Annotated in this window: 109 protein-coding genes, 2 pseudogenes and 1 other annotated feature (1 of these 112 cut by a window edge); of the genes and pseudogenes, 4 read left to right on the top strand and 107 right to left on the bottom strand. The window is 43.8% G+C overall.

What is annotated here, in order from left to right:
* On the bottom strand, positions 1–1,440 hold the 5' portion of the coding sequence (locus L1028_RS11925) for an ABC transporter ATP-binding protein (protein WP_234534001.1). The gene continues 300 nt to the left of window position 1, outside the view; only the first 1,440 of its 1,740 coding nucleotides appear in the window; the start codon lies at positions 1,438–1,440; its stop codon lies beyond the left edge, outside the window.
* Entirely contained in the window at positions 1,437–3,173 is a 1,737-nt protein-coding gene (locus L1028_RS11920; protein WP_234534125.1) for an ABC transporter ATP-binding protein, read from the bottom strand. Before L1028_RS11920 ends, L1028_RS11925 begins: the two co-directional genes overlap by 4 nt.
* A gap of 150 nt (positions 3,174–3,323) precedes the next feature.
* Here L1028_RS11920 and L1028_RS11915 point away from each other — a divergent pair, with 150 nt between their 5' ends.
* Entirely contained in the window at positions 3,324–4,193 is an 870-nt protein-coding gene (locus L1028_RS11915; protein WP_234533999.1) for a LysR family transcriptional regulator, read from the top strand.
* A gap of 9 nt (positions 4,194–4,202) precedes the next feature.
* Here L1028_RS11915 and metG read toward each other — a convergent pair whose 3' ends face one another.
* Both metG and htpG read right to left on the bottom strand, forming a co-directional pair.
* Positions 4,203–5,849, bottom strand: coding sequence for a methionine--tRNA ligase (gene metG, locus L1028_RS11910; RefSeq protein ID WP_234533998.1), 1,647 nt, complete (start codon positions 5,847–5,849; stop codon positions 4,203–4,205).
* Positions 5,850–5,892: 43 nt separating this feature from the next.
* Positions 5,893–6,154 (bottom strand) — a binding site (T-box leader).
* A gap of 136 nt (positions 6,155–6,290) precedes the next feature.
* The gene (gene htpG / locus L1028_RS11905; protein WP_234533995.1) at positions 6,291–8,171 is read right to left on the bottom strand and encodes a molecular chaperone HtpG; all 1,881 of its coding nucleotides are present in this window, start codon (positions 8,169–8,171) and stop codon (positions 6,291–6,293) included.
* A gap of 279 nt (positions 8,172–8,450) precedes the next feature.
* Here htpG and L1028_RS11900 point away from each other — a divergent pair, with 279 nt between their 5' ends.
* Positions 8,451–8,861: a VOC family protein gene (locus L1028_RS11900; protein WP_234533993.1), complete on the top strand. Its 411-nt coding sequence runs from the start codon at positions 8,451–8,453 to the stop codon at positions 8,859–8,861.
* On the opposite strand, the gene L1028_RS11895 is transcribed toward L1028_RS11900, so the two are convergent.
* Entirely contained in the window at positions 8,844–9,719 is an 876-nt protein-coding gene (locus tag L1028_RS11895; RefSeq protein ID WP_234533991.1) for a LysR family transcriptional regulator, read from the bottom strand. The two genes, L1028_RS11900 and L1028_RS11895, sit on opposite strands and share 18 nt — an antisense overlap.
* Positions 9,720–9,840: 121 nt before the next feature.
* On the opposite strand from L1028_RS11895, the gene dapA (L1028_RS11890) reads away from it, so the two are divergent.
* Entirely contained in the window at positions 9,841–10,737 is an 897-nt protein-coding gene (dapA, locus tag L1028_RS11890) for a 4-hydroxy-tetrahydrodipicolinate synthase (protein ID WP_234533989.1), read from the top strand.
* Positions 10,738–11,044: 307 nt separating this feature from the next.
* On the opposite strand, the gene L1028_RS11885 is transcribed toward dapA (L1028_RS11890), so the two are convergent.
* From L1028_RS11885 to L1028_RS11405, 96 genes and pseudogenes are all read right to left on the bottom strand, one after another.
* Positions 11,045–12,400: a DEAD/DEAH box helicase gene (locus tag L1028_RS11885; protein WP_234533987.1), complete on the bottom strand. Its 1,356-nt coding sequence runs from the start codon at positions 12,398–12,400 to the stop codon at positions 11,045–11,047.
* A gap of 338 nt (positions 12,401–12,738) precedes the next feature.
* A complete protein-coding gene (gene pduL, locus L1028_RS11880; protein ID WP_042128797.1) occupies positions 12,739–13,311 on the bottom strand; it encodes a phosphate propanoyltransferase in 573 nt (190 codons plus the stop codon).
* 138 nt (positions 13,312–13,449) lie between these two features.
* On the bottom strand, positions 13,450–14,415 hold the full coding sequence (locus L1028_RS11875; RefSeq protein WP_234533985.1) for a dipeptidase: 966 nt from the start codon (positions 14,413–14,415) through the stop codon (positions 13,450–13,452).
* A 147-nt stretch (positions 14,416–14,562) separates the two neighbouring features.
* On the bottom strand, positions 14,563–14,823 hold the full coding sequence (locus L1028_RS11870; RefSeq protein WP_019910496.1) for a stage V sporulation protein S: 261 nt from the start codon (positions 14,821–14,823) through the stop codon (positions 14,563–14,565).
* Positions 14,824–15,023: 200 nt separating this feature from the next.
* Complete coding sequence (locus L1028_RS11865) at positions 15,024–15,818, bottom strand: TIGR00282 family metallophosphoesterase (protein WP_042189389.1); 795 nt, start codon at positions 15,816–15,818, stop codon at positions 15,024–15,026.
* A 142-nt stretch (positions 15,819–15,960) separates the two neighbouring features.
* Positions 15,961–17,502 (bottom strand): ribonuclease Y, encoded by a 1,542-nt coding sequence (gene rny / locus L1028_RS11860; protein WP_042128807.1) that lies wholly within the window; start codon positions 17,500–17,502, stop codon positions 15,961–15,963.
* 316 nt (positions 17,503–17,818) lie between these two features.
* A complete protein-coding gene (locus L1028_RS11855) occupies positions 17,819–18,550 on the bottom strand; it encodes a regulatory protein RecX (RefSeq protein WP_234533983.1) in 732 nt (243 codons plus the stop codon).
* Positions 18,551–18,656: 106 nt separating this feature from the next.
* Positions 18,657–19,724: a recombinase RecA gene (gene recA / locus L1028_RS11850; RefSeq protein ID WP_094870272.1), complete on the bottom strand. Its 1,068-nt coding sequence runs from the start codon at positions 19,722–19,724 to the stop codon at positions 18,657–18,659.
* Positions 19,725–20,023: 299 nt separating this feature from the next.
* On the bottom strand, positions 20,024–21,310 hold the full coding sequence (locus L1028_RS11845) for a competence/damage-inducible protein A (RefSeq protein WP_042189391.1): 1,287 nt from the start codon (positions 21,308–21,310) through the stop codon (positions 20,024–20,026).
* Between the two features lie 109 nt (positions 21,311–21,419).
* A complete protein-coding gene (gene pgsA, locus L1028_RS11840; RefSeq protein WP_234533980.1) occupies positions 21,420–22,007 on the bottom strand; it encodes a CDP-diacylglycerol--glycerol-3-phosphate 3-phosphatidyltransferase in 588 nt (195 codons plus the stop codon).
* A gap of 153 nt (positions 22,008–22,160) precedes the next feature.
* On the bottom strand, positions 22,161–22,652 hold the full coding sequence (locus L1028_RS11835) for a YajQ family cyclic di-GMP-binding protein (RefSeq protein ID WP_042128814.1): 492 nt from the start codon (positions 22,650–22,652) through the stop codon (positions 22,161–22,163).
* A 201-nt stretch (positions 22,653–22,853) separates the two neighbouring features.
* The gene (locus L1028_RS11830; protein WP_179281593.1) at positions 22,854–23,015 is read right to left on the bottom strand and encodes a hypothetical protein; all 162 of its coding nucleotides are present in this window, start codon (positions 23,013–23,015) and stop codon (positions 22,854–22,856) included.
* Between the two features lie 79 nt (positions 23,016–23,094).
* Entirely contained in the window at positions 23,095–24,057 is a 963-nt protein-coding gene (locus tag L1028_RS11825; protein WP_234533978.1) for a helix-turn-helix domain-containing protein, read from the bottom strand.
* 41 nt (positions 24,058–24,098) lie between these two features.
* Positions 24,099–24,866 (bottom strand): DUF3388 domain-containing protein, encoded by a 768-nt coding sequence (locus L1028_RS11820; protein ID WP_060623113.1) that lies wholly within the window; start codon positions 24,864–24,866, stop codon positions 24,099–24,101.
* A gap of 176 nt (positions 24,867–25,042) precedes the next feature.
* On the bottom strand, positions 25,043–25,306 hold the full coding sequence (locus tag L1028_RS11815; protein WP_042189396.1) for a DUF3243 domain-containing protein: 264 nt from the start codon (positions 25,304–25,306) through the stop codon (positions 25,043–25,045).
* 136 nt (positions 25,307–25,442) lie between these two features.
* Positions 25,443–26,171, bottom strand: coding sequence for an elongation factor P 5-aminopentanone reductase (gene ymfI, locus L1028_RS11810; RefSeq protein WP_234534121.1), 729 nt, complete (start codon positions 26,169–26,171; stop codon positions 25,443–25,445).
* A 39-nt stretch (positions 26,172–26,210) separates the two neighbouring features.
* Entirely contained in the window at positions 26,211–27,491 is a 1,281-nt protein-coding gene (yfmH, locus tag L1028_RS11805) for an EF-P 5-aminopentanol modification-associated protein YfmH (RefSeq protein ID WP_234533976.1), read from the bottom strand.
* A 2-nt stretch (positions 27,492–27,493) separates the two neighbouring features.
* A complete protein-coding gene (gene yfmF / locus L1028_RS11800; protein WP_234533974.1) occupies positions 27,494–28,771 on the bottom strand; it encodes an EF-P 5-aminopentanol modification-associated protein YfmF in 1,278 nt (425 codons plus the stop codon).
* Positions 28,772–28,908: 137 nt separating this feature from the next.
* Positions 28,909–29,775 carry a spore cortex-lytic enzyme gene (gene sleB / locus L1028_RS11795; RefSeq protein ID WP_234533972.1) on the bottom strand — a complete coding sequence of 289 codons (867 nt, stop codon included), beginning with the start codon at positions 29,773–29,775 and terminating at the stop codon, positions 28,909–28,911.
* 528 nt (positions 29,776–30,303) lie between these two features.
* Entirely contained in the window at positions 30,304–32,964 is a 2,661-nt protein-coding gene (locus L1028_RS11790) for an FtsK/SpoIIIE family DNA translocase (RefSeq protein WP_234533971.1), read from the bottom strand.
* Between the two features lie 78 nt (positions 32,965–33,042).
* On the bottom strand, positions 33,043–33,255 hold the full coding sequence (locus L1028_RS11785; protein WP_042128829.1) for a YlzJ-like family protein: 213 nt from the start codon (positions 33,253–33,255) through the stop codon (positions 33,043–33,045).
* Positions 33,252–34,031 (bottom strand): ClpP family protease, encoded by a 780-nt coding sequence (locus L1028_RS11780; protein ID WP_279306855.1) that lies wholly within the window; start codon positions 34,029–34,031, stop codon positions 33,252–33,254. The genes L1028_RS11785 and L1028_RS11780 overlap by 4 nt, the downstream gene beginning before the upstream one ends.
* A gap of 217 nt (positions 34,032–34,248) precedes the next feature.
* Entirely contained in the window at positions 34,249–35,928 is a 1,680-nt protein-coding gene (locus L1028_RS11775; RefSeq protein ID WP_042189403.1) for a ribonuclease J, read from the bottom strand.
* A 510-nt stretch (positions 35,929–36,438) separates the two neighbouring features.
* Entirely contained in the window at positions 36,439–37,314 is an 876-nt protein-coding gene (gene dapA / locus L1028_RS11770) for a 4-hydroxy-tetrahydrodipicolinate synthase (RefSeq protein WP_234533968.1), read from the bottom strand.
* A 16-nt stretch (positions 37,315–37,330) separates the two neighbouring features.
* Positions 37,331–38,554: an aspartate kinase gene (gene dapG, locus L1028_RS11765; RefSeq protein ID WP_042189405.1), complete on the bottom strand. Its 1,224-nt coding sequence runs from the start codon at positions 38,552–38,554 to the stop codon at positions 37,331–37,333.
* A gap of 346 nt (positions 38,555–38,900) precedes the next feature.
* Positions 38,901–39,497 carry a dipicolinate synthase subunit B gene (locus tag L1028_RS11760; RefSeq protein ID WP_234533966.1) on the bottom strand — a complete coding sequence of 199 codons (597 nt, stop codon included), beginning with the start codon at positions 39,495–39,497 and terminating at the stop codon, positions 38,901–38,903.
* 1 nt (position 39,498) lies between these two features.
* Entirely contained in the window at positions 39,499–40,395 is an 897-nt protein-coding gene (gene dpsA, locus L1028_RS11755) for a dipicolinate synthase subunit DpsA (protein WP_234533963.1), read from the bottom strand.
* A gap of 195 nt (positions 40,396–40,590) precedes the next feature.
* Complete coding sequence (gene dut / locus L1028_RS11750; RefSeq protein ID WP_234533961.1) at positions 40,591–41,037, bottom strand: dUTP diphosphatase; 447 nt, start codon at positions 41,035–41,037, stop codon at positions 40,591–40,593.
* The gene (locus L1028_RS11745; protein ID WP_234533960.1) at positions 41,012–42,280 is read right to left on the bottom strand and encodes a M16 family metallopeptidase; all 1,269 of its coding nucleotides are present in this window, start codon (positions 42,278–42,280) and stop codon (positions 41,012–41,014) included. The genes dut and L1028_RS11745 overlap by 26 nt, the downstream gene beginning before the upstream one ends.
* Before the next feature lie 76 nt (positions 42,281–42,356).
* Positions 42,357–43,340 carry a polysaccharide deacetylase family protein gene (locus L1028_RS11740; protein ID WP_234533957.1) on the bottom strand — a complete coding sequence of 328 codons (984 nt, stop codon included), beginning with the start codon at positions 43,338–43,340 and terminating at the stop codon, positions 42,357–42,359.
* A 249-nt stretch (positions 43,341–43,589) separates the two neighbouring features.
* Entirely contained in the window at positions 43,590–45,692 is a 2,103-nt protein-coding gene (gene pnp, locus L1028_RS11735; protein WP_234533954.1) for a polyribonucleotide nucleotidyltransferase, read from the bottom strand.
* 292 nt (positions 45,693–45,984) lie between these two features.
* A complete protein-coding gene (gene rpsO, locus L1028_RS11730) occupies positions 45,985–46,254 on the bottom strand; it encodes a 30S ribosomal protein S15 (RefSeq protein WP_036656390.1) in 270 nt (89 codons plus the stop codon).
* 148 nt (positions 46,255–46,402) lie between these two features.
* Positions 46,403–47,350 carry a bifunctional riboflavin kinase/FAD synthetase gene (locus tag L1028_RS11725; protein WP_234533952.1) on the bottom strand — a complete coding sequence of 316 codons (948 nt, stop codon included), beginning with the start codon at positions 47,348–47,350 and terminating at the stop codon, positions 46,403–46,405.
* 37 nt (positions 47,351–47,387) lie between these two features.
* Positions 47,388–48,302 carry a tRNA pseudouridine(55) synthase TruB gene (gene truB, locus L1028_RS11720; protein ID WP_234533950.1) on the bottom strand — a complete coding sequence of 305 codons (915 nt, stop codon included), beginning with the start codon at positions 48,300–48,302 and terminating at the stop codon, positions 47,388–47,390.
* Positions 48,299–49,276, bottom strand: a complete 978-nt coding sequence (locus L1028_RS11715) for a DHH family phosphoesterase (protein WP_234533949.1) — start codon at positions 49,274–49,276, stop codon at positions 48,299–48,301. The genes truB and L1028_RS11715 overlap by 4 nt, the downstream gene beginning before the upstream one ends.
* Positions 49,277–49,346: 70 nt before the next feature.
* Positions 49,347–49,694 (bottom strand): 30S ribosome-binding factor RbfA, encoded by a 348-nt coding sequence (gene rbfA, locus L1028_RS11710; protein WP_042128856.1) that lies wholly within the window; start codon positions 49,692–49,694, stop codon positions 49,347–49,349.
* 18 nt (positions 49,695–49,712) lie between these two features.
* A complete protein-coding gene (infB, locus tag L1028_RS11705) occupies positions 49,713–52,358 on the bottom strand; it encodes a translation initiation factor IF-2 (protein ID WP_279306854.1) in 2,646 nt (881 codons plus the stop codon).
* Positions 52,353–52,674, bottom strand: a pseudogene (locus L1028_RS11695) (YlxQ family RNA-binding protein); the annotation flags it as partial. The pseudogene L1028_RS11695 and the gene infB, both read right to left, overlap by 6 nt.
* Entirely contained in the window at positions 52,667–52,975 is a 309-nt protein-coding gene (gene rnpM / locus L1028_RS11690; protein ID WP_042189416.1) for an RNase P modulator RnpM, read from the bottom strand. The pseudogene L1028_RS11695 and the gene rnpM, both read right to left, overlap by 8 nt.
* 27 nt (positions 52,976–53,002) lie before the next feature.
* Complete coding sequence (gene nusA / locus L1028_RS11685) at positions 53,003–54,100, bottom strand: transcription termination factor NusA (protein WP_042189417.1); 1,098 nt, start codon at positions 54,098–54,100, stop codon at positions 53,003–53,005.
* Positions 54,101–54,126: 26 nt separating this feature from the next.
* The gene (gene rimP, locus L1028_RS11680; protein WP_042128863.1) at positions 54,127–54,594 is read right to left on the bottom strand and encodes a ribosome maturation factor RimP; all 468 of its coding nucleotides are present in this window, start codon (positions 54,592–54,594) and stop codon (positions 54,127–54,129) included.
* Between the two features lie 199 nt (positions 54,595–54,793).
* Positions 54,794–59,122: a PolC-type DNA polymerase III gene (locus L1028_RS11675; RefSeq protein ID WP_234533947.1), complete on the bottom strand. Its 4,329-nt coding sequence runs from the start codon at positions 59,120–59,122 to the stop codon at positions 54,794–54,796.
* Between the two features lie 208 nt (positions 59,123–59,330).
* Complete coding sequence (gene proS / locus L1028_RS11670) at positions 59,331–60,779, bottom strand: proline--tRNA ligase (protein WP_042189419.1); 1,449 nt, start codon at positions 60,777–60,779, stop codon at positions 59,331–59,333.
* Positions 60,780–60,804: 25 nt separating this feature from the next.
* The gene (rseP, locus tag L1028_RS11665) at positions 60,805–62,079 is read right to left on the bottom strand and encodes an RIP metalloprotease RseP (protein ID WP_234533945.1); all 1,275 of its coding nucleotides are present in this window, start codon (positions 62,077–62,079) and stop codon (positions 60,805–60,807) included.
* A 246-nt stretch (positions 62,080–62,325) separates the two neighbouring features.
* On the bottom strand, positions 62,326–63,465 hold the full coding sequence (locus tag L1028_RS11660; RefSeq protein WP_234533942.1) for a 1-deoxy-D-xylulose-5-phosphate reductoisomerase: 1,140 nt from the start codon (positions 63,463–63,465) through the stop codon (positions 62,326–62,328).
* A gap of 20 nt (positions 63,466–63,485) precedes the next feature.
* Positions 63,486–64,289, bottom strand: coding sequence for a phosphatidate cytidylyltransferase (locus L1028_RS11655; RefSeq protein WP_234533940.1), 804 nt, complete (start codon positions 64,287–64,289; stop codon positions 63,486–63,488).
* A 21-nt stretch (positions 64,290–64,310) separates the two neighbouring features.
* Complete coding sequence (locus tag L1028_RS11650) at positions 64,311–65,078, bottom strand: isoprenyl transferase (protein WP_234533938.1); 768 nt, start codon at positions 65,076–65,078, stop codon at positions 64,311–64,313.
* 78 nt (positions 65,079–65,156) lie between these two features.
* Positions 65,157–65,711, bottom strand: a complete 555-nt coding sequence (gene frr / locus L1028_RS11645) for a ribosome recycling factor (protein WP_042189424.1) — start codon at positions 65,709–65,711, stop codon at positions 65,157–65,159.
* Entirely contained in the window at positions 65,711–66,439 is a 729-nt protein-coding gene (gene pyrH, locus L1028_RS11640) for a UMP kinase (protein ID WP_036688491.1), read from the bottom strand. Before pyrH ends, frr begins: the two co-directional genes overlap by 1 nt.
* A 105-nt stretch (positions 66,440–66,544) precedes the next feature.
* Positions 66,545–67,195, bottom strand: coding sequence for a translation elongation factor Ts (tsf, locus tag L1028_RS11635; protein ID WP_234533936.1), 651 nt, complete (start codon positions 67,193–67,195; stop codon positions 66,545–66,547).
* Positions 67,196–67,327: 132 nt separating this feature from the next.
* Complete coding sequence (gene rpsB / locus L1028_RS11630) at positions 67,328–68,029, bottom strand: 30S ribosomal protein S2 (protein ID WP_036688493.1); 702 nt, start codon at positions 68,027–68,029, stop codon at positions 67,328–67,330.
* Positions 68,030–68,190: 161 nt separating this feature from the next.
* Positions 68,191–68,835, bottom strand: a complete 645-nt coding sequence (locus L1028_RS11625; RefSeq protein WP_234533933.1) for an endolytic transglycosylase MltG — start codon at positions 68,833–68,835, stop codon at positions 68,191–68,193.
* Positions 68,832–69,410 (bottom strand): hypothetical protein, encoded by a 579-nt coding sequence (locus L1028_RS11620; RefSeq protein WP_234533932.1) that lies wholly within the window; start codon positions 69,408–69,410, stop codon positions 68,832–68,834. Before L1028_RS11620 ends, L1028_RS11625 begins: the two co-directional genes overlap by 4 nt.
* Before the next feature lie 39 nt (positions 69,411–69,449).
* The gene (locus L1028_RS11615; protein ID WP_094870301.1) at positions 69,450–69,761 is read right to left on the bottom strand and encodes a hypothetical protein; all 312 of its coding nucleotides are present in this window, start codon (positions 69,759–69,761) and stop codon (positions 69,450–69,452) included.
* Between the two features lie 148 nt (positions 69,762–69,909).
* On the bottom strand, positions 69,910–71,313 hold the full coding sequence (locus L1028_RS11610; RefSeq protein WP_234533928.1) for a DUF342 domain-containing protein: 1,404 nt from the start codon (positions 71,311–71,313) through the stop codon (positions 69,910–69,912).
* Between the two features lie 28 nt (positions 71,314–71,341).
* The gene (locus L1028_RS11605) at positions 71,342–72,130 is read right to left on the bottom strand and encodes a FliA/WhiG family RNA polymerase sigma factor (protein ID WP_234533926.1); all 789 of its coding nucleotides are present in this window, start codon (positions 72,128–72,130) and stop codon (positions 71,342–71,344) included.
* A gap of 191 nt (positions 72,131–72,321) precedes the next feature.
* On the bottom strand, positions 72,322–72,732 hold the full coding sequence (locus L1028_RS11600) for a hypothetical protein (protein WP_234533924.1): 411 nt from the start codon (positions 72,730–72,732) through the stop codon (positions 72,322–72,324).
* 2 nt (positions 72,733–72,734) lie between these two features.
* The gene (locus L1028_RS11595) at positions 72,735–73,232 is read right to left on the bottom strand and encodes a chemotaxis protein CheD (RefSeq protein WP_234533922.1); all 498 of its coding nucleotides are present in this window, start codon (positions 73,230–73,232) and stop codon (positions 72,735–72,737) included.
* The gene (locus tag L1028_RS11590; RefSeq protein WP_371915738.1) at positions 73,225–73,818 is read right to left on the bottom strand and encodes a chemotaxis protein CheC; all 594 of its coding nucleotides are present in this window, start codon (positions 73,816–73,818) and stop codon (positions 73,225–73,227) included. The genes L1028_RS11595 and L1028_RS11590 overlap by 8 nt, the downstream gene beginning before the upstream one ends.
* 36 nt (positions 73,819–73,854) lie before the next feature.
* Positions 73,855–74,316, bottom strand: coding sequence for a chemotaxis protein CheW (locus L1028_RS11585; protein ID WP_076285425.1), 462 nt, complete (start codon positions 74,314–74,316; stop codon positions 73,855–73,857).
* Between the two features lie 27 nt (positions 74,317–74,343).
* On the bottom strand, positions 74,344–76,416 hold the full coding sequence (locus L1028_RS11580) for a chemotaxis protein CheA (protein ID WP_234533920.1): 2,073 nt from the start codon (positions 76,414–76,416) through the stop codon (positions 74,344–74,346).
* A gap of 34 nt (positions 76,417–76,450) precedes the next feature.
* Positions 76,451–77,782 (bottom strand): protein-glutamate methylesterase/protein-glutamine glutaminase, encoded by a 1,332-nt coding sequence (locus tag L1028_RS11575; RefSeq protein WP_234533918.1) that lies wholly within the window; start codon positions 77,780–77,782, stop codon positions 76,451–76,453.
* Between the two features lie 33 nt (positions 77,783–77,815).
* Positions 77,816–78,697, bottom strand: a complete 882-nt coding sequence (locus L1028_RS11570; RefSeq protein WP_234533915.1) for a MinD/ParA family protein — start codon at positions 78,695–78,697, stop codon at positions 77,816–77,818.
* On the bottom strand, positions 78,694–80,061 hold the full coding sequence (gene flhF / locus L1028_RS11565) for a flagellar biosynthesis GTPase FlhF (RefSeq protein ID WP_234533914.1): 1,368 nt from the start codon (positions 80,059–80,061) through the stop codon (positions 78,694–78,696). The genes L1028_RS11570 and flhF overlap by 4 nt, the downstream gene beginning before the upstream one ends.
* Complete coding sequence (gene flhA, locus L1028_RS11560) at positions 80,058–82,091, bottom strand: flagellar biosynthesis protein FlhA (RefSeq protein ID WP_234533912.1); 2,034 nt, start codon at positions 82,089–82,091, stop codon at positions 80,058–80,060. The genes flhF and flhA overlap by 4 nt, the downstream gene beginning before the upstream one ends.
* A 17-nt stretch (positions 82,092–82,108) precedes the next feature.
* Positions 82,109–83,203, bottom strand: coding sequence for a flagellar biosynthesis protein FlhB (gene flhB / locus L1028_RS11555; RefSeq protein WP_234533910.1), 1,095 nt, complete (start codon positions 83,201–83,203; stop codon positions 82,109–82,111).
* Between the two features lie 22 nt (positions 83,204–83,225).
* Complete coding sequence (gene fliR, locus L1028_RS11550) at positions 83,226–84,011, bottom strand: flagellar biosynthetic protein FliR (protein WP_042194135.1); 786 nt, start codon at positions 84,009–84,011, stop codon at positions 83,226–83,228.
* Between the two features lie 9 nt (positions 84,012–84,020).
* The gene (gene fliQ / locus L1028_RS11545) at positions 84,021–84,290 is read right to left on the bottom strand and encodes a flagellar biosynthesis protein FliQ (protein WP_036688516.1); all 270 of its coding nucleotides are present in this window, start codon (positions 84,288–84,290) and stop codon (positions 84,021–84,023) included.
* 21 nt (positions 84,291–84,311) lie between these two features.
* The gene (fliP, locus tag L1028_RS11540) at positions 84,312–85,076 is read right to left on the bottom strand and encodes a flagellar type III secretion system pore protein FliP (RefSeq protein ID WP_042189441.1); all 765 of its coding nucleotides are present in this window, start codon (positions 85,074–85,076) and stop codon (positions 84,312–84,314) included.
* Complete coding sequence (locus L1028_RS11535) at positions 85,073–85,597, bottom strand: flagellar biosynthetic protein FliO (RefSeq protein WP_234533909.1); 525 nt, start codon at positions 85,595–85,597, stop codon at positions 85,073–85,075. The genes fliP and L1028_RS11535 overlap by 4 nt, the downstream gene beginning before the upstream one ends.
* Before the next feature lie 9 nt (positions 85,598–85,606).
* Entirely contained in the window at positions 85,607–85,972 is a 366-nt protein-coding gene (locus tag L1028_RS11530) for a response regulator (protein WP_036688523.1), read from the bottom strand.
* 26 nt (positions 85,973–85,998) lie between these two features.
* Positions 85,999–87,300, bottom strand: coding sequence for a flagellar motor switch phosphatase FliY (gene fliY / locus L1028_RS11525; protein ID WP_234533908.1), 1,302 nt, complete (start codon positions 87,298–87,300; stop codon positions 85,999–86,001).
* Positions 87,290–88,288, bottom strand: coding sequence for a flagellar motor switch protein FliM (gene fliM, locus L1028_RS11520; RefSeq protein WP_234533905.1), 999 nt, complete (start codon positions 88,286–88,288; stop codon positions 87,290–87,292). Before fliM ends, fliY begins: the two co-directional genes overlap by 11 nt.
* A 39-nt stretch (positions 88,289–88,327) precedes the next feature.
* Complete coding sequence (locus L1028_RS11515; RefSeq protein WP_234533904.1) at positions 88,328–88,795, bottom strand: flagellar basal body-associated FliL family protein; 468 nt, start codon at positions 88,793–88,795, stop codon at positions 88,328–88,330.
* The gene (locus tag L1028_RS11510) at positions 88,792–89,016 is read right to left on the bottom strand and encodes a flagellar FlbD family protein (protein ID WP_234533902.1); all 225 of its coding nucleotides are present in this window, start codon (positions 89,014–89,016) and stop codon (positions 88,792–88,794) included. Before L1028_RS11510 ends, L1028_RS11515 begins: the two co-directional genes overlap by 4 nt.
* An 89-nt stretch (positions 89,017–89,105) precedes the next feature.
* Positions 89,106–89,924, bottom strand: coding sequence for a flagellar basal body rod protein FlgG (gene flgG, locus L1028_RS11505; RefSeq protein WP_234533900.1), 819 nt, complete (start codon positions 89,922–89,924; stop codon positions 89,106–89,108).
* Between the two features lie 103 nt (positions 89,925–90,027).
* The gene (locus L1028_RS11500) at positions 90,028–90,414 is read right to left on the bottom strand and encodes a TIGR02530 family flagellar biosynthesis protein (RefSeq protein ID WP_234533898.1); all 387 of its coding nucleotides are present in this window, start codon (positions 90,412–90,414) and stop codon (positions 90,028–90,030) included.
* Positions 90,411–90,905: a flagellar hook capping FlgD N-terminal domain-containing protein gene (locus L1028_RS11495; protein ID WP_234533896.1), complete on the bottom strand. Its 495-nt coding sequence runs from the start codon at positions 90,903–90,905 to the stop codon at positions 90,411–90,413. The genes L1028_RS11500 and L1028_RS11495 overlap by 4 nt, the downstream gene beginning before the upstream one ends.
* 32 nt (positions 90,906–90,937) lie before the next feature.
* Entirely contained in the window at positions 90,938–92,413 is a 1,476-nt protein-coding gene (locus L1028_RS11490; RefSeq protein ID WP_234533895.1) for a flagellar hook-length control protein FliK, read from the bottom strand.
* A 25-nt stretch (positions 92,414–92,438) separates the two neighbouring features.
* Positions 92,439–93,380 carry a MotE family protein gene (locus L1028_RS11485; protein WP_341482531.1) on the bottom strand — a complete coding sequence of 314 codons (942 nt, stop codon included), beginning with the start codon at positions 93,378–93,380 and terminating at the stop codon, positions 92,439–92,441.
* A gap of 18 nt (positions 93,381–93,398) precedes the next feature.
* A complete protein-coding gene (gene fliJ, locus L1028_RS11480; RefSeq protein WP_076285416.1) occupies positions 93,399–93,842 on the bottom strand; it encodes a flagellar export protein FliJ in 444 nt (147 codons plus the stop codon).
* 9 nt (positions 93,843–93,851) lie between these two features.
* A complete protein-coding gene (fliI, locus tag L1028_RS11475; RefSeq protein ID WP_279306853.1) occupies positions 93,852–95,189 on the bottom strand; it encodes a flagellar protein export ATPase FliI in 1,338 nt (445 codons plus the stop codon).
* Entirely contained in the window at positions 95,158–96,006 is an 849-nt protein-coding gene (locus L1028_RS11470) for a FliH/SctL family protein (RefSeq protein WP_234533892.1), read from the bottom strand. The genes fliI and L1028_RS11470 overlap by 32 nt, the downstream gene beginning before the upstream one ends.
* The gene (gene fliG, locus L1028_RS11465) at positions 95,999–97,015 is read right to left on the bottom strand and encodes a flagellar motor switch protein FliG (RefSeq protein ID WP_042128934.1); all 1,017 of its coding nucleotides are present in this window, start codon (positions 97,013–97,015) and stop codon (positions 95,999–96,001) included. Before fliG ends, L1028_RS11470 begins: the two co-directional genes overlap by 8 nt.
* Before the next feature lie 4 nt (positions 97,016–97,019).
* Complete coding sequence (gene fliF, locus L1028_RS11460) at positions 97,020–98,606, bottom strand: flagellar basal-body MS-ring/collar protein FliF (RefSeq protein ID WP_234533891.1); 1,587 nt, start codon at positions 98,604–98,606, stop codon at positions 97,020–97,022.
* A 35-nt stretch (positions 98,607–98,641) separates the two neighbouring features.
* On the bottom strand, positions 98,642–98,953 hold the full coding sequence (gene fliE, locus L1028_RS11455; protein ID WP_042189451.1) for a flagellar hook-basal body complex protein FliE: 312 nt from the start codon (positions 98,951–98,953) through the stop codon (positions 98,642–98,644).
* 92 nt (positions 98,954–99,045) lie between these two features.
* Positions 99,046–99,495 carry a flagellar basal body rod protein FlgC gene (gene flgC, locus L1028_RS11450; protein WP_234533889.1) on the bottom strand — a complete coding sequence of 150 codons (450 nt, stop codon included), beginning with the start codon at positions 99,493–99,495 and terminating at the stop codon, positions 99,046–99,048.
* Between the two features lie 6 nt (positions 99,496–99,501).
* Positions 99,502–99,909 (bottom strand): flagellar basal body rod protein FlgB, encoded by a 408-nt coding sequence (flgB, locus tag L1028_RS11445; RefSeq protein WP_234533887.1) that lies wholly within the window; start codon positions 99,907–99,909, stop codon positions 99,502–99,504.
* Positions 99,910–100,287: 378 nt separating this feature from the next.
* Positions 100,288–101,688 carry an ATP-dependent protease ATPase subunit HslU gene (gene hslU / locus L1028_RS11440; RefSeq protein WP_234533886.1) on the bottom strand — a complete coding sequence of 467 codons (1,401 nt, stop codon included), beginning with the start codon at positions 101,686–101,688 and terminating at the stop codon, positions 100,288–100,290.
* Positions 101,689–101,721: 33 nt separating this feature from the next.
* On the bottom strand, positions 101,722–102,264 hold the full coding sequence (gene hslV / locus L1028_RS11435) for an ATP-dependent protease subunit HslV (RefSeq protein ID WP_042189455.1): 543 nt from the start codon (positions 102,262–102,264) through the stop codon (positions 101,722–101,724).
* Positions 102,265–102,394: 130 nt separating this feature from the next.
* Positions 102,395–103,750 carry an FADH(2)-oxidizing methylenetetrahydrofolate--tRNA-(uracil(54)-C(5))-methyltransferase TrmFO gene (gene trmFO, locus L1028_RS11430; RefSeq protein ID WP_234533884.1) on the bottom strand — a complete coding sequence of 452 codons (1,356 nt, stop codon included), beginning with the start codon at positions 103,748–103,750 and terminating at the stop codon, positions 102,395–102,397.
* Between the two features lie 26 nt (positions 103,751–103,776).
* On the bottom strand, positions 103,777–105,876 hold the full coding sequence (topA, locus tag L1028_RS11425) for a type I DNA topoisomerase (RefSeq protein WP_234533882.1): 2,100 nt from the start codon (positions 105,874–105,876) through the stop codon (positions 103,777–103,779).
* Between the two features lie 36 nt (positions 105,877–105,912).
* Positions 105,913–107,031, bottom strand: a complete 1,119-nt coding sequence (gene dprA, locus L1028_RS11420; RefSeq protein ID WP_234533880.1) for a DNA-processing protein DprA — start codon at positions 107,029–107,031, stop codon at positions 105,913–105,915.
* A gap of 221 nt (positions 107,032–107,252) precedes the next feature.
* Positions 107,253–108,182 (bottom strand): succinate--CoA ligase subunit alpha, encoded by a 930-nt coding sequence (gene sucD, locus L1028_RS11415; RefSeq protein ID WP_042128953.1) that lies wholly within the window; start codon positions 108,180–108,182, stop codon positions 107,253–107,255.
* A 62-nt stretch (positions 108,183–108,244) separates the two neighbouring features.
* Positions 108,245–109,405: an ADP-forming succinate--CoA ligase subunit beta gene (gene sucC, locus L1028_RS11410; protein WP_234533878.1), complete on the bottom strand. Its 1,161-nt coding sequence runs from the start codon at positions 109,403–109,405 to the stop codon at positions 108,245–108,247.
* A 352-nt stretch (positions 109,406–109,757) separates the two neighbouring features.
* On the bottom strand, positions 109,758–110,246 hold the full coding sequence (locus L1028_RS11405) for a MarR family winged helix-turn-helix transcriptional regulator (protein ID WP_269321761.1): 489 nt from the start codon (positions 110,244–110,246) through the stop codon (positions 109,758–109,760).
* A 143-nt stretch (positions 110,247–110,389) separates the two neighbouring features.
* Here L1028_RS11405 and L1028_RS11400 point away from each other — a divergent pair, with 143 nt between their 5' ends.
* On the top strand, positions 110,390–110,818 hold the full coding sequence (locus tag L1028_RS11400; protein ID WP_234533876.1) for an organic hydroperoxide resistance protein: 429 nt from the start codon (positions 110,390–110,392) through the stop codon (positions 110,816–110,818).
* A gap of 91 nt (positions 110,819–110,909) precedes the next feature.
* Here the strand turns inward: L1028_RS11400 and L1028_RS11395 are convergent, their stop codons facing one another.
* The 6 genes and pseudogenes from L1028_RS11395 to L1028_RS11370 form a co-directional block, all read right to left on the bottom strand.
* A complete protein-coding gene (locus tag L1028_RS11395; protein ID WP_234533874.1) occupies positions 110,910–112,616 on the bottom strand; it encodes a YifB family Mg chelatase-like AAA ATPase in 1,707 nt (568 codons plus the stop codon).
* A 190-nt stretch (positions 112,617–112,806) separates the two neighbouring features.
* Positions 112,807–113,316: a phosphoesterase gene (locus tag L1028_RS11390; RefSeq protein ID WP_234533871.1), complete on the bottom strand. Its 510-nt coding sequence runs from the start codon at positions 113,314–113,316 to the stop codon at positions 112,807–112,809.
* Between the two features lie 38 nt (positions 113,317–113,354).
* Entirely contained in the window at positions 113,355–113,768 is a 414-nt protein-coding gene (locus L1028_RS11385; RefSeq protein WP_139328534.1) for a hypothetical protein, read from the bottom strand.
* A gap of 153 nt (positions 113,769–113,921) precedes the next feature.
* Positions 113,922–114,308 (bottom strand): YraN family protein, encoded by a 387-nt coding sequence (locus L1028_RS11380; RefSeq protein ID WP_234533869.1) that lies wholly within the window; start codon positions 114,306–114,308, stop codon positions 113,922–113,924.
* Positions 114,305–114,613, bottom strand: a complete 309-nt coding sequence (locus L1028_RS11375) for an EscU/YscU/HrcU family type III secretion system export apparatus switch protein (protein WP_042128964.1) — start codon at positions 114,611–114,613, stop codon at positions 114,305–114,307. The genes L1028_RS11380 and L1028_RS11375 overlap by 4 nt, the downstream gene beginning before the upstream one ends.
* Positions 114,610–115,343 (bottom strand): annotated as a pseudogene (locus L1028_RS11370) (DNA ligase); the annotation flags it as partial. The pseudogene L1028_RS11370 and the gene L1028_RS11375, both read right to left, overlap by 4 nt.

Below are 115,343 nucleotides of genomic sequence, written 5' to 3'. Positions count from 1 at the left end.
TCCTTGGGAGAGATTATCCCCTGAGCCACTGATCTTCGTATCATACCCTTCAGGCAGACGTTTGATGAAGCTATAAGCATTAGCAGCTTTAGCAGCAGCGATGACTTCTTCCTCTGTAGCCCCTGGTTTTCCGTAAGCAATATTATCTCTGATCGTGCCCCCAAAGAGCCAAGTATCCTGCAGCACCATCCCAAAATTACGTCGCAGACTGTCACGCGTAATGGTCTTAATATCCACACCATCAATCTTGATGGACCCACGGTCCACATCGTAGAAACGCATGAGCAGGTTTACCAGCGTAGTCTTCCCCGCTCCAGTCTGACCTACAATTGCAACTCGGGTACCTGGCTTCACTTCTAAACTGAAATCGTTAATCAAGGGACGTTCTGGATTATAAGCAAACGATACTTTTTCGAAGGTAATGGTTCCTTGACTTGTACTCATGATTAAGGCGTCCTTAGAATCAGCGGGTTCTGGCGTTAGATCAAGAATAGCGAAAATCCGCTGCGCAGAGGCAGTTGCTGATTGAAGCTGTGTAATCACACCTGTTATTTCATTAAAAGGCTTAGCGAACAAGTTGGAGAAGATCAAGAAACTGGACAGATCCCCTACCGTGAAATGTCCCCGAATTACCATAACACTACCGATCATAGCTATAACTGAGAACGTAACGTTATTTACCAGACGTGTTGTCGGATTGGATAAGGAGCCATAAAATTGTGACTTCACACCGGTCTGATATAACGTCTCGTTTTGCTCTTCAAACTGAGACATTGCACGTTCTTCATAATGATAAGCGGTAACTACTTTTTGTCCACCGATCATTTCCTCCACATAGCCATTGAGACCACCGAGAATCTTGGCCTGTTCCTTAAACATCTTCTGGGAGCGCATCGTAATAAATCTGGCCACAAAAAAGGTGGCGGGTGCTGACAGAAGAACTACTAAGGTCATCAGAGGACTGATGTACAACATAAGCACAATTGCCCCAACAATGGTGATGATCCCTGTAAGCAGTGTGGAGAAGCCTTGCAGCAGTCCATCAGAGACGGCATCCATATCGTTAACAAACCGGCTGATACTGTCTCCTTGCGGGTGGTTGTCGTGAAATTTTAAAGGCAAAACATTTAACTTATCAAAAAGCTCCCGCCGTAAGTCATATACAGTCCGGTAGGCGATTCGATTCGTCAGATAGGTAAGGAGCCATCCGAAAAAGCTGCCGACAATATATACCGCTGCCAGTATCAAAAGCAGTCTAAGTACGGCGTCAAAATCCACCTCTCCCGGTCCGATCATAAAATCAATGGCTTTACCGATAAGCAGCGGCCCGATTAGACTGGCGATCACACTGAGTAATGCGCATATAACTGCCCAAATAGCTATTTTTCTATAATGTCCTGTATATACAATTAGTCTTTTCCAAATGTTGTTTTTGTTCATTGGCCCGACTCCTCACTCGATAGCTGGGACAGGCAGATTTCTTTGTACACTTCACAACCACGCATCAGTTCCTCATGGGTTCCGACACCGGCGATCCGCCCATCCTCAAATACCATAATTTTATCCGCTTGCCTTACAGTGCTCACTCTCTGCGAGACAACGAGTACGGTCATTTGCTGGCTGCTCTCTTTGAGCGCTTTACGTAGAGAAGCATCAGTAGCGAAATCCAGCGCACTGGAGGAGTCATCCAGAATTAGAATCGACGGCTTACCTACCACTGCACGAGCTATGGTCAAGCGCTGCTTTTGCCCCCCGGATAAATTAAGTCCACCACGTGATACCTGCGTATTCAATCCTTCAGGCAATTTACGAATAAACTCTTCCGCTTGAGCAACTGAAGCGGCTTGCATGATTTCTTCTTCGGTTGCATCTTCCTTGCCCCAACGAATATTCTCAGCGATTGTTCCTGTAAACAACACTGCTTTTTGCGGCACAATCCCTATTTTCTCACGAAGCTGATGCAGCTTATAATCGCTAACATTCACTCCATCCACTTTAACTTCACCTTGCACTGCATCATAAAAACGTGGAATCAGGTTCACAAAAGTAGATTTACCAGAACCCGTACTGCCAATCAGTCCCACAGTTTCTCCGCGGTTAATGACTACCGAAATATCCTCTAATGCCGATTCACCTGTTGTATTATAACCAAACGATACATGATCGAATGATATGGCAGGAGCGGTATGATCAGGTTCAGTCATCACAACATTCCCGTCCTCGGACACGGATGCTTTGACACTCAGCACTTCATTCACACGATTGGCAGAGGATGAGGCTTTTGTAAAAATAATGACCAAGTTGGAGACCACTATAAGCGCAAGCAAGATTTGAGTAACGTAATTGATAAAAGCAATGATCTCACCTTGAGACAATCGCCCTCCATCAATATGAATTCCACCTACCCATAAAATTGCTATGATCGCCGCGTTTACTACAAGTGTCGTCATAGGTCCAAGTAAAGCAGAAATCCGCGAGACCCGGATCGCTGTAGTCGTTAAATCCTCAGATGAGGCATCAAAACGTTCTTTTTCCGTACGTCTCTTCGCAAAAGCACGAATGACTCGAATCCCCAACAAATTCTCACTTAGAACGAGCGCAAGGGCATCCAGCTTCTGCTGATATTTTCGATACAAAGGCGCACTTCTAGTGATAATAAAATATAAAATAATGCCAAAAATCGGCGTTGCCGCTATTAGAATCAACGATAATCTAAAATCCAAAATCATGGACATTATGATCGCCCCGATGCAGATAAACGGCGCACGAATAACCAGGCGAATCAGCATGGCAACAGCAATCTGCAGCTGATTTACGTCATTAGTAATCCGGTTAATCAGCGTAGGCGTACCGAACGTATCCAGCTCAGCGTACGATAAAGATGTAATATGTTTGAACATTTTATTACGAAGCGTCGTGCCGAATCCCTGAGATGCTCGTGCTGCATAGTATTGGCACACCATGGAGCAACCGAAGCCAAGCATAGACATCAGCACCATCATGCCACCCATACGGTATACATAAGCACTGTCATGATTCCCAACCCCGTTATTGATGATTAACGCGACAATGGTAGGCAAAATCAGCTCCAGAATCGCTTCCATCAGCTTGAAGATTGGACCGATGATGGCTTCTTTTTTGTACGGTTTTAAATAGACTGCAATTTTAAACAACATCATCCACACCCAACATAAGAAGTATTTAAGCACTTGAAATATGTATAATAACAGTTATGATTATGGCATATCTACTCACATATTAATAATATTGGATTCGTATCGCTCCCATACGATTAACATATCTCAAGTTTGGAGGATTCTTTTATGGATATTAGACAACTTAAATATTTTATGGCTATCGCTGAGGAAGGGCAGATTACTTCTGCGGCCAGAAAGCTGCAAATGGCCCAGCCTCCGCTCAGTCAGCAGCTTAAGCTGATGGAGGAAGAACTAGGTGTCAAACTTGTAGAACGAGGTCCCCGTAGTGTGCAGCTTACCGAAGCAGGAGCCATTTTGCGTGACCGGGCTCAACAAATTCTGGAGCTGGCTGATTCCACTGCCCGAGAGCTCAATGATTTTGTCAAAGGCTTAAAAGGAACTCTCGCCATTGGCACTGTGTCTTCCTCAGGAGCGACTTTGCTCCAAGATCGACTATGTGAGTTCCACAAAACGTATCAAGGCGTTAAATTTGAAATCCATGAAGGGAATACCTTCAGAATCATCGACCTTTTGAACAAGGGCATTGTGGAGATTGGCATTGTCCGGACACCCTTTAATGCTACAAATTTAGAATGTCTTTACACACAAGCTGAGCCTATGATTGCCGTAATGACTCCAGAGTACGACTGGAAAACAGATAAAAACTTCGTTGAGATCGGTGAGTTAAAAGATAAGCCGCTCATTATCTACCGCCGTTTTGAGCAGCTTATCCGGGAAACCTGTCTTGAGAATGGTTTTGATCCACTGATTTTCTGCATGAATGATGATGCGCGAACAACACTACTCTGGGCTAATGCTGGTCTCGGCATCGGAATTATCCCCAAATCCGCTTTCGAATTAACGAGCAATCGTAATTTGATCTATAAAGAAATCAGTAGTGAATCGCTTCGTACGCGGGTCGCCGCCGTCTGGATCAAGGATAAATACTTATCATCATTAGCTTCCAAGTTTATTGAAAGCTTTAAGAATGGTTAAGAACCATCGCTATTTATTCACTTGTTGTTGAACGAGTCTACCCTCTTCTTCTTTAATACGACTAATATCAATTCGTTCAAACAACAATTGTAAATCAGTTACCTGTAGATTAGGGGGAACTGAGCAGGGTTGCCAATTCGGTAGTTCAAGCGATAGGAACCCTCTTATCTTCTCGCAAGAAAAGGGTAGAAACGGATGCAGCAAATTTGCCAGATTAGCGATAATCTGCACGCAAGTAAATATTGTAGAATCACAGGCTTCCCGATCCTCTTTTACCTGAATCCAAGGTTTTTGCCGATCAAAATACTGATTTGCCTTACGTACATAAGAAAAAATATACTCCAGCGCATCCTTCAAATCTCCCGCTTCAATTAGGCGCCCTGACTCCAGATACAAGAGGTCAATATTGTCGCTCCACCCCTTATCTAACTTTCCACTTGGCACGATCCCTTCATAAAACTTCTCTACAAAAGCCAATGAGCGATTCACAAAGTTACCAAATGCTCCAAGCAGCTCACCATTATGACTATAAATAAACTCTCTCCAGGAAAAATCCGTATCCCGCTTCTCAGGCCCGTTGGCAATTAAGAAATAACGAATAGAGTCAGGATGATACCGCTCTAAAATATCAGGTACCCAGACCGCCCAATTTCGGCTAGTGGAGAACTTCTGCCCTTCAAGGGTTAAATATTCGCTAGATATAATCCTGTCCGGTAAATGCAGACCTCCTGCTCCTAATAACACAACCGGCCATATTAAGGTGTGAAATGGAATATTGTCTTTACCATGCACATAATAAGCGGTAATCTCCTCTTGTCCCTCTGACCAAAAATCCTCCCAGCTTCCTCCGGACTGTGAAGCCCACTGCTTGCTGGCTGATAAATAACCACTTACCGCCTCAATCCAGACATAAATCTTCTTTTCTTCAAATCCAGCTACAGGAACATCTACGCCCCAAGATAAGTCTCTGGTTACTGCCCGATCCTGAAGCTCCTCCTTCAAATATCGTTTGGTCAGTTTTACTGCATTTTCTCTCCAGTGTACTGCTTCGTCTACATAATCCGTTAATTCAGATTGAAATTTAGATAAACTAAGATAATAATGTTCTGTCGGCCGTTCGGTTGGCGTATTCCCACATAATTTGCAGACTCTATCTAACAAATCGGCAGGATCTAGAATCGTAGAACAATAATCACATTGATCCCCTCGTGCCCGCTGGCCACATACCGGACAAGTCCCTTCCACATATCTGTCTGGCAAAAATCGCTGATCCACCTCACAGTAACATTGCGAAATGGTTTTTTTATATAAATGACCATTCTCTAGTAGCTTCGCAAATAGCTCTTGCACGACCTTATGATGCTGCTGTTGATCCGTTCGGGTATATAGATCATAACTAAATCCCATCTGTTCAAAACACTTCAGAAACTCCTCATGATACCTGCTTGCAAAAGCTCCGGGCGAGATTCCTTCATTCGCAGCCTGAACCGCCACTGGTGTGCCATGGCAATCACTGCCCGACACATATAATACGTTATCTCCTTTGGAGCGAAAATAACGTGCCAGCACATCCCCAGGCAACACACTTGATAATCTCCCAAGATGTAAAGATCCATTCGCATACGGCCAAGCACCACCAATAAACACATTACTCATTAACCTTCTCCTCCTTTTTTAGACAACAAAAAAACTCCCATCCACAAAGGACGAGAGTTCTACTCACGTGTTACCACCTAATTTTATAAATGCCTCAAGACATTTACCTCTTCAGGTACGACGTTAATAAACGTTTATACCCTAGCACTGTAACGGATGCAGGTTCCGGCGCAGCCTACAACCCCAAAGGTTTCGATGCGCAGCTCTGAGACCATATTCCCAAGGTTTTTCTTTACTCCTTTTCAGCGACCGGAGCTCTCTGTAGAAAGAATTGCCGTGGTACTCTTTCTCTTCTTTGCCTTTCAATATTCAAGTTACTGGAAATAATACTTAATTTAGCATGTAAAGTCAAGCGTAAGCTAAGCACTTCGCACAAAATAAAATAGCTTAATAAAAAAGATCACCCAACAGTAATACCATTGGATGATCTTTTCACTAGAATTATTTCATGATTTTACAAATATCATTGGTAAATTGAACAGGATCACTAACTTGCAACCCTTCGATCAGCAGAGCTTGGTTGTAAAGCAGGTTCGTGTATAAACCGAGCTTTTCTTTATCGTTCTCAGCTGCCGCCTTCAAGGACTGGAATACTTCGTGATGGATGTTGATTTCGAGTACCTTGTCCGCTTGAACCTCTTGGCCATTTGGCATCGACTTCAGGATTTTTTCCATCTCGATCGTCAGTTCGCCTTCAGCAGAGAGGCATACTGGATGAGTCTTCAAACGTTTCGAAGCTTTAACATTTTTCACTTTGCCGGACAAGATGTCCTTCATCGCTTCAAAAAGCTCCTTGTTTTCGTTCTCTTCCGCTTCCGTAGGCTTGTCCGCTTCGTCTGCTTCGATTCCAAGGTCACCACTGGATACGGATTTAAATTCTTTTTCTTTATAAGACATGATCATCTTGATCGCAAATTCATCAATGTCATCAGTGAAGTAGAGAATTTCATACCCTTTATCCGATACAAGCTCGGTTTGTGGGAGCTTTTCGATTCTGTCGATCGACTCACCGGACGCATAGTAGATGTACTTCTGTTCTTCTGGCATTCTTGACACATATTCGTCCAGTGTTACCAGCTTCTTCTCCTTGGAGGAGTAGAACATCAGCAAATCTTGAAGTGTATCTTTGTGCATTCCATAATCGTTGTACACACCGAATTTAAGCTGTCTGCCAAAAGCATTATAGAACTGCTCGTATTTCTCTCTTTCATCCTTCAGCAAGCTTTGCAGCTGGCTTTTCACTTTATTCTTAATATTCTTAGCGATCAGAGTCAACTGACGGTCATGCTGCAGCATCTCTCTGGAGATGTTCAGGGAAAGATCCTCTGAATCTACCATACCTTTTACAAAGCTAAAATAGTCAGGCAGCAGATCCGCACATTTGTTCATGATCAGTACACCATTGGAATAAAGCTCAAGACCTTTTTCATATTCCTTTGTGTAATAATCAAATGGTGTATTTTCCGGGATAAACAAGATCGCATTATACACTACAGCACCATCAGCACTGATATGAATATGTTTAAGCGGCTTGTCAAAGCCGTAACGTTTCTCTGCATAGAAGTTATCGTAATCTTCTGTAGTCAGCTCGTTTTTGTTCTTCCGCCAGATTGGCACCATGCTGTTTACAGTTTGTTCTTGAACAACTTCCTCGAACTCGTTCTCAGTGCCTTCTTTTGGCTTCTGCTCCTTCACGTCCATTTTAATTGGGAAACGGATGAAGTCAGAATATTTTTTAATGATGGATTTCAGGCGATACTCTTCCAAATATTCATCGTATTGATCTTCTTCGGTATTCTCTTTAATTTTCAAAATCACTTCAGTACCTACAGTATCCTTCTCGACAGGCTCGATGGTATAGCCGTCTGCGCCCTTAGACTCCCATTTAAAAGCCTCGTCGCTACCAAGCGCCTTACTGATCACAATTACGTCATCCGCTACCATAAACGCAGCATAGAAGCCAACACCGAACTGTCCGATGATATTATGACCATCTTTGGCTTCGTTCTCTTTCTTAAATGCAAGGGATCCGCTCTTCGCGATTGTTCCTAAGTTATTCTCTAGCTCTTCTTGTGACATCCCGATACCTGTATCGGAGATCGTCAAAGTTCTGTTCGCCTTATCGGCAGTCACTTTAATATAATAATCTTCTTTATTGAAGACCAGGCCTTCATCAGCTAATGCTTTGTAATAGATCTTATCAATTGCATCACTTGCATTGGAAATCAACTCGCGCAGAAAAATTTCCCGTTGTGTATAAATGGAGTTAATCATCATTTCCAGCAATCTTTTCGATTCGGCTTTAAACTCTTTTTTGGCCATGAATAAGTAAATCTCCTTTCAAAATAACATCTTGTTCAACACTTCGTGATTAGCACTCTTGTTAGATGAGTGCTAATTCTTCTTTTTATATAACATAAACTGATTTTGAATGTCAATATTTACAGCGACTTTCATTAAATAAAGCTGTATTTTGCATACAAATTTAGGATTCGATTGATAAATAACATTCAACTTGCGCATAGGATGATTCTATGTTTTAAATAGATTAGATACATAAATTACAAATAAAGGTTTATCATCTTCTCTGGAGGGATTCAAATGCATGAACAAGCGCAGTCCATTGTAAATTCTTCAGCAACAAGTCCTATTAAGAATTTGATTGGCAGTGTATTTATCCCCGTACACGATATTGAAAAAGCCCGTAGCTGGTATTGCCAAGTCCTAGGACTCCATGAAGCAGATCATTCGATTATGAACGGTCATTTATGCCCGTTAACTATGCAAGGAAGCACTGGGATCATTCTGGACACCATGCCCATGTGGGGAGGTTTAGAGCCTGAAGGGGCTCCTCCAATTACAACACCTGCTCTTATGCTAATAACCGATGATTTGCAAGCCTCTTTCAACTATTTAAAGGAGCTCGGTGTAGAGATAGTAACCGAAATTCAAGATCAACAATGGTTTGTGGTAAAAGACCCTGACGGGAATAAACTAATGATTTGCAAGTAACATTTGCGTTAGAAATTGCAATGGCTGAGACTTCCACTTCTTAGGATGCATCAGAAGCTGCAGATCAAAATGAATTTCTTGATGTGCGAAGGGCAGCTCGGCCAAGTTCCCCCGCTCAATTTCTTCCTCTGCAACAATTTTAGGTAGTAATGCAATCCCTAGACCATTCATAACACAACGTTTTATTGCTTCTAGATTCGAAAGCTCAAAACCTATGCGGAATATAATCCCGTGCTCTTTTAACAAATTCTCGAACAGACTCCGGTAAATACAGCTCTCTTCAGAAACAATTAATTCGCAGTTATTTAAATCCTGTAGCGTTACTGTATCCATCTGGGCAAGGGGATGGTTAATTGGTGCTATTAACACGAGCGGTTCATCTCTAATGATCGTACGTTCAAGTAAAGAATCCGTAGTGGTACGATCGAGCATCAAACCGATGTCTACTTCCCCATCTTTTATTTTGGCCAAGAGGTTAGCTTCCTGCATCGTTTGTAGGTGGATATCAAGTTTCGGAAATTTCGTCCTCAACTGCTGTAGGTAAGGCGGCAAGTAGAATGCAGCTAATGAATCAATCGTCCCAATCGTTAGCGTACCTCCTATTTGTTGTGCGATGGTTTCTTTAGAACGATCATACAGATCCAAAATCTCCACAAATAGCTTCAACAATTCTTCTCCAGGCGGGGTAAGACGCAGCTGCCGACCATGCCTTTCTATTAATGGCACTCCGTATTCCTTCTCTATTTTCTGTATTTGCATCGTAACGCTCGACTGCGCGTAACCCAGCTCTTCAGCAGCCCGTGTAAAGCTCTGACGTTTAGCTACCTCGCGAAATGTTCGTAAATAGGTTAAATCCATAACCTCACCCTAACATCAATATTTTTGATGATACACATCATTTATTATAGCTAACGACGATGCAACATTCCATGGTAAAGTGTATGTAGAGGAATTAAAATATTTTGGAGGCCGATAATTTATGCTTACAGAACAACAGATTTATGGAATTTATGTCCCCGTGGTCACCCCGTTCAATGCTGCTGGTGAAGTCGATCTGGATTCGTATCAGCGTAATGTAAAGAACATTATTAACAACAGCATACAAGGTCTGGTCGTTAATGGAACCACCGGTGAATCGCCAACTGTAACCGTAAATGAAATGCAGCTTCTAGTAAACACTTCTCGTGAACTTTTACAATCTACATCTATCCCTTTAGTAGTCGGTACAGGAACCAATGACACAGCTTCTACGGTAGCACGCACAGAGATCGCAGCTAACCTTGGTGCTGATTGCGCACTAGTAGTCGTCCCTTATTATAGTCGTCCTTCGCAAGAGGGCATCATTGCCCATTTCCGCAAAGCAGCAGAAGTAGGCATTCCGATCATGGCTTATGATATTCCAAGTCGCACTGGTACTGCTATGACCCTAGACACCGCACGCACAATTCTAGAAATGAATAATGTTGTCGGATTAAAAGACTGCTCAGGTAGCTCCAAAATGGTTACTGAGCTAGTTCGTACAGGTAGCAAACCTGTGCTTGGCGGCGACGACTCACTCTTTTATGAAATGCTTAGCTCCGGGGCAGCGGGTGGTATGCTTGCTACTGCGAACGTTTATCCAGCAGAATGTATCCGTATATACGAAGCCTTCAAATCGGGTCAATTCGACTTGGCAAAAGAAAACTTTGAACAACTACTGCCGATCATCCGTCTCTTGTTCAAGGAATCGAACCCCGCTCCAATCAAATGGATGCTTAGCCAGAATGGCTTAATCGACTCGGATACGCTTCGCCTCCCAATGACTTCCATCAGCACAGCGCTTCAGCAAGAGCTTAGTTCTTATGTTCAGGACAATGCAATTGAAGCGACTGCATAAGAGAAAAGATAGCAGCCGTTATACAGTGAGGAACTGTGTTGCGGCTTTTTTTGTACGGAAATATTAGGATCATTCAAGGATATAAAACGCACGAAGAGCTCAAAGATTCTAATCGTTAACTACTCTACTCCATAATTTTAACTGGCTTACAAACCTGCAAAAATACATTGTTTTATGACGTGAGGATGGCTAAATCATTTATTCCTACTGATCTGCAGGATCTCTCTAATCCTAACAAAAAAACCATCAGATTTACTCTGACGGTTTTGAGATTTTACTATAAAAAGCGTCCAGCGTTCAAAAAAACTTATCTGCTGCTCGTTTGTCTTCCTTTAGTGAACCACTCAGACTTTGGCTTTAGTGGAGGGTTAGACTTAGGCTTAGCTTTGGCAGGTTTAGATGCCGCTGGTTTTGACCCCGCTGGTTTAGCTGTTGAAGGCCTGGAAGTCAATGGTTTTGAAGAGGCGGATCTCGAACCTGACGGTTTCGAAGATCGTTCTGTCTTCATCTGCGTTTTACGAGACATCGGATACGGGTGATCCTTCACTTCGGGAATCGATTTTCCGATCAATTTCTCGATATCTTTAAGGAACGGAAGCTCTTCAGATTCGCAAAAAGATATTGCCGTTCCACTTAACCCAGCTCTACCCGTACGACCGATCCGGTGTACATAGGTTTCTGGAATATTTGGCAAGTTGAAGTTGATTACATGAGACAGCTCATCAATATCAATTCCTCGCGCGGCGATATCCGTAGCTACAAGAACGCGGGTTGCACCACTTTTAAAATTCCGCAATGCATTCTGACGATCATTCTGCGATTTATTGCCGTGAATGGCTTGTGCAGAAATGTTCACTTTCGCTAGATCGCGTGTAACACGGTCAGCACCACGTTTTGTACGAGTAAACACCAGAGCAGAAATGATCGATTTATCCTGTAACAGAAGATTCAATTGATTCTGCTTATTTCCATTCTCTAATAAATAGATCGATTGATCGATTCTATCCGCAGTAGATGACACGGGTGTGATTTCTACTTTTACTGGATTCACAAGCAAGGTTTTGATCAATTTGGAGATCTCAGTAGGCATCGTTGCCGAGAAGAACAGTGTTTGTTTCTTCGTTGGCATTTTGGCGATAATTCGCTTTACATCATGGATGAAGCCCATATCTAGCATGCGGTCAGCCTCATCCAAGACAAGAATTTGGACATACTGTAAATCCACACGTTTTTGATTGATCAGGTCGATAAGTCTTCCTGGTGTAGCAATTAAGATATCAGCACCTTGATTCAAGGCACGCTCTTGTACTTTCTGTGATACACCACCAACGATGGCAGCAGAGCGAATATCTGTGTATTGACTATACGCTTTTATGTTATCAGCAATTTGAATCGCTAGTTCTCTTGTCGGTGTTAAGATCAGCGAGCGAATGCGTCGCACATTGTTTGATTTGTTGGGGCTTGTTTGTTCGCTTAATAATTGAATAATGGGTACAGAAAATGCAGCTGTCTTTCCTGTTCCCGTTTGAGCACATCCAAGTAAATCTCTACCTGCTAATACAGCTGGGATCGATTGTTCCTGTATAGGTGTGGGTGATGTATAGTTTTCTTTGGTTAAAGCCTTTAAAATCGCAGGCATAATATTCAGTTCGTTAAATGTCATTCTAGTCTCCTTAATTTCTAATACATATATTCTTAACATTAAATCCATTTGTCACGTCATAAACAATAATCATAACACAATTAGTCACATAATAATAGATATTCTTTATCATCACACCAATTTTCATTAAAAATCCATTTCAGGATATGATCCACTCTACCCTTGCAACAGCAATTTACTACTGTCAGTTATCTGAGTATACATTTAATTGAGCTATCGGACTCAGTTGCAGCTATTCATGAAAATGACTGAGTTATCGTATCAGCCAAATAACGTTTCCCAATACATAACAAAAAAGCGAAGGATTTCTCCCCCGCTTCTTATCATTCGTATGAAGACTAGTCTACGATTTCAGCAGTGTCGCCATTATTGGCACCAGCAGCATTAGCTTCGTCAGTATCAATATGCATATCAAGTTTGAAGCTGTCAGATACACGAGCAATTACGTTCTCCAATACGAGACCGCGGTCGCCACCGAGACGAACTTTAAGCAATTGCTTATCCGCAATGCCCCAAGCTTCAGCTTCAGAAGTGTGGAAGTGAATGTGACGAGCTGCGATGATAACGCCTTGTTCTAATTCAACTTCACCAGCAGGTCCTTTAAGCGTAATGCCAGGTGTTCCTTCAATATTTCCAGATTCGCGAACTGGAGCTTTCACGCCAAGTGCGAAGGAGTCAGTACGTGAAATTTCTAATTGGGAAGCCGGACGAGCAGGTCCCAAAATTCTTACCTTGTCAAATTTACCTTTGCTACCGATAACTGCTACTTGTTCATTTGCTGCAAATTGTCCTGGTTGGGAAAGTGGTTTGAACTCAGTTAATTGATATCCTGGGCCAAACAGAGCCTCCACGTGCTCTTGCGTAAGGTGAATATGTCTAGCCGACACACCTACGGGTACAGTCTTACTCATTGTAAAGTCACTCCTTGTATTTTCTCTAATATCTGTACAAGCCATTAACCATTATACATCTTCTTACCCAAAAATAAAAAGGGCTGCATCATAACGAAGCCCCTTTTTTCGACAATTTATGTTTTTTGCACAAGATTGTCATGGTTTAGACACCTGAGAGGGCAAGTTTGCGCTTAAAAAAGAGGTCGCATTCTCATACATCCAACCTTTCACAGTATCCTCTGGATAATAACGAAGCAGTTGCTCTATAAGATCAGGGTATTTTCCCGGATGCTCTAACTTCTCTACCCAAGTATCAATGCCGTCAAAATCTGAGCCAAACATCAAATGCTTCTCACCGCCGAGACTACAAACATGTTCAATGTGCTTTAACAAATCATCCATACGAGCCTTCCCGTCATCACTTACAAACCACGGATAAAAGGTCAGGCCCATTCTTCCATTCATTGCAATCAACGCTTTAATCTGTTCATCATTTAAATTTCTAACATGCCCACATATAGCTGCAGCATTCGAATGGGAGGCAATAAACGGACGATTGCTTAAATCAGCCAACTCCCAGAACCCTGCTTGCGACAAATGCGACACATCCAGTAGCATTCCACTTTCGTTGCACCATTCTATCAGCTTTCTCCCTTTTTCCGTAAATCCACCATTACGCTTCTCTAGCACACCATCTGCTGCCCAGTTCGCATAATTCCAAGTTACACCAAGAAACCGTACTCCAAGTTCGAAACAGAGCTGAGCATAAAACAAGTTCCCTTCTAAGCCGTCTACGCCCTCCAGAGAGAGCATCGCTTGTGGAGGTGCGCCTACTAATCGATTTCCCACTTGCTCCTTCCACCGTACCCACTGAAGCCCATCTGTGTTCACTATCTTTTGCCTAAAGAGATCAATTTGCCCTAGAACATGTTCAAAGCTTGGTTTACCTCTGGTAGCAGAAAGATATATTGCAAAACATTGTAACTCCACTCCACCAGAAGCCAGCCGCTCTGCAGTAACATCTAATCGAGGATCATTGTCAAAATTAATATCCGGAGAGGCTTGCATTTTGCTTAGCACATCACAATGGAAATCCGCTACCTTAAGCTTATCAACCCTCATTCTACATCCCCACTTTCTCGCAGTTCCAGCCGTTCATTTCATTTCCAAATGCCTATTTCAGATACTATGCAATAAAACGCCAGACTATAAATCAAAAGCAAAAAACCTGTTTACAAAAGTAAACAGGTTCAATCATTCTATAGGTCTTTATCTGGGCTCAACAATCAGTTTAATCGCGGTTCGGTCTTCCCCATCAATCACTATATCAGTGAATGCAGGAATGCAGATCAAATCTACTCCGCTTGGTGCAACAAATCCCCGGGCAATGGCAACTGCTTTGACTGCTTGATTCAGTGCTCCAGCTCCAATAGCTTGTAATTCGGCCGATCCACGTTCACGAAGAACACCCGCTAATGCGCCGGCGACGGAATTTGGATTGGATTTAGCTGATACTTTTAATACATCCATAGTAAGTACCTCCCCTGGGAAAATAATGGTGTTCTTCCACTACTTTAGATGTTATTCGCGAGAGAAGAAATAATTCCTTCTTTTTACGGACCACGTCTTCCAAAAACGGCATAAAAGATACTCTATTACGATATAAAAAAAATCACACTTTACCCTGACTCGGCGAAATTACCCGGATTAAACTATACTTTATTCTACGTTTAGCTCATAACCCATTCATCTTCACGTAACCGTATCTTCTCTAGACGAGTCGCCGCACCAGTATTTTCATCTAATTCTGCAAATAAACCGTGAAGCTGCCACTTGCCTTCATCGACAACAAATCGTGCTGGGAGCTGAGTTGTGAACTTATAAAGTACTGCATCTCTTTCCATACCCAGAATTCCTTCGCTTGAACCAACCATGCCCGCATCGGTCAAATACGCAGTTCCTCCTGGTAAAATCACATCATCATTCGTCTGAACATGAGTATGTGTCCCCACAACAATCGATGCTCGACCATCCATGAAATACCCCATGGCGATTTTCTCAGAGGTTACCTCTGCATGGAAATCGACGAGAATACATTTATGATCTCTACGAAGTTCTTCCACAATTTCTTCCCCAACACGGAAAGGACAATCGATAGCAGGTAAAAATGTCCGGCCTTGCAAATTTACTATGGCCAGTTCTTTACCGTTCCCTTTAACAACTGTATAACCTCTTCCCGGGGTTCCTGGCGGAAAATTAGCGGGACGGATAATCCGGGCCTCATCATCGATGAACTCAAAAATATCTTTATTGTCCCATGTGTGATTTCCCATAGTTATACCGTGAACGCCCCAGTTAAAAAACTCATTAGCGATCGCCTTGGTGATCCCTCTACCGGCAGCAGAATTTTCACCATTAACAATAATGATATGTGGCTGATATTTACTTTTTAGTGAGGGCAACATCTCACGAAGAGCCTTTCTGCCAACATTTCCAACGATATCTCCAATAAAAAGTACTTTAATGATTCTCTCCTCCTAATCTTAACCGCTATATCTAATGGATAAGACCTCATATTCAAAAGAAAAAAGGCCCCGCTTAGGGGCCAATTCTCAACAAATATAAGAAAGTATAAGTTACATCTTATCCCTTAACCTTATATTCCACCTATTTAGCGTATTCAACAGCCCGTGTCTCACGAATAACGGTAACTTTGATATGTCCTGGATAATCCAGTTCACTTTCAATCATTTTCGTAATATCACGAGCAAGACGGAATGCCTCTGCATCGTCAATCTTCTCTGGCTGTACCATCACGCGTACCTCACGGCCCGCCTGAATAGCAAATGATTTCTCAACGCCTTCGAACGACTCTGAGATTTCTTCCAGTTTTTCTAGACGTTTAATATACGTTTCCAGTGTTTCACGGCGAGCGCCAGGTCTTGCTGCTGACAATGCATCAGCTGCACCAACCAACATAGCAATAACCGAAGTAGCTTCGCAATCTCCATGATGAGACGCGATACTGTTGATAACAACCGGATGTTCCTTATATTTCTTCGCTAGTTCAACGCCGATCTCAACATGCGATCCTTCTACTTCATGATCCAGCGCTTTGCCGATATCATGGAGCAATCCTGCACGTTTTGCAAGCACGATGTCTTCCCCAAGCTCACCGGCCATCAGTCCAGTTAGATAAGCAACCTCCATGGAGTGCTTCAATACATTTTGACCATAGCTTGTACGGAATTTCAGACGACCCAGAATCTTGATCAAATCTGGATGCAATCCGTGAACACCCACTTCGAAAGTAGCTTGTTCACCATATTCGCGAATTCGTTCGTCCACTTCTTTGCGGGATTTCTCCACCATCTCTTCAATTCGAGCGGGATGGATACGTCCATCTGCCACAAGCTTCTCAAGTGCCGTACGGGCCACTTCACGGCGGATTGGATCAAATCCCGACAAAATAACTGCTTCCGGCGTATCATCAATAATGAGGTCGATACCTGTAAGAGTTTCGAGTGCACGAATATTACGGCCTTCACGACCGATAATCCGCCCCTTCATCTCTTCGTTCGGCAGGGTAACAACTGAAACTGTTGTCTCCGCTACGTGATCAGCTGCACAGCGTTGGATAGCGAGTGTAATGATTTCACGGGATTTCTTATCCGCTTCCTCTTTCGCCTGCTGTTCAATCTCTTTGATCATTTGAGCCGTTTCATGGCGAACTTCTTGCTCAACATTGCTAAGAATAATACTTCTTGCATCTTCGATGCTTAAATTGGAAATCCTCTCCAATTCAGTGACTTGGTTTTTGTAAATAACATCAATTTGCTGTTGGGTTTCATCAATTCGTTTCTCTTTGTTAGCTACTTGTTCTTCTTTTCTTTCAAGCGATTCCATTTTTTTATCCAGAGATTCTTCCTTTTGCAGCAAACGTCTCTCTTGCCGTTGGATTTCATTCCGACGTTCACGAGTTTCTTTCTCAGCTTCAGTACGGATTCTATGGACTTCGTCCTTAGCTTCCAATACTGTTTCTTTCTTCAGCGCTTCAGCGTCCTTCTTCGCATTTTCTACGATGACAACAGCTTCTCTTTCTGCGCTTTGAATTTTAGCTTCTGCAAGGGATTTACGAATAAAATAACCGAACCCAAAGAATAATGCAGCTACAACGAGAACGATAATGACCCAGATCCATGCTTGCATCTGTTCACCTCCTCGTTGGTTCCTCTCCAAGGTATACCCTTGGGAATTGTGCAGTTGTTAAACTATCCGTTCATCACCATACAAAAAACCGGTAAACAACCGATTGCCATACTGCACATGCTGCACATGCACACTGCCCGCCTTATCCGGCGATTACATTTCATATGAGTTGTACGCGAACCGTTTTAAAAAGTCCCCTTTTTGGGAAGGAAAAAGGATTCTTACTTTATGCCGATTCATGTTATATTTTATTATTTATAAAAAGACATTGTCAAGAGAGTCGATATGCGCATTAATGTCAAGAGAATCAGTGAGTCTAGTAAAATTCCTCATCTTCACCCTCATAATTGTCTTCTTCAAGTAAAGTATTAATCACTTGCCGCACCATATCACCCGAAAATCCGCGCCGCATTAAGAAGGCTCCAGTCTTTCTGCGCTTATCTGTAGCTTCACCACGAATAAGATTCCATTTCTTACGACCAATCTGAAGTGCACTCTCTAGTTCTTGTTCAGGACTGACATTCTCCAGTGCTTCCGAGATCAAGGTTTTGTCGATTCCTTTCTCACGCAGCTCTTGGCGAATCCACATTTTCCCTTTTCGCTGGTTCGTAATGCGTTGCTCTGCCCATTGCTTTGCATACAAAGGGTCATCAAGGAATCTTTCCTGCTGTAGCCGTTGCACCGCTTCCGCAATAATAGTCTCCCCTATTTCCTTCTGCCGTAAACGGCGGGTCATTTCCATAGCGGTTCGTGGCTTCCGTTCTAGATAACGAAGTCCTTCTACATAAGCTCGTTGTCGCTCATCAGCAACAACAATTTCCTCCAAATCGGCTTTCATAAAAGAATTTCCAGTAATCATCCGATATTTAATCATGACGTCTTCGTGTACAGTCATGTTATAGGCTCCGAAATGTATGATATAGCGGTGGTCCGATTTCTTCTGACGTTCTACCTTAGTAATTTCTAAAAGTTCCCCATCAGGAAAATCAGATAGGACCTGTACGTCCTGCTCATCCGATTCAAAATCCATATCCAGTTGTATTACCATAGTTGCTTGTCACCTCATAGCTAAAGATCAGTTATGTTCTTACAATTCTTTAAGAAAAGACACCCTGCAACAATGAATCACAGGGCGTCCTATTCCTTAATAAATTCTATTGTTCGATTTCGAGAAGTAGCTTTTCTTCTTCCTCTTGCTCTGCAATGATTTCCGCTTCATTTGGTGCAGCAACAATGGTGGATAGGTTACTTGCTTCACGGATCTTGTTCTCAATGATGAGTGCAATATCTTGATGTTCCTTCAAGAACTGTTTGGCATTCTCACGTCCTTGACCGAGACGCTCACCCTCATAGGAATACCATGCACCACTCTTATTCACGATGTCCATTTCAGTACCGATGTCTACAAGACTTCCTTCTCTGGAAATCCCTTCACCATACATGATATCAACATCAGCTTGTTTAAATGGAGGTGCTACCTTATTCTTCACAATCTTGATCTTAGTGCGGTTACCTACAACGTCGTTACCCATCTTAATACTTTCGACACGACGAACATCCAACCGTACGGAAGAGTAGAATTTCAGCGCCCGACCACCCGGGGTTGTCTCAGGGTTACCGAACATAACACCAATTTTCTCACGAAGCTGGTTAATAAAGATAGCAATTGTATTCGATTTACTAATGGCACCAGATAGCTTCCGAAGCGCTTGAGACATCAAACGAGCCTGTAGGCCGACGTGAGAATCACCCATATCGCCTTCAATTTCCGCTTTAGGAACCAACGCAGCTACGGAGTCAACGACAATAATGTCTACTGCGCCACTTCGTACAAGTGCTTCAGCAATCTCAAGTGCCTGTTCACCCGTATCTGGCTGAGATAGCAACAATTCATCAATGTTTACGCCCAAGTTACGTGCATACTTCGGATCGAGCGCATGCTCAGCATCGATAAATGCAGCTTGTCCGCCTTGTTTTTGTACTTCTGCAATAGCATGAAGAGCAACGGTCGTTTTACCGGAGGATTCAGGTCCGTATATTTCAATAATACGTCCCTTTGGAAGTCCGCCTATACCTAACGCAATATCAAGTGCCAAAGATCCGCTAGGTACAACTTCCACTTGCATATGAGTGGATTCTCCCAGTTTCATGATCGAACCTTTACCAAATTGTTTTTCTATTTGACGAAGCGCCATATCAAGCGCTGCACGACGATCTGACAATCAGACCACTTCCTTCACTGTTTATAATAATATAATAACGTGTTTTTGAGGTCTTGCCAAGCTTTTTTTCGAACATACATTCGTTTTTTTTGTCTCAAGCGTTAATTATCCCTTTTATTGTAAGCCTCCCTCCGGACATAGAAGTTAACTGATTTCTCTACTTCACCGGACATCAACGACTTATGATCATAACCAAAACAGCGATCAAAATCTCCGCAGATATACAAAAAACCGCAGCAAAGAAATCTCAGTGCCACGGTTCTTCCGTATGTCTCAATTATAACTGGGCTAATCTCCCATTACAAGTCTGAGCCTTCAAGTGGTGTCTCCACCTTCCGTTCCTCAAGTCTGCGCCATAGACGATACAACAGAGCTTTAACAGTACGCAGTCGTATATTTTCACGTGTACCTTTAAGATTAAGCTCATACACCTCTGTCTTACGCCCGCGTTCAGCTAAACCAATAAATACAAGTCCAACTGGCTTACGTTCAGAATAACCTGGTCCTGCTACACCAGTTACAGATAAGCCGAAATCACTATCCGCGATCATTCTCACCTGATCAGCTAACACCTCGGCAACTTCACGACTAACAGCCCCTGGAGCATCTGGCCCCTCCAAATAAGCACTTGGCACATTCAGAAGTTTTTTCTTCAGGTCGTTGGAATAACAGACGATTCCTCCCGCAAACATCGAAGCACTGCCTGGAATGTTAGTTATACTCTCCATCAATAAGCCTCCAGTGCAACTCTCTGCCGCACTTAAAGTCAGACCTGCATCCGCCATCCAATCCACAATCAATTGCTCCAGCGGCACATCAATATTTGCATATAAATGTTCTGGCAAAATCTCTTTGATCTGTTTCTCTAGAATCTCCAGCTTCTTGTAAGCTTCATGCTCGGAAGGCGCCTTTGTCGAAATACGGACGGTTACCTCTCCCTCTTTAGCGTAAGGAGCTATGGTTGGGTCTGTCTGGCTGTGAATAAGATCAATGAGCTTATCCTCAAGCAGTGATTCTCCGATACCGGCAAATTTAAGCATTTTAGAATAAAGTGGCATTTCTGTCGTCAGAGCGTGCTGCTGGAGCCACGGTACAGCTTTATCTACGAACATCGGCTTCATCTCGCGAGGCGGACCAGGAAGCACAATATAATATTTCTTTTCATGCTCAAAAGCAATGCCAACAGCAAGACCAATCTCATTTGGCAAAGGTGTGGTACCTTCAATTATAAGTGCCTGTTTACGATTATTCTCCGTCATTACGATCTTTCGATCATCAAAGAAACGTTGTACATGATCCATTGCCAAGCGGTCTATATGAAGTGTGCGGCCTAAGGAAGCAGCCAGCGCGTCCTTCGTTAGATCATCTTCTGTAGGACCAATACCACCGGTAAATATGATAACATCCGCTCTGCTTTGAGCGATCTCAATGGCTTGCTGCAAGCGACTGCTGTTATCCCCAACTACGGTTTGAAAATATACATCAATCCCAATAGCAGCTAGCTCAATAGACAAAAACTGGGCATTACTATTTACGATTTGACCGAGTAAAAGCTCCGTGCCTACTGCAATAATCTCCGCTTTCATACCTGGCTTTCGCCTCCTCATTATAATGTAGATACACTGCTTTTAGGGTTTAAAAAAGGTAATAGGCGCTTTACCTATTACCTCTCCTATATGTAGCTACCTAAAATGCTTAAGCATTATGCAGCTGTAATAGATCCTTATTCTTCACAAAATAATCAATTCCAGAGTAAATAGTGATCAGGGCTGCAGCCCAGATGGCAATATCGTCTACAGGAATGCTGACGAATTGAAATGGGAAATTATTTAACAACAGCAGTGAGATCGCTACAATTTGTACAACCGTCTTTATCTTACCCCATTTGCTTGCGGCAACCACTTTTCCCTCTAACAATGCTATCTGGCGAAGCCCGGTTACTGCGAACTCACGACTAATGATAACAATTGCGATCCATGAATCACATCTGCCCAATTCCACAAGTGAAATCAGAACTGCGGAAACTAACAGCTTGTCCGCTAACGGATCAAGGAGCTTACCGAGATTGGTGACCATATTATATTTCCTTGCTATGTAGCCGTCTATTCCATCTGTGCTCGCAGCAAGCAAAAAGATTATAGCTGCTACCAAATGATTAACAGATAGCTGAAAAGAGCCCCAATGTATCGGTTCTGGATAAAAGCTGAAATCCACCAGTAAAAAAAACATCATAATCGGGATCAGACAAATACGTGATAGCGTGATGCGGTTGGGCAAATTCACTGAAGTTCCTCCCCTAAATCATTCATACAAATGGCCTGAATCAGGCTCATCTATTTCTACTTAAGCAAGTATATTATAGCTATAAATAGGTGTCAAAAAAAATACAAAGCACCCCGCATAATGGCGCTGATAAGCACTGCGGGGTACAAAATGCTATTTTAAGTTGTTGAACTGCAGGTCCAGCGGCAAATCAGCTTTACGCAATATCTGGATAATTTGTTGCAGATCATCGCGACTCTTACCAGTTACGCGGATCTGATCTCCTTGAATCTGGCTCTTCACCTTCAATTTCGAATCACGAATCAGGATGTTAATTTTTTTTGCATTCTCCTGATCAATCCCTTGCTTAAGACCTAAGCGCTGACGAACACTTCCCAGAGAAGCAGGCTCCACTTTGCCGAAATCCAAGTTTTTCAGCGTGATACCTCTCTTCACCATCTTCGATTGTAAAATATCAATAACAGCGTTTAACTTATATTCGTCCTCAGAGGCGATAATAAGTGCGTCTTTCTCCAGCTTCAGACTGCTTTTACTGTTCTTAAAGTCAAAGCGGTTGTCAATTTCTTTCTCTGTTTGGTGGATCGCATTGGTTAATTCCTGCATATCCATTTTAGATACGATATCAAATGAACTTTCTGAACTCATAACTACACGTCCTTTGTACTTTTTAGTCTGCTACTATTATAAAAGAATGATACCCTTAAGTCTAATATTGGATAATATGTACCTCGCCCGACACAGAAAACAGCCCCACATAGTGGAGCTTTTCCTTCGAAATGAGTTGTGTTCCAGGTAGAAATACGTCTCCAATGGAAGATATCCTCGGAGACGCACATTCTAAATTCTCTATCTGCTTCGGAGCGGGCTTCGAAACATATCCAGAATTCCAAGCACGATATGTGCAAGACCGAACCCGAGAATTCCATAACCCCAAGCACTTGGTGTCATATAGTATCCGATAAGACTGACAATAACCCCAAGTCCAGCTACAATCCAGCTAACAATCATGAATGCACACCCCACTTTGGCTAAGAACTGGAAACAGTCTTATGTTCCCCGCAAAGCCAAAGTCTATGCATCATTTTTCTTATTGGCCTGTTTTATTAGTCTGGTCGGTAGTATCGGTGGTACCTTCATTCTGGGTCGTTTCACTTCCAGTACCATCATCCAGATTAAGTAGCAGACGAGATGAGGTCTTTTCATCTGTAATTACTTGTCCATTGACAGTAATCTCAGTAGCTGGTGAATAACCAGATTTAATATACATTCCTTCACTTCCAAGCACAAAGCTCATACGATCTCCTGCCGCTGTGTTACCAAATGAGAGTTTCTCACCTTTAGAGTTCTCACCTTTATACACCTCAAGCCAGCTTACCCCAGTAGCAGAAATCTCAACCTTCACTTCACTTCCAGCTGGAGCTGAAACCTTGAATTTTGTTGTTTTGCCTGCTTTCCCATCCGGTGTAACTGTAATGGATTGCGGGGATGGCGTAAGCGTTGGCACTGGCGTAGGCTCTGCAGCAGGTTCAGTTGTTGCTTCTGTTCCTGCCGAAGAAGTTGGCGCCACAACGCCTCCTCCTGAAGCCGGTGGAGACGTTTGGGCTGTCGTAGGATCTTGCTGTTCGTTCGTCAGATTCGTCTGATCAATCTGAGCAGGATCCGGTTTGTTCAAACTAGAAGCATAAATGTAGATCACAACAATAATCAATATTGGAAATGTCCACATTAACACTGTTGGCAGCCATTTTGCATTCCGTTCTGTTTCTGGTCTACGGCTGCGTTTTTGAATCACCGTTTCCATGGCTGTGTCTTCGGGAGGGGCTGGTACATTCCCATGCTCCTCGAGCAGTTCGTCAGGGCTCATCCCTACTGCCTCTGCGTACGTTTTGATAAACGCCCTAACATAAAAACTTCCTGGAAGCACCTTATAGTCTCCAGACTCGATGGCTTCCAAATACTTTTTGCGAATTTTCGTTACTTCCTGGACATCGTCAAGACTCATCCCTTTTTGCAGACGCGCCTCTTTCAATTGCCGGCCCAGTTCCGACATACCATCACCTCCTGTAAATTTCAATGAATATCATTGGTGTTCTATAAATCATCACTGTAGCTAGTCGTGAACGACTCGTACAATATTTCTTCATTTGGATTATTGCGAAGCTCGATAATAATATCAAAATCATCAAAGGTGTACTCAGATTCCCGCACAAAAATATCTGGATGCTCGATCACTTTCGTGCTTGGCATACTCATAACATTTTGCAATAAATTATAATGCTTCTCATTAGAGCGAATCGTACTAACAATACCATCAATAATAAATACATTATGTGGGTTCAATTCATCTTCTGCCAGTTGACTTCGCACCGTCTGACGTAAAAGTGTCGAAGAAACAAATGTCCACCGCTTCATCGCACATACACTTCCAGCAATGATCGACTCCGTCTTCCCTACACGGGGCATACCTCGAAGTCCTATTACCTGATTTCCATCTTTTTTAAACAATTCCCCGAGAAAATCGACCAATAGTCCAAGCTCATCCCGGGTAAAACGAAACGTCTTTCGATCATCTGAATCCCGTTCAATATATCGCCCATGGCGTACAGCCAGCTTATCTACGAGTCTTGGAGACCGCAGAGCTGAAACTGTAATATTATCAACTTTCTTGAGCATTTCGCCCATCAGCATTATTTTGTCATCATCATTGGTCTCCAGCAACATTCCGCGAGTCTTTCCTTCAACGCCATTAATCGTCAGAATGTTAACCTCTAGCATCCCTAACATTGAAGCGATATCACCAAGCAGACCAGGTCTGTTCTTGTGAATCTTGTATTCCATATACCATTGTTTATATTCCACTTGTACACCTCATAGATTCCTTTTCCCGCACCTTGATATACACCAAAAAAATGCCGTTCAGACAAAGCGGTCTGAAACACGGGTCATGTTAATGATATATAAAATAAAAATGAAAGGCAAGGTCAGTCCTGTAATAATTGCAGAAAAGCTCCCACAAGGGGAGCTTTTCCGCAAGCTTAGGCGTGATTTTTCGCCAACTTGACCATGAGTTTAGCAATCGTCTGCTTTTCTTCATCGTTGCCGACGTCCCATAGCTCTTTGATTGCACGGTTTTGAGTGTTTGCTGGATCCACCTTTTCATCGAGGAATTCCCCAATTTCAAAAGCCAGCTTTGAGATTGTGTCTTCACTCATCCCAAGTTTCTCCGCCTGTACAACTCGTTTACCTAGAAATTTCTTCCAGGTGTCAAAGTTTTTGATTACGCTATCTTCTTGTGTCATCTTAAATCCTCCTTCATGTTTACGGTCAAACACCTGCATACAGGCTGTAAGCCGCCTTACGTGAGATTTAAAAACAACACTTATAATATGTCTTAGAAACTAAGTTATTATGCTGGAGCTTTTCTCCAACTGAAGATCAGGTAATCCATCCACCATTTGGACTAATAATCTGGCCAGTGATATACCCGGACTCAGGCAAAGCCAAAAAATAAATTAGTGAAGATATTTCATTAGGCGTAGCCAAACGCCCTACTGGAATCTCATCCTCCAGCATACGGACTTCATCCTCCTGTAAATTGGACAACATGTTCGTATTAACTGCTCCTGGAGCTACAGCGTTAACCGTTACACCAGATGGAGCCAGCTCTTTAGCTAAAGCCTTTGTAAAGGCATTCACTCCACCTTTGCTGGCCGAATAAGCTACTTCGCAAGAAGCTCCAGTGATTCCCCATACAGAAGAAACGTTGATGATACGACCATATCGTTGCGACACCATGTACGGCATAAAGATCTGACTGCACATAAAGGTTCCCTTCAAGTTAATAGACATAATGTCATCCCATTCCTCTTCGGTCACATCAGCTAGCATTCCGTAATGCGATTTACCGGCATTATTAACAAGAATATCCGGCTGCATCCCATTACTCTCAAGCTTTTCAGCCATACGTATAATCTGACTACGATCCTTCATATCGGCGTTTACTGTCATTACCTTTGCCCCAAGTGCCATACAACGCCGAGCAACATCATTCGCGGCTTCATGTGAGTTTTTGTAATGAATAACTATATTCATCCCCACAGAAGCAAATCGTTCCGCAATGGCGCCGCCGATTCCTCCGCTTCCCCCTGTAATGAGCACTGTCATTTCCCCTAGTGGTTTGTTGCTCTCTCCCAAAACGCTCACCTAAGGACTCACCACCAATGAAACGGTAAGCTGTTCCCAGTTTACATGGGCTTGCAGACGCTCATTTACTTCTGCCAAAGTAATCGATTCATACATAGGCAGAACTTCAAACAGGTCACCACCACGGAACTGGTAGCGTGTAAATTCATGTGCGATACTTTCAGGGGAGTTCAGCATGCGCAAATAACCGCCAATTTTCTTTTTCCGCGCCCGCTCGAAATCCTTTTCCGCAAAGCCAGACTTTAAGATTAGATCTACTTCTTCTTTAATGCGTTTTAAAAGCAACTCCGGATCCTTTGTATCCCCACCCATTGCAGAAAAAGCATACTGCGGAGAACTATTAAATTCATGTCCAAAGCTGTCTGAGATCAATTCTTCATCATATAACTTTTGATACAATGCTGTGCTACTACCTACCAACAAATCGAGCATTAGCTTCGTTATCAGGTCGCGTTTCAGAGAAGCTTCACCTGTTAGATCTTCTACTTTTTCCTTAAAACCAAACATTATTTTCGGCATTGAAACAGCAAGCTTGCTTTCTAGCCGTTTTGTAGCGACTTGTTCGGGCTCATCTTCAAAAATACGCTTGATTTGACCCTGCTCGCCGTAGGTTTTACCCTTTTGGTTAGTGCGAATCAAGGAGAATACTTTCTCCGGGTCCACACCTCCAACCACGAACAACAACATATTGCTAGGGTGATAAAAAGCGTTATAACATGTGTACAGCGTTTCTTTCGTGATCGTACTAATCGATTCTACCGTACCTGCAATGTCAATCCGAACCGGATGTTTCGAATACATCGCTTCAATAAGGCCAAAATACACGCGCCAGTCCGGATTATCAGCATACATATCGATTTCTTGACCAATAATTCCCTTTTCCTTTTCTACATTCTCATCTGTAAAATAAGGTCGCTGAACAAAATCAACGAGCGTACTAAGATTGGTCTCTATATTCTCTGTTGCTGAGAAAAGATAAACTGTCTGATCAAAGCTTGTAAAGGCATTGGCCGAGGCTCCATTTGAAGCAAAGGTAGCAAAAATATCGCCTTCTGGCTCTTCGAACATTTTGTGCTCTAAAAAGTGAGCTATACCGTCAGGAACAGTAGTCTCTTCTCCACCTCCGACACGAAAATGATTGTCAACGGAACCGTATTTAGTTGCAAATGTAGCATAGGTCTTTTTAAAGGTTGGTTTCGGCAACACATATACCTGAAGTCCGTTATCCATAACCTCATGATAAATGGTCTCTTGAAGTCTGTCATAATGAATTTGTTCCATCGTTATTCCTCCTTTCCTGTCAAGAAATAAATCGTATCCAGCTGAAAGGTTTCGGCGGCGGCTTTTACATCTTCAGCACCGATTTGTTCCACCTGCCCCAATAGCTGATCCGCTGTCCGTTCTTTTCCTGACAACTGGCGGTTGAAGTCGTAAGAGATCATTTCAAAAGCAGAATCCGGAATTTCGGAAAGCTGATTGCGAATCATGGCTTTGGTCTGACTCAGTTCCAGATCACTGATATTGCCAGCTTTCATCTCTTCCAATTGCTTCTCTATAATATCCACGGCTTTGCCGTAATTTTGCGTTTCGATGCCTGATTGAATCGTTCCAATACCCTTATGGCCGTCATAACGAGACGAAGCATAATATGCAAGGCTTGCCTTCTCACGTACGTTTACGAAGAGTTTAGAGTGGGGATACCCTCCTAATATTCCGTTGTACATAATTGCGGACGCGTATTTATCATCCTTATAAGTAATAGAGGTGCGTAGACCCAGATTCAACTTGCCCTGACTGACATCCAGCTTCTCTTCTACAGTCCGCACCTCATTAACAGACACAGGTACGAACTTAGAGCTATATAAGCCCGCCTCGGACTGAACCCGGCCGAAATGACGCTGTACAAGCTTTTCTACTTCCTCAGCTGTTGTGTCTCCCACTACATAAAGATCAAGGATGGCATCATCCAGCCAGGAATTATAGGATTCATATAAACTTTTCTGAGTGATTTGATCCAGATCCGCTCTTTGCCCCAGAGGGTGAAGACGATATGGCTCGTTACGGCACATTTCCTCAATACAGCGTTCAGCAGCGTAACGTATCTTGTCATTTACGATGGACTCCAGCTTCTTGCGAACGGTTTCACGCTCTGTTGCAACATACGAAGGTCGGAAGCTGCCGTCTTCAACTAATGGACGAGTCAGTACTTCACCTAAGAAAGCGAAGGATTGTTCAAGTAAGCTCTCCTGGCTTTGCACAAAAGAGTCATTAATAGTATCCATGCGGAACTGAACGATTTGATAATCGCCTCTTTTATAAATATCAAACCCGAACCCAGCGCCATACAGCTCCTCCAAACGCTCGCGGAATTGCGTGGTCTCCGGATAAGTCGCGGTACCTCTGCGAAGCACGAATGGAGCTAGTGCAGTAGAGGTTACTGTCTTCTCATCAAGAGGGATCCCCGCATAAAGTGAGATCGCGTAGGTCTTGAACGCCTTGGTTGGCATAACGTGAATGCGCAAGCCTCCTACGGTGCCATGCTGAAATACATTATTAGTCAAGTCCAAAACTCCTTTACGGCGTGGATAGTTGCTCTACATCATGTTTATGAATTATTAACCATTCTAAACCATTCCAAAGTAAGGAAGCAACCGGAAGCCTCTTCCCGGTTGCTCTCTGAATTCTCTATCCTTCTTTTTTACATACAGAAAATATGCTGACCAATCGTCTTCACCTGAGGACGGGTCCAAATCCATTTAGAGGTCGCTGTTTTAGGATTGAAGTAATACAAACATCCACCTGAGGGGTCCCAACCGTTGAGTGCTTGCTGCACTGCTTTACGTGCTTGCTCATTGGGCTCCAGATAGATCTGACCATCGGCCACAGCTGTAAATGCTCCTGGTTGAAAAATAACGCCAGACGGCGTATTCGGGAAACTAGGTGATTTCACTCGGTTTAAAATGACCGCAGCAACAGCAACCTGACCTTCGAAAGGCTCACCTCTGGCTTCTCCATACACGGCATTAGCCATGATCTTGAGATCATTATCCGATAAGCCCATCGAATTACCTGAAGACAATCCTGGAGAATTCGTTTTATTGGACGTATTTGTTTTATTGCCAGTGTTATTCTGCGCTGTATTATTTCCCGTGCCCGTAGAAGGCTCAGTCGGCTTCCAGTTCTTCGTGGCGTTATATAGCTTCAGCTTAGTTTTGGCACCTACAATGCCATCAGACTTCATTCCGAATTTCCATTGAAACCATGTTACTGCATTCTTTGTTTTTGGCCCAAAATGACTGTCTATTTTTCCGGCATAATAACCTAAATGCTTTAATCGTCCCTGCAATTCATAGACATCCTGACCTGTGGACCCAAGTTTAATGGGTGTTGTACTGAAAGCCGGCAAGGCTTCTTCGTCAGGATTATTTAACTCGTGGACAAATGACGCAGCAGCACTTTGCTTGGTCTGAACAATGCCATTCCCCTTGAAAAACGTTCCTGCAAACGGCGCGGCAGCAAGTGCAAGAGTTAAAGCAGCAAATATCCACATCTTTTGTTTCTTCATAGGGTTCGCTCTACCTTTCTTTTGTAAGTTCTGCATGGATGGCTAAAGTTATTATGACGACTGTCAGCGCATCCTATGCATTACTAAAAAAGAAGAAATAGCTTTTCATTGTAATTGAGAATAATTATCAACTATAATCGGAATAAGAAAAACATGGAGTTGATATGAATCATGAATTTAAAGGACCACATTTTACTGTGGAACCACGCATTAATTGAAATTATAGATATACGTCATACTTCTCAACATTACAGTGATATATATTCTCTTAATGTTCAGTTGGATTATATTGTTAATGCATTACTAGCTGCACCAAGAGTCAAATAATTAGTCATTTTATAAAAAGAAGCTGCCCCAAAGCCATAGAATGGCTAATCAGGGTAGCTTCCTTTTTATAGTATAGTCCAAGCAGCAGGGGTCGTTTACACTTCTTCAGCATGAGTAAGGGGCCGTTCCCAAGTAGTACGAACTACTTGGAGACGACCCCTTTTTTACTGTCTATTGAAGGCTAAAACTGACTTGTCCAGCTTAAGAACTGATCTTGTTATGCTGATACTGCTCAAGTGATACAAGCACCTCACGTGGCTTGCTGCCCTCGTAAGGCCCTATTACCCCACGAGCCTCCATAGAATCAATCAAACGGGCTGCACGGGTGTAACCAACCCTCATCCGGCGCTGTAGCAGCGAGACTGAAGCCTGCTTCGCTTCAAGCACGATCGTAACGGCCTGCTCATATAATTCATCCTGCGGTTCCTGATCTTCAGAAATTGTGTCATCAACCTCTGGAACAATGGAATCGTCATATTCTGCTTCCCCTTGACTGCTGACATATTGAACGATCGTCTCAACCTCCTGATCGCTCATAAAGGCACCCTGTACACGAATCGGTTTAGAAGCCCCCATCGGTAAGAACAGCATGTCTCCCCGACCCAACAGCTTCTCCGCACCTGGCATATCCAGAATGGTGCGTGAGTCTACATTGGAAGATACGCCGAAAGCGATACGAGATGGAATATTAGCCTTAATCAAACCTGTAATGACATCTACGGAAGGACGCTGAGTAGCGATAATTAGATGAATACCTGCTGCACGCGCCATCTGTGCAAGTCGACAGATAGCATCCTCTACATCGTTAGCGGCAACCATCATCAAATCCGCAAGCTCGTCCACAATAACAACGATATACGGAAGGATAGCAGCCGGATTCTCTGCCATCAGCTTATTATAGCCTTCCATGTTGCGCGTTCCCGATTTGGAGAAGAGTTCATACCTTTTCTCCATCTCCACAACGATCTTCTTCAAAGCTAAACTCGCCCGCTTCGGATCGGTAACCACTGGAGCCAAAAGATGCGGAATCCCATTATAGACATTCAGTTCCACCATCTTCGGGTCCACCATCAGGAATTTAACTTCATCGGGTTTAGCTTTGTATAAAATGCTCGTAATAATCCCGTTAATACAAACCGATTTACCAGAACCCGTTGCACCAGCCACCAATAAATGGGGCATCTTCGCTAAATTACCGATAATCGTCTGACCCGAAATGTCACGTCCAAAAGCAATCGATAATCTGGATTCAGCTTCCTGGAAGATCTGTGTCTCCATAACTTCACGCATGGTTACAATAGACACTTCAGAATTCGGTACCTCTATCCCAATGGCTGATTTACCCGGAATTGGCGCCTCCATACGTATATCTTTGGCTGCAAGAGCAAGCGCAATGTCATCCGTCAGATTAACAATACGGCTAACTTTGACACCAATATCCGGCTGAATCTCATACCGTGTAACCGCTGGACCTCTAACTACTTCGAGAACCTTTGCTCTTACACCGAAGCTCTCTAGGGTAGCTTCAAGCTTACGGGCGGTCTGCATATAATCATTCTGATCTCCCGCTTTGCCGCTGTTGTTAGGTTTGGCTAGAAGTCGGAAAGATGGTAACTTATAAGGTTTTGGTGGAGGTGGTGCCGGAGCAGCAGGAATGATCTTTCCATCAGGAGTGGCGCTTAGCAATCCATCCAAGTCTATAGTCACATTCTCCTCAGGCTCATCTGAAGGCTGTTGATTAACAGGATTAGCCCCAGCAACAGGAGCTTTGACGGCAACACCACGAGCCGCAGGAGAGAATTCACTCCATTCCTCCCGATCTTCCTCATTCAGCCCTTCTGAGCGGATATGCTCAAAGAAGTCGCGAATAATTGGAGTCACAGGTTCCATATCCATATCTGCATTATCAAAATCATGATGAATATCCTCAAGCGGAGTCACACGACTATCTACTGAAAGCCCAGAAATGATCGGACCGTGCGAAGCACTTGATACAATTGGACCTTGATCATCATCCTCAGAATCGGCTTCCGCCTCTGAACGGGTGGACCCTGAGAACCAACCGGATATTTTTTTCAATAGAACAGGTTGCTTGCGATTAGGTAAATATCGATCGTCCTCTTCCTCTTCGTCATCTTCGTCATAGACGGGCTGCTTCACTGGCCGAGTCTTTGCGGGTGCGGCTGCTTTGGAAGGTCTAGCAGCTACTGGGACTGCCTTCGGACGGTTTGCCGCATGGAGACGAATCCCCTCCACAAACTTAACCGTACGAACTCGCAAAAGAGTAATAATCTCTACATAGGAGAGATTTGTAATTAACATAAAGCTGATGGCAAGCATAACGATCATGAGCAGCTTAGCTCCCAGACTACCAAAGAGCCACAGCAGCGCAGCATACTCCAATCCGCCGATATATCCACCACTTATATCCTTACCCAGCATATAGACATTACTATTGTTAACGCCGGGCGAAAGAGATCCCGAAAGATCATTATGTATTTGTGTCATCACGTTGCCAGGATGGAGCAAGGACAACGGGCCAAGCTTCTGCTCCATTGCAGAAATAGTGCTCATAAGGCACATGGATAGCAGTAGCAGAAGCACGCCTGTATGTCGACTGTTCCAAGAAGAAGGCCATCTTCGATGGATCATAACCATAAGCCCATAAAAAATACCAATAAGCGGCAACACAAAATAAAATCTCCCTAATAAATAACCCGCCATACTTGAAAGTGACCGCCCTACCGCCGCTTCACCGGACAGAGCAATAACGGATATCGTTATTAGTAAAATTCCGTAAATTTCATATTTTAAAACGCTGCCGAGCAGCGCTTTTTTCTTTTTCTTTTTTCGTTTAGCCACGCCAGCCACCCCCGGAACAACATTATACCATATAATGGCGTGGCGTACCTATGTTCTCTTTTGTCAAAAAATGAATCTTTATGTTAACGTAATTATCGCTCCAGGAGAGAACGACGGATCCAAATATCGCTCCAAAGGACAATCCAGCAATCGTACTATGCGCGCGCGTCCTTCCTCCATCGGCTCAACCTGCATGAGCATCCCCTGAACACTTACTTCTCGCGTTGTAGCGTAATTATTAAATGCCCCCTCCCACACCTGTTCCATCGACATTATCGTGTAGAGTGTCATTGCGTAAGCCCTCCCGAAATCGCTGCTGTAGGCGCAGCAGAGAAATCTCCACCAATCATGCGGTTAAGATGCGTTAAAGCAGCTCCGATTCCGCCCACCTCATCCATGAGACCATATTTAACGGCGTCTAACCCCCCAACGGCTGTTCCAATATCACGATTGAGCTCACCCGTCTTAAACATGAGGTCACGGAACTGTTCTTCAGAAATCCGAGAATGAGAAGTAACGAATTTTACTACACGCTCCTGCATTTTTTCCATGTATTCGAACGTCTGTGGCACTCCAATTACTAAACCATTCATACGAATCGGATGTATCGTCATTGTTGCACTTTCCGCAATAATTGAATACGTAGAGGATACAGCGATCGGAACACCAATACTATGGCCCCCTCCAATGACTACCGTTACCGTTGGTTTAGAGAGTGAAGAAATCATTTCGGCAATCGCTAGACCAGCTTCTACATCTCCACCAACAGTATTTAAAATAATCAGCAGACCTTTAATATTCTTATTCTGTTCAGCTGCCACCAGCTGGGGAATGATATGTTCGTATTTTGTCGTTTTGTTCTGAGGAGGCATTACAATATGGCCTTCAATCTGACCGATGATCGTTATGCAAAAGATATCCGGTTCTCCGGTTGGAACCGCTGTTTGTCCAAGCTCTTTAAGTGCACCCATTGTAGTGGGCGGCATATTTTCATTTGTATTTGGATTTCCCTCTTGTGGTATAACTTCCTCATTCTTTGCTCCATTTGATCCATTCATGTAGTTCATCTTCGCAGCTCTCCCTTTTCTTATGCAGCTCTGGTCTGCAATAGCCTTACTAACTCTTTCATTAGTATGACATTTCAGGGCCCTGCATTATGCAACCCTCTCCTCATGATGTGAATATAAACAATACAAAAACCCCTTTTCCCGTAGAAACCGTCCAATATTTCCGGGGAAAAGGGGCCAATGCCCAAGCTATATATTTATTTAAGGAGAGTTCTCCTTACACTTCCATGATAATTGGCAAAATCATCGGTCTACGACGCGTTTGCTCATATAAGAAACGACCGAGTGAATCTTTTACGCTTGTTTTAAGCGATGCCCACTCATTTACTTTCTCACTCATCAGGCGCTGAAGTGTACTGGAAACAATTCGGTTCGCTTCGTCAAGCAGTCCTTCGGACTCACGAACATAAACGAAACCTCGAGAAATGATGTCAGGTCCGGAGACAATCGCACCATTCTGTTTGCTTAGTGTAACCACGACAACCAAAATACCATCTTGAGACAGCAACTTACGGTCACGCAATACAATATTACCTACATCACCTACACCCAGACCGTCAATCAATACGTTACCAGCCGTTACTTTACCAGCTTTACGAGCAGCACCGCCTTGAATTTCCACAATCTCACCGATTTCAGTGATGAAAATGTTCTGAGACTCTACGCCAACGGATTCTGCCAAAAGTGCATGTTTGCGTTGCATACGGTATTCACCGTGAATTGGAATGAAATATTTTGGTTTCATCAGGTTAAGCATAAGCTTAAGCTCTTCCTGGCTACCGTGACCGGATACGTGAACGCCAGAATTGGAACCGCTATAAATTACGTTAGCGCCAAGACGGAACAATTCATCAATGGTACGACCTACATATTTCTCGTTACCTGGTACCGGTGTTGCTGCAATAATAACAGTATCACCTGGCAAAATATCTACTTTACGATGACTGGAACGTGCCATACGGGTCAATGCGGACATTGGCTCGCCTTGGGATCCTGTGCAAAGAACAACGACACGGTTCGCTGCCATTCTGTTCATTTCTTCAGGCTCGATCAGCATACCGTCAGGTACGTTCAGATATCCAAGCTCAGAAGCGATGGATACAACGTTTACCATACTACGGCCAATTACTGTAATCTTACGACCTGTGGATTCTGCTGCATTAACCACTTGTTGAATACGGTGCACATTGGAAGCAAAAGTTGCTACAACGACACGTTGTTCAGCTTTGCGGAAAATGTCTTCCAGAACGATACCGACATTTTTCTCAGATGGGGTAAAGCCTGGTTTCTCAGCATTCGTACTATCCGACAAAAGAGCAAGCACGCCCTTCTGACCAATTTCAGCCATCCGATGCAGATTTGCAAATTGACCGTTGACTGGAGTGTGGTCAAATTTGAAATCTCCCGTATGAACTACGTTACCTTCCGGTGTTTCTATGCACACACCGACGGAATCAGGAATACTGTGATTGGTTCTGAAGAAAGTAACTTTGAGCGAACTTCCCAGTTGAATTTCTGAATCTTCATTGATCAGAATTCGTTTGGTGTCACCCAGTAAGTTTGCTTCCTTCAATTTGTTTTCTACAAGGCCTAATGTAAGTCTTGTTCCGTAAACCGGAACATTCAAATTCTTCAGGACATATGGGAGACCACCGATGTGATCCTCGTGTCCGTGGGTAAGTACAATTCCTCTTACCTTGTCACGGTTCTCTGTCAAATAAGAGATATCAGGAATTACAATATCAATACCGAGCATATCTTCTTCCGGGAACTTAAGTCCCGAATCCACGACTACAATGTCAGCTCCATATTGAATGACATACATGTTTTTCCCGATTTCTCCGACTCCGCCCAATGCGAAAATCATCAATTTATCGTTGTTGTTTTTTTTGGACAAATGAATCTAACCCTCCTATGATGTTGGACGTCATACTTTTATTGGTAAATATTGAACTTCGATTATTTCAGCGGCGCTGAACACATTCTTCAAACAGCTGATAGCTTCCTAAATTAACAAGGATATTCCTGATATCTGCAAAATGCGCAATGCGAAAGCTCCCGATTCCGGGCAGTAAAGTTCATATTGAAGCGGACAAATGCCGTCAAAATTCACTGTCGCGCCCCTCGCGCGAAGACATTTCAATCATTTACACAGACTCATCTTGGGACCTATCCTGTCTCACAATGTGTACCATTGACGGAAGATTACCGCATATTTAATTTTAACCGCACCCAGTCACTTAAGATCATTATACATGATTTTTTTGGCAAAAGACAAGTCACCCAATCTCGTATCCAAATTCTTTCCTTAAATGTGACCCATTATTTTAGCAAAATATAATAAATATAAAAACCGGCTCTCCACAGGAGAAGCCGGTTTAAACACTAGAATATCATTGATCAGCACTTAGTGAAAAAGTGCCTCAATAAAGGCCGCCTCAGCTTCTGTAGGTGAAATAAGCGGCAATCTGACGCCTCCAACAGGCAGACCTTTCAGACTTAAAGCATATTTGACCGCTGAAGGATTCGGTAAAGGTTGTGGACATTCGAACAATCCTTTGAAAATAGGGAACAATTGCCGATGTATCTTTCCCGCTCGCTGAACATTTCCTGAGGTGTATGCATAGATCATTTCTGACATCTGTGCACCAACCACATGACTAGCTACACTGATAATTCCGTATCCTCCTACGGCTAGACTAGCTAAGCCCGCAGAATCATCACCAGTATATACACGGAAGTCATCGGAACACGCTGAAGCGATAAGTGTTACTTGATCGACAGATGCACATTCTTTTGTCGCAACAATATTCGGAATTTCAGCAAGTCGAAGGGTTGTGTCCACGCTCATACTTACACCCGTACGACCGGGAACATTATACAGCATGACTGGCAATGAAGTCTCCGAAGCAATCGCAGAAAAATGCTGAAAGAGCCCTTCCTGATTAGGCTTATTGTAATAAGGAACGACCAAAAGCACGCCATCCACACCTATTTTCTCCGCTTCCTTTGTCAGGTGAATAGAGTGCTTCGTGTTATTACTGCCTGTTCCAGCAATAATTTTACAGCGGCCATTCGCCTTCTCTAGTACAAAAGAAAACAGCTGCAGTTTCTCCTCATCACTTAACGTTGGAGATTCCCCGGTTGTGCCACAGACAACCAATGCCTCTGATTTCTGTTCCTCAATTAAATAATCGACAAGCTGTGAAGTTACATCCCAGTTGATTTCTCCATCCCCGTCAAAGGGGGTTACCATGGCTGTTATTAATCTTCCGAAATCCACTTTGAATTCCTCCTTGTCAGCGATGCAATTCAAACATAGCATGCAGCGAACGCAGGGACTGCACCATATCCTCTTTCTTCACCAGCACCCAAATCGTTGTATTCGAATCTGCGGATTGGAGAATCTGAATATTTTGTGAGCTAAGTGCCTCAACGATACGAGCCATAATACCAGGCACACCATTAATTCCGCCACCGATAACGGAAACTTTTGCGCAACCTGATAGACTCTTAGGACGCAAGCCCAATTGCTGAAGAACAGAGATGGCCTTTTCTGATTTGTCATCGAACACAGTATAAAGAGCTTCAGTAGGTGTTACATTAATAAAATCAACGCTTATTCCATTGTCGGCCATACTTTTAAAAATTTGAAGTTGAACGCCCGTACCATTTCCATCTGGACACTCCACAGAAATCTGTGTGACGTTGCTGACATAAGCAATCCCTGTTACGAAGCGGTCTACAATGCCGCCAGACTGAATGTCGTTGAACCCTTCAGGATTCGTAACCAGCGTACCTTCATTCTCAGAAAACGTTGAACGAACACGTACTGGAATTTGTGCCTGCATCGCAATCTCAACCGCACGTGGATGGATCACTTTTGCTCCCTGATGAGCCATATTACAAATTTCTGTATAGCTAACATACGTTAGCGGTTTTGCATCTTCAACGATCCGCGGATCTGCTGTAAGAATCCCGTTAACATCTGTATAGATATCAACCATATCTGCATGAAGGGCAGCACCCAGTGCAGTCGCAGAGGTGTCACTTCCTCCACGGCCCAAAGTCGTCAAATCACCAGCTTCAGTCTGTCCTTGGAACCCTGTCACTATAACTACTTTATCTTCACGCAGTTCACGAAGAATACGTTCAGGACGTACATCTAGAATTCTTGCATTGCCATAGTTGCTATCTGTCATAAAACCAGCCTGAGCCCCCGTTAATACCGTAGAAGCAATCCCTTCATTCTCCAGCAGGCCACAAAGAGTAGTAGCAGAGATAATCTCTCCACAGCACATCAAGAGATCCTTCTCACGCTCTGGGAGCGAATCTCCATTCTGAACAGCCCAATCCAGCAGAGTATCTGTTGCATAAGGTTCTCCGCGTCTGCCCATTGCCGAAACGACAATGACCAAACTATAGCCGCTAGCGAGCTCCCGTTTGACATTACGAATGACGTGCTCTCTAGCTTGTGGTGTTGAAAGTGATGTTCCTCCGAATTTTTGTACCAGAATACCCATGTATAATTCCTCCATTATTGTCAAAGCAAACACACTAATCGTTCGTAAACAGAACTCATTTCGTTTCTAATGAGAAATTCATTTACAGTACGTAAGCTTATTTCTTAAGTAATTTTCTTTTATTTTGAAAAATGGTTGTACCGCCCTCGGAAAGAGGACGGTAGCAGTAATGCTTATATTTTTTGGTAGCAATGATCTCAGCTATGGGTTTAGCAGATCTTGGCTTTGAGCGCTAACTATTGATTAAGAAGTAGCTCCGACCAAGGCGGCATTTAACTTCTCATTGCTCATTTAGTGCATCTCCCCTTTTATTGTCCGCAACTAGCTCCACCGATCCCGCCCTATTTTAGACGGAATGAAACTTTTCAATAATCATCGGCTGTAGTTGTTTACCTTGCAAAGCGGCATAGCAAGCTTCTGGGATAAGATCCATACGCGCTACTAACGAATTAGGTTTACCCTCAGGATTATCCTGTCCGAATGGCACAAAATAAATATATTTAGCCACTAGAAGCTTTGCAATATTTGCGGCATTAAGACCTAAGCCATCATTGGTAGATATCGCGAGAACAAGTGGACGTCCATTGCGCATCTGCGATTTTGCAGCCATAAGCACTGGACTATCGGTCATGGCATTTGCCAATTTACTCGTTGTATTTCCAGTGCAAGGTGCTATCGTCAGCACATCCAGCAGCTTGGAAGGACCCAGCGGTTCCGCTTCAACAATTGTAGAAATGATATCATTACCTGTTATATCTTTCAACTGTTTTAGCCAATTTTGCGATGTTCCAAAGCGGGTGTCGGTGCCTAGTACGGATGCTGAAACTATGGGCACTACGTTTGCTCCTCCATCTACGAAGCGTTGAATTTGCGGCATTACCTCCGCAAATGTGCAGTGAGATCCGGTAATCGCATACCCTACTGTTTTTCCGTGCCAATCCATTTTATTCGTCCCCCTTGATTAAAGCCTCGTCCGATATTGACTGAACCAGCGCATTTGCCATAATAATCCCAGCGCTTTTAGGAGCTACAATGCCAGGGAGTCCAGGAGCCAGCATCGCTTTAATTCCTCTTTTCTCAGCATACCGAAAGTCACATCCACCCGGAGCAGAAGCCAGGTCGACAATTAAGCAATGCGGTGAGATACGTGAGAGTACTTGTGCGGTGATGATCATACTTGGAATCGTATTAAATATCAGATCAACATCCGGCACATGAAGCAACAGTTCATTGGTCATAAACGGCTTCCAGCCCATTTCCTCAGCACGTGCATAATGTTCCTGTTTTCTAACTCCGGCTTTAACACTAGCACCCAATCCTTGTAGACTTCTTGCCATTGTAAAACCCGTTCTGCCCAAACCCAGTACCATCGATTTGGAACTATGAATGGTAAAATCCGTGTTCTGTATGGCCATAACCAGTGCCCCTTCCGCGGTTGGGATGGAGTTGTAGATGGCTACATCATCACGATTAAGCAATTCAATTAACTTTAACGAATGCTTGGCGCACATGCCGCGTAAGTAGCTTTTAGCCATACCGCTATACACCAAACAATGGGGTGGCAGAGCAGCAAAATGTTCTTCCAAGAGCATCAAGCGTTCAGAAGAAAATAAAGCACTGATATTCCCTTCATCATCACAACCAACCGTAGGCAACACTAATACGTCTGCATTACTAAGCAGCTCTACCGTCATCTGTTCCAGGCTCACCCCTGGGCAAGGGGCTTCCCATTTATCGAACCCGGCAGCGCTTACCGTCGCATCCAATTCCACACATTTCCGAATCACTTCAAGCTGTCTCGCGTCCCCGCCCAGGAACACGATCCTGACGCCAGTAAGCATAGGGATGACGCTCCTTTCAACATACACTATCGACTATAGAGCATCTTATGCTGGGCATTCTTAATGGGTGAAAAGCGGAGAAGAATTACCATGCAGGCTTAAATACGAAACTTATAAATCGTCATATTTAAACGAAAAAAAGCTCGCAAATCACGCCGATTAGGCATAAATTCGCAAGCTTTTTAATAAGTCATATTATTTGCCCGTGTGACCGAAGCCTCCGGCTCCACGTTCTGTTTCGGATAAAGTATCTACTTCAACCAAAGTGACTACTGGAACCGCTTGAAATACCATTTGGGCAATACGCTCATTACGAGCGATAGCAAATGGCTCTTGCCCTAGATTAATCAACAACACTTTGATCTCTCCACGATAATCAGCATCAATCGTTCCAGGTGTGTTCAAACACGTAATCCCATGCTTTAAGGCTAGTCCACTTCGTGGACGAATCTGAGCTTCTAATCCGTCTGGCATAGCTAGTGATATGCCTGTGGGAATTAATGCACGTTCTCCAGGTGCAAGCACGACTTCGCTTTCAACTGCGGCATAAAGATCATACCCGGAAGCCTGTTCTGACATTTTACAAGGAAGATTAACATCCTCGTTTCCAGCTAGTTTATTGATTTGTACGTAATAAGACAAGATCATCTCTCCTAACATTTGCAATAGCTTTATCTGTTGAACCTACCATCGCTAAAGAAAGCTGCTCAGCAAACATATTATCAAGCACACTGTTGATATTGTCCATCGTTACTAACTGAATCTTGGCAATCATATCGTCTAATGTGTTATGTTTTCCGAGCATAAGTTCATTTTTTCCAATCCGATTCATCCGGCTACTAGTGCTTTCCAGACTAAGAATAAGGCTACCTTTAAGCTGCTCCTTGCCTTTTCTCAGTTCATCTTCACTAAGGCCCTTAGTAGCAAGTTCGTACATCATTTCCTTAATTAGCTCCGTTACATCCTTGGTTTGCTTCGGTGCTGTTCCAGCATAGACCGTGAACAAACCAGAATCCGCTTGAGAACTGTGGTATGAATATACAGAGTAGGCTAGTCCACGTTTTTCACGAATCTCTTGGAACATCCGTGAGCTCATACCGCCACCAATGGCATTATTAATAAGCACCATAGCATATTGCAATGGGTCGCCAGAGCGGACCCCTGGTAAGGAAAGGCAGATATGATTCTGTTCTGTTTTTTTGCGGTGAAACAACAAGTCCCCATAATAATCCGGTGGAGTCAGCGGCGCAGATGTGCCATGATTAGCAAAAGAACCAAAATGCTGCTCCAGCAGCTCAATCAGTCCATCGCTAATGTTCCCCGCTACACTAATTACCGTATTCTCAATCGTATACTGCTCCTTCATGTAGGCACGAAGATCTTCCGGCTTCATCTCCATCAGCCGTTCCTTTAAGCCAAGGATAGAATACGCAAGCGGATGATCCTTGTAAGCAGCAGCACACATCAAATCATGCACAAGATCGTCTGGTGTATCCTCGCACATAGAAATTTCTTCAAGGATGACATTTTTTTCTTTCTCCAGCTCTTCAGCATCCATACGTGAACGGAAGAACATATCTGCCAGCACATCTACTGCGATAGGCAGATGCTCATCCAGTACTTTTGCATAATAGCAAGTATATTCCTTTGAGGTAAACGCATTTACATTGCCGCCAATAGCATCGAACTGCTCAGCAATATCCTTAGCACTATATCGGTCCGTACCTTTAAAAAGCATATGCTCTACAAAATGGGATATCCCGTTGTTTCCAGGGTGTTCATTCCGCGAACCTGTCTTCACCCAGATTCCAAATGAAACGGACCGGCCGGTCGGAATTTTTTCCATCACTACTCGTAATCCATTGGATAATACTATTTTTTCCACTTCAAGTCCTCCTGGCAATAGCCATGTTCTATCTAAATTAATACACGCGCCTATAATCCTACCAGAAATAGATCACTCACTCAACATCAGAGGGGATTAGACGGTCCGCTGACAGCGTTTGGCTAACTGTTCCTAGCTGTAACCCTTTTGCCTTTATCCCGTGTATCATGGCCTTCAGCGCCTTGGAGGATGAGGCAGTAGGATGCATTAGAACAAGTGTGCCGGCTTCAGCTTTGCTTGTGATTTTGGCAACTATAGATTCAGGAGAAGGATTGCGCCAATCCACCGTATCTACAGTCCACAGTACGGTCTTTAATCCCAAGCTGCTAGCGATTTCTACTGTCTCTTGATCGAAATCACCAGATGGAGGCGCGAACCATTTATTAGTGACTCCAAGTGACTCCTTTAACAGCTTTTGCGTTTTCTCAATTTCTACGGTAGCCCGTGCTCGACTTAATGTACTCATATTGGGGTGGGTATAGGCATGATTCTCCATCTCATGACCACGCTTTAACATTTCTGTAGCAAGTTCTGGATTCTTACTCAGCCAGCTTCCATCCAGAAAAAATGTAACTTTCACGTTCTCATCATCCAAAGTATCCAGCATTGGCACGATATACTGATTCCCCCAAGCCACATTAATCATCAGTGATACCATTGGTTTCGCCGGATTTCCGCGATATATAGGTTCTGCTCCCAGTTCATTTAGCGATACTTTTGGTTCGATCTGCCGATACACTAACTTTATAGGTTCTTTTGGTGCCAAAAGAGCATTCCGATAGGTACTCTCTACATCAATCTCAAGACCGTTATAGCCCGGAATGGCTTTCCACACCCGGTCAACCACTGCATCCACTGGAGGTGCATTTAGCTTTGCTGCGGCGGTCTCAATCCTCAGACGAAGGTCGTTGTTCACCGCCTTAGGGATATCCATCCACACCGCAAGATCATCCTGCGGCTTCAAGTGCGCAAGCATGTCCTTGACTGGCCCCTGTGTGCTACCAAATCCTATCACGATTGCTACACAAGCAACCACTAATGCCACTTTTTCCGTCTTCATGACGAATTCCTCCCCGGTAGAAACGAATTTTGGTTCGTTCCACACGATTACAAAGATACTTTGTCCCAATCTATGAGACAAGGGAGGAATTTATGTCATGAACAGATATAAGACTACTAGATAGGAATGCTTGATCCAGCAGCTGTCCAATTTCGTTCATATAAAAAAAGAGCCAGAACGCAAATCGCTTCTGTCTCTTTTTATAATGAAATTAGCTCCCTTTAACAAAGGTTATAGCTAAAATCAAACTTATGCTTTAGCTCCAGTTTCCGAAGTCAACACCGCTTTACGAGACAGGTTAACCCGGCCTTGTGGATCGATCTCGGTAACTTTAACGGTAATGGTGTCACCAATAGCAACAACATCTTCTACCTTAGCTACACGCTCAGTGGACAATTGGGAAATGTGCACCAATCCGTCTTTGCCCGGAATAAGTTCTACAAATGCACCAAATTTCTCAATACGTCTAACTGTACCCACATAGATTTCTCCGACTTGTACTTCACGCACAAGACCTTCGATAATCGAACGAGCCTTTTGGATCATTTCTTCATCTGAAGAACCGATAAATACACGACCATCTTGTTCGATGTCGATTTTCACGCCGGTTTCTTCAATAATTTTATTGATAATTTTACCACCAGCACCGATAACATCACGGATTTTGTCCGGATTGATGTTGATAATAATGATTTTTGGAGCATATTTGGACAGATTAGGTCTTGGCGCAGAAATCGCTTCATTCATTTTGTCCAAGATGAACAGACGGCCTTCTTTAGCCTGCTGAAGTGCATCCTGAAGAATGTTGCGGTCGATACCGGCAATCTTAATGTCCATTTGAATAGCTGTAACACCTTCTGCAGTACCAGCTACCTTGAAGTCCATATCTCCGAGATGATCTTCCATACCTTGAATATCCGTCAGGATGGAGACATGCTCTCCGTCTTTGATCAGACCCATTGCTACACCTGCTACTGGTGCTTTGATTGGCACACCAGCGTCCATCATAGCCAGAATGCTTGCACAGATACTTGCCTGGGAAGTAGAACCGTTAGATTCAATTGCTTCTGATACTAGACGAATCGTGTACGGGAATTCAGTTTCACTAGGAATAACCTTGGATAATGCACGTTCTCCAAGTGCTCCATGACCGATTTCACGACGTCCTGGTGCTCTAAGTGGACGAGCTTCCCCTACGCTGAACGGCGGGAAGTTGTAATGATGCATGAAACGTTTCGTTTCAGTAGGATCGATTCCGTCGAGGATTTGCACATCACCCAGAGCTCCAAGGGTACAAACGCTAAGGATTTGTGTTTGTCCACGTGTGAACAGACCGGAACCGTGTGTACGCGGCAACAGGCTTGTATCGCATTCAATCGGACGGATTTCATCAAGTTTACGTCCATCTGGACGAACCTTATCATGCGTGATTAGACGTCTTACTTCATCCTTCACGATATCATGCAGGACTTCTTTAACATCTTTCAGAAGCTCGGGTGCTTCTATGTACTTCTCTACGAAATACGCAACCGCTTCATCATTAACGACATCAATCGCTTCCTGACGCGCATGTTTTTCAGCAACTTTAACGGCTTCCACCAGACGAGCCTCAGCAAATGCACGGACCTCAGTATTCACTTCAACATTCACTGCATGCAGTTTCACAGCCATTTTTTCTTTACCAGCCATTTTGACCAGTTCTTCAATGGTTGCAACGATCTTGCGGATTTCATCATGACCGAACATAATCGCTTCGAGCATCACATCTTCCGTCACTTCGTTCGCTTCTGCTTCAACCATCATGATTGCTTCCTTCGTTCCAGCAACCACTACATAAACATCACTGATTGCTTGCTGAGCCATATCCGGATTGATCACAAACTCTCCATTAATCCGACCTACAGCAACGCCGCCGATGGGTCCATCAAAAGGCACATCGGAAATACTAAGTGCAGCTGAAGTACCGATCATAGCAGCAATATCTGGTGCGCAGTCCTGATCCACACTCATAACCATGTTCAATACCTGAACATCGTTACGGAATCCTTCAGGGAACAATGGTCTGATTGGACGGTCTGTCAAACGGCTTGACAGAATCGCTTTCTCACTCGGTCTACCTTCCCGTTTAATAAATCCGCCAGGAATTTTACCTACTGCATATAATCTTTCCTCATAGTTAACTGTAAGCGGGAAAAAATCCAGATCCTTAGGCTCTTTCGAAGCCGTAACGGTACATAATACCGAAGTATCCCCATAACGCACCATAACGGCTGCGTTTGCTTGTTTAGCTAGGCGGCCCGTTTCCAGCACAAGGCGTCTTCCGCCTAGCTGCATTTCTACACGTTTTTCCATAAATACCTCCTTGAATAGTAGTAGACCCGCAGTCAAATATAGCAGGTTCACATATCGATCTAATGAATCGGAAAGGCTTGTCCCTAAGGTATGTAGCCTGTTCTGTATACATATAAGAAGAAACGGCTAAGTCTTACAGATGATGTAAAGTGGCCGTTTTTACGAATAATCTCATCAGTCTTGCTATAAGTTTTCCCTAAATTCTCAAAAAGCAACCCAGCTGTCCCGCTGTCGCTCCGAGAAGGACATACGGTATACAACCAGGCTGCTTTAAGGGTTATCTTATGGAAAATTAACGACGCAATCCCAGTCTTTCGATCAGGGCGCTGTAACGTCTGATGTCTTTGTTTTTCAAATACGCCAGAAGTTTACGACGTTGTCCAACCATTTTCAACAATCCGCGACGGGAGTGATGATCTTTCTTGTGCGTACGCAAGTGGTCAGTCAAATTAACGATGTTCTCCGTTAGGATAGCAACTTGCACCTCAGGGGATCCAGTATCGGATTCGTGAGTTTTGTGCTCGTCGATCAATTGATGTTTACGTTCTTGAGTTAATGCCATCCTGTTCACCTCCTTCAATATAATCGCCACTAGCCTCGTCACCGTCGGTGAGAACGAGCAACCAAGCTAAGGTTATGATGCTGTAAGCCAGCAACGTTAATTAGTATAGCATCTCCATTAACAAAAGTAAACGGCTTGTCCGGGATGACTATAGATTATAGCCCAATATCTTCTTAGCGGTTTCTGCATCTTCACCGATTTGAGTGATCAATGCACCAATGGATTCGAATTTTCGCTCAGGACGAATGAAAGATACTAATTCTACCTTGAGCTCTTGATCATACAAATCACCTTCGAAGTCAAACAGATGAACCTCAAAGCTTGGAGTCAATACACCCTCATGAAAGGTAGGTTTAACACCCACATTCATGACCCCGTACAAAACTTTATCCTTATAAAAGACTCGGACCGCATATACACCTTTAGTCGGAATGACAAAATGAGCACTGAGCTTCAAATTCGCCGTTGGAAAACCAATTGTGCGACCTCTCTTCTCACCATGACCCACTTCACCACGCAGATAATAGCAACGTCCGAACCAAGAGTTTGCCAACTCTAAATCCCCAGTTTGGAGACTTTTTCGAATGCCGGAACTGCTGACCTTCTCTCCATCCAGCAGAAAAGGTGGAGCAACCTCTACATTCATAACACCTTCACCCAGCTTGCGAAGCATCTCAACATCGCCTTCACCTTGATAACCAAAACGAAAGTCAAAGCCGACAACTGCAGTTACAATATGTAGCGGCAAAAGCATAACAGAGACAAAATTCTGTGGACTCACACGGGAAAGCTGCTCGTTAAATTCAATAACATATAAGATATCGACACCCAGACTAGCAAGAATCTCCTGCTTCTCTACGGGTGGCGTCAAGTACCCTTCATAATTACCCTTACCCATAACATCTTTAGGATGGGGATGAAATGTAAGGACTGCGGCCGGTACACCCTGTTTACGGGCTAGCGCCACAGCGGATGTAATGACGCTAGCATGTCCACGATGCAATCCGTCAAACTGCCCTAGAGCAGCCACTTGAGGCTGAGCCCACTCTGCAGCAGTCTCCGGAGACATCGGATAGGTTAACGTTACGGTTCTCACGCTGTTTCTCACCTACAATTCACTTGGTAAAATTGATTTAAGCTTGTGCAAACACCTTCACTGGAGCAATCGCACCTGTATCTTCCAACTCATAAATGCCAAGAAATCCACCTTGAAGATCGTATAACCGAAAGTGACTGTTCGTCTTCACCTCTGGAGCAATAAATCGTGATGACAAACGCTGTCCCTGCAAAGCTGCCTTCTTTTTCTCATCCATTACAGTGTGCTTTGGCATATGAGAAATGGCTTCATCTGCAGCGATTAAATGATCTTCCAATGTTCCGGCTTCTTTGTGAGTCGCAATATCCTCTAGCGTAAGACAATGACTAGCAGAGATCCCTGCCGACATCGTTCTCTCTAACTTCACCATCACACCCGGCAGTCCAAGTGCTCGTCCGATATCGACACAGAGAGTACGAATGTATGTCCCCTTAGAGCAAAGCACCCGGAATGTGATATCGGGATGATTGCCTTCCCAAGTCATATCCGTCATTTCAATTTCATAAATCTCTACTTCACGGCTTTTACGTTCAACGGTTTTACCTTCTCTTGCCAACTCATAAAGACGTTTGCCGTCAACTTTAACCGCAGAGTACATCGGTGGAACCTGAGAAATAACCCCTTTAAATGAAGCAAGCACGGATAGAATCTCTTCTTCAGTTACATGCACCTCATCTACAGTTTCTATAATGGTCCCAGTTAAGTCCTCAGTATCACTGGACATCCCCAGTCTCAATGTTGCCACATATTCTTTGGGCAACTCCTGAATATACTCCACGACACGAGTAGCACGGCCCAGACAAAGAGGTAGCACACCTGTTACCTGTGGATCAAGCGTTCCCGTATGTCCGATCCGTTTCATGCCGAGAATACGACGCGCCTTGGCCACAACATCATGTGAAGTGAACCCGGCTGGCTTGTAAACCGCCAGTACACCTTCTAATTCACTCATAAATGACGTCTTACCTCCTCAAGCACCTGCGCTATTGCCGTTTCTAGTGTAGCTTCTATACGCGCACCTGCAGCACGGGTATGACCGCCACCTCCAAACGTTTGCGCTAGATCAGCCACGTCGACCTTACCCGCAGAACGCAAACTAACTTTAACCGCATGTTCATGAATGACTTTGAACAGAATCCCTACTTCCACACCTCGAATATTGCGTGGGTAGTTCACGAGACCTTCTAAATCTTCATTAGCAGCAGCACATTCAACCATATCCTCCGGTGTAACATAGAGCCAGGCAATATCCCCTTCGGGTGATAATTGAAGAGTATTTAACGCTTTATTCAAAATTTTAATCTGCGGCAATGTCATTTCTTCAAGTAATGTCTCAGCCAGTTCAGGACCGTTAACGCCATATGAAAGCAGTTCAGATACGGCTGCCATTACTTTTGGTGATGTGTTGGTATATCGAAAACCACCAGTATCTGTCAAAAGACCCGTATATAAAGCTGTGGCGATATCAATGTCCCATTCAATCTGGAACGTCTTCAGCAGATCGAACAAAATTTCCGCAGTCGCAGCAGCATCCGGTTTGATTAAATTCACAAGTCCATAACCGTTGTTAGTGGGATGATGGTCAATGTTCAGGATTAGAGCATCATTCGCAAAATAGCGATGAGTCAGTCCTACTCGCTGAAAATCAGCACAATCCACACAGATCACATTGCTGTATTGACGGGGCGGCTCACTAGAGGCCATATTGATGATTTCATCCGAATGCCATAAGTATTCCATCCGCTTCGGTATCGGTCCTTCATTCAGCATAGTGTATTTTTTGCCCAGACATGAGAGAAGCCAGCCCACCGCTAGGGTGGAGCTGACTGCATCTCCGTCCGGCTGAACATGCGACACTACAAGGTAATCGTCGTGTTCCAGCAGAAACTCACGGGTCTGCTGGAGACTTTGTTCATAGCTCTGCATTCGCCGTCTCCTTTATAAAGGTTGTTCAAAATAGCCTTGGGCTATTTTGAACTCCTTTTAGTACCTATTTCTAATCGTTCTTATGAAGCTCTCCAAGAAGTTTCTCAATGTGACTGCCATAAGCGACAGATTCATCGATCTTGAAGATCAGTTCAGGTGTATGCCGAAGGCGAATCGCCTTGCCAAGCTCGGAGCGAAGAAAACCATTAGCTTTCTCAATCGCTTTAAGGGAGCCTGACTTCTGCTCTTCATCCCCGAACACGCTTAGGTATACTTTCGCTTGCGACAGATCGTTAGTCACGTCTACGCCAGTTACAGTTACGAAACCGATTCGAGGGTCTTTCAGTCCGCTTTGGATAAGTTGACTTAGCTCTTTCTTGATCTGCTCGCCCACTCGTCCTGCTCTAATTTTAGACATCTATATTCACCTCTTCGCTTAGCGCTCTACAGTTTCCATAAGAAACGCTTCGATAATGTCGCCCTCTTGGACGTCATTATAGCGTTCCAAAGTTATGCCGCATTCATAACCTTGCGCCACTTCTTTGGCATCATCTTTAAAGCGTTTCAAGGTATCAACTTTGCCTGTAAATACAACGATTCCGCTACGGATCAAGCGCATTTCAGCATTACGGGTAATTTTACCATCAATAACCATACAACCTGCAATGGTACCCACTTTACTGATTTTGAAGACGCTACGTACTTCAGCGTGACCGATAACGTTCTCTTTATAGATAGGATCAAGCATACCCTTCATTGCACTTTCGATTTCCTCGATTACATTGTAGATGATGTTATGGAGACGAACATCTACTTTTTCTTGTTCAGCAGCTGCTTTGGTCTGAGCGTCCGGACGAACGTTAAAGCCAATAACAATAGCATTAGATGCTGCTGCAAGTGTAATATCGGATTCCGTAATGGCACCAGCACCGCTGTGAATGATCTTCACGCGGACGCCTTCCACTTCGATCTTAGCCAGGGAACCTTTAAGTGCCTCGACTGAACCTTGTACGTCAGCTTTAATGATAACGTTAAGGTCTTTGATCTCGCCGTCTTTAATGTGCTGGAACAAATCATCCAATGTTACACGGGTGTTCGTATTCAGCTCAGATTGACGTTGGGATGTGGAACGTCTATCAGCAATCGCACGGGCTTTACGCTCGTCTTCGAAAGCCATAAACGGATCGCCAGCTTGTGGTACCTCAGTCAAACCAGTAATTTCTACTGGAGTGGATGGTCCAGCTTCCTTGATCTTACGTCCTTTGTCATTAACCATCGCACGTACACGTCCGAAGCAGTTACCTGCTACAAAAGCATCGCCGACTTTCAATGTACCGTTCTGTACCAGAACACGTGCAACTGGTCCACGATTCTTATCAAGCTCAGCTTCTATAACCGTACCGCGTGCCCGTTTGTCAGGGTTCGCTTTGTACTCATTTACTTCAGCAACGAGCAGAATCATTTCCAGCAGTTCTTCCAAGTTAATACGTTGTTTTGCAGAAAGGTTAACGAAGATGGTATCTCCGCCCCACTCTTCAGGAACGAGTTCATAGCTTGTAAGCTCTTGCTTCACTTTGTCAGGATCTGCACCCGGTTTGTCGATTTTATTAACAGCGACAATGATCGGAAGTCCAGCAGCCTTAGCATGTGCAATAGCTTCAACGGTCTGAGGCATAACACCGTCATCAGCAGCAACTACGATAATAGTCATATCTGTTACCTGTGCACCACGAGCACGCATAGCAGTAAACGCTTCGTGACCAGGTGTATCTAGGAACGTGATTTTCTTCTGGTTGATTTCAACTTGATAAGCACCGATATGTTGTGTGATTCCGCCTGCTTCGCCTAAAGATACACTCGTCGAACGAATGGCATCCAGCAAAGTAGTTTTACCGTGGTCAACGTGACCCATGATCGTAACTACTGGAGGACGGGACTGAAGTTCTTCTTCAGTATCATTCTCTTCCACAGTTTCGAAGCTATCCTCATCAACAGGAATCTTCACTTCTACTTCTACGCCGAATTCAGCAGCGAGTAGCAGGATGGTGTCGATATCCAGCTCTTGGTTGATGGTTGCCATAACACCCATAGAGATCAGCTTCTTAATTACTTCAGAAGCGTCTTTGTGAAGCAATTTTGCTGTTTCACCAACAGTCATGCTACCACGAACGATAATCTTCTTAGGTGTGTTATCGATCTTCTCACGGTGAACCATTGGCTGATTCTTGCCACGGCCATTCTTACCACCACGACCGCGGTAGTTACCGCCTTTGCCATCATCAAACCGTCTATTGTTCGTATTTGGTCTACCACCCGTTGTGTTCTTCTTAGGACCTCTGTCGTCACCGCGTGTGAAACCACCGCCTGTGCCAGATTGACCTTGTGGGCGGCTGTCAGTGCGAGGTGCACTGCTTTGTCCTTGCGGACGGCTGCCAGTATTACTTCCTTGTGGACGGCTACCGCCGGTATTACTACCTTGCGGACGGCTGCCGCTAGTAGCGCTACCTTGCGGACGGCTACCACCGGTACTGCTACCTTGTGGACGGCTGCCAGTATTACTACCTTGCGGACGGCTGCCACCGGTGTTGCTACCTTGTGGACGATTACCGCCTGTGCTACTTCCTTGCGGACGGCTTCCGCTAGTACTGTTAGTACGTGGAGCTCCGCTTTGTTGCGGACGTGCATTCTGCGTTGAACCTGTTGTTGTTCTGCGGGAATCTTGTCCGCTTTGGGGCCTTGGGGACGTCGTCGATTGGTTGTTGTTTTGGTTACTGTTCATACCTACCTGCTTTTCCTGTTGATTTTTGTTGGCATTCTGAGCACTTTGGGGTTCGGCAGTTACCGCACCGGTTGTCACCGGACGGCTGCTGGAGCTGGTATCCCGCTTGGCTGCAGCGTTCGACTTGATATCCTTGAAGAATTGTTCTACTTTGTTCACGGAACCGTTCTCCATGACACTCATATGATTATTCACAGGGACATTCAAACGCTTCAGAATTGTAATAATTTCTTTACTGCTCATGTTTAGTGACTTGGCGTATTCGTACACGCGCAATTTATCTTTGTTCTCTTCTTTAGTCAATAAATCCACCTCCGACAGTATCTCCGAGTTGCTTGGAGATCATTTCCGCGAATCCTTTATCCGTAATGGCCAGTACTACACGCTGGTCTTTACCAATACTTGCACCGAGGCTGTCTCGGTGAAATGCGATTACTAGTGGAATATCGTAGGTTCCGCATTTATCACGGAACTTTTTTTGGGTATTATCTGAAGCGTCACCTGCCAGAACGACCAGCTTCGCCTCTGAAGACCGTACAGCTTTGAGTACAGCCTCATCGCCGGTGACTATCTTGCCAGCTCTCATGGCAAGCCCTAAATAAGAAAGCGCCTTACTCATTATCCTCACTATCCTTTGCTGCTAGAAACTGCTCTTCCACGGAAGTAAACTCCCGGGCAAGCTGGTCATAGATTTCAGGACTCACTTGACATTTCAAAGCGCGGTCAAGTGCTTTATTCTTCTGTGCCAGCTTAAAGCATTCAAGCTTGCCGCATATGTAAGCACCACGGCCTGACTTCTTACCTGTCAGATCAATCAGTACTTCGCCCTCGGGCGTTCTAACCACTCGAATCAGCTCTTTCTTCGGCATCATCTCTTGGGTAGCAACGCATTTGCGCAGCGGCACCTTTCTTTGTTTCATACATATGCCTCCCGTCAAGCAGGTTAATTAATCAATGGAGACGGAATCCTGATGCATTTCATCAATAGAAGTTCTCGGTCTACCGTATTCCTGCTCCGCTTGACTTTCACTCTTGATATCAATTTTCCAGCCGGTAAGCTTAGCGGCAAGACGTGCATTTTGCCCTTTAATACCGATAGCCAGTGATAATTGATAATCTGGAACGATCACCCGTGCCATTTTCTCTGCTTCAAAGACTTGAACTTCAAGCACCTTAGAAGGGCTGAGTGCATTAGCGACATACTCCTGCACCAGATCAGAGTAACGGACGATATCGATCTTCTCGCCACGAAGCTCAGTAACGATGGTTTGAACGCGTGTTCCTCTTGGGCCTACGCAAGAACCAACTGGATCCACTTCCGGATTGCGGGAATACACAGCAATCTTCGAACGGAAGCCAGCTTCACGAGCTACGGAACGAATTTCAACTACACCATCAAAAATTTCCGGAACTTCTAGTTCGAACAGACGCTTCAGCAATCCGGGATGACTGCGGGACAGCATAATTTGCGGTCCTTTAGTGGTATTCTCAACTTTAGTGATATAAGCCTTGATACGCTCACTTTGCTTAAACTTCTCACCTGGCATCAATTCACTAAGCGGCAAGACCGCTTCGATTTTACCAAGATCAATGTAGATGTTCCGCATATCTTGACGTTGTACAAGTCCTGTTACTATATCATCTTCTTTGTCAATAAAGGCATTATAGATGAGTCCACGCTCTGCTTCGCGAATCCGTTGTGTTACAACCTGCTTTGCAGTCTGTGCAGCAATGCGCCCGAAATCACGTGGTGTTACTTCAAGCTCAGCAATGTCTTCAAGCTGGAAATGCGGGTTAATTTCTCTGGCTGCCGGCAATGAGATTTCAGTCCTTGTATCCAGGACCTCTTCAACAATTAGCTTGCGGGCAAACACTTTAATGACACCTGTGTTGCGGTTCATGTCAACACGCACGTTCTGTGCTGCATTGAAATTACGTTTATAACTAGAGATCAGCGCCGCTTCGATAGCTTCGAACAGCACATCTTTACTGATGCCTCTCTCCCTTTCCAGCTCATTCATTGCTTCAATAAACTCCATACTCATGAATTTCCGGCCCCCCTTTCAAGACGTTAAAAAATAATGGCCAATCTCGCGCTTGCGACTTTGGCATACGGTACTACATGTTCTTTTTTGCCCGCGGAGATGAGCAGTTCCTCGTTCTCGAACGAGAGCAAACGACCTTCAAATTCTTTGAGTCCTTGAATCGGCTCATAAACAGTCACATACACGTCCTTACCTACCGCTTTAGCTACATCCGCAGCTTTTTTGAGAGGACGCTCTGCTCCCGGTGAGGAAACCTCAAGGAAATATGCCTCAGGAATAGGATCATTCTCATCCAACTGCTGGCTGAAATATTCGCTAATGCTTCCGCAGTCATCAATATCAATGCCGCCTTCTTTATCTACGAATATACGCAGAAACCAATTGGAGCCTTCCTTCACGTATTCAACGTCCACCAGTTCGAAACCATTGTCGTCGAGATAGGGCCCGAGCATCTGCTCTACCGTTTGTTTAATTTTAGATTTGGGTGTGCTCAAAAGAAAATTACCTCCACGAACTTGTCTTTTGCTATATACCAAAGATAAAGAGTGGGTTTCCCCACTCTTTACACAACGGACTTATCTCATTATTACCAAAGAAATTATACCATAGTGAGTCTGGACTGACAAGTGCTAGCCCTTGACTCCCCCTTTGGAGCTCACTTTTCTAGCCATGAAATAAGTGTTGTTAAAGCCTTTAAAATAGGGAAAGTTGATTGCTCTCCGGTAAGCCGCGGAAGCAGCCCATATTGGTTAGCAGCTCAATAACTGTCTTACTCGCCTTGGATTTCTGCTGGAAATCCTCAATAGAAAGGAACTCCCCGGCATCTTTCGCAGCGGCTATGTTGATAGCAGCATTCTCACCAATTCCCGCTAATGCAGAAAACGGAGGAATCAAACTCTTGTCATCAACAATAAACTTATTCGCTTCCGAACGGTAAAGATCAATGTTTTTGAATGTAAACCCACGTGCCGTCATCTCCAAAGCCATCTCAAGGACAGGCAACATAGCCTTTTCCTTAGGCAAAGCTTGAAATCCTTTTTGCTCAATTTCTACGATCTGACGGTTTATCGCTTCATATCCCTTACAGCACAATTCAATATCAAAATCTGCTGCACGTACAGAGAAATAGGTCGCATAATATTCAATAGGATGATACAGCTTGAAGTAGGCGGTACGTACTGCAGAAATTACGTATGCAGCAGCATGCGCCTTCGGGAACATGTATTGAATCTTCAGACAAGAATCAATATACCATTGCGGAACCTTGCACTTTTTCATTTCCTCGATCCATTCGTCAGACAAACCTTTACCTTTACGAACACTCTCGGTAATTTTAAAGGCCAAGCTCGCATCCATTCCCGCTTTATAAATTAAGAAGAGCATGATGTCATCACGACAACCGATAACGGTCTTAATGTTACAAGTGTTATTCTTTATAAGCTCCTGCGCATTACCAAGCCAAACTCCAGTACCATGAGACAAACCTGATATTTGCAGTAAGTCAGCAAAGCTGGATGGTTTCGACTCAATAAGCATTTGACGTACGAACTTGGTACCCATTTCGGGCACACCATATGTCGCAACCGGTGATCTGATTTCGTCAGGTCTCACTCCAAGTGCATCTGTAGAGTTAAACATGCTCATTACTTTCGGATCATTCATCGGGATAGAGGTTGGATCAACACCTGTCAAATCCTGTAGCATCCGCATCATCGTCGGATCATCATGACCCAGAATATCAAGCTTCAGCAAGTTCGCGTCAAAAGCGTGATAATCAAAGTGTGTGGTCTTCCATTCGGCATTGACATCATCCGCCGGAAATTGCACTGGCGTAATATCTTCTACCTCCATATAGTCTGGAACAACGACTATACCACCAGGATGCTGTCCAGTACTACGTTTAACGCCTGTACAGCCAGCCGCCAGACGGCCAACTTCAGCTCCACGCCAACGTTTCTGGTGAAGTTCTTCGTATTTTTTTGCAAATCCGAAGGCTGTCTTCTCAGCTACGGTACCAATCGTTCCCGCACGGAATACATTTTTCTCACCAAACATTTCTTTGGTAAAGTTATGTGCATTCGGCTGATATTCCCCTGAGAAGTTCAAGTCGATATCGGGAACTTTATCCCCTTTAAATCCAAGGAAGGTCTCAAACGGAATATCCTGGCCTTCACCCTTGAGCTTCTGACCGCAATCCGGACAGACTTTATCAGGTAGATCGAATCCGCTCCTCACACTACCGTCCAGGAACCATTCACTATGGCGACACTCGGGGTTTAGGCAAATATAATGCGCAGGCAAAGGATTAACTTCTGAAATTCCAAGAAATGTAGCTACTACAGAAGAGCCTACGGAACCCCGCGAACCTACGAGATACCCATCCCTATTTGATTTTTTAACGAGACGTTCAGATATCAAATAGTTGGCAGAGAACCCGAATTTGATAATTGGTGCAAGCTCTTTCTCCAAACGGGCTATCACTACCTCAGGCAGTTCTTCGCCATAAATGGATTTGGCAGTGTTATAACAGGTCTCGCGAATTTCTTCGTCCGCCCCTTCAAGAATTGGTGTAAATAGCTTATCTGGAAATAGCTCCAGCTCTTCAAATCGTTCAGCAAGCTCAACTGTATTCGTAACCACGACTTCCATCGCTTTTTCAGCACCGAGGAATTCGAATTCAGACAGCATTTCATCCGTTGTTCGGAAATGTGCATCCGGTTTGCGTTGGTCTTTAAGCGGACTAAAGCCTGTGATCCCATTAATCGTAATATCACGATACAGCTTGTCCCGGGGTTCAAGATAATGCACATTTCCCGTTGCGATAACAGGTTTATTCAACTGTTCCCCTATTTCGCAAACCTTGCGGACTACATCGCGAAGCTCATCAGGGCCTGCTACAAAGCCCTTGTCCACCAAATGCATGTACATGGTCAATGGCTGAATCTCCAGCACATCATAAAAATGAGCAACCTCCATAGCTTCCTCAGTCGTTTTGTTGAGTACTGCTTCAAAAAACTCTCCACGTTCACAACCGGAAATCACGAGCAGTCCATCTCTATGCTCTTCCAGCTTGGATTTCGGAATACACGGTACACGTTTGAAATATTCCGTATGTGACATAGAAATGAGCTTATAGAGATTTTTTTTGCCTACTTGATTAAGTGCATAAATATTACAGTGGAACGGTCTTGTGTTCGAAAGATCATTACCCACATAATCGTTTAGTCGATCAAGACGGGTCATGCCCTTCATCTTTTCAGCATCTGCGAGTAATCCTGTTAATATTCCACCGAGTGCTATGGTATCGTCAATCGCACGGTGATGGCTTTCCAGAAGAACTTTATATTTATCGGCTAATGTGTTCAGCCTGTGATTCTTCATGCTTGGATATAATAGCCGAGCGAGCTCAAGCGTATCAAGAGATGGATTCGTAAGCACAGGTTCACCTATTTTACGTAACGAGGCTTGAATAAAACCCATATCAAATCTGGCGTTATGAGCAACAAGGATACTATCACCCACAAATTCAACAAACTTTCGCAGCACCGGCTCAAGATCAGGAGCATCCTTAACCATTTCATCCGTAATATTGGTCAATTGCTGAATATGATAAGGGATCTTCTCATGCGGATTAACAAAAGTAGAATAACGGTCTACTTCTTTGCCTTCACACATTTTTATGGCCGCCAGCTCCGTAATATTATTGCGGGTAATCGATAACCCCGTGGTCTCTATATCAAACACTACATAGGTAGCTGTCTTCAAGTCCAAAGGCTGAGCATTCTCGACAATATTCACAGAGTCATTCACAACATTGGCTTCCACGCCATAAATCATTTTTATCTTATGCTTATGAGCTGCATGGTTCGCATCAGGAAAAGCCTGAACTCCGCCATGATCAGAAATAGCAATCGCAGGGTGACCCCACTGGGCAGCTGTTTTGACATAGGTAGTGATCGGAGTGACCGCATCCATCGTACTCATCGTTGTGTGAAGGTGGAATTCCACCCGTTTCTTAGGAGCCGTATCTTTACGCGCAGGCGGTGCCTTAACTTCCGTTAAATCCGAAGGGATCATCACTAGCTCAGGAATCTGCATAAAGCGGTCATATTCAACTTTTCCGCGTGCTCTTACCCATTTACCGTTAGCTAGCTGACTCATAACTTTCAGATCATCTTTAGTCTTCGCGAACATCTTCATTTGTAGAGAATCCGTGAAATCGGTCAAACTGAAGGTAAACAAAGTACTGCCATTACGAAGTTCCTTACGATCCAGACCAAAAATGGTACCCTGAATTGTAATTTTTTTCTCTTCATCTTGAATTTCAAGAATCGGCACGGCCTGTTCCTTAATTTCATACCCCACTTGAAGCTTAATTACTTCATTAGGATCGCTATCATCAGCAGGAGCTTCTGTTTCTACAGCAGTCATCATCTGCTCAACGATCTCGCGTTGTTCTTGCTGAAGCTTTTGCTGAAATTCTTCGTATGCTTCAACATTATTATTTTCGTTCTCCGCCATTAGCACTTTAACTTTTAAGGTGAGACCGAAATACTTATCATAAAATTTAATAATTGCCCCATCGATGCCTTTTTTACGAGCCAGCTCCATAGAAGTGGAGTCACTCATCGTCAGCATTAAAGTGTCTTCTTTAAGCTCTTGGGTAGAGCGTGTCAGCCAGCCATTAACCGAAGGAATCTCGCGAGTCACCCACTCCAGAAACAATCCCCAATATTCTTGGACTAGCTCTGCTCTACTAACTTTTTGATCATATATGAATAAAAAGCTTACTTTGGCTATATGCTGTAACTTCTCGCGCATTCTGAGGCAAAATGTCCGGTATACCTGCGCTGGAACCAGACTTTCTTTCGCAATCACAATTTGCCAGTCTCGGTTACCACGGCTGATCTCTACACGCTCTATATATCCATCTAAAAAGTAGGGATCCATAATTGCAGGCGGAATTTCACCTTGCTTCATCAAGAGCTCGAATCTTTTTCTTCTCTCTTGTTTTTGTTCCATGCTTTCCTCCCACCTTTGATAACTCCGTAAAACACAATCAATGATATTCAGTGAAAGTACAAAAGGATAATTTATAGCGAAAGCCTATAAATTCTTATATTTTAAAAAGCTTCTGGATTCAAAAAGCATTGGGTTCTTTCGGCCCGCTGACTCCTCTCTCCAGAAGCTAGATTAAAATACTAAAAGACTGTTGATCGGTGTCAAAAGATTAATATGCCTTTGCAAAAACCACAGTATGCTCAGCTGGTTTGCCACAGCAAATGCAGACTTGCTTCTTCTCCGCCGGATCGAAAGGAATGTTGCGGCTACCCGCACCTGTCTCTTCCTTAACTTTGGACTCGCATTCTTCGGAACCACACCAGCCAGCTAGTGCAAAGCCGCGTTTTTCTTCCATTGAAGCTTTCATTTCTTCCAAGGAATCTACAGAATAGAAATGGTCCTCGCGGAATTTCAGGGCACGTTCGAACATTTCATTATGAACCTGCTCGAGCATTGCTTGTACCTCTTCAACTAGGTTCTCCTGCTGAATTACCTTCTTCTCACCTGTGACACGTGATACGATAACGCAAACGCCATTCTCCATATCGCGTGGTCCAAGCTCCAAGCGCACAGGTATACCGCGCATTTCATATTCATTGAACTTCCAGCCTGGCGTTACATCCGAACGATCATCCACACGTACACGAACGCCTGCATTCTTCAGCTCCTTGAACAGCTCGTCCGTCCGTCCAATCACGGCTTCGCGAGTTTTTGGAGGTCCGATCGGAATCATAATCACTTGAGTTGGCGCTACCTTAGGCGGAAGAACAAGACCACGGTCATCGCCATGCACCATAATAAGCGAACCAATCAAGCGTGTAGTAGATCCCCATGAGGTTGTATGCACATATTCTAAATTATTATCGCGGCTCAAATACTGGATCTCAAATGCTGTTGCAAACTTGGTACCTAAGTAATGTGAGGTAGCAGCCTGAACAGCACGTCCATCTTTCATCATCGCTTCAATAGAATACGTATCTACAGCACCAGCAAAACGCTCGGAAGGTGTCTTTTGACCAGTGATTACCGGAATGGCAAGGAAAGTCTCGGCAAAATCACGGTAGTTATCCAGCATCTTCATGGTTTCTTCACGAGCTTCGGCTTCATTCTCATGCGCAGTATGCCCTTCTTGCCAAAGAAACTCAGTAGTGCGGATAAATGGTAAAGTACGCTTCTCCCAACGAACCACGTTCGCCCATTGATTGATAAGTACAGGAAGGTCTCGATAGGACTGAATCCACTTGGAATACATATGCCCGAACATGGTCTCAGAAGTAGGACGGACAGCCAGACGTTCTTCAAGCACGTCTCCACCAGCCTCAGTTACCCATGGCAGTTCGGGATTAAAGCCTTCAATATGATCCTTTTCCTTTTGAAAGAAACTCTCTGGAATGAACACTGGAAAATAAGCATTACGATGCCCAGTTTCCTTGAGGCGACGGTTCATTTCTTCCTGAATATGCTCCCATATTTCATAGCCCTCTGGCTTAAATACGATACAGCCACGAACAGGAGAGTAATCCATCAAATCTCCTTTTTTTATAACATCAATATACCAGCGTGAGAAATCCTCGCTTTGCGGCGTGATTTCCGTAACGAATTGCTTATCTTTTGCCATGTAATGGAATGCCTCCCGAAGAAAATTAGCCGCTGATCAAACGTAAAATATCATTATACGTAACAGCAATCATTAATAAAAATAACAGTGCAAATCCGACAAAGTGAACCATACCTTCACGACTCGGATCTACAGGTTTACCACGCAACGCTTCAACACCAAGGAACGCCAGACGGCTTCCATCCAGTGCTGGAATAGGTAGCAAGTTGAAAATTCCCAGATACAGACTTAGGATAGCGGCCCAATAGGTTAGATACTGAATACCTTGTTGGGCAATTTGACCGGTTACTTCAAAGGTACGAACCGGGCCTCCAATATCATCCATATTGAATTTATTGATCAATTGCTTAAAGCCCAAAAAGATAGCTTCCGTCGTATCGACCATAGCTTTACCTGAACCTGTCAACGTCTCTCCAACCCCTGCTTTGCGGGTAGGAAGCTCAGGTGTAATCCCGATTTTACCGCCTTCTTGTCCCTCCATGCTACGAGGAACGAGAGTCACATTAAGGGTCTCATCACCACGTTGCAGCGTCCATTTCATTTCTTTCCCTTTGGACTCCGAGGTTAAATCAATCATTTTTTGGTAATCGGCACCAATCTTCTCACCGTTGATGGAGAAAATAATGTCACCCTTCTGCAATCCCGCCTCTTGTGCCGGCATTCCTTCAGAGACATCACCGATCTTAACATAAGTAGGATTCTCCACCGGAATCCCAACCATTTGCAAATGGATGGCAAACAGAACAAAGGCTAACAGGAAGTTCATCACAGGACCCGCAACAATAGCCAATGCACGCTGACCCACGGTTTTGCTACCAAATTGACGATCTTTAGGTGCAATTTGAGTCTGCTGCGTTCCTTTAATCATCATCGCTTGCGGATGAACGTCATAAGTAGTAACTTCGCCATCCACATCTAAGCGGATTTGCAGATCATTTTCAAGATCAGTATGCAAAGCCTCACCACGAATAACATTTTTACGTGTATCCAGTGCGTCCAGATAAATATTTTTTACTTTGTTATCCTGACCGAGTCTTACTGCAATAGTCTGTCCTGAGCCAATTTCAATAATCTCTGGATCTTCACCAGCCATCCGAGCATAACCGCCAAAAGGCAGTAAACGCAAAGTGAACTGTGTCTCATTCCGTTTATAAGAAAACAGTTTCGGACCGAAACCGATAGCAAATTCCCTCACGAGAATACCGGCGCGTTTGGCAAAATAATAGTGACCCCATTCATGTACAGTCACCAGGACAAAAAACATGAGCACCGTTAATAAAACGACTTGAACCATTTCCAAACGTATCATCCCCCTTTAGGTGTAAGACCGAAGTATGTCCTCTTAATTTATCATTATTCTCCGATCAGGCACAAGAGAATCAACTGTCCCAACCTATTTTTAGGGCAAAGTAAGTATTTCCAGTCAAGCAATAACGTCATCGGTGTCCCTTAAGGAGACGGTACTCGTTTACGCGAGAAATATAAGGATAATGTATAAAGTGAAACTTATACTTTCTTATATTTTAAAAAGAGATCTTCCTACGTTCTACAGCGTTGCAGCCAGTTCACGAACACGCTTATCACAGGATTCAATTTGTTCCAAATTCGGATTGTCCTCGTTAATATGACGATGTAGTACTTCCCCGATGATCTCCTCAATGCGCAGGAACGGGATCTCATGACTCAAGAAACGAGCAACAGCAATTTCATTTGCAGCATTAAAAGCAGTAGTAGCTGTCCCTCCAGCTTTCCCACAATCCATGGCTAGCTTAAGCGCAGGGAATCGTTCATAGTCCATTTCCCGGAAAGTCAAACGTCCAACTTCAGCTAACGACAAACGCTGTGCTGGTGACTCCCAGCGTTCGGGATACGTGAGCGCATATTGAATCGGGACACGCATATCGGGATTACCAAGCTGAGCAATAATGCTACTATCGCGGAACTCCACATAAGAGTGAATGATACTCTCTGGATGCAAAAGTACATTTACTTGTTCATAAGGTAGACCAAATAGCCAATGCGCTTCTATCACCTCAAGCCCTTTATTCACCATTGTAGCAGAATCAATCGTGATTTTCGCGCCCATGCTCCAATTTGGATGACGAAGTGCATCCTCTACCGTTACATTTTTGAGTTGAACACGAGTGAGATCCCGGAATGATCCACCAGAAGCTGTTAAAGTGATACAAGCGATATCAGCAAGGTTCTCACCATTTAAGCACTGAAAAATAGCTGAATGCTCGCTATCAATAGGTAACAACTTAACACCCTTACGATTAGCTAGATCAGTGACGAGGTGTCCTGCGGTTACCAAAGTCTCTTTATTAGCCAGTCCAATATGTTTACCTGCTTCGATTGCAGCTAAAGTGGATTGGAGGCCTACACTACCCATAACAGCCGTTACGACCATTTCAGCATCTCCACCAGCTGCCACTTCAACAAGACCTTCATTCCCGCTGTATAGCTGTATGCCTGGAGGCAGACTGGATCTAATCTCATCTGCAAGTTCCTTTGTCGCAACTGAAACACGACGCGGATTAAACCGACGGACTTGTTCCAGCAATAACGCTATATTCGTTCCAGCTGCCAAGCCATCTACTTGAAAAGAGTCTGGGTGCATAGCGATGACATCTAGAGTCTGAGTGCCGATCGATCCTGTGGAACCAAGAACACTTATTTTTTTCATAGTTATACCCTCTCCTTCCGTTAATAGTAAGGCATAAGCATTACGATATGTACGAATGGAAATACGATAATCCAGCTGTCACATCGATCAAGAATACCGCCGTGACCTGGCAGAAGTGTGCCTGAATCTTTGATACCATACGCACGTTTATAGGCAGATTGCACAAGATCACCAAGCTGACCCAATACCGCACAAGAAAGTCCTATAAGTAGTGCCCGCCCTATCGCTAAATGTTCAGGAGCAAATATCGCAAACACGAGCGCAATTAGCATCGAGATCAGCACTCCACCTACCGCACCTTCCACCGTTTTGTTAGGACTGATGGCAGGCCAGAGTTTGTTCTTCCCCATGCTTCTTCCAACAAAGTAAGCCCCGGCATCACTACCCCAAATGCAGAAAAGGAGTAAAAAAGTCCAGAACAAACCATGTCCGTCATCCGATGCACGAGCCATGGCCATATAAGAAAAACCCATTCCAATGTATACTATACCAGTAAACAGCAATGCTGTTACTCGAATATCTAATTTGTTTTTAGTAAAAACTGTAACTAAAAGGAACAACAGCAGCAGAATCCAAATTCCTTGTTCCCACGATAAGGGTGCAGAGATCCCAAGCAAATTCCAAGGGATCATGAAACTTAGAATGGCTGTATAACCAAGAACGGTAGAACCGGAAAGCGCAGGTATCCCTATCATTTTCACAAATTCATAAAACCCGATAAAAGCCATGGCAGTAAGTAACAACTGGTATGGCCAGTTTCCCAATACGCATAAGCCTAAAAATAGTGCTCCGGAAAAAATTCCGGTAATCAATCGCTGCTTCAAAGGTTTCCATCTCCTATCAAGCTACTTCAGTCCACCATAACGGCGTGTACGGCGTTGATATTCCGCAATTGCTTGATGCAAATGCTCCTTATCAAATTCAGGCCAATACACATCAGTAAACCACAGCTCACTATAAGCAAGCTGCCATAGCATGAAATTGCTAAGTCGCATTTCTCCGCTTGTACGTATAAGCAAATCCGGATCTGGTAACCCACCAGATAACATTCGGCTATCGATTAGATCAGTCGTAATATCCTCCGGTGACAAAGCCCCTGATTGGATGTCCTTACCAATGCTGCGCATGCAGTCCTCAATTTCTTTGCGCCCCCCATAATTAAGAGCAAAATTCAATATAAGTCCAGTATTGCCCTGTGTCCGGGAAACCGCTTCTTCCATAGCCTTGCGTGTATATGAAGGCAAGGCATCAGTATCACCCATCATACGTACTTGGACATTCTTCTCAATCAGCTCATCAAGCTCAATGGCTAGAAACTCCACTGGCAAGCGCATCAGATAATCGACTTCTTCCTTTGGTCGTTTCCAATTTTCTGTCGAGAACGCATACATCGTCAAAAACTCAACACCCAGTTCGTCTGCAGCGATTGTAGCACGTTTAACAGCCTTCATGCCATTTTGATGACCCACAACGCGCGGCAACCCGCGACGCTTAGCCCAACGCCCATTGCCGTCCATAATAACAGCCACATGCCGGGGAATGTTATCCGGTGAAATCTCGACTGGCTGTTGCCTGTCTTTACGGCTCAGCCACGCTTGAACCCGTTTGATCATTTCCGTTTCCTCCAAGCTCTTATCAGAAAGAGACAAACCCCACCATTAACGGAGGGGCCTTAAGTCTCTAGAATATCTTTATACTTCCATAATCTCTTTTTCTTTGGATACAAGCACTTTGTCGACCTCGGCTATGAACTTATCCGTTGTCTTTTGAATGTCTTCCTGATGGCCACGGGACTCATCTTCTGAGATACCGTTTTTCTCCATCTTCTTAATATCATCGTTAGCATCACGGCGAATGTTGCGGATCGCTACTTTCGCTTCTTCACCAAATTTCTTCGTCAATTTCACCAAATCCGTCCGACGTTCTTCAGTCAGCGGAGGGATGGAAAGACGAATGATTGTGCCGTCATTAGCAGGCGTTAAACCGATATCCGATTTCATGATCGCCCGTTCAATGTCAGACATCGATGTTTTGTCCCACGGCTGGATTAACAGTGTCCGGGAATCCGGAGTACTGATGTTCGCCAGCTGATTGATTGGAGTAGGAGAACCGTAATATTCAACTTGAATGCGATCAAGCAGTGATGTTGTTGCACGTCCTGCACGCAATGTTGCCAAGTCACGTTTCAGCGATGAAATCGCTTTTTCCATACGCTCTTCGGCATTTTTTTTGACCGATTGTGGCATTAATCTACACTCCCTTTAACAATCGTCCCGATCTTCTCACCGAGAACGACACGTTTGATATTGCCTTGTTCAGTAATGGCAAATACAATGAGCGGTATATTATTATCCATGCATAGAGATGAAGCTGTTGAATCCATAACACCAAGGTTTTTGTTCAGAACATCCATGTAAGTGAGCTGTTCAAACTTCTCGGCTGTGCTGTCTTTAAACGGATCTGCTGAATATACACCATCAACCTTGTTCTTCGCCATCAGAATAACTTCTGCTTCGATTTCTGCTGCTCTAAGTGCTGCAGTAGTATCTGTAGAGAAGAATGGGTTACCTGTGCCTGCTGCAAAAATAACAACGCGGCCCTTCTCCAAGTGGCGAATCGCACGACGACGAATGTACGGCTCAGCAATTTGCTGCATCGAGATCGAAGTCTGCACTCTTGTTGGCACATCGATTTGTTCTAATGCATCCTGCAGAGCAAGTGAATTCATTACTGTTGCCAGCATGCCCATATAATCTGCAGTAGCGCGATCTATGCCACTTGCACTACCAGCGATCCCGCGCCAAATGTTACCTCCACCACAAACAATCGCAACCTGAACGCCAAGCTCTACAACTTCCTTGATCTGTTCAGCGATGGAAATAATCATGTCGGCATCAATACCATATCCGTTTTGTCCTGCCAAAGACTCTCCACTTACCTTAAGGACTACTCTCTTAAATACCGGCTGTTCCAAATGTATACCCTCACTTTCTGCAAAAGACGGAACACTACGTGTACGTGTTCCGCTCTTCTGATGCTTGCCCTTATTCAATTCTTCACATTTATAATGAAGCTGATATTAATTATTTACTTGTGCCATAACTTCTTCAACAAAGTTATCCACTTTCTTTTCCAAACCTTCGCCTAGTTCAAAACGAGCAAAACGACGGATCGAAATGTTTTCTCCGATTGTGCTGATTTTTTCATTCAGCAATTGGGAGATCGTTTTGTCAGGGTCTTTAACGAAGTTTTGCTCAAGCAAGCAATATTCTTCGTAGTATTTACCAATACGTCCTTCAACCATTTTTTCAATGATTTTCTCAGGCTTACCTTCATTCAAAGCTTGAGCTTTCAGGATTTCTTTTTCTTTTTCTACATCTTCTTGCGGAACTTCTTCACGACGAACATAACGCGGGTTTGCTGCAGCGATTTGCATAGCGATATCGCGAGCAAATTCCTTGAAGGAATCTGTTTTACCAACAAAGTCAGTTTCGCAGTTGATTTCTACAAGTACACCAATACGGCCGCCAGCGTGGATGTAAGATTCTACAACGCCTTCAGTAGCAATACGTCCTGCTTTGTTTGCTGCTGCGGACAGACCTTTTTCACGAAGCAATTCTGCTGCTTTAGTGATATCGTTATTAGCTTCTTCAAGCGCTTTTTTACAATCAAGCATACCAGCGCCTGTTCTTTCACGAAGTTCTTTTACTGCTTTTGCATCAACTGCCATTGTTTATTCCCTCCAGGTAATTGTCGTTTTCTTACATTGTTCAAGGCCTTTATCCTAAAAAAAGGGCAGTGAGAGGTTATCCACCTGCCAACCACCCTTTTCATTTAAGTTCTTGTATGTGTTAGTCGCTACTTAAGCAGTAGTTGTGTCTTCGCCTTGGTGAGCTTCAACAACAGCGTCTGCCATTTTACCAGTCAACAATTTCACGGCGCGGATAGCGTCGTCGTTACCTGGAATTACGTAGTCGATTTCGTCTGGATCACAGTTAGTATCAACGATAGCTACGATTGGAATACCCAATTTGCGAGCTTCTGCAACTGCAATACGCTCTTTACGCGGGTCAATGATGAACAACGCGCTTGGTAGACCTTTCATGTTCTTGATACCGCCCAAGAATTTCTCAAGACGATCTTTCTCTTTGCGAAGAAGGATAACTTCTTTCTTAGGTAGAACTTCGAAAGTGCCGTCCTCTTCCCAAGATTCCAATTTCTTCAAACGATCAATACGTTTTTGGATAGTTTGGAAGTTAGTAAGAGTTCCGCCCAACCAACGTTGGTTAATGAAGAACATACCTGAACGTTCTGCTTCTTCTTTTACGGAATCTTGTGCTTGTTTCTTTGTTCCTACGAATAGGATTGTGCCGTTGTCACCAGCGACGCTTTTTACAAAGTTGTAAGCTTCTTCTACCTTCTTGACTGTTTTTTGCAAGTCAATAATGTAAATTCCGTTTCTTTCAGTGAAGATATAACGATCCATCTTTGGGTTCCAACGACGAGTCTGGTGACCGAAGTGTACCCCAGCTTCTAGAAGCTGTTTCATGGAGATTACTGCCATCTTCACACACCTCCTAAGTTTGGTTTATTGTGTGTCTCCTCCGCCGTGCGTCATCTTTCAGCAAGACTTTCTTCAGAAGAAAGCACCCCTTGTCGAAATCAACCGGCGTGTGTTTTAACACCGTCAATTACTATACCACATTTCATTAGTGTATGCAACGATCATTGAAAACTTATTAATTTTTCTAGTATAGAACCTAGACTCTCGTCTTTATTAAAGGTGTAAGAACCCGACTGAATCTTCGTATTGATCTGACGTTGATTGGCGGCTTTAAGAAAACTAGCCTTGTCCTTAATGACTTCAGCCTTCTCCAAAATATCTGCTGTTTTTGTCAATGTGCTACCTGAAGGTATACGAACAACAACCCCCGTATTCGCAGTGGCTTTAGGCTTACCAGGTGCAACAGCAGATGGTGCAGTAGTGACCTCTGGCTTCTCAACAGCACCTTCTTTAGGCGTTGAGGGCTCTTTAGGAGGGACAACCTTATTGGGGTTATCAGATACTGTAGGAGATACTACAGGAGCGGGAGAAGCCGCTGCTGCAGGCTCAGAAGGTGCCACGTTGTCAGTACTGCCCTCATTAACGCCGTCTGTCTTCTGACCTTGAACAGCGTCCTCCAAAGCAGACTCATCAGAAGGAGGTTCAGTAGATTCGTCGATAATCTTCAAGTTCAATTTCTCAGCACCTTGTATTACCTGTTCCTTGGTGAGTGGAGCCGCTCCACCGGATATCATTAATTGGAGTAAAAGTGCGCCTGCAATTAGCCCAGTGCCAAGTCCGAACAAAAAAGAACGGTTCTTCATCATACCGATTCCTCCTGTTTGGCGAGTTGCAGAATCAGTTGCACTTCTCCCCGCTGAAGTCCAGCCGTCTTGGCAATGGAGTCTATCGATTTCCCCTGCTTATGTAGTTCGAATAATCGTGGATATCGCAATTTAATAGAACTAATAGGTTTCGCTTTCACTTCTGGTTGTATTGAACTCATTTCAGCTCCGGCTGATGGGTCTCCGATCGCCGCAGCCTTAGCATACGAACCCTTCTCAACCGAAACTTCCAACTCTCTTAAACGCTTTTCTTCGTTAGTTACTCGGCCCTCTAGTAATAAAGAGCTTTGCTGTAATTCTGTCAATTGATGCTGCAAATCACTAATTTGCCCTTGCATTGCTACATGATTAGTTTGTGATTGCTGTTTAATACTGCTGACCAACTGTACTAGCTCTACATTTTCGCGCTCTATGTCAGCCATATATAACTCAAGTGCAGCCTCTGTTTCTTTGAGGCTTTGCTGCTCTGCTTTTCTTTCCTTCATACGTGCTGGAAGTAGAAGGGCATAAAGAATAGCGGCGACACCTACTAGCACAATATACACCCATGGTTGCAAGTGCCTTATCTCCTTTAACATATCAAATATAATTACTTATTAAAGACTCAGATCAATACGCTGTCCTTTGTAAGGATGTTCCGCATCACGAGTGCCTGACTTCGAACGTTTCTCCGAGGAAGGATTTCCCCCGGAATGATGATTGCCTTTATCTCCGCCATCGCGTAAAGCAGATTCAGAAGATTCATCCACTTCAGCGCTTCGCATGGTCATTTCCTGGCTTTGTTTCACATTTTGTCCGGCCAGTTGATGCTGATCAATAGCGGGGCGCTGCTGAGATTCATTCTGAATCTTACCCGCTTCCGTAGTCCGGGGTAGTGCAATTTGCAGTTCCACTGGTTTTAGGCTCATCATAACCCTCTTCTCATAAGAAGAAACGATGTCGCCGTCTTTTAATGACGATAACCGTTTCTCGTAAAAATATAAGGATAATGTATAACGTGAAACTTATACTTTCTTATATTTCAAGAATGGCCGGCCGCTATTGCTGCCCGCCCGATTAATTGTATGGCGTTAAGGATATATCACCTTCACTATAAACAAATACAACTCGTTCTGTAGGGTCCTTTACAAATCGAGTATATCTACCGATCATAATTTTGGATCCGCCATAGATCGTTTTGATCACTTCAACTCTAGCTCTGCCTGTATCTTCTAGCATTCTTTCAATCTCTAGCACACGTTCTTTAATTCTTTTTTCCTCACGTTGATGAGACTGTTTAGTAGCATTCAATTTAACGCGAAGCGCCACTTTATCTGCAGGCAGTTGACCATTAGTTGCCAATTGATTTAAAAGGTACAGTGCTTTAGAGGTTTTGTCCTCATTTTCAAGTAACTGACGTAGAGATTGACGCAGCTCGTTAATCTCATTTCTGAGTTCAGGCACTACACCTACCTCAATAGAAGTCGCTGTGGACATGGTATTGCCTATTGTACGTGCAACGACTCTTTCCCCGGACTGAACAGTTCCGCCAACAATCAATCCCTTAGCTCCGTTACAAAGGACATCTCTGCCCGCGCGTATATTGGAATGCATAATGCTCTGGGATACAATGACATCTTCACCGGCTGTAACATTACCATCTTGAATGAAAGAGACCTTAACATTTTTGCCAGCGGTTACATGTCCTTTGTTATAGCCGATAATTCCACCCGTAATTTCGATGGATCCACCAGAGATTAATTCTGCTCCTTCTACCCCACCAACTACACGAATATCACCGGCGGACTTTACAGAAAATCCTGAAAGTACGTTTCCTCGAATAACAACCGTACCTACAAAATCAATGTTCCCAGTACTGTAATCCACATCACCATTCACTTCATACACAGGAAACACATTGATTTTACCGCTATCGGTTAAAGTAACAAGACCGTCAATTGCGGCATACATCGAAGTTTCATTATTATCAACGAGTACGTTCTTACCGACTTTAAAATGGGCTTCCCTTCCAGCTCTGAAAGCAAGCTCATCACCTGTTACAGTCTTTCCATGTTTACCAGGCTGAGCAGGGATAATTCTAGCTATCAACTTTCCTTTGAGCACGTTACGAAGCCGAACTAAATCCTTATAATCCACCTTACCATCCGCTTTTTCAAGCGGCTTGCGATCCTCTTCCAGATCAACAGTCAGCATAATGCTTCCGTCGCTTCCATTTACAGCAGGTTCACCCATAGCAATAGCGACTTTACTCCAAAAAAACTCCTCCGGATGACTACAAATACGTTCAACAACATCACGCTGGACCCCGTAGCGAATATTGTGACTGTGCAGGAAGCTTTCCAATTCTGTAGGTGAGCAGGAAAAATTCTCATCCTTTTTGGAGAACTGCAAATACGCGATCCCTTTGTCATCCGAAAAAGTAATACTTAAGTACTGATCCAAGGCATTTTGACCGATCAATTTTGCTCCCCCTTGTCACCGCTAACGGTTAATCGTTCTGCATAAGTAGATCGCGATTCTTCTCAAGTGTTCCCCTCAGCCGTAAAATAGCCTTGGAATGAAGCTGCGAAATCCGTGAAGGAGATAACGACATGACCTCTGCGATTTCGCTCAATGACAAATCTTCATAATATAAAAGGGACACAACGGTCCGTTCTTTCACCGTTAATTTCTCAATACCTTTGGTGAGGGCTTCGCGTAAGTAGAACTCATTTACCTTGCTATCCGGATTTTTAGCTTTATCGTCCACCAGTATGGACATTCGGGTCTCTGATTCCTCTTCACGAATCGGGTCTTCCAGTGAACATAGTGACATTACAGCCACATCCTGCAACATATTTTGAAATTCTGTTACACTAATATTCAGGTATAGACTCATTTCCTCATCACTAACGGATCTCAAATACTTCTGTTCCAGCTGCTGATAAGCGTCCTCGATTTTTTTAGCTTTTTCTCGCACAGATCTAGGGACCCAATCACTTTGGCGTAAGGAATCTAAAATCGCACCACGTACACGCCAGGAAGCATAGGTCTGAAACTGCAATCCCCGTTTGTAGTCGAATTTTTCAATCGCATCAATTAATCCCATTACTCCATTGCTGGCCAGATCATCTTTAGATACATTTTTGGGTAACCCCACAGCCAAACGGCTGGATACATAATCAACAATATGGAGATAACTCTCTATCAGCTTCTTTTTGGCTTCAGGGTTACTGTGTTCTTTCCACTGTTCCCATAGCTCGTCAGTTTCCAATTGAGAAGCTTTACGCTCGTTCAATAGCTTTCACCCTTCCCAAAGTTTAGTCAGAGAGCTTGTCGCGGCGAAACCTGCCTAGTCATAAGAAGAAACGCCTTCGGCGTCCTCTCTGGGACGCCCATCGTTCCTTCGAAAAATATAAGAAATAAAGTATTTAGTGAACCTTTTACATTCTTATATTTTAAGATAACCGATTCCGCCACAGCGCTCGCTTATTCTTCTTTCAGGTGACGAACGGCCTTGGCCAATTCTTCAGGATCTTTCATAGAGACTAGTTTTGGGGGTGTAAGAGGCTTGAACCCCTCACTGTTCCCACTCCCTTGTCCTGGCTTCGGTTTGAGTAGGTTAATTAACTCTTCATCCTCATTAGGGGTACTGATGTCTAACTTGGCACCAAGTTCTTCTTCCTCAACATCCTGTTCATCCGGAGGCGATGATTGATACACGATAAAACCCAATACCCATCTTAGGAGGAAAGCAAGCAGAAACCAGATGATAAATCCTAATAGGCTTCGTAATAAACTAGTACCGAGAACATTGTTACTGTAGGTTACAAAAAATGTGAATACAAAACCTATCAAACCCAACAGCAAGTTTATAAAAATGTTTCCTATCATCTTCATATTTATATTTCCTTAGCGCCTTTTTGCACACTGCGGATGAACAATACACCAGTGTTGCAGGCAATTTCTATCGTACGGCCATAATTACCGCCCGTGTCTTCCGCAATTAAGGGAATTTTTAAATGCTCAAGAGCAAGTTTACAAGCTTCAACATTACGAGGCCCGATCCTCATGGTGTCGCTCCCCCCGGCAAAGGCAAACATTTGTGATCCTCCTGCCATCTTGGCTACGATCCGACTCCGAACCGCACCAAGCTCCAGCAAACGGGATAAGAGCTCCGGCACTGCAGTGTCTGCAAACTTAGCGATGTTTAATTGCCCTTCCCTAGCAATCTCAGAAGTAGGGAGCATCACATGCGCCATTCCCGCGAGTTTTTTTCCAGGGTCAAACAATGTCAATCCCACGCAGGAGCCAAGACCCGTTGTACGAATCAAACTATCCTGGCTTCCAATGTTAAGATCTGCCATCCCTACTTTAATGATGCTTTGTTCTTCAATCATTTTCAAACGGAACTCCTAGCGATTTGAAGATTTTCGGGAATGATTCCGGATCGGGAATAAGGAAAAATTGCCCTTCAATTTCGTTTTTCCCCTCAAAAAAGGTAGTATCGATCAACAATGCATCGTCACCCATTTGCCCAAATTGCAGCAAACCGTAGCTTAGGATGGCTCCAGCCATATCCATGGCAAGTGCGGGAACTGTTGGATACATAGAAAGTGAGGTAAAGTCTGCAAGAGAGGATAGGTACGATCCTGCTAAAATATTTCCAATTTCACTTAGCGCGGAAAGTTCCATTTCTCCAAGTTCTTGGTCACTTAAAATCTCGATGCCTGCAATGCGACTGAGTAAGTTCAAAGCGGCTTCCGGTGAAAGAATGAAAAACAGGTTGCCCGGAGCTTCTCCCTCCACACGTAAGAAAACTGCATATACTAGTTCTTCAGCTCCACCAACTTTGTCCGTAATCTCTTCAAAGTTGAGAAGCTGTACCTTGGGAACAGCCATATCAATCGGCTTATTCAAGAGCTGTGATAATGCGGTGGCTGCATTCCCAGCTCCAATATTTCCGACTTCCTTAAGCACATCCATTTTAAAATCCTTATAGTGCTTAAATAATTCCACAGGTTAACCCTCTAGGCTTTCTAATTGAACGATTTCGCCTTTGTTAAGCACTTCTGACAGATTAAGCATGATCAGCAAGCGCTCTTCACCTATCTTGGCCACCCCATCTAAATACTTCGCTTTGATGCCGCCAACAACATCTGGAGGTGTATCGATAGAATCCCTGTTCAAATCTATTACATCATTTGCTGAATCTACAATGAAACCTACTTCCATTTCATTAACAGATACGATAATTACACGAGACTGATCTGTTTGCTCCGCCTCTTCGATCCCAAAGCGGCCTCGAAGGTCAATCACAGGAATAACAACACCACGTAAATTAATTACACCCTTGATAAACGAATATGTTTTAGGTACACGAGTTATTGGCATCATGCGCTCAATGGTTTGTACCTTCTCAACTTCGATACCGTATTCCTCTGAGCCTAATTTAAACACTATCACTTTAATATCTTCAGCCATGGAACGAACCTCCCTATTCTATCCTAGTTATTTAATAAAAGCGTTCGGATCAATAATAAGTGCGACTTGACCATCTCCAAGTATCGTAGCGCCAGATATCCCTTGAATTTCAGGTAAATATTTACCCAGATTCTTGATAACGACCTCGTTCTGACCAATAAAATCCTGTACAGCTAAGGCTACAAGACGTTCTCCCTTACGCACAACTACGATCTCTGTCTCTTCTTCAGTACTCTCATCATAATCAGGCACTGAAAATAGACGACTTAGAGAAACTAGTGGAATATGAGAATTCCGGAACTCTATCATTTTGTTGCCATGAATCATACGGATTTGAGTGTTCTTCACGATTCCAGTCTCTACAATAGAGGATAATGGAATGGCATATTTCTCAGAACCCAATCGAACAAGCATGGCTGCAATAATAGATAGAGTAAGTGGCAACTGAACTGAGAAATTCGTACCTTTGCCTGGTGAAGAATAGATCGTTACATTACCACCCAGGGAAGAAATCTTAGCTTTTACTACATCCAGTCCTACGCCACGACCTGAGACATCAGAAATAACTTCTGCCGTGCTGAAACCTGGTGCAAATAGCAATTGATAAGCTTCATCATCCGTCATATTCGCTGCTTGCTCTTGCGTGATCACGCCTTTTTTCACAGCAGACTTCAGAACCTTATCTGGATAAATACCTGTTCCATCTTCCTCAATTTCAATGAAGACATGATTCCCGCTGTGGAAAGCACGTAGATGAACTGTCCCAGTCTCAGGTTTACCAGCAGCAATACGGTCAGCAATGGATTCAATTCCGTGATCAACCGCATTACGCAATAAATGCACAAGCGGATCACCAATTTCATCAATTACCGTCCGGTCAAGCTCTGTTTCGGCACCCGTTACAATTAGATCTACTTTCTTATCAAGCGATTTAGCTAAATCACGAACCATACGTGGGAACCGATTAAATACGGTATCTACCGGAACCATGCGAAGCTTCATCACAATATTCTGGAGATCTCCGCTTACTCTGCCCATATGCTCGACGGTTTCCGTAAGATCACCATTCTGAACCTCTGAAGCCAGCTGTTCTAAACGAACTCTGTCAATCAGAAGTTCACTAAATAGATTCATGAGCACGTCTAAGCGTTCGATATCTACGCGAATCGTACGTGAAGGCGCCCCTCCTGTTTTGGCTGCTCCAGGCTTATTACCTTCATCTTTGGTAGGCAATGGTTTAGATGCTACTGGAGCAGCAGGAGTTGTTTCCTCTACAGTGACTGTTGCGGCAACCTCTGACACGGCAGCTGCCGATTCTTGACCAAGCATTTTCAAGGATTCCTGATCTAGTGCTACTACTGTTACTTTATCAATTTCAGACAAATTCATAATCATGGCCTGAATCTGATCAGCGGTTTTTTGGGTTATGTAATAGAGTGAGAAGCTTTGGTCAAATTTCTCTTGTTCTATATCTTGAACGGACGGGAAGGATTTAACTACTTCCCCTGAACGTTCAAGTAAATCAAACACCATATATGCACGTACAGCCTTGAGTTGACAATCCTTACGGATCGTTACGTCTACATACAATGCATGATGCCCTTCCTGAATCGATTGTTCTATAACAGAAAATTGAAACTCATCTAAATGAATCGGAGTTTCAGCTGCTTGTGCAGCAGGTGTATTAACAGCAGAGGCTGCTCCGCCTTCAACTGGAATCTCACCCCGGACGATAGCCTGTAGGGATGAGACAATGGCTGATACATCTGCTTTACCTTCGCCACCTCTAGTAATATCCTCAACCATAGACTCTAAGGCATCCAAACTTTTGAATAACGTATCAAAAATGAAATCCTGCATGCGCAGCTTGTTATTACGTACAAGGTCTAACACATTCTCCATTTGGTGTGTAAGTGAAGCCAGATCTTCAAAGCCCATAGTCGCTGCCATACCTTTTAAGGTATGCGCAGAGCGGAATATTACCTGCACGATACTAAGATCCTCAGGATTCGCTTCCAGCCCCATCATGCTCTCGTTCAATGACTGCAGATGATCATTCGACTCATCAATAAACATGGATAAATATTGGTTCATGTCCATAGTAGAGCACCTCCCCTTCGAGTTCGCTTTTCCGTTATTTAACGGCTTGCACTAGCCTTGGAGCAATTTCTTGCAAAGGCAGTACATGTTTGACGCACTGCAATTCCACCGCAGATCGCGGCATCCCGTAAACGACACAGGTCTCTTCACTTTCAGCAAAAGTTGAGGTAACCCCTGAGTCATAGAGAGATTTCATCATCCTAGCACCATCACTACCCATCCCTGTCATCAGCAATACGTGCCGATCCAGAGATGTGAGCGGAAGCAATGATTCGAATAAAACATCCACTGAAGGTCGGTGGCCATTTCGCGCCTCCTCCTTCGTGAGTACAACTGCATATTGCCCTTTAGATGTTGGGGTTACTTGTAAATGATAACCTCCAGGTGCAATATAAGCGGCTCCTTTTCTTAATATCATCCCCTGCTCTGCTTCTAACACTTCTAGCGGACTGAATGTATTCAGTCGCTGGGCTAGTGATTTCGTAAAGTTAGGCGGCATATGCTGCACAATGACAATAGGAGCTGGAAAATCCGCTGGGATTTTCTCCAGGAGTACCTTCAGTGCACGAGGTCCGCCTGTAGAACAACCGACTGCAACTAATTTGTGTAAATTCTTGCTACCAACCATTCGATCCGGAGAAAGTCCTGGAGGATCAGACGATACCTCCACTAAAGAATCTATCACCGGTTTGGGCGGAATTGGTTTATTCTCTGCTTTAGACTTTGGTTTAGCCTTTTCGATTATCGGTGTTTTAGCAGAGATGATTGGTTTGGTAGCTTTTTTAGGGATAATACTATCTACTGGCTGTTTCCCCCGAGGTTTTCTCATTCCTTCATCTTTGAGAGAAGATTTAAGTGCTGCCTTGGATTTATCCGGTAATAATCTCGATGGAGTCGGCAGTAATGGCTCTAAAGGCGTGATGTCAGGCATCCTAAAAGCAGATGCTCGCGCTTCACGTTGCTCTCGAGCCAACATAGCTTCTTTCATTTGCTCTCTTAGGGATTCCCCTACGCCCGTAATATCCTGGGAATTTGATATTGAAGGTTTACGAATAAAATCAAAAGCGCCCCATTCCAGTGCGAGAATGGTTTCCTTCATGCCCTCTTCATTGATGCCTGACAGCATAATCACTGGCAGCGGATCTGACGCCATTATTATTTTCAGCGCTTCCAGGCCGTTCATCTCCGGCATTTCTACATCCATAGTAACTAGATCCGGTCGAAGTTTGTTTATCTTCTCGATAGCCTCGCGGCCATTTGTGGCTGTTGCCGTCACCTGAAAGTCAGCGTCATTTTCAATTAAATCGGAAATGATCTTGCGCATAAATGCAGAATCATCAACAACCAAAACTTTATATGGCTTCATATCATTTCCACCTCTGTCCCAGATTCAGAACAATTATTTACTTCGCTTTAACCATTTATGGATAAAGCCTTTAATACCTTGAACCTTTGTATCTTTTTTATCATCTATGGTCAAATAACTTAGGGCTAGCCGATGTATATCTTTTGCAGCAACACTGTTTGGAAAAGCCAATGAAAATGGCGTCTGCCTTTTGACAGCCTGCACTACATGGGCATCTGAGCTTATATGACCAAGATAGGAAACATCCATTTGCAAAAAACGACTGGCGGCCATGCGGATCTTATCACTTGTCACTGATGCTTCTCTCTCATCACCCGCTTGATTCACGATCAGTTTAAAAGAAATCTCCGGATACGTCCGATTCACAACCTTCATTAATGCGTAAGCGTCTGTAATAGCCGTTGGCTCTGGTGTTGTAACTACTAGGCAATCGTCCGCAGAGGTTATAAACTTCATCGTTTCCTTAGATAATCCAGCACCTGTATCGAACAAAATATAATCCATGCTGTCCGCTATAAGGGCTATCTGGGCTGTGAAATAATTAAGGTCTGATTCCGAAAGAGAAAACAACTCATCCATGCCCGACCCACCAGCTATAAAAGGAAGCCCGTTCGGTCCTAACTGAATAATCTGCTCAATATCCGCTTCTCTTTTTAACAGATGATATAGGTTATACTTCGTCGACACGCCCATTAACACATCTATGTTAGCCATGCCAATATCTGCATCGAACAGCAATACTCTCTTTCCCATTGCTTTTAAAGTTAAAGCGAAATTAAGTGTGAAATTCGATTTCCCTACGCCACCTTTACCACTACAGACAGTAATGATTCGGGCGGATGTTTCCCTTTTTTCAGCTAGTTTAGGCTCCTGACTGGATACAAGCTGTCTCAAGGATTGTGCCTGATCCATCATGTTTCACCTGTTCCAAGAAGCATCTCACTAAGTTGTTCTTTGGAAGCCATTAATAAATCGTCAGGTACATTTTGACCATTGGTCATATAAGATAAAGTGAGAGGGAAATCATTCAGGACGTTAAAGAGTGGTCCATAACTTCCCGTCTCATCTAGCTTGGTAAAAATAACTTTATCCAGCTTGTACCTGCCGAAATGCTCAGCAATCAATTTCATATCACGGCTTTTCGAAGTCAAGCTGAGCACAAGATAGGTCTCACTTCTTAACTCCTTTGCTAACAAGCTTTGCAGTTCTGCTACAAGCATATCATTGCGATAATTCCGTCCAGCTGTATCCATTATTACAAGATCACAACTCTCCAATCGAAAGAGTGCTCTTTGTAAATCTCCGGGAGATTGTACTACCTCTAGCGGAACATTCAGGATAGCTGCGTATGTACGCAACTGCTCCACAGCTGAAATCCGATACGTATCAGAGGTGATAAAACCAACCTTGCGTCCGTTTTTGAATAGCTGTTCAGCCGCAAGCTTGGCTATGGTAGTAGTTTTCCCGACTCCTGTGGGCCCTGCAATATATACGATTTGGGTATCACGTGCAATTCCATCAGCGATTCGCCCTGCCAGGAATCCATCGAGCTGTTCTTTCAAGGACTCCTGAAATTTCTCAGGTCCCCAAGTACGCCCTTCATCCGCCCAACGTTCAGAGATATTACTAATCCATTCTTCAACAAGTACAGTATCCATCTCCTGCTCAATCAAAAGATCTCTAAGCTGCTGGAGACTATCCGGTAACTCTCTTGCCCCTGATGACTGCCTCGCAATTCGTTCCATCCAAAGCTTCATATCTCTAATTTCACGAAGAACATCATTCTCAAGCGCCGAGGCAACCTCTGGTGTTTGATCTAACCCTAAGGATTCATATAAGGCTGATACAGAGGTAGCTTCATCTGGATTGGATTCAAGCGATTTCTGATCAGGCTCTGGATGTTTGGCTATTGATTCCTTTACATCAATAGCTTCGGATAAGGCAGCGGCGATTTCCGCAAAGGACCGAGGCTCTTCCGGCTTTTCCACCGTGACAGTAGAAGCAGATGATGATGATGAAGATGAAGCTTTTTGGTAAGCTTGCGGGACAGCGCTGCGCGGAATGTTCATCGCAGGCTTCACAAGCTTTTCAGGAGCACTCTCCTTTTGAGCTTTTTCAACAGCCGCTACTACCTCTATTTTTTTCTTTTTAAACAATCCTAAAAATCCGCCAATCTTGATTTCTTTAGTACTTAAAATTACAGCCTCGCTTCCAAGCTCACTCCGAATGGAATGCATGGCGTCAGGCATCGTATCCACCACATAACGCTTCACTCTCATAAATTCACCACTCCGACGCTTTGTATTTCAATGTTAGGCTCTAGTTCGCTATAAGACAGTACAGGAATATCCTGCATTGTCCGTTCAATCACCTGCCGCAAATACATACGAATGGTTGGTGATGTGAGTACAATGGGCTGTTGTCCTGACTGCAGCAGTCGGTTGATCTGTTCACTTAACCGCTGATAGATCGTTTGAGTCGATGCTGGATCCAATGCCAGGTAACTGCCCTGTTCTGATTGCTGCACACTCTCAGAAATTTTCTTCTCCAGATTAGGTCCCACCGTAATAACCTTCAGAGTCTCTCCTACTTGCGAGAATTGCTGAGTAATCTGTCTGGACAAGGACTGACGAACATATTCGGTAAGAATATCAGGATCCTTAGTGTAAGTCCCGTAGTCCGCTAACGTCTCGAAAATAGTAACTAAATCCCTGATTGATATTTTCTCGCGCAGCAGCTTGGCAAGTACCTTTTGCACATCCCCAATCGCCAACACAGAAGGAATAAGATCATCAACAAGCACAGGATAATTGTCTCTTAAGTTATCCACCAACATCTTAGTTTCTTGTCGTCCTAACAACTCATGTCCATACCGCTTAATCAGCTCCGTCAAATGTGTTGCAACAACGGATGGTGGATCTACCACGGTATAGCCGGACAATTCAGCCCGCTCTTTAACCGATTCGTCAATCCATAACGCAGGAAGTCCAAAGGATGGTTCAATGGTCTCAATACCGTTTATAGATTCATCATCATAGCCGGGACTCATGGCCAAGTAGTGATTAAGTAATAATTCACCGCCGCCGACAGTATTTCCTTTAATTTTTATGACATATTCATTCGGTTTTAGTTGAATATTGTCGCGAATGCGAATAACAGGCACTACAAGACCCATTTCAAGGGCACATTGCCGTCGAATCATGATGATACGATCTAGTAAATCTCCACCCTGACCTGTATCTGCCAAAGGTATAAGGCCATAGCCGAACTCGAATTCAATAGGATCTACAGAGAGTAAATTAATTACACTTTCCGGACTTCGTACCTCTTCAATCTGTTTCTCTTCAACAAGCTGCTCTTCGGCAATCTGTTTTCGATTTAAATTTTGTCCCATACTATAGGCTGCAAAAGCCAGCAAACCAGCTAGCGGGAGCGTAGTAATCATATGTATAGGTGTAAAGAGACCTAGAAAAGCAACAGTAACTGCAACAATATATAACAATTTTGGATAGGAGAGTAACTGACCTGTTAATTCTTCTGCCAGATTACCTTCCGATGAAGCTCTAGTAACGATAAGACCTGCTGCAGTCGAAATGAGCAAAGCAGGAATTTGGCTGACTAGACCGTCCCCGATCGTCAATACGGAATAAGTAGATAACGCAGTGGAGAAATCCATTCCGTGCACAACCATACCGATAATAAATCCACCAATAAGATTGATCAACAGAATAATGATACTCGCAATCGCGTCTCCTTTAACGAATTTACTCGCACCATCCATGGCTCCGAAAAAATCCGCCTCCCGCTCAACATTGCGGCGACGTTCACGTGCCTGTGTTTCGTTAATCATGCCTGCGTTAAGATCCGCATCAATACTCATCTGCTTGCCGGGCATTGCATCCAAGGTAAATCTCGCCCCTACCTCAGCTACACGCTCAGACCCTTTAGTAATAACAATAAACTGAACTACTACCAAAATCAGAAACACGATAAATCCAACGGCAATTTGTCCACCAGCGATCCAGCTTCCGAAAGTAGATACCACGGAACCGGCATCTCCATAAGTCAGGATCAATTTCGTAGTCGAAATATTTAGTGACAGACGAAACAATGTCGTAACAAGCAATAGTGAAGGAAAAATTGAAAATTCGAGTGCATTCTTCGTGTTCATAGCAACTAATATGATAATTAATGCTATAGAGATATTAATAACTAGCAAAACGTCCAAAAGCCAGGACGGGATAGGCAGAATCATCATAAGCACGATACCGATGATGCCTAGCAAAACTGTTAAATCTTTAGCTTTCAATGTCCTAACCCCCCGCCTTATTTCCTCTTACCTTTAAGTTTATATACATATGCCAGCACTTCAGCTACAGCCTGAAACAGATCATTTGGAACGACATCTCCAATTTCTGCTCTTTGGAATAATGCCCGTGCCAGCGGTTTGTTTTCCATAGTCACGACGCCATGTTCTTTAGCTAGCTCCCGAATACGAAGTGCTACATAATCCTGCCCTTTTGCAATAATCTGTGGCGCCTCCATTGTGGAGCCATCATATTTTAGCGCAACAGCAAAGTGAGTTGGATTTGTAATAATTACATCCGCGTTAGGAACTTCCTGCATCATACGCTGCATGGCCATTCTGCGTTGGCGTTCCCTGATCTTACCTTTAATTAGAGGGTCACCCTCCATTTTTTTGTATTCATCCTTGATATCCTGCTTGGACATTTTCAGGCTTTTTTCGTGCTCGTACTTCTGATACATAAAATCTAGAAAAGCCATAATTAGCAGTGCAACCCCGATTTTCAAACCAAGACTCATCGTCAGCTTGGCCGCAAACTTAAAAATCCCCTCCGCACTGATATGCGACAGGGATGCAAAGTTCTTCTTTTCTCCCCATAACGTGCTATATACCAGATAAGAAATAATTAGAAGCTTGAATATTGATTTCAGGAATTCTACAAACGAACGCATAGAGAAAATATTTTTGAATCCTTTTATCGGATTAATCTTACTGAATTTAGGAGTAATCCCCTCTCCCGTAGCCATAAAGCCCACCTGCGCCAAGTTGGAGACAAGCGCCATAACAAACGTAATTCCAAGTAATGGAGCTAGCAAAATCAAGATTTGCAATCCATACTGATTAAATAGCAGCGTTATATTCTCAGGCGTAACGTCCAGCATCATACGATTCTGAAAAACGTCCGTGTATAGCTTTATAAAACGCTCTTTCATAAAACCACCAAACATCATCAAGCTAACTACCGCAGCTAGCAATACAACCGCACCAGACAGCTCAGCACTTTTGGCTACTTGACCTTTTTTACGAGCATCCTGCCGTTTCTTCGGGGTTGCTTTTTCCGTCTTTTCACCGGCGAAGAGTTGAAGATCTAGTCTATAACGCTTCGTCTTAGGCATAATACTCTCCCCTTACGGTCACCTACGGCTTCTTCCCCATGAGACCCAGTAAATTCTCCATGGATTCGAACATGATTTCGAAGAGATTCTGAAACAACACAGCCAGACCTGGCATCAGCACTAAAAGAAGTGCAATACCTATGATGATTTTTAGCGGAACCCCAATAACGAATACATTATATTGCGGAGCAGTTCTCGCCAAAAAAGCAAGACCAACATCGGTCAGAAACAGTGCAGTAACTAATGGAGCCGACATTTGAAAAGCTAATACAAACGACTGTGCAAATGTTCGGACCAGAAACTCTGACAAACTACCATCAACCATGCGTAGAAATAAATCATTATTCATAGGAATCCATTTATAGCTGTACACAATAGCATCTAGTAAATGGTGATGTCCATTCATACTCAAAAACATTAGCAGGGCTATCATATATTTGAAATTACCGAGAATAGGTGCTGACGTTCCTGTCATAGGATCAATGACGTTGGCAATACCAAAGCCAATCTGAATATCAATGAAAGAACCTGCTGTCTGAATCGCCATAAACATCAGATATCCAATGAAACCTAGCAATAAACCTATTAATACCTCTCTCATAATCAGCAAAATATAACTAAAATCCTGCGGGATCGTAATCCCTGTTCCATTCGCACTAAAGACTACCAATGCTACAAAAAAAGATATGCCTATCTTAAAAGTTGTCGGTACTCCTTGAGAAGAAAATACAGGAACGACAACAAAAAAGGCTGTAATTCGACAAAAAATAAGCAAAAAGACGGGTAAACTTTGCAATAAGGTATCCATGTTCATTGCTTAACCAATATACATATAGAGATTGCCTAGAATTTGGCTAGTAAAGTCAATTAGCTTCGTGATGATCCACGGTCCAAATAGCAATAAAGCCAGCAGTACTGCGACGATTTTTGGAACAAACGCAAGCGTCTGTTCCTGAATCTGTGTCGTAGCTTGAAAGATACTGATTATTAGCCCCACCACCAGACCAAGAATCAGCATGGGAGCGCTGACTTCCAGCACTAAATATACGGCTTGGCTTGCTAGACCGATAATAAACTCCGTACTCAATCCTCATGCCTCCTCTTAAGGTCAGGTGTTAAAACTAAGAAGTAGTGATTTAATGACTAAGTACCAGCCGTCTACCAGTACAAAGAGCATAATTTTAAAAGGTAATGAAATCATGACCGGGGGAAGCATCATCATCCCCATGGCCATCAACGTACTCGCCACAACAATATCAATAATCAGAAATGGAATGAAAATTAAGAAGCCCATTGTAAAAGCTTTTTTCAATTCTCCAATTGCGAAAGCTGGCACCATCACCGTCAGTGGAATATCACTGTATGTAGCCGGTTTAGCCGATCCCGTATAACCGGTATATTTCATAAATAACAAAAGGTCTTTGGAATTGGTCTGTTTAAACATAAACTCTTTCATCGGATCAGCAGCTTTATCAAAAGCCTCAGTCTGGGTAATCGTCCCCTTCATATACGGCTGTAATGCCGTTTCATTCACTTGCGCCAAAGTTGGCGACATAATGAACAGGGTCAGAAACAGAGCAAGCCCTACCAGCACCTGATTCGGAGGCATGGCCTGAGTACCAAGTGAGGTTCTAACAAAACCGAGCACGATTACAATTCTAGTAAAACTGGTCATAAGAACTAGAAACGCCGGAGCAATACTCAGAACCGTAACGAGAAGAAGAATTGATATGGAACTGGTACCACCGCTTGAACCATCTTCATTACCGACCTGAATATTAACATTAGGTATAGGATCAGCATGTATCGGCCGCATCATAACTATACTAATGAACCCGAACAGCAGAATAGCAAGAATTAGCTTCTTTTTCATAAATTCCTCGACTCATCCTTAGTAGCATCATCCCGGAACAGCTCTTCCATTTTCTCTTTACGCTCTGGTGCAGAACGAAGCTTGGATTGCAGTGTCTCGTAAAAGGATGATGATTCACTAAGCTCGATTTCTTCTGATGGAACCTCCCCACGCAGCTTAACCTTAACCTTGGCCATAAGCGGTGCGAGAAAATTATTCTGGTTGGAGGATTGATCCTCAAATGCTGCAATGATCAAAGCCACTTCATCTGGATCAGTGACTTTATCCAAGATGGATATATTCTCACCAATCCCGATTAAGTATAGGCTGCTTCCCAGTTCAATAACCTGCATCGACTTGTTAGGTCCAAGCCCCACAGCACCAAGCGTTCGAATGGAGCGCCCGCTCATAAAGGTCTGATTACGACGTCCAAGAAAACGGATCAGCAGCACAATAAGTACAATGATTACTGCAAGGACAAAAATAACTTTAAACAAATTCAGCAGGGTATTACTGCTTCCGAGCGTTTCGGAATATAACATGACTTTATCCTACACACCCAACGTTTTGTTGATAGCTTCGATAACTCGGTCAGCTTGGAAAGGCTTCACAATAAAGTCTTTTGCTCCCGCTTGAATAGCATCGATAACCATAGCCTGCTGGCCCATGGCTGAACACATGATGACCTTAGCTGCCGGATCTACCTTCTTGATTTCTTTCAGGGCGGCGATTCCGTCCATCTCAGGCATAGTTATATCCATCGTGATAAGGTCCGGACGCAGTTCTTTAAATTTCTCTATAGCTTGAGAACCGTCCTGAGCTTCGCCCACTACTTCAAATCCGTTTTTCGACAAAATGTCACGGATCATCATTCTCATAAATGCTGCATCGTCCACGATTAGAATTCGGTTAGCCATTTTTACAAAATCCTCCCTAAGTATGCTTATTGTAATTTCTGAATTCGGTCCCACTGGCTGACGATATCCGTAACGCGTACGCCGAAGTTTTCGTCGATAACTACGACTTCACCTTTGGCAATAAGCTTGTTGTTAACCAAAATATCTACAGGCTCACCAGCGAGCTTGTCCAGCTCAATGATCGAGCCTTGAGACATTTCTAAAATATCTTTAATCTGCTTCTGGGTCCTTCCTAATTCTACGGTTACTCTAAGCGGTATGTCCATCAATAAATTTAAATTGTTTTCATCAATATGACCAAAAGCTCCACCGTTAAGGTTAGCAAACTGTACAGGCTGTACATTTACATTGCGATTCGCTTCAGGACTAAGCGGTGGTGTCTGTCCATAAGGCATGCCTTGAGGTGGCATTCCGTAGGGTGGCATCCCTGGCATGCCATACGCCGGCATTCCTGCTGGAGGGTAATAATATCCGCCTTCTGGCATCCCTGGATAACCAGGCATCCCCTGCGGCAGGTATGGCGGAGGTGTTTCTCCTGCGGGCTGTGAAGGCGCCTGGTGCACTGGAGGAGCTACAGGAGGCGTCTCTTGAGCTGGCTTAGAAGAAGGTTCTGTCGCCGTTACTGCAGCCTCCTGCGCTGCAGGACTTACATCACCCAGAAGCATCGTTACCATATCCTTAGCAAACTGGACAGGCAAGAGCTGCATAATAGTAGAGTCTATTAAATCTCCTATCTTGAGTCGGAACGAAATTCGAATTAAGGTTTCGTCATTGGGTAAGCTGCCTACACCTTCACCGCTGGACATGTTCAGAATGTCGATACCCGGAGGCGAAATATTAACAAATCGATTGAAGATAGTAGACATTGATGTGGCAGAAGAACCCATCATTTGGTTCATAGCTTCCTGCACAGCACTAATGTGAATTTCATTCAATTCTTCATCTTTAGGTTCGCCTTCCCCACCAAGCATTAAATCTGCGATGACCTGTGCATCCCTAATCTTAATAACAAGTGAGTTAATACCTTGAAATCCATCTACATATTCCACGTGTACAGCTACATGTGGTTTAGGAAAAGCCACTTCAAACTCCCCGCGTGTAATGATAGAAACTTGAGGGGTTGTAATATCAACCTTTTTTCCCAGTAAAGTGGAAAGAGCTGTCGCTGCACTACCAAACGTTATATTACCGATTTCACCCAAAGCATCCTGTTCAAACGGTGTTAAATAGTCATTTACCGTTTTCTCTGAAGGAGCCAATGAGCCTTCCGCAGATTGTCTCAGAAGGGCGTCGATTTCTTCTTGGGATAAATAATCTTTACTCGTCAAATTCTTCAACTCCTTCACTAACAATCTCGTCTATTTGCACGGCTACCTTGTCTTTCACCATTCCAGGACTTCCGATGAACTTAAGCTTCTCCCCTACCTTAATCGAGAGTCCAGAATCTACATTCCTGTTTAGTGAGATCACGTCACCAACGCTAAGCCCAAGAAACTCAGATATAGATAAGCTCGATTCTCCAAGTTCAGCGACAATCGGCAGTTTCGCCTTATGCACTCTAGCCTTGATTGCTTCAAGTTCATCTGCATCCCGCGTCTTCTTCTCTGTTACAAACCATTGGTGAACAGATAGTCTAGACATTATTGGTTCCAGAACGACGTGCGGTATGCAAAGATTGATCATACCTGTTGTATCTCCAATTTTGGTGCTTAACGAGATTAATGCAATGGTCTCATTGGGCGATACAATTTGCATGAACTGTGGGTTCGTTTCGAGCGCTTCCATGCGCGGCTGGATATCCAGCACAGTCTTCCAAGCTTCCTGCAAGCTCTCAAAACATCTGCTGAAGATACGCTCCATAATCGTTGTTTCGATTTCAGTTAAAGCATTAATCTTAGATGGCGCAGTCCCAAAACCGCCCAGCAATCTGTCCAGCATAGCGAAAGCGATGTTGGGATGAACTTCCATTACCATTCGACCTTCTAAAGGTTCGGCTTCAAAAATGTTCAGTATTGTCATTTTCGGAATGGAACGAATGAATTCATCATAAGGGAGCTGCTCTACTTGAACGACATTAATCTGCACAAAGGTGCGTAATTGGGCTGAAAAGTACGTTGTAAGATAGCGTGCGAAATTGTCATGAATCCTTGTAAGACTACGGATATGATCTTTCGAAAATCGAACAGCCCGTTTAAAGTCATAAGATCGGATCTTCTTCTGAGTTTCTTCCTTTTTAAGTTCATCGGCATCCATCTCACCTGAAGAAAGTGCAGCAAGTAGAGCATCTATTTCGTTTTGTGATAGTACATCAACCAATTCAATCACCCCCCCATCAAAGAATTATCATGCCTGAAGCTACATAGAAGCCAAAAGGAATTTGGTGACTTCGATCTGAGTGATATTGCCTTCGGTCAATGTCTTATTGATCAGATTAACAAGCTTGCTGCTAAGCTGGTCTTTACCATTTGCTCCATTAAGCTCCTCAGGTTTGGTATCTGCAAGCGTTTTGATAATAATCGGTTTGATTTTGATCTCTTTTATTTTTTCGAAAGCTTCCTTTGATTTCGCAGAATTCAGTTGGAAGGCGAAATCTATTTGAACGATATAATCGGGATCAGCAAGATTTGTTTTGATCTCTGTGATCTCTGCCGTTAATTCGACGATTTCATCTGCAGTTAAATGCTTGGTTTCCACACTTTGAACCGCAGCATTTACATCGTTCGTATCTTTCGGAAAGATCTTGTCCATTAATAGAAATGCGGCTATCACGATAAGTGTAATCGCAAGTAAAATTGTAAGTAACCATGGCAGCATCTTCTTCATGTTAGCTCCTCCATTGACTGGACTTTAATGGTGGCAGCATATGTGCCTATGTCCCTGTTATAATCCCGGATCTTCGTAATAACTTCCTCAGCTTTTTCAAGCACGATCAGTCTTTTTCCGGTTACTAGCGTAATATATGTATCCGGGCTTTCTTCTACCATTTCTACCAGTAGGGCATTGATCCACATCGGTGTTCCATTTAATCTCGTTACCGATATCATAACAGGCCTCCTAACAAAAATAGGGGGAGGGGTATCTCCCCCACGACTCCGCGTTAACCTTTAAAAAAGATATTAAATTATTGATAAAATTAACGCTTCAGGTTTACTACTTCCTGCAGCACTTCATCAGAAGTCGTAATAATACGAGAGTTCGCCTGGAATCCACGTTGCGATACGATCATTTCTGTAAATTCATTCGTAAGATCCACATTGGACATTTCGAGTTGACCAGAAATGATCGCCCCAGTGCCATCTTCTGTATTATTCGCTGTAGTCGGAACAAGTTCGCCTTCTGCATTCGCATTGAGTGACATACGGTACAGATTGCCACCGATCTTCTCTAGACCAGATGGATTGGTTACCTTAGCTACACCGATCTTCACACCTGCTTCAGTCGTTCCATCCGCCATGGTCTGAACAATTGTTCCATCATTGGAAATGGAGAATGCTGTTACATCATCACCCAGTTGAATGGCAGTACCATCGGCATCTATCACATGAAGTCCGTCAGAAGTAACAAGATTACGCGCAGCGTCTATGTGAAAATCTCCTGCACGTGTCAAAAAAGCAGTTTCCTGATCCGCAGTAAGCTTCACTAGGAAAAAACCATCGCCGTCAATACGCAAATCTGTCGGATTGTTAGTAGTTTGAGCACTACCGGCTAAATGGAGTGTATCAATAGAAGCGATGCTTACACCCAGTCCTACTTGTTTAGCATTCACACCACCTGCGCCATCATCACTTGGAGCTGTTACTCCAGAAACAGTTTGACTCATAATGTCCTTAAACATAACGCGTCCTGATTTAAAACCAATTGTATTAACATTGGCAATGTTATTTCCGATTACATCAAGCTTAGTCTGAAAGCCTCTCATCCCTGAAACCCCTGAATACATTGATCTTAACATTTGTGTTGTCCTCCCAGATTATAGAGTCCTAATAACTTACTAAGTGAATGGGACCGCGTCAGTCGGTCAGCGGCCGCCTCGGCTTTCCGTTAGGACCAGCCGGTTATGAAATCACAATTGCACTATCAATTTGCGTAAACACGTTATCTTTAATCGAATTTCCATCCATAGCGGTTACAACCGTACGATTCGGGACACTTACGATAAATGCCAAGTCCTTCATTAATATCAAGGATTCTTTACTGCCTTTGGCAGCAGCTTTATCCACAGCAGAAGAAATCTGATCCAGTTGTCTGCTTCCAAGTTCAATTCCTCTTTGTTCAAGACGCTTAGCAGCATGATTACTGAATTTTAGTAGCTTCTGTTGCAGTACGCTCTCAAAGGTGGCTTCTCCAGTCACAGTCTGCTTCGGTATCGAAGATCGCTGTAACGTTGAGGAAAGTAGGGACGACGCAGGATACAGTTGGCCTATGGTCAGCCTGTCACTCATATTGTCGCCTCGCTTCCTCCGTTATTCTCCGGAGTATTACTATCTGTACCAGAACCATTCTCTGTTGTTGCGGGATTCTGAATTTGTGTAATATCGGTTAAAGCAATTCTGTCTTTCCCCACAACCGCATATTGAATCCCCTTGCTGACAACGATTGATTCTACATTCCCTGTCTTAGGTAGATTTGTGGCGGTATCCGTCCATGTGATATCTTTACCAATCAAGCCGGATACCGAGCCAAGAGACTGATTCATTGATGTAAGCTGTGTAGAGATATTCATCAGCTGCTCAACAGATGTAAACTGTGCCATTTGAGCAATAAATTCTTTATCTTGCATCGGTTGCATCGGATCTTGATTCTGCAGCTGAGTGATCAATATCTTCAAAAACTGATCCTTACCCAAGACAGAATTCCCTGTTGTTTTAGTAGATTCAGGCTTTGTATAATTCCACTGGTCTTTGGTAGAAACAGGAGGAGTCGTTGACGTCATAACCGTTCACCTCTCTTTCACTTCTGATAAGTTTAAGCTTTAGCAGAGAAAGATCCACCTTGAGACTGATCTTCTTGCCCTGTGTTTGAAACCCAGTCTTTCCATTCACCATTTAGCTCAGCGGCAAGAATGGCATCATTAGCTTCCTCACGACTTTCTTTGGAACGTCTACCCTGCTGACCACTTCCAGAGCCAGGTTGGCGTCCTTCTTGACCCCATTGTGAATTGAGGGGGGTATTATTTTGTGTGACTTCTAATTTCTCTACCTGGAGGCCTTGAGACTGCAATGCCGCTCGAAGCTGGTTCATCTGCTGTTCCAACATATCCTTAGCTCCGGAATGTTCAGTCATAAACTGTGCAACCAGATGGCCGTTTTGCATAGTAATCTTAACATCTACTTGTCCGAGATTTTCTGGAAAGAGTGATATCGTAGCCTCAGCTACTCCGCCTTTTTGCACAATCTCCAATTTACCAGTAATAAAACCGGTCATTTCCTGTGCAAACTGATGAACGGGTACAGGAGCTACTGGAACCTCAGCCTTCAACGGAGCAGTAATTCCTCCCCGAAGAGCTAGTTGACCAGCAGTTACAACCTCATGATCTCCTTCTATGATAGTAGTTCCTGATGTGGAATCTTGAGCTGATTCTGCCTGCTTTGTTTCTCCAGTTGCACTGCTTTTAATCAATGGAGCGGTAAGCTCTGCTTCAGGATCTTGAACAGTTCCTGAGGTCACAGGCGAAGTTAGGACTGCTTCATTCTTAATTGCAGCTGCTTCTCCAGCACGGTTACTAAGGTTTTGAATGGTCTTATCCGTCGTATTACCTTTGCTTTCAGTCACTATAGGTTGTTGTAAAGATACACCAGAATTTTCATTTAAACTGGAGTTCTTTCCCTTTCCCTTAATAGTGTTAGCGGAGGACTGTTCTAGTATTGCTGTGAAATTATTTAACAGGCTTATTCCTTTACTAGCAGCTTCTTCGTTCCCACTGACAGCAGCTTCCTGAATCATAGTAACTAAACTTTGCAAATCATCTTGAACAGCAAATCGCAGCGTATCCGCATGCTGAGCTAACGGCGACAAGCTTCCTGCCGACTCCGTATCAGATGTAGCATCACCCTCAGTCGCTTGACTTCCTGATAGAAGAGCTGCTACCTGAAGAAGCCAAGCTTGCAAAGCTACCAGCACAGCAGGATCGCTATTGATGCTTTCATCCAGATTTTCAACATCAGCAGTTAGCTTCTCGATAAGATCAGAATTCTGCGTATCTTGCCCCCCTTGATCTTCTCCAGTCGTCTGCACTTCCTTTAAAAGACCTTGCAATAAAGAGGCTAGATTTCCCAAAAGCGGATCAGTAGGTACCGATGTGGTGGTAGCTGTGTTTCCTCCCATAGTTTGCACTAAAGTCTGCGCGAAAGGTACAGCTGCTGTTGTGCCAGTAGAAGTCGATGAGCTACCGCTTGCAGCTGTTGTATTTGCGCTCACAAGCGATTGAACCACTAAACTCATATTATTTTTCACCTCCTTTCAATATTTATTTAGCACCCATCAAACGGTTAACAATCTTCGCGGTTTGCGCACTATCATTTTTAGTCATTTCCCCCAAAATCGAAGAACGAACACTATCACTTACGGTATTCATAATCGTTACTACTTTATCCGGGCTAATCTTGTACATTTCTCCTAGTAGAGAAGCTGCATTGGCAGGCGTCATTGAACTAAAGGTTTGGTTCAACTTTTCCTTATCCAGATTTGTACTAGTTTTAGTCGTTTGAGTAGTGCCAGCTTCTTTTTTCAATCTAGATTGAAGAGCAGCAATAGCCATATCACTAGAAGAGGTAGTTTCTTTCAACTTAATCGTGACATCTGCCGCTTTTTGAGGATCCATTTTTTCCAGAATGGCAGTTTTACTCGCTTTATTCATTACGCTGAATATCTGCACCATCTCTTCAGTAGTCAAATTCTCCATAATCGGTGCAGCTTTGGAAGCTTTCATGCCCGCGTACAGCTTCGCCAGATCAGTAACCTGCTTCTGATAAGGTTCATCTGTTTCCCCGGTGTTTACTTCAGCAGCTGCAGCAGCTTCCGTCTTCATTCCCTCAATTTGCGACTCTAGCGCCTGAACCTTGGTATCCTGGCCTGTTTTTTCATCTGTGACCTTCTTCAACTCCACTGCCTGCTGGGCAAGCTGAGCTTTGAGCTCCTTAATCGTTGAGTTTGAGCTCACTTCCTGCTTTTTGCTTTCTTCCTTTGGTTTAGAAGGATCTGTTGGCGGATCAGGAACCCATTTTTCCAGAAACGGAATTTTATTCGCAACTTCAAGCACATTATTACGAATGTCCATATTAAAAAGCGTCAACAGTACTCCAAGCAGTACTAGCGTGAAGATAATCGGTATCATTAGAAATAAGAACCGCTCAAATTTCCCCGCTGACCCTTCATTTTCAAGTTCCATGTCATTATCAATATTAGCCACTAGCGGAAACCTCCCGGGTTAGAGGGATTTCATCGCGAAGCGGACGGTTGCCATCTCATCCAGTTCGTTTTGTTCCCGTAAAATCATACTTTGCTGAAACTGTGTCTCAGCCTTATCTTTTGCCTTTAACCATACTTTTTCATCTAATACCTTTGTGCTTAACTGATCTTGCTTCTTCAACACTTCCTGATGTGCACTTCTAATGTCCGTATGTTTACGGGCAATGCATATATCCAGGTATTCTACATATTCTTGCATTTCACGAATCTTCGCCATAGGGGCCTTTTGTTCTGCGGCATTTTGTAAAGATAACATAATAGCGCTCCGCTGAAAGGTGAGTTCATCCAGGCTTCTTTCTTGTGCCTGCAATTCTCCAAGCGCGCTTGAGAGCATCCATTCTGCCTGTGTCTTCTCATTGCCCTTCAAGTCAACGACTTTTTGAAAAGTATAATGAAATCTCATGATACTGAATCAACTCCTCGAGAAGTGTGAAATTAAAGACTGTTGAACTTCAGCCAGCGTAACTTTTTCATTCACTCTTTGTTTGGTGAATTCCCATATACTGTCTATATACTCCATCGACTCATCGATTTGAGCATTGGAGCCTCTCTGATATGCTCCGATATTAATTAAATCTTCTGAATCCTTGTACACGGCCATTAGTCGCTTAACATTCTCTGCTGCGGCGATCTGTTCTTCTGGCGCAATATCCTTCATTACACGACTAATGCTGGAAAGCACATCTATTGCTGGAAAATGTCCTTTGTTCGCAATACTTCGATTAAGGACGATATGTCCATCGAGTATTCCTCTCACCGCATCAGCGATCGGCTCATTCATGTCATCTCCATCAACCAATACCGTGTAAAAAGCTGTGATAGAGCCTGTAGGTCCAGTTCCGGCGCGTTCTAGTAGTTTAGGTAAGCTTGCAAACACTGATGGTGTGTAACCTCTCATAGCTGGTGGTTCTCCGACTGCAAGTCCAACTTCACGTTGAGCCATAGCATAACGAGTGACCGAATCCATCATTAGCATCACATTAAGTCCTCGATCCCGAAAATACTCAGCAATCGTTGTAGCAATAAGCGCTCCCTTGATTCGAATTAATGCAGGCTGGTCAGATGTAGCAACAATAACAACCGACCTCTGCAAACCCTCAGGTCCCAAATCGCGTTCGATGAAATCCAGCACTTCCCTGCCACGTTCCCCAATCAGAGCGATAACATTAACATCTGCTGATGTATTACGTGCAATCATTCCCATTAGCGTACTTTTGCCGACCCCTGAACCAGCGAAAATCCCCACCCGCTGACCTTTACCAATGGTTAGCAAACCATCTATCGCTCTTACACCGATGCTAATAGGTTCTTGCACTCTTGGTCTATTGAGTGGATTGGACGGAATGTTAAAGGTCGAACTATGTGGCATTCGAGCTGGGATCAGGGAACCATCAAGCGGTTGCCCTAGACCATCCAGTACCTTACCCAGCAATTCTGAACCCACCTGAACACTAAGCGGCTTACCTGTTCCCACTACATCACAACCAGGTCCGATTGCTTGCAGTTCTCCAAGTGGCATTAATAGCACCTTGTTGTCACGGAAACCAACGACCTCAGCTTGCAGCGGCTTATTTCCTTTAGAAGGATAGATATAGCACACATCACCAATGCTAGCATCAGGTCCTTCCGATTCAACCATAAGACCGATAACCTGCGTCACTTTCCCATTGATCCTCACCGGATCGAGATTACGAAGTTGCTCCTTATAACGGTTACTATCAAGCATCTTCTTCCCCATTTCTCTGCTCATCGGTGTCCAGCGCGATTCTAACCAGCTCTTTCTTAATTTCTGCAAGCTGAGTATCAATTCGGGCATCTATGCTGCCAAAGGAGGAGCGGATTACACAACCTTGATCTTTCACAGTCGAGTCTGGCAAGATCTGTAGTTCAGCCTGCGAGTCAACTGCTAATGACAATTCTTCCCTTGCTGCGTTTACGAAAGCGAACTGCGCAGGTGATACACACAGTGAGATCAGCCCCTGCTCACGTTTACGAGCTAGATTCTTCCGAATCAAATCCATTGCAAACTGCGGCTCAACCGTTAACTGTCTATCCACAATTTTCTCCGCAATATCACAGCTTAGCTCTACCAAGAAAGGTTCAGCTTCCTGAATAATGACATCTCTTGCCTTATAGGCTTCAGTTAAAACAGCACGTGCTTCATCCATCATCGCTGCAATTTTAAGCTTCATCTCTTGCTCAGCTTGAGAAACACCTTCTTGATACCCTAGCTGATAAGCCTCGGCTTTGACGGCCTCAACCAGATGCTCATCCTGCTCACGCCGCTCTTTCCACCACTCTTCAGCCTCCGCTTTTGAGGATTCAACAATCTGCTCCGCTTCAAGAGAGGCATTCCGAACTTGCTCTTCAGCAAATTCTTGGGCGTCTTTAAGCATTTGCTTACGTGCCACTTCAGCCTCTTCACGAGCGGGATCATGATAGTCAGTCTCGCTTACAGTCTCCTCTGGAACGGGCTCCTCAGTTAGGCCCGCATAGTGCCGGGCCTGCTCCAATCTTTTCAGTACATCAACTGGAACATACTGAGAATGCTTAATCAGCTTAGACAATGATGTCATCTCCTCCGCCACGAGCGATGATAATTTCTCCAGACTCTTCGAGTCTGCGGATCGTACCTACAATACGCGTTTGTGCTTCTTCTACATCACGCAACCGCACAGGGCCCATGTACTCCATTTCTTCTCGGAATGTCTCTGCCATACGTTTGGACATATTCCGGAAAATAACATCTCGTACTTCTTCGCTTGCAACCTTAAGGGCAAGCTGCAGGTCCGCATTATCAATATCACGTATAATACGCTGAATCGAACGATTATCCACATTGACAATATCCTCGAATACGAACATCCGCTTCTTGATTTCCTCGGCGAGCTCTGGATCTTGAATTTCGAGAGAATCCAGAATTGTGCGTTCGGTCCCACGGTCTACTCCATTCAAGATTTGTACGATTGATTCGATACCGCCAGCATTTGTATAATCCTGAGTTACTGTAGCAGAAAGCTTCTGCTCCAGCACTCGTTCAATTTGTGTTATGACCTCCGGGGAGGTGCTGTCCATTACAGCAATTCTTCTAGCCACCTCCGCCTGCTTCTCTTGAGGTAACGAGGAGAGAATAGCTGCGGCTTGTTCGAACTGCAGATAAGACAATACAAGCGCGATAGTCTGGACATTCTCATTCTGGATAAAGTTCAAAATCTGGTTTGGATCAGCCTTGCGTGCAAAATCGAAAGGTCTTACCTGCAAAGTCGCAGTCAGACGGTTAATGACCTCCATAGCTTTTGCGGAACCAAGTGCTTTCTCCAGAATCTCTTTGGCGTAGTTAATACCGCCTTGTGATATATATTCCTGGGCGAGGCATATCTGATGGAACTCAGACATGATCGACTCTTTTTCACTGCTGTCCACTTTACGGACATTGGCAATTTCAAGAGTTAATTGTTCAATCTCCTCGTCTCTTAAATGTTTGAATATTTGCGCCGATACCTCGGGCCCTAGTGTGATAAGCAGGATCGCGGCCTTTTGACGGCCACTAAGCCCCTGCTGACTAGCCTTTGCCATTAGTTCACCTCTGTTCGTCTGCAAGCCATGTACGCAGCAGATTTACGAATTCGTCTGGCTTTTTCTTGGCCAAACTTTCCAATTGCTTACGAACTTGACTGTCATTCGTCACACTTTCCAAATTAATAGATGGAAATTCGGTAGGAACCTGCAATGGAATGTCTTCATCTTCCTCTTCCACAGTCTTCTTACGACTCCGATAGATTAGATATCCTCCACCTGCTCCAACCAGCAATGCAGCTGCTCCGATAGCCCATAACATCCATGTGGCAAGTCCACCTGGTGTTGTATTAGCAGCGGTTCCGCCAAATTGTTGAGAATACACCGAAACCTTTTTGGTTAAATCAGCGTCTGTATATGTAGCACCTGAATCTGCGAGCGAAGCACGAACAATATTTACCAAAATGTTTTGAATTGCTGCTGATGTAGCAGCGTCCAAAGTATTTTGTCCTGTAGGTGGTTCAACTGCAACATTTATGGTTAAATCTTTAACAGTAAAGGGACTTGCGATAACATCCTTTGTAATTCGATTTACTTCATAGTTCCTCGTTTCAGAAGATTCTTCCGAAGTAGAAGTATCCGTACCGGCTTGTGAAGGATAGCCCGCTACATCTTGTGAACCAGTGCCTGCCACTCCGCCAGTTGTATTTCCTTTACCCGAATACGAATTACTAATGATTTGTGAACTGATCTCAATTCCCTTCATGTTCTCTGTATCCACAGGGGTTACGAGATTCTCCTTCCGGTTTTCCTTGTCAAAGTTCAACTTCGAGAATACAAGAACATCAACTTTATCTGGACCCGTAAGAGTGCTAAGGAATTGTTTCACGTCTTTCTTTACATCTTCTTCGAATTTCTTCTGAAGAGCTAAGTTCTCTTCAACTTGGCTGGAAACCCCAGCTTGTCCACCTTTGGCCGTAGGCATTAACTCGACTTCATTATTAGCAATCGTAATGTTATCGATTGGTAGATTTGGAACAGCCGTCTTTACAAGGTTAAAGTACCCATCGATATTATCTTGACTGGGTCTGAATCCCGGATTAAATGAAAGTACAACGGATGCAGATGCTTGCTCTTGGTCAGCCTGGGAAGCAAAAACTGTTTCTTTAGGCAAATTAATCAGCACTTTAGCATCCTTAATTCCTTGCATACGTCTCATTAACTGTTCTACTTCACCGTTCAATGCATTATTATACTTCACATTAAACTCACTATCTGTCGTTCCTATCATTGACGAATTTTCATTAAAGACCTTATAACCGATAGAGCCCCCCTGAACAATCCCCTGAGAACCGATATCCACCTTTACTCGAGCCGCTTCTGTGCTTGGCACTGAGATGCTCTTTCCATCTTGGCTTAATCGGTATGAAACACCTGCTGTATCCAAGTAGTTCATTACTCCAGCTGAATCTGTGCTGTCCAAATCTTGAAACGCTACTTCATATTCTGTCTTTGAAAGCTGCATGGTTAATACTACGATTATTATTAGAATGATAAACAATGTTGAAAAGAATAAAATCTTCTGTTTACCACTAAATCTGTTCCAATACAGGGTCACCTTCTCCCGATATTGGGCAAATCTTTCATTCACAGTGTCACCCCATCCGGAACTAAGCTAGGAATTAATTAAATTTGAGTTCTCATAATTTCTTGATAGGCTTCTATCACTTTGTTCCGGACTTGTGTAGTCAACTGCAAACTCAGTAAAGCCTGTTGGGAAGAAATCATCACCTCGTCTATATTCACTTCTCCCAATACAAATTTATTACTCATATCCTTTGCTTGTTGTTCCTGATCTGCTACTTTAGTGAGTGCATTCTCAAGATAAGAACCAAAGCTCTCCATGGCATTAGCAGGAGTGGATGAAACTTCGGTAGATGTTGGTTTCATGGCAAGCTGCTGTACAGCTTGAACCCCATTAGTGATATTCTGTATCAACTGTTTCCCTCCTAAAAGTTTTGAAAGCATATGCTTCCTAGATTCACTTCGTACAAAACTCACTTCGGAAGCGTTCCTTGTGTTAATTACGTTTAGCGCCCAATTTCGAGTGCTTTACTTACCATAGCTTTAGATGCATTTAGCATCGTGACATTGGCTTCATAAGAACGTGATGCAGATAACATATCTACCATTTCTTTTGTAATATCTACGTTTGGCATATAGACATAACCTTCGGCATCCGCATCAGGATGGCTTGGGTTGTAAACTGGCTTTAACGGTGAAGTATCTTCTATAATGGACTGCACCTTTACACCTTCATTGTTACTACCGTTCATTTTCGAATTTAGTATATTCGAGAACTTATTACTTTCGGTAGCTTCCATAACAACAAGCTTTCGACGGTAAGGAACGGCTTTGCCATCAACCACCGATGCTCTTGTAGTTTCCGCATTGGCCACGTTGGAGGAAATCACGTCCATCCGCAATCGTTGAGCTGTTAATGCTGATGCACTTATCCCAAAACTACTTCCAAAGTTCATGCAATCTTATCCTCCTTGAATTACAGCTCGCATCATCGAAATTTGACTGTTGATCTGCTCGACATAAGAACTATACCTGAGTTGGTTCTCAGCACTTAACGCCATTTCTCGTTCTACATCCACATTGTTGTCGTTATTATTCATCGAAGTAGTTTCATCCGTACTAACGACAGCTGCTGGTACAATTCTGTTGGTACCAAAATGAAAATGTCGGGAGTCCGTTACCTTCGCGTTAAGTGTAGGTTTTATTCCACTTTCTTGTTGCTGAAGGAAACTTTCGAATGAAACATCAGAACGTTTGAAATTTGGCGTATCTTCGTTAGCCACATTATTTGCTAGAACATTTTGTCGTTTATAGGCAGCATCAATGCCTCCCTGCAATCGTTGAAAACTGACACTATTCAGCAATCCCAAGATAATTCCTCCTTTCAAAGCTATCATAATGAAATGAATTCCACAACTTCCCTTAAAAAACCTGCTTGATTTCGACAAATAAAGCAAAAAAGTCCCCTGTTTATCGATTTGTACGTCGAACCTTGTCGCAAAGTATAACTTATTAGTATTTTCACATACATTGATTTTCATTTAATTTGTATATTATTACAATAAGAAATAAGCCCTATCTTTTTAGAAAAGACAGGGCTTTTAGCACTTTATTGCTATTTTATTCCTTTTTTAACTCAAAATTATCTTTTTAATTGCATATTCTTACATTTTTTTACCTATTAATGACACCGAATTGTAATTTTCTAATTCAATATGCCCAAATCCAAAAGAATAGAATTTGTCGCATTAAAGAATATACTGACTTAAATCACGATCCTGTGCAATACTTGCCAATTTCTCACGCACATACTCTGGTGTAATAACCATAGTGTCCAGAGTCAGCTCAGGTGCTTCAAAAGAAAGATCCTCCAATAACTTCTCCAAAATCGTATGAAGACGCCGAGCACCTATGTTCTCCATATTTTGATTCACTGAAGCAGCTATTTTGGCAATTTCATAAATAGCATCTTTCTGGAACTCCACTTCAATGTCCTCAGTCTTTAACAAATTAACATATTGTTTCGTCAAAGCATTCTCTGGCTCTGTTAAGATGGATACAAAATCCTCCAGCGTCAGACTGCTTAGTTCTACGCGAATCGGAAAACGCCCCTGAAGCTCTGGAATCAGATCAGAAGGTTTAGCAACATGGAAAGCCCCGGCAGCCATGAAGAGGACGTAGTCCGTCTTCACAGGACCGTATTTTGTCATGATTGTAGAACCCTCTACAATTGGAAGGATATCCCTTTGCACACCTTCACGTGATACATCAGGGCCAGAACCCTTACCTTGACTTGCAACCTTATCAATCTCATCGATAAAAATAATACCTGATTGTTCAGCGCGTGTCACAGATTCCTGAATGACATCATCCATATCAATCAGTTTGGTTGCTTCATCCTGAATCAGTACTTTACGAGCCTCACGGATAGGAAGCTTCCGCTTCTTCGTCCGTTTCGGAAGCAAGCTACCAAACATTTCTTGCATATTCATCCCCATCTGGTCGTTCCCTTGTCCTGCAAACATATCCAGCATAGATGGCGCTGTATCCTCAACATCTATTTCAATGATATCTTCTTCCAGTTGACCAGCTAGCAGCTTAAATTTAACCCCGCGGCGGCGTTCACTTAAGCTTCCATCTGGTTCGGAATCTTCTTTAGAATCCTCTTGTGAAGAGTTCCCGCCAAAAATCATCTCAAAAGGATTCTTCTGAGATTTATTTTTTGAAGACGAAGGCACTAAAATAGAGACAATCCGCTCATTAGCCAGTTCTTCTGCACGGTCCTTCACCTTTTCCGTACGCTCTAGCTTCACCATACGAATAGAGGTCTCAACTAAATCACGCACCATAGACTCCACATCTCGCCCTACATAACCCACCTCAGTAAATTTGGTTGCCTCCACCTTGATAAACGGGGCATTAACAAGCTTAGCTAAACGCCGAGCAATCTCGGTTTTCCCTACACCAGTAGGTCCGATCATCAAGATGTTCTTAGGAACAACTTCATCACGCAGTTCCTCAGCCAGCAGACTGCGCCGATAACGATTACGAAGGGCAACAGCTACCGATTTCTTAGCTTGTTTCTGACCTACAATATATTTATCCAATTCAGCTACGATTTGACGGGGTGTTAGCGATTGGTTCACCATCGTGAATTCCTCCTTGTCTCTATGGCACTGAGCCTATAATTGCTCAACAATAATATTGGAGTTAGTATACACACATATTTCTGATGCAATCTGAAGAGCCTCACGAGCGATATCCGCAGCAGCAAGATTTGGAGCATGACGTTTAAGCGCGCGGCCGGAAGCAAGTGCAAAGTTACCACCGGAACCAATAGCAAGTACATCATCATCTGGCTCGATAATTTCACCATTTCCGGAGATCAAGAGCATTCCTTCCTTGTCCATAACAATCATCAATGCCTCAAGTTTACGAAGAATACGATCTTGACGCCAGTCTTTCGCCAATTCTACGGCTGCCCGTTGCAGGTTTCCATGATGTTCCTCCAACTTGCCTTCGAATTTTTCGAACAAAGTGATAGCATCAGCCACAGATCCTGCAAACCCTGCTATTACTTGTCCCCTGTATAAGCGACGAACTTTTCTGGCCGTCGTCTTCATTATTACACTCTCTCCGAATGTAACCTGACCATCACCTGCTATAGCTGCCTGTCCGTTATGTCTTACAGCACAAATTGTAGTCGCATGAAAGCTGGGTACCATGATTGTAGTGACCTCCTTAAGATGGGCTTTGTTCAAATATAAGAAAGTATAAGTTTCAAGATATATATTATCCTTATATTTCTCGCTTAAATGCTAACGCTTATCGTCCTTATAAAGACGCCGAAGGCGCTTATTCTTGGTTATCGATAGCCTCCGGCTCTATATAAGCGAGGCCCGTACGATTGGCGTACTCGGCAAGACTGTCTAGTGCACGATGTGCTAACATCTCATTCTTTTCTTTCTTATTACGGATTTTCTTCTCCACCTTAGGCAGAAGACCAAAATTTGCATTCATCGGCTGAAAATGCTCCGGATCAGCAGAAGTGATATAAGCAGGCATACTACCAAGTACCGTGTCTTGTGGGAAGATCAAGCCTTCTTGACCGAGTGCGGCTCTAGCAGCGTTAATGCCGGCAATCAGACCTGAGGCTGCTGATTCCACATAACCTTCCACGCCAGTCATCTGTCCAGCAAAGTACAGCCTTTCTTTACTCTTCATTTGATAAGTAGGATGCAAGAGTTTAGGAGAATTAATAAAGGTATTTCTGTGCATTACACCATACCGAACGTATTCAGCGTTCTCAAGACCTGGAATCAGCGAGAATACCCGCTTCTGTTCGCCCCATTTCAAGTGCGTTTGAAAGCCCACCAGATTGTAAAGCGTTCCAGCAGCGTTATCCTGACGAAGTTGTACTACCGCGTAAGGTAGCTTACCTGTGTGCGGATTGATAAGCCCTACAGGCTTCATCGGACCAAACAATGCTGTTTGCTTACCGCGCTTCATCATGATTTCGATAGGCATACAGCCCTCAAAGTATATCTCTTTCTCAAAATCCTTGAGCGCCGCCGTCTCTGCAGAAATCAACGCATCATAAAACACGTCAAACTCCTCTTCAGTCATAGGACAGTTCAGATATGCTGCTTCCCCTTTGTCATAACGGGAAGCCAGATACACTTTATTCATATCAATACTATCCTTCTCAACAATCGGTGCTGCAGCATCATAAAAATAGAAATACTCTTCACCTAATAGACCCTTAATTTCAGAAGATAATGCAGGGGAAGTTAGTGGACCCGTTGCAATAACAACAATCCCTTCCTCCGGTATATGCGTAAGTTCTTCATTTATGACTTCCACGAGCGGATGATTATGCAATGTACTCGTAATTTCTCCCGAGAAACCATCCCGATCCACGGCAAGTGCACCACCAGCAGGTACGGCGTGGCGATCAGCCGCACCTAATACAAGAGAGTTTAAACGTCGCATTTCTTCCTTTAATACACCCACCGCATTGCCTAAACCATTTGCACGCAAGGAGTTGCTGCATACTAGTTCTGCGAATTGATTGGTGTGGTGTGCTGGCGTCTTCACCACTGGTCTCATTTCATACAATCTTACCGGTACGCCTTGAGAGGCTATTTGCCAGGCCGCTTCACTTCCTGCGAGACCTGCTCCAATTACTGTTACCTTTGCTGTATCTGTCACTATCTTCTTTCCTCCTGTAGAGACTATTATTCTGCTAACTCATCTTCGTTGTCTAAAACTGCCTCTGTATGGTCACAAGACGTACATTGCAGCTTGGTGCCTTGCTTATTGCGTTTCTCAATCATCCAAGCCCCGCAAGATGGACATGGTTTTGTGGATGGTCTATCCCAAGAGACGAAATCACACCCAGGATATTGATCGCAGCCATAGAAGACACGCCCCTTTTTGCTACGACGCTCTACAACTTTTCCTTCATTACATTTAGGGCAAGTTACACCAATATCTTTGATAATCGGCTTCGTATTTCGGCAATCTGGAAAGCCAGAACATGCTAGAAACTTCCCAAAGCGTCCTAATTTATATACAAGTGGTTTACCACATTTCTCGCAGATCTCATCAGAGACTTCATCTTCAATCTCAATTTCTTTCATTTCTTCTTCGGCAAACACTAAGCGCTTCTCGAAAGACTCGTAAAATTCGGCAAGAACCTTCACCCAATCTTCTGAGCCTTCTTCCACATGGTCAAGATCTCCTTCCATATTAGCCGTAAACTCTACGTTCAATATTTCCGGGAAAAATTGTTCCATCTGCTCGATGACTAGTTCTCCAAGCTCTGTAGGCATGAATTTTTTCTCTTCAATCGCTACATAACCACGCTTCTGAATCGTTTCAAGCGTTGGTGCATACGTACTTGGGCGTCCTATCCCTAATTCCTCAAGTGTCTTTACAAGCCTTGCTTCTGTATATCGCGGTGGTGGCTGTGTAAAATGCTGCTTTGGCTCGATCTCTTGCTTATTTAAAGCATCTCCCGCTTCAAGTGGCGGTAAATACTTATCTTCATCTGTAGTTCCATCATCGTTACCTTCCACGTAAACCTTCATGAACCCTGGGAATGAAACCTTCGAGCCCACGGCTCTAAATGTGGCTGTACCTGCTTCAATATCAACCGAGAGTGTATCAAGAAGAGCCGAAGCCATTTGACTGGATACGAACCGCTCCCACACCAGCTTGTAAAGACGGAATTGATCCCGGCTTAAGAACTCTTTGACCATTTCCGGTTCACGAAGTGCTGAAGTTGGTCGAATCGCTTCATGCGCTTCTTGCGCTCCAGCCGCTTTCTTCGAATACTGGCGAGGGGCTTCGGGTAAGAACTTTTCACCATACTTAGCAGTAATCAGCTCTTTAGCTTCATCCTGTGCAGTGACAGATAAACGTGTCGAGTCCGTACGCATATAGGTGATCAAACCTACAGTTCCCTCTTTACCAAGCTCCACACCTTCGTATAATTGCTGGGCAACAGACATTGTCTTAGCTGCACGGAATCCAAGCTTACGAGCAGCTTCCTGTTGAAGGGAACTTGTTGTAAAAGGAGCCGAAGGATGCCGTTGTCTTTCCTTCTCCTTCACATTACTTACCTTAAAAGCTGCGTTCTTGATTGCCTCAAGGACCTCTTGAACATCGCTCTCTTGATTAAGTTCTTTCTTCACACCATTCAGCTTATGAAACTTAGCTTCAAAGACAGAATCTCGAATCCCAAGTTTAGCCGTAATACTCCAATATTCAGTAGGTACAAAAGCGGAGATTTCATTCTCACGATCCATTATGATTTTGACAGCTACAGATTGAACACGTCCAGCGGATAACCCTTTTTTGACTTTCTTCCATAATAGGGGACTAATCTTGTAACCTACTAGCCGATCCAGTATGCGTCTGGCCTGCTGTGCATTCACAAGATCCATGTTAATCTTGCGCGGAGTCTTAAAAGCATCCTTTACAGCTTGTTTAGTGATTTCATTAAATACAACTCTGCATTCCTGTGTTTGATCCAAATTTAATGCATGCGCCAGGTGCCAGGCGATCGCTTCTCCTTCGCGGTCAGGGTCAGCTGCGAGATAAACTTTTTTCACTTTTTTACTAGCGTCTTTCAATTCCTTCAATATAGAACCTTTACCACGGATAGTAATATATTTAGGGTTAAAATTATTATCAACCTCGACACCGGTTTGGCTCTTCGGCAAATCCCTAATATGTCCCATAGATGCCTTAACAATATATTTGCTACCTAGATATTTGCCAATTGTCTTCGCTTTTGCTGGCGATTCGACAATTACTAATGCATCTGCCATAAACTCTTCCTCCTCGTTAACACTCGTACCTCTATATTAAATTACCTTATAAATAGCTCCTGGTAATTGTGCTACCGCTTTTTTTATGATTAAAGATAACAGAACTGAATGCAAATGTCCAAAATCCCATCCTGTCCTCACAAGCAGATCGTCCAAAATAAAAGGTCCTTGATGCAGTATATGGTATAGGTGTAACTCCTCATTTGTCAATTTCTTTTCAATTAACAAATCGTCAGCTACCTGTTTTTGGGGACCGCTTTCACCCGTTTTTGAGAGGTTTGTCGGGAGAACAGAAGGGTATTCTTCTAAAATATCTAGTGCACCAGTTACTAGCTTTGCCCCCTGTTTAATCAGATCAAGGGCACCTCTACTTTTTGGAGATGTAATAGGTCCAGGGACTGCAAAAACATCCCGTCCTGCCTCCAAGGCTGCATCTGCGGTAATGAGTGATCCACTTCTACTATCCGCCTCTACGACCACTGTCCCGTATGTGAGGCCTGCAATAATTCGATTGCGCTGTGGAAATAACCCTGGATGACTTTTGGTTCCAAGGGGATACTCTGTTAGCACTAGCCCATCACGGGAAATCAATCGCTCAAGCTCCTTATTCTCAGGCGGGTAGACCCGATCAAGTCCTGTAGCCACTACCGCTATTGTGCCTCCACAGCTTCTTAGCGCAGCTTCATGACAAACGCTATCAATCCCCCGAGCCAATCCGCTAACCACTGTTAGACCTGCTTCACTAAGCTCTTTCGTGAGGATCTCCCCTACCTTCCGTCCATAAGCTGTTGGCACACGAGTGCCGACCATCGCTACACTGGGTGTCGATAACAGATCCAAACGCCCACGATAATAAAGAATCCATGGTGGCTGAGCCGTCTCCTTCAATAAATGTGGATAGTCTGCATCAAAAATCGTAACCATGTTCACAGCACTTTCTTCCATTAGTAATCGGCGGTTTGCTATCCACTCCAACGTATATATGGAGGCAAGTTGAATCGACATTTTTTCGCTCAACCCAACCTTTTCCCAGTCCTCAGAGCTACAAGAGAATGCTTTTTCTGACAAAAGCCCAGCTCTGCGAATCTTGTCGATAGTTTTCCAGCCAATGCCTTCCACTTCATTAAAGCCGAATAGTAGTTCCCGTTCTTCCATAGCATTTTTCGCCCCTTAACATGGAAGGCCTAGCCTTCCCTATTTTGTGTTACACATCTTGAAAACGCAAGCATTTCTTTAAATTCAATAAATTTCTATTTAAAATAAAAAAAGCAACCTTTCATCCCTAAATAGGAACAAAAGGTTGCTTACCTCTTCAATTAATTATACACGAAATAACCTCACTACGTGGAGTGATTTCTCTGTCTTAACTACACTAATTAGTGTGATGTAAAAGCATTGAGAATACCGCGCTCTTCAAGCACACTCACGAGTGTCGAACCCATTTCAGCAGGTGTAGGGGCTACCTTGATTCCGCAAGCCTCCAGTACAGCAATTTTTTCGCTAGCTGTACCTTTCCCTCCAGAAATGATAGCACCAGCATGCCCCATACGCTTGCCTGGAGGTGCAGTTGCTCCTCCAATGAAGCCTACAACTGGCTTGGTCATGTGTTCACGAATCCACTCTGCTGCCTCTTCCTCTGCCGTTCCACCGATCTCTCCGATCATGATAACGGCCTTCGTACCCGGATCTTCATTAAACAGCTTCAAAATATCAATAAATTCAGAACCTTTAACCGGGTCTCCGCCAATACCTACAGCCGAAGATTGCCCGATTCCACGCGTGGTCAGCTGATGAACCGCCTCATAGGTTAGCGTTCCGCTACGCGAGACCACTCCTACATAACCAGGCATATGAATATAACCAGGCATGATTCCAATCTTACACTCTCCAGGAGTGATAACGCCCGGACAGTTTGGACCGATCAACACTGTAGAACGACCTTCCATATAACGTGAGACCTTTACCATATCAAGCACAGGAATACCTTCGGTAATACAGATAACCAAATCCAGCTCTGCATCTACAGCCTCCATGATGGAGTCTGCTGCGAATGCTGGCGGTACATAAATCACACTAGCAGTTGCACCAGTAGCTGCTTTAGCAGCTGCAACTGTATCAAATACCGGAAGACTAACTTCACTGCCATTTTCAAGGGTGATATTAACTGTCGTTCCACCTTTACCCGGCGTTACTCCTCCAACCATTTGAGTTCCATAATCAAGCGCACCCTTAGTATGGAACAAGCCCGTTGCTCCCGTAATACCTTGCGTGATAACTTTCGTATTTTTATCTACAAGAATGCTCATGCCTTAAGTCACATCCCTACTTATATTGTCAAATACGATAACTGGCTTCAACTTCCGAGCCATTATTGCACAAGAGATACAATCTTACGGGCACCGTCCGCCATAGAATCAGCAGCTACAATGTTAAGTCCCGATCCAGCCAAGATTTGCTTACCCAATCCAACATTTGTTCCTTCAAGACGTACGACAAGCGGTTTAGTCAATCCCAATTGACTTGCCGCTTCCACAACACCGTTAGCAATAACGTCACAGCGCATAATACCGCCGAAAATATTAACGAAAATTCCATTTACCTTTTCATCCGATAGAATGATTTTAAAGGCTTCTGTAACTTTCTCGGTAGTTGCACCGCCCCCTACATCAAGGAAGTTGGCGGGTTCGCCTCCGTAATATTTAATTATATCCATCGTTGCCATCGCTAGACCTGCACCGTTCACCATACAACCAATATTGCCATCAAGCGCAATATAGCTCAGGTCATACTTTGAGGCTTCGATTTCTTTCAAATCTTCTTCATCTAGATCCCGAAGCTCTTGTATATCCTTGTGTCGGAACAAAGCATTGGGGTCAAAATTCAATTTAGCATCTAGAGCCATTACATTACCATCCGCAGTAACTACCAATGGGTTAATTTCGGCAATAGAGCAATCTTTATCCACAAAAGCTAGATATAGCGCTTGCATGAATTTCACAGTCTTGCCTACCAGTTCATTAGGTATAGAGATGCTGTAAGCTAGTTTACGAGCTTGGAAAGTCTGCAAACCTACTGCCGGATCAATGATTTCTTTAAAAATCTTCTCCGGATGTGTAGCTGCAACCTCTTCAATCTCTGTGCCACCTTCTTCAGATGCCATCATAACCACTCGACCGGTTCCTCTATCAACAACGATACCGATATAATACTCTTTGACAATTTGACAGCCCTCTTCAATGAGCAGCCGTTTTACTACCTTACCCTCCGGACCAGTCTGGTGAGTAACTAAGGTCTTGCCGAGAATTTCGCTTGCGTAAGTACGCACTTCATCGATATTCTTAGCAACCTTTACACCTCCAGCTTTACCGCGTCCACCTGCATGAATCTGAGCTTTAACTACAACAACCGGTGTACTCAGTGACTCTGCGGCTTCTACCGCTTCCTCCACTGTATAAGCTACTTTTCCATTCGGTACGGCCACACCGTACTTCTTAAGCACTTCTTTTCCCTGATACTCGTGGATATTCATAGCGGTAGCCTCCTAAAGTAGCGTGGTGACTCAGGCAGGCAGCCTGTTGTCATCTCGCCTTCCGTTTTGATTGCCGCGGGGTTAGGGATAGGCTGATGCTAAACATGCAGCACTATTCCGGAACCAACAGAAACTGCTCTACCACTCATAAAAGAATGGCCTTATTTCTGTGAGAGACATTGAGTAAATCTATAAGACTAAGCTTATACTTACCTATATGCCATATAAAGGAACCCAGAATAGTGTAACATGTTTTTAAAACGCTTTCCTTAAATATATTCATGATTTATACACATTTTTTCGCTTGATTTCATGCCGGAATGCGAACGATCGCACAGACTCCTGATCATACTTACTTTTTACTATCTTGAGTGTTCGCCTCATGAACACGATTTAACAAGCTTTTGAACTGCTCAAGCAGCTCTACAGTCTCATCGCCGGACATAGTCGTTTCTTCCATCATTTTTCCAGGAATACAAGCCGCATTGCTTTGAAGTGCCCAGCCCTGTTCCGTTAGTGAAATCAGAACTTTTCGCTCATCTTGTGTCGAACGTTCACGCACGATCAACCCTGCAGCTTGTAGACGTTTTAAAAGAGGTGTCAGCGTACCCGAATCCAAAAATAGCGCCTCACCAATTTCTTTAACCGTGCATTGCTGCCGTTCCCATAACACAAGCATTACTAGATATTGCGAGTATGTTAAACCGATCTTATCCAAATAAGGTTGATACAGCTTTGTGATCTCACGAGAGCAAGCATAAATCGTAAAACAGAGTTGATTCTCAATCAGCAGCTCAGGTGTAGTCGTCATCTTTTGCATATCTTCTTCATTCATTTTCATATCTTATTCACCTGCCTTATGCCCTTATTTTATCATAATTCACTCATAACATCATGTTAATAGCAAAAAATTAATTTGACATTATAGTTAATTGTGATAAATTAGATTGTACACAAATTAATTATGAATTGGAGAGATACAAAATGATGACCATCCAGCAAAAAATGTATGAAACCACTGTTAAAGCCGTAGGAGGAAGAAATGGTTTTATCGAATCAGAAAGCCCTAAGCTCAATCTTACAATCAGTACACCACGCGAAATGGGAGGTGCCGGTGGAGATGGTACCAACCCTGAACAATTATTTGCAGCTGGATATTCCGCTTGTTTCGATAGTGCACTAAACATGGTCGCTCGACTCGGAAAGGTGAAAATTGAAGGTAGCGAAGTAACGGCTACAGTAAGCTTTGGTAAAGTTGAAGATGGAGGTTTTGGCATAGCCGTTAAGCTTGATGTGCTAGTTAAAGGCGTCGACAGAGAAACCGCAACCTCTTTAGTAGAAGCTGCTCATGGCGCTTGCCCATACTCCCGCGCAACCCGCGGCAATATCGCTGTAGAATTGAATGTACTGTAAGAAAGTATTATAAACACCCTTAGGGTGGAATCAATAACCCAAAATATAGAGCAGCAATTCGCCAATAAAGGGAATTGCTGCTCTATTTAGTTTATTCTTCTGTCATCGCCTGCCGGTCTAAATTACGGTACTGCACTGCCTCCGCAAGATGCGCGGAAGTAATATCCGGTGCGCCTTCCAGATCAGCTATTGTACGGGATAGCTTAATAATTCGATCATGCGCTCTCATGCTTAAACCTAAATTCTCCAGAATGTCATACAACAATTGGGCACCTTCACGGCTAAGACTTGCATATCTCCGAAGGGAAGCGCCGGAAAGTTCACTATTCCAAGAAATAGGCAAGCGCTTAAACCGTTTAGCCTGTATCGCCTGTGCCGCCATCACCTCTGCATACATCTCAGCCGAAGATAGAACAGGCCCCTGCCGATCCCATTCCTTTGGGCGAGGAACATCCACCTGTAAATCAATACGATCCAATAAGGGTCCTGATATCTTTGCGCGATATTGGGCAATCCTAGCGGGGCTGCATGTACAATGTTGTTGAGAAAGATTACTCCCAAAATAACCGCAGCTACAGGGATTCATCGATGCGGCCAGCATGAATTTTGAAGGATAGGTAAAGGAAGCTCGAGCACGACTTATGGTAACAACCCCGTCTTCGAGCGGCTGGCGCAACACTTCAAGTACATTCCGAGAGAATTCGGGCAACTCATCTAGAAAGAGAATCCCTCGATGTGCAAGACTAACTTCTCCCGGCTTTGGAATGCCTCCACCCCCAATAAGGCCTGCGGCAGATATTGTATGATGGGGAGAGCGAAAAGGACGACTACGCAGTAAGCCGCTGTGGGCATCTTTCAAAGTTCCGGCTGCGCTAAAAATTTTGGTTACTTCAAGAGCCTCACTCTCAGACAATTTCGGAAGGATGCTTGGAAGGCGTTTAATCAGCATCGTCTTCCCTGTTCCGGGTGGACCGATGAGCAATATATTATGCATGCCCGCTGCCGCAATGGTTAGGGCTCTTTTTACATGTTGTTGCCCTAGCACATCACTGTAATCATCCATCATCTCGTTCATTCCATATGAGGAGTCCTCAGAAGTACCGTAAACTGGGGTATATTTAAGATGTTCCAAAGAAAGGACAAGAACCGAAGGTCGGTCATTAGCATCTATCCCCTTGGTCACAGTTACAGGAAAAGGAAGAGATGATAAAGAAGGCATATCTTCGGAAACTCCACCACTTCGTTGATTCTGTTCGTCTCCCCCTTTTATCCCCTTAGCTGAATTGAACGGTGATTCTTCCGGGTTCGGTAATGCGCACAAATGGTTGATTGCGTATATACTTATGCCACTGATCAAAGCTGCCTCAGCAGCGTTCCCTTCGGGAAGGAGTACAGCCTTAAATCCATTTTTACGCGCAGCTTCCACCATTGGTAGAACACCCGATACTGGACGCAGACTACCGTCAAGCGCAAGCTCTCCAATAAAAAGCACCTCATTGGCTGAGGGCATTATCAGTTGACCACTAGTTATCAGTATCCCCAGAGCAATCGCAAGGTCAAAGGCAGAGCCTTCTTTTCGTAAGTCGGCTGGTGCCAGATTTATCGTAATGCGCTGCTGGGGATAACGATAACCACAGTTCTTAATAGCGGCTCTTACTCGTTCTACTGCCTCACGAATTGCAGAATCAGGCAGACCAATGATATTCGTCTGTGGCAATCCATTCGCAAGATCAATTTCAACACCTATCATTACCCCTTCAATTCCATACAGACATGCACTATGCATTTTTCCATACATAAAAACACCTCTTTTCCTGAAATACACCCCTGTTTGGGTGTCAAATCTTCAAGAAAAAAGGTGCTTCCTTATTTTCCGGTTATAAATTAGCTATTATATCTCATTATATATAGGTAACCTTAGCGTAATCAAGAATAATAAATAAATATCACATTGCATAAATGCGCAGTTATAACCCCATAGACCTACATTAACCTTCTTCACTAACTATGACAGAGTCCCTAATCTGTTCAAAAGTCAACGGTTTATAGTTCCAATGCTCTACACAAATGTTAAAATAATTCTTTCCTTCATATTTTTGTCCGTGAATATGACCATGCACATTTACGTAAGGCATATGTTTATTCATATACATAGGCTCATGAGAGAGAAAAAAGAAATCCTTATAAATCAGCGGATATTCACTAACCTCGTCAAAGCCTGCTTCAAGCCACCAATCCCGACCGCGTCCCCGATCATGATTGCCGAGAATTAGAATCTTATAGCCATGTAACCTCTCTACAATAGCACAAGTCGCTTCCTTATTAAGAAACGAAAAGTCTCCCAAATGAAACACTTTATCATCCGGATTCACTACCGAATTCCAACTCTCAATCATGGCTTCATTCATTTGCCCAACATCTATAAAGGGTCTGGATTCAAAATCAATAATCAACTTATGCCCAAAATGATGGTCGGATGTAAAAAAAACGTTAGCCATGTTCACCCTCCTTTCTTTTTTGATCATAGTTTGTATGATTATCTCCAGTCACGCCGCTTATGTGATCGTTTTTTATTATCGCTCTGGATCAGTTCAGCTAGAGGGGGAGTCTCTTCATTCTCAATGAGCCAGCCACGCATCTCTTTAATCGCTTCTACCTGTCCATTTCCTTTATCACGCCATGTAAGAAGCTCTATGACTTTTATAACAAGCGCCAAGAGACTGCTATTGCTATTTTGTGATTTATCAGCACGGATTTTTTGAAATAGCGCCTCATTTTTCCAATCGATTAATATTTCCTCAGCTATAGTGGGCCGCATAACCGTGAAGTTCTTATTGCAATTTGCACAACAGACAACGGATACTGGCTCTGCGGTAAATTTCACTTCAATCTTCTGCTGGCAATATTGGCAAGCAAAACTAACCTGCATCTCAAAAGGTTTATTCTTCACTTAAACAGCCCTCCTCATGATGACATTAAAAAGTTACTCTAATGTTTACCCATTTCTTTTGAGAAATGACCCAATGTGCGGAGGCTATGTAAAGACTTTTTTCACAAGAATGCCAGTGCCCATAATGAATGGCGTGAGAATATGGGGTGCAGCTTAAAAAGCCTCACGTATATGCCCCAAAGAAGCGATACTTAAATCTTCATTCAGTAAAATGCTAATGACGTCAAAAGTTACTCTTCGATCATCATAACCTTTCATATGCAAATAAACCTGTGCTGTATTTCGCACTTGATGTATTTTTCGAGTATTCACTGATTCCTCCGGAGTCCCTTGATATAGCTCTCCACTACGACTGCGAACTTCAACAATAATAATACAGCCTTCGTTCTCCGCAATAATATCAAGTTCTCCGGTTCGACAACGCCAATTTCGTTCTAATATCTTGTACCCGCAAGTAGATAAGTACTGCACAGCCCCGTCTTCAGCAGCGGCTCCCTTCTCTTTGCGGTTGTAGCGCCCTCTTGTGTATGGCTCTTTCATTCCGGTCTCCGTTCACCGGCGGAACGGTCGCTCTGATACACAAAGCTGAGGATTTCAGCCACTAGCTGATAAAGTTCAGATGGAATCTGTTGATCAAGATCGAGCTTTGAAAGAACTTCTACGAGAGCTGCGTCCTCTTGGACAGCAACCCCACTCTCTTTAGCTTTTTGCAGAATCAGATCCGCTATCGCCCCTTGTCCTTTGGCGACAACGACAGGCGCCTCGCTTTGTCCTGGGCTATATTTGAGAGCGACCGCTTTTTTGAGCCCTTGTGAAATTGGAGGTACAGGCTCATTCTCGTTCATATACGGTAATCCACTCCTTTATAAGCATCAGGAACATAATCAACAAGCTTACTATGGGGATTGGCAAGCTCTGTAGATAGCTTTAGTTCTGGTAAAGGTTCAGTTCTTAATCCCGACAACTGATAACCAATAGATTCTACTGCCGTTTTAATGTCATCACGCCGCTGTTCCAGCAGTTCAAGCACCCAAGGATGATCATTATGCAGCTTAAGACTAACGATTCGATCAACAACCTGCACATCAACCAGCGTCTGGCCGATTTGCTTCATATCCAAATCAAACCAGAGCCTGCAATTGGCAGCATCTAATTCCCCCTTGCGTCCCCGGCGCGACTGAATATGAACGGAAGCTGTCTCCTGCCCATCTGGACCTTGCAGCGGCAAGAATAAAGTTACTTGCGCGAAAGGAGCGGTTCGATCTGTATTAAGCAACAGCTGTTGTCCTGTCAGCTGCTGCACTAGTCCGCTCGCGGCTTCTTTTACCGCAGGCGGCACCTCGCTGCTGCTCATGATCTGCAGCAGCACGCCCTTCAAGGTATCGGCGGCTTGTTCGCCTCCGACACCCGCACTGCCAAGCGCGGCTGTACCTGCCGCCGCGCGGGCCGTCTCAGCGGCGGCTACTGCGCCGCCGCGCACCGCCTGCTGCTCGTGCTCCGCACCGAGTAGCTTCAGCACCCGCCCCACCCACGACTCCGCGTCCGCGGGTGGGGCGGTGTCCGGCTGCACCGGCG

The sequence above is a fragment of the Paenibacillus pseudetheri genome, from assembly GCF_924513355.1.
GTDB lineage: Bacteria > Bacillota > Bacilli > Paenibacillales > Paenibacillaceae > Paenibacillus_AQ > Paenibacillus_AQ pseudetheri.
This window is presented reverse-complemented; position numbering and strand designations above follow the sequence as displayed.

Excerpts from the sequence above, each read along its gene's own strand:
- flgC (WP_234533889.1), bottom strand. The coding sequence starts at position 99,495 with ATGAACTTTGGAAGTAGTTTTGGGATAAGTGCATCAGCATTAACAGCT.
- L1028_RS11405 (WP_269321761.1), bottom strand. The coding sequence starts at position 110,246 with ATGAAAATGAATGAAGAAGATATGCAAAAGATGACGACTACACCTGAG.
- L1028_RS11900 (WP_234533993.1), top strand. The coding sequence starts at position 8,451 with ATGCATGAACAAGCGCAGTCCATTGTAAATTCTTCAGCAACAAGTCCT.
- L1028_RS11600 (WP_234533924.1), bottom strand. The coding sequence starts at position 72,732 with ATGAAGATGATAGGAAACATTTTTATAAACTTGCTGTTGGGTTTGATA.
- L1028_RS11675 (WP_234533947.1), bottom strand. The coding sequence starts at position 59,122 with ATGGAACAAAAACAAGAGAGAAGAAAAAGATTCGAGCTCTTGATGAAG.
- nusA (WP_042189417.1), bottom strand. The coding sequence starts at position 54,100 with ATGAGTATGGAGTTTATTGAAGCAATGAATGAGCTGGAAAGGGAGAGA.
- L1028_RS11395 (WP_234533874.1), bottom strand. The coding sequence starts at position 112,616 with ATGTATGGAAAAATGCATAGTGCATGTCTGTATGGAATTGAAGGGGTA.
- L1028_RS11585 (WP_076285425.1), bottom strand. The coding sequence starts at position 74,316 with ATGGCTGAAGATATTAAAGTGATAGTGTTTAAATTAGGCTCAGAGGAA.
- truB (WP_234533950.1), bottom strand. The coding sequence starts at position 48,302 with ATGAGTGAATTAGAAGGTGTACTGGCGGTTTACAAGCCAGCCGGGTTC.
- L1028_RS11845 (WP_042189391.1), bottom strand. The coding sequence starts at position 21,310 with ATGAAAGCGGAGATTATTGCAGTAGGCACGGAGCTTTTACTCGGTCAA.
- L1028_RS11575 (WP_234533918.1), bottom strand. The coding sequence starts at position 77,782 with ATGAAGCCATATAAAGTTTTGGTTGTTGATGATTCTGCATTTATGCGC.
- rnpM (WP_042189416.1), bottom strand. The coding sequence starts at position 52,975 with ATGAAACAAAGAAAGGTGCCGCTGCGCAAATGCGTTGCTACCCAAGAG.
- L1028_RS11760 (WP_234533966.1), bottom strand. The coding sequence starts at position 39,497 with ATGGATTGGCACGGAAAAACAGTAGGGTATGCGATTACCGGATCTCAC.
- L1028_RS11835 (WP_042128814.1), bottom strand. The coding sequence starts at position 22,652 with ATGAGTTCAGAAAGTTCATTTGATATCGTATCTAAAATGGATATGCAG.
- fliP (WP_042189441.1), bottom strand. The coding sequence starts at position 85,076 with ATGAAAAAGAAGCTAATTCTTGCTATTCTGCTGTTCGGGTTCATTAGT.
- flhF (WP_234533914.1), bottom strand. The coding sequence starts at position 80,061 with ATGAGAGTGAAGCGTTATGTGGTGGATACGATGCCTGACGCCATGCAT.
- L1028_RS11875 (WP_234533985.1), bottom strand. The coding sequence starts at position 14,415 with ATGAGGGTTGATAAGCTTAAGGTAGCGGATTTCCATTGTGATGTGCTA.
- L1028_RS11535 (WP_234533909.1), bottom strand. The coding sequence starts at position 85,597 with ATGTTATATTCCGAAACGCTCGGAAGCAGTAATACCCTGCTGAATTTG.
- L1028_RS11595 (WP_234533922.1), bottom strand. The coding sequence starts at position 73,232 with ATGATTGAAGAACAAAGCATCATTAAAGTAGGGATGGCAGATCTTAAC.
- rpsO (WP_036656390.1), bottom strand. The coding sequence starts at position 46,254 with ATGGCATTAACTCAAGAACGTAAACATCAATTGATCGACGAGCACAAA.
- L1028_RS11570 (WP_234533915.1), bottom strand. The coding sequence starts at position 78,697 with ATGATGGATCAGGCACAATCCTTGAGACAGCTTGTATCCAGTCAGGAG.
- fliR (WP_042194135.1), bottom strand. The coding sequence starts at position 84,011 with ATGGATACCTTATTGCAAAGTTTACCCGTCTTTTTGCTTATTTTTTGT.
- L1028_RS11380 (WP_234533869.1), bottom strand. The coding sequence starts at position 114,308 with ATGAAAGAGCCATACACAAGAGGGCGCTACAACCGCAAAGAGAAGGGA.
- L1028_RS11615 (WP_094870301.1), bottom strand. The coding sequence starts at position 69,761 with ATGAGCCTAAAACCAGTGGAACTGCAAATTGCACTACCCCGGACTACG.
- L1028_RS11915 (WP_234533999.1), top strand. The coding sequence starts at position 3,324 with ATGGATATTAGACAACTTAAATATTTTATGGCTATCGCTGAGGAAGGG.
- ymfI (WP_234534121.1), bottom strand. The coding sequence starts at position 26,171 with ATGACAGTGCTCATTACAGGGGGAAGCGGAGGAATCGGCGGCGCCATT.
- dprA (WP_234533880.1), bottom strand. The coding sequence starts at position 107,031 with ATGGAAGAACGGGAACTACTATTCGGCTTTAATGAAGTGGAAGGCATT.
- L1028_RS11870 (WP_019910496.1), bottom strand. The coding sequence starts at position 14,823 with ATGGATGTATTAAAAGTATCAGCTAAATCCAATCCAAATTCCGTCGCC.
- fliJ (WP_076285416.1), bottom strand. The coding sequence starts at position 93,842 with ATGAGATTTCATTATACTTTTCAAAAAGTCGTTGACTTGAAGGGCAAT.
- L1028_RS11490 (WP_234533895.1), bottom strand. The coding sequence starts at position 92,413 with ATGAGTTTAGTGGTTCAATCGCTTGTGAGCGCAAATACAACAGCTGCA.
- pduL (WP_042128797.1), bottom strand. The coding sequence starts at position 13,311 with ATGAGTAAGACTGTACCCGTAGGTGTGTCGGCTAGACATATTCACCTT.
- dapG (WP_042189405.1), bottom strand. The coding sequence starts at position 38,554 with ATGGGTATTCTGGTACAAAAATTCGGAGGAACATCACTTTCAACACCA.
- metG (WP_234533998.1), bottom strand. The coding sequence starts at position 5,849 with ATGAGTAATGTGTTTATTGGTGGTGCTTGGCCGTATGCGAATGGATCT.
- L1028_RS11715 (WP_234533949.1), bottom strand. The coding sequence starts at position 49,276 with ATGCAGAGCTATGAACAAAGTCTCCAGCAGACCCGTGAGTTTCTGCTG.
- L1028_RS11390 (WP_234533871.1), bottom strand. The coding sequence starts at position 113,316 with ATGGCTAACGTTTTTTTTACATCCGACCATCATTTTGGGCATAAGTTG.
- fliG (WP_042128934.1), bottom strand. The coding sequence starts at position 97,015 with ATGGCAAAGGCTAGTCAGCAGGGGCTTAGTGGCCGTCAAAAGGCCGCG.
- L1028_RS11495 (WP_234533896.1), bottom strand. The coding sequence starts at position 90,905 with ATGACGTCAACGACTCCTCCTGTTTCTACCAAAGACCAGTGGAATTAT.
- sucD (WP_042128953.1), bottom strand. The coding sequence starts at position 108,182 with ATGAGCATTCTTGTAGATAAAAATACGAAAGTTATCACGCAAGGTATT.
- fliI (WP_279306853.1), bottom strand. The coding sequence starts at position 95,189 with ATGAGCAGAGAAATGGGGAAGAAGATGCTTGATAGTAACCGTTATAAG.
- frr (WP_042189424.1), bottom strand. The coding sequence starts at position 65,711 with ATGCCACAATCGGTCAAAAAAAATGCCGAAGAGCGTATGGAAAAAGCG.
- L1028_RS11650 (WP_234533938.1), bottom strand. The coding sequence starts at position 65,078 with ATGATCAAACGGGTTCAAGCGTGGCTGAGCCGTAAAGACAGGCAACAG.
- L1028_RS11500 (WP_234533898.1), bottom strand. The coding sequence starts at position 90,414 with ATGAGTGACAGGCTGACCATAGGCCAACTGTATCCTGCGTCGTCCCTA.
- L1028_RS11515 (WP_234533904.1), bottom strand. The coding sequence starts at position 88,795 with ATGAAGAAGATGCTGCCATGGTTACTTACAATTTTACTTGCGATTACA.
- L1028_RS11785 (WP_042128829.1), bottom strand. The coding sequence starts at position 33,255 with ATGACACTCTACACGATAATGTCGATGGAACAGGTGTGGGAGGGGGCA.
- hslU (WP_234533886.1), bottom strand. The coding sequence starts at position 101,688 with ATGGTGAACCAATCGCTAACACCCCGTCAAATCGTAGCTGAATTGGAT.
- L1028_RS11825 (WP_234533978.1), bottom strand. The coding sequence starts at position 24,057 with ATGTCGGAACTGGGCCGGCAATTGAAAGAGGCGCGTCTGCAAAAAGGG.
- tsf (WP_234533936.1), bottom strand. The coding sequence starts at position 67,195 with ATGGCAGTTGATGCAAAAGCAGTAAAAGAACTTCGTGAAAGAACAGGC.
- L1028_RS11400 (WP_234533876.1), top strand. The coding sequence starts at position 110,390 with ATGATGACCATCCAGCAAAAAATGTATGAAACCACTGTTAAAGCCGTA.
- L1028_RS11815 (WP_042189396.1), bottom strand. The coding sequence starts at position 25,306 with ATGACACAAGAAGATAGCGTAATCAAAAACTTTGACACCTGGAAGAAA.
- flhB (WP_234533910.1), bottom strand. The coding sequence starts at position 83,203 with ATGCCTAAGACGAAGCGTTATAGACTAGATCTTCAACTCTTCGCCGGT.
- rny (WP_042128807.1), bottom strand. The coding sequence starts at position 17,502 with ATGCAAGCATGGATCTGGGTCATTATCGTTCTCGTTGTAGCTGCATTA.
- hslV (WP_042189455.1), bottom strand. The coding sequence starts at position 102,264 with ATGGTACCCAGCTTTCATGCGACTACAATTTGTGCTGTAAGACATAAC.
- sucC (WP_234533878.1), bottom strand. The coding sequence starts at position 109,405 with ATGAATATCCACGAGTATCAGGGAAAAGAAGTGCTTAAGAAGTACGGT.
- L1028_RS11855 (WP_234533983.1), bottom strand. The coding sequence starts at position 18,550 with ATGGTAATACAACTGGATATGGATTTTGAATCGGATGAGCAGGACGTA.
- rpsB (WP_036688493.1), bottom strand. The coding sequence starts at position 68,029 with ATGGCAGTAATCTCCATGAAACAGCTTCTAGAAGCTGGGGTACACTTC.
- yfmH (WP_234533976.1), bottom strand. The coding sequence starts at position 27,491 with ATGGAACAAATTCATTATGACAGACTTCAAGAGACCATTTATCATGAG.
- L1028_RS11660 (WP_234533942.1), bottom strand. The coding sequence starts at position 63,465 with ATGAAAAAAATAAGTGTTCTTGGTTCCACAGGATCGATCGGCACTCAG.
- L1028_RS11530 (WP_036688523.1), bottom strand. The coding sequence starts at position 85,972 with ATGGCTAACCGAATTCTAATCGTGGACGATGCAGCATTTATGAGAATG.
- L1028_RS11885 (WP_234533987.1), bottom strand. The coding sequence starts at position 12,400 with ATGACATTTAACGAACTGAATATTATGCCTGCGATTTTAAAGGCTTTA.
- L1028_RS11510 (WP_234533902.1), bottom strand. The coding sequence starts at position 89,016 with ATGATATCGGTAACGAGATTAAATGGAACACCGATGTGGATCAATGCC.
- topA (WP_234533882.1), bottom strand. The coding sequence starts at position 105,876 with ATGGCAGATGCATTAGTAATTGTCGAATCGCCAGCAAAAGCGAAGACA.
- htpG (WP_234533995.1), bottom strand. The coding sequence starts at position 8,171 with ATGGCCAAAAAAGAGTTTAAAGCCGAATCGAAAAGATTGCTGGAAATG.
- pnp (WP_234533954.1), bottom strand. The coding sequence starts at position 45,692 with ATGGAAAAACGTGTAGAAATGCAGCTAGGCGGAAGACGCCTTGTGCTG.
- L1028_RS11780 (WP_279306855.1), bottom strand. The coding sequence starts at position 34,031 with ATGAACTACATGAATGGATCAAATGGAGCAAAGAATGAGGAAGTTATA.
- L1028_RS11625 (WP_234533933.1), bottom strand. The coding sequence starts at position 68,835 with ATGATGAAGAACCGTTCTTTTTTGTTCGGACTTGGCACTGGGCTAATT.
- L1028_RS11580 (WP_234533920.1), bottom strand. The coding sequence starts at position 76,416 with ATGGACATGAACCAATATTTATCCATGTTTATTGATGAGTCGAATGAT.
- dpsA (WP_234533963.1), bottom strand. The coding sequence starts at position 40,395 with ATGCTTACTGGCGTCAGGATCGTGTTCCTGGGCGGGGACGCGAGACAG.
- dapA (WP_234533989.1), top strand. The coding sequence starts at position 9,841 with ATGCTTACAGAACAACAGATTTATGGAATTTATGTCCCCGTGGTCACC.
- L1028_RS11740 (WP_234533957.1), bottom strand. The coding sequence starts at position 43,340 with ATGAAGACGGAAAAAGTGGCATTAGTGGTTGCTTGTGTAGCAATCGTG.
- flgG (WP_234533900.1), bottom strand. The coding sequence starts at position 89,924 with ATGTTAAGATCAATGTATTCAGGGGTTTCAGGGATGAGAGGCTTTCAG.
- sleB (WP_234533972.1), bottom strand. The coding sequence starts at position 29,775 with ATGAAGAAACAAAAGATGTGGATATTTGCTGCTTTAACTCTTGCACTT.
- L1028_RS11590 (WP_371915738.1), bottom strand. The coding sequence starts at position 73,818 with ATGGATGTGCTTAAGGAAGTCGGAAATATTGGAGCTGGGAATGCAGCC.
- L1028_RS11375 (WP_042128964.1), bottom strand. The coding sequence starts at position 114,613 with ATGAACGAGAATGAGCCTGTACCTCCAATTTCACAAGGGCTCAAAAAA.
- rbfA (WP_042128856.1), bottom strand. The coding sequence starts at position 49,694 with ATGTCTAAAATTAGAGCAGGACGAGTGGGCGAGCAGATCAAGAAAGAG.
- proS (WP_042189419.1), bottom strand. The coding sequence starts at position 60,779 with ATGGCAAAAGATAAGCAATTCGTTACGGAAATCACGCCGCAAAGCGAG.
- L1028_RS11830 (WP_179281593.1), bottom strand. The coding sequence starts at position 23,015 with ATGATTGTTAGCTGGATTGTAGCTGGACTTGGGGTTATTGTCAGTCTT.
- L1028_RS11895 (WP_234533991.1), bottom strand. The coding sequence starts at position 9,719 with ATGGATTTAACCTATTTACGAACATTTCGCGAGGTAGCTAAACGTCAG.